At 41.5% G+C, this 115,343-nt stretch carries 117 protein-coding genes, 1 pseudogene and 1 riboswitch (2 of these 119 running past the window's edge); of the genes and pseudogenes, 57 read left to right on the top strand and 61 right to left on the bottom strand.

Annotated features, from left to right (window positions below; all coding sequences use genetic code 11):
• From fumC to tsaA, 8 genes are all read right to left on the bottom strand, one after another.
• Positions 1 to 805, bottom strand: the 5' portion of a protein-coding gene (fumC, locus tag ACZ5GY_RS11260; protein ID WP_464111877.1) for a class II fumarate hydratase. It extends 572 nt beyond the left edge of the window; the window shows 805 of its 1,377 coding nt (coding positions 1–805); it begins with the start codon at positions 803 to 805; its stop codon lies beyond the left edge, outside the window.
• 19 nt (positions 806 to 824) lie between these two features.
• Positions 825 to 2,009: an NAD(P)-dependent malic enzyme gene (locus ACZ5GY_RS11255; RefSeq protein WP_464111876.1), complete on the bottom strand. Its 1,185-nt coding sequence runs from the start codon at positions 2,007 to 2,009 to the stop codon at positions 825 to 827.
• A gap of 45 nt (positions 2,010 to 2,054) precedes the next feature.
• A complete protein-coding gene (locus tag ACZ5GY_RS11250; RefSeq protein WP_213691581.1) occupies positions 2,055 to 3,557 on the bottom strand; it encodes a tripartite tricarboxylate transporter permease in 1,503 nt (500 codons plus the stop codon).
• A gap of 34 nt (positions 3,558 to 3,591) precedes the next feature.
• Positions 3,592 to 4,035, bottom strand: a complete 444-nt coding sequence (locus ACZ5GY_RS11245; RefSeq protein WP_213691582.1) for a tripartite tricarboxylate transporter TctB family protein — start codon at positions 4,033 to 4,035, stop codon at positions 3,592 to 3,594.
• An 80-nt stretch (positions 4,036 to 4,115) separates the two neighbouring features.
• The gene (locus ACZ5GY_RS11240) at positions 4,116 to 5,069 is read right to left on the bottom strand and encodes a Bug family tripartite tricarboxylate transporter substrate binding protein (RefSeq protein WP_464111875.1); all 954 of its coding nucleotides are present in this window, start codon (positions 5,067 to 5,069) and stop codon (positions 4,116 to 4,118) included.
• Between the two features lie 61 nt (positions 5,070 to 5,130).
• Positions 5,131 to 5,514 (bottom strand): RidA family protein, encoded by a 384-nt coding sequence (locus tag ACZ5GY_RS11235; protein ID WP_213691584.1) that lies wholly within the window; start codon positions 5,512 to 5,514, stop codon positions 5,131 to 5,133.
• 19 nt (positions 5,515 to 5,533) lie between these two features.
• Positions 5,534 to 6,211 (bottom strand): helix-turn-helix transcriptional regulator, encoded by a 678-nt coding sequence (locus ACZ5GY_RS11230; protein ID WP_464111874.1) that lies wholly within the window; start codon positions 6,209 to 6,211, stop codon positions 5,534 to 5,536.
• Positions 6,212 to 6,416: 205 nt separating this feature from the next.
• Positions 6,417 to 6,911 (bottom strand): tRNA (N6-threonylcarbamoyladenosine(37)-N6)-methyltransferase TrmO, encoded by a 495-nt coding sequence (gene tsaA / locus ACZ5GY_RS11225; protein WP_213691586.1) that lies wholly within the window; start codon positions 6,909 to 6,911, stop codon positions 6,417 to 6,419.
• A gap of 92 nt (positions 6,912 to 7,003) precedes the next feature.
• Between tsaA and ACZ5GY_RS11220 the strand changes: the two genes are divergently transcribed.
• Positions 7,004 to 9,832 carry a UPF0182 family membrane protein gene (locus tag ACZ5GY_RS11220; protein WP_213701654.1) on the top strand — a complete coding sequence of 943 codons (2,829 nt, stop codon included), beginning with the start codon at positions 7,004 to 7,006 and terminating at the stop codon, positions 9,830 to 9,832.
• A 70-nt stretch (positions 9,833 to 9,902) separates the two neighbouring features.
• Here the strand turns inward: ACZ5GY_RS11220 and ACZ5GY_RS11215 are convergent, their stop codons facing one another.
• Entirely contained in the window at positions 9,903 to 11,261 is a 1,359-nt protein-coding gene (locus tag ACZ5GY_RS11215; protein ID WP_213691588.1) for an alanine/glycine:cation symporter family protein, read from the bottom strand.
• Positions 11,262 to 11,631: 370 nt separating this feature from the next.
• Here ACZ5GY_RS11215 and ACZ5GY_RS11210 point away from each other — a divergent pair, with 370 nt between their 5' ends.
• From ACZ5GY_RS11210 to ACZ5GY_RS11200, 3 genes are read left to right on the top strand one after another with little or no spacing between them, the layout of a single operon-like run.
• Positions 11,632 to 12,669: an FAD:protein FMN transferase gene (locus ACZ5GY_RS11210; RefSeq protein ID WP_213691589.1), complete on the top strand. Its 1,038-nt coding sequence runs from the start codon at positions 11,632 to 11,634 to the stop codon at positions 12,667 to 12,669.
• Positions 12,653 to 13,030, top strand: coding sequence for a NusG domain II-containing protein (locus ACZ5GY_RS11205; protein ID WP_213691590.1), 378 nt, complete (start codon positions 12,653 to 12,655; stop codon positions 13,028 to 13,030). The genes ACZ5GY_RS11210 and ACZ5GY_RS11205 overlap by 17 nt, the downstream gene beginning before the upstream one ends.
• 15 nt (positions 13,031 to 13,045) lie before the next feature.
• Entirely contained in the window at positions 13,046 to 13,555 is a 510-nt protein-coding gene (locus ACZ5GY_RS11200; protein ID WP_213701655.1) for a Gx transporter family protein, read from the top strand.
• Positions 13,556 to 13,592: 37 nt separating this feature from the next.
• Here ACZ5GY_RS11200 and ACZ5GY_RS11195 read toward each other — a convergent pair whose 3' ends face one another.
• The 6 genes from ACZ5GY_RS11195 to rsxC are packed head-to-tail and all read right to left on the bottom strand — an operon-like array spanning position 13,593 to position 18,501.
• Positions 13,593 to 14,417: an RnfABCDGE type electron transport complex subunit B gene (locus ACZ5GY_RS11195; protein WP_213691592.1), complete on the bottom strand. Its 825-nt coding sequence runs from the start codon at positions 14,415 to 14,417 to the stop codon at positions 13,593 to 13,595.
• A 12-nt stretch (positions 14,418 to 14,429) separates the two neighbouring features.
• Positions 14,430 to 15,008, bottom strand: coding sequence for an electron transport complex subunit RsxA (gene rsxA, locus ACZ5GY_RS11190; RefSeq protein ID WP_213691593.1), 579 nt, complete (start codon positions 15,006 to 15,008; stop codon positions 14,430 to 14,432).
• A gap of 24 nt (positions 15,009 to 15,032) precedes the next feature.
• A complete protein-coding gene (gene rsxE / locus ACZ5GY_RS11185; protein WP_374047588.1) occupies positions 15,033 to 15,659 on the bottom strand; it encodes an electron transport complex subunit RsxE in 627 nt (208 codons plus the stop codon).
• A gap of 5 nt (positions 15,660 to 15,664) precedes the next feature.
• On the bottom strand, positions 15,665 to 16,234 hold the full coding sequence (locus tag ACZ5GY_RS11180; RefSeq protein ID WP_213699719.1) for an RnfABCDGE type electron transport complex subunit G: 570 nt from the start codon (positions 16,232 to 16,234) through the stop codon (positions 15,665 to 15,667).
• A complete protein-coding gene (locus ACZ5GY_RS11175; protein WP_213691596.1) occupies positions 16,235 to 17,170 on the bottom strand; it encodes an RnfABCDGE type electron transport complex subunit D in 936 nt (311 codons plus the stop codon). It abuts the gene before it with no gap.
• A gap of 8 nt (positions 17,171 to 17,178) precedes the next feature.
• Positions 17,179 to 18,501 carry an electron transport complex subunit RsxC gene (gene rsxC, locus ACZ5GY_RS11170; protein WP_464111873.1) on the bottom strand — a complete coding sequence of 441 codons (1,323 nt, stop codon included), beginning with the start codon at positions 18,499 to 18,501 and terminating at the stop codon, positions 17,179 to 17,181.
• 370 nt (positions 18,502 to 18,871) lie between these two features.
• On the opposite strand from rsxC, the gene ACZ5GY_RS11165 reads away from it, so the two are divergent.
• The 8 genes from ACZ5GY_RS11165 (at position 18,872) to cysK (ending at position 27,259) form a co-directional block, all read left to right on the top strand.
• Positions 18,872 to 19,597: a transglycosylase SLT domain-containing protein gene (locus tag ACZ5GY_RS11165; protein WP_213691598.1), complete on the top strand. Its 726-nt coding sequence runs from the start codon at positions 18,872 to 18,874 to the stop codon at positions 19,595 to 19,597.
• A 73-nt stretch (positions 19,598 to 19,670) separates the two neighbouring features.
• Positions 19,671 to 20,864 (top strand): class I SAM-dependent rRNA methyltransferase, encoded by a 1,194-nt coding sequence (locus ACZ5GY_RS11160; protein WP_213691599.1) that lies wholly within the window; start codon positions 19,671 to 19,673, stop codon positions 20,862 to 20,864.
• Between the two features lie 310 nt (positions 20,865 to 21,174).
• The gene (locus ACZ5GY_RS11155) at positions 21,175 to 22,344 is read left to right on the top strand and encodes a 2-isopropylmalate synthase (protein WP_307879613.1); all 1,170 of its coding nucleotides are present in this window, start codon (positions 21,175 to 21,177) and stop codon (positions 22,342 to 22,344) included.
• A gap of 45 nt (positions 22,345 to 22,389) precedes the next feature.
• Positions 22,390 to 23,679, top strand: a complete 1,290-nt coding sequence (locus tag ACZ5GY_RS11150; RefSeq protein ID WP_213699722.1) for a 3-isopropylmalate dehydratase large subunit — start codon at positions 22,390 to 22,392, stop codon at positions 23,677 to 23,679.
• A 1-nt stretch (position 23,680) separates the two neighbouring features.
• Complete coding sequence (locus tag ACZ5GY_RS11145) at positions 23,681 to 24,190, top strand: 3-isopropylmalate dehydratase small subunit (RefSeq protein WP_213691601.1); 510 nt, start codon at positions 23,681 to 23,683, stop codon at positions 24,188 to 24,190.
• A gap of 1 nt (position 24,191) precedes the next feature.
• Positions 24,192 to 25,325 carry an isocitrate/isopropylmalate dehydrogenase family protein gene (locus tag ACZ5GY_RS11140; protein WP_464111872.1) on the top strand — a complete coding sequence of 378 codons (1,134 nt, stop codon included), beginning with the start codon at positions 24,192 to 24,194 and terminating at the stop codon, positions 25,323 to 25,325.
• Between the two features lie 331 nt (positions 25,326 to 25,656).
• Positions 25,657 to 26,331 (top strand): serine O-acetyltransferase, encoded by a 675-nt coding sequence (cysE, locus tag ACZ5GY_RS11135; protein WP_464111871.1) that lies wholly within the window; start codon positions 25,657 to 25,659, stop codon positions 26,329 to 26,331.
• Position 26,332: 1 nt separating this feature from the next.
• Positions 26,333 to 27,259 carry a cysteine synthase A gene (gene cysK, locus ACZ5GY_RS11130; protein ID WP_213701658.1) on the top strand — a complete coding sequence of 309 codons (927 nt, stop codon included), beginning with the start codon at positions 26,333 to 26,335 and terminating at the stop codon, positions 27,257 to 27,259.
• A gap of 51 nt (positions 27,260 to 27,310) precedes the next feature.
• Here the strand turns inward: cysK and ACZ5GY_RS11125 are convergent, their stop codons facing one another.
• On the bottom strand, positions 27,311 to 28,327 hold the full coding sequence (locus ACZ5GY_RS11125) for a dihydroorotate dehydrogenase-like protein (protein ID WP_213695605.1): 1,017 nt from the start codon (positions 28,325 to 28,327) through the stop codon (positions 27,311 to 27,313).
• A gap of 116 nt (positions 28,328 to 28,443) precedes the next feature.
• Here ACZ5GY_RS11125 and ACZ5GY_RS11120 point away from each other — a divergent pair, with 116 nt between their 5' ends.
• Positions 28,444 to 29,013, top strand: coding sequence for a nitroreductase family protein (locus tag ACZ5GY_RS11120; protein ID WP_213691435.1), 570 nt, complete (start codon positions 28,444 to 28,446; stop codon positions 29,011 to 29,013).
• Positions 29,014 to 29,079: 66 nt separating this feature from the next.
• Here the strand turns inward: ACZ5GY_RS11120 and ACZ5GY_RS11115 are convergent, their stop codons facing one another.
• The 17 genes from ACZ5GY_RS11115 to ACZ5GY_RS11035 all read right to left on the bottom strand — a co-directional run bounded on the left by ACZ5GY_RS11115 (position 29,080) and on the right by ACZ5GY_RS11035 (position 43,976).
• On the bottom strand, positions 29,080 to 30,462 hold the full coding sequence (locus tag ACZ5GY_RS11115; protein ID WP_213695604.1) for an NAD(P)/FAD-dependent oxidoreductase: 1,383 nt from the start codon (positions 30,460 to 30,462) through the stop codon (positions 29,080 to 29,082).
• A 162-nt stretch (positions 30,463 to 30,624) separates the two neighbouring features.
• The gene (locus ACZ5GY_RS11110; RefSeq protein WP_213691437.1) at positions 30,625 to 30,765 is read right to left on the bottom strand and encodes a hypothetical protein; all 141 of its coding nucleotides are present in this window, start codon (positions 30,763 to 30,765) and stop codon (positions 30,625 to 30,627) included.
• 314 nt (positions 30,766 to 31,079) lie between these two features.
• The gene (locus ACZ5GY_RS11105) at positions 31,080 to 32,360 is read right to left on the bottom strand and encodes a TRAP transporter large permease (protein ID WP_213691438.1); all 1,281 of its coding nucleotides are present in this window, start codon (positions 32,358 to 32,360) and stop codon (positions 31,080 to 31,082) included.
• Positions 32,357 to 32,845, bottom strand: coding sequence for a TRAP transporter small permease (locus ACZ5GY_RS11100; protein WP_307879614.1), 489 nt, complete (start codon positions 32,843 to 32,845; stop codon positions 32,357 to 32,359). The genes ACZ5GY_RS11105 and ACZ5GY_RS11100 overlap by 4 nt, the downstream gene beginning before the upstream one ends.
• 86 nt (positions 32,846 to 32,931) lie before the next feature.
• Positions 32,932 to 33,936: a TRAP transporter substrate-binding protein gene (locus ACZ5GY_RS11095; protein ID WP_213699458.1), complete on the bottom strand. Its 1,005-nt coding sequence runs from the start codon at positions 33,934 to 33,936 to the stop codon at positions 32,932 to 32,934.
• Between the two features lie 13 nt (positions 33,937 to 33,949).
• Positions 33,950 to 34,876 carry a ketopantoate reductase family protein gene (locus tag ACZ5GY_RS11090; protein WP_213691440.1) on the bottom strand — a complete coding sequence of 309 codons (927 nt, stop codon included), beginning with the start codon at positions 34,874 to 34,876 and terminating at the stop codon, positions 33,950 to 33,952.
• A gap of 16 nt (positions 34,877 to 34,892) precedes the next feature.
• Complete coding sequence (gene panB / locus ACZ5GY_RS11085) at positions 34,893 to 35,723, bottom strand: 3-methyl-2-oxobutanoate hydroxymethyltransferase (RefSeq protein WP_213691441.1); 831 nt, start codon at positions 35,721 to 35,723, stop codon at positions 34,893 to 34,895.
• Between the two features lie 55 nt (positions 35,724 to 35,778).
• The gene (locus ACZ5GY_RS11080; protein WP_213691442.1) at positions 35,779 to 36,558 is read right to left on the bottom strand and encodes an IclR family transcriptional regulator; all 780 of its coding nucleotides are present in this window, start codon (positions 36,556 to 36,558) and stop codon (positions 35,779 to 35,781) included.
• 265 nt (positions 36,559 to 36,823) lie between these two features.
• Positions 36,824 to 38,299 (bottom strand): sodium/pantothenate symporter, encoded by a 1,476-nt coding sequence (panF, locus tag ACZ5GY_RS11075; protein WP_213691443.1) that lies wholly within the window; start codon positions 38,297 to 38,299, stop codon positions 36,824 to 36,826.
• Complete coding sequence (locus tag ACZ5GY_RS11070) at positions 38,296 to 38,577, bottom strand: YhdT family protein (protein ID WP_213691444.1); 282 nt, start codon at positions 38,575 to 38,577, stop codon at positions 38,296 to 38,298. The genes panF and ACZ5GY_RS11070 overlap by 4 nt, the downstream gene beginning before the upstream one ends.
• A 14-nt stretch (positions 38,578 to 38,591) precedes the next feature.
• A complete protein-coding gene (locus ACZ5GY_RS11065) occupies positions 38,592 to 39,110 on the bottom strand; it encodes a DUF2179 domain-containing protein (RefSeq protein ID WP_213691445.1) in 519 nt (172 codons plus the stop codon).
• Positions 39,111 to 39,201: 91 nt separating this feature from the next.
• Entirely contained in the window at positions 39,202 to 40,047 is an 846-nt protein-coding gene (locus ACZ5GY_RS11060; RefSeq protein ID WP_213695603.1) for a peptidylprolyl isomerase, read from the bottom strand.
• Positions 40,048 to 40,093: 46 nt separating this feature from the next.
• Positions 40,094 to 41,623 carry a YbaK/EbsC family protein gene (locus tag ACZ5GY_RS11055; protein WP_464111870.1) on the bottom strand — a complete coding sequence of 510 codons (1,530 nt, stop codon included), beginning with the start codon at positions 41,621 to 41,623 and terminating at the stop codon, positions 40,094 to 40,096.
• Positions 41,624 to 41,661: 38 nt separating this feature from the next.
• Positions 41,662 to 41,835: a hypothetical protein gene (locus ACZ5GY_RS11050; RefSeq protein ID WP_213691685.1), complete on the bottom strand. Its 174-nt coding sequence runs from the start codon at positions 41,833 to 41,835 to the stop codon at positions 41,662 to 41,664.
• Between the two features lie 5 nt (positions 41,836 to 41,840).
• Positions 41,841 to 42,710, bottom strand: a complete 870-nt coding sequence (gene sdaAA, locus ACZ5GY_RS11045) for an L-serine ammonia-lyase, iron-sulfur-dependent, subunit alpha (RefSeq protein WP_464111869.1) — start codon at positions 42,708 to 42,710, stop codon at positions 41,841 to 41,843.
• A complete protein-coding gene (gene sdaAB, locus ACZ5GY_RS11040; protein ID WP_213691683.1) occupies positions 42,707 to 43,393 on the bottom strand; it encodes an L-serine ammonia-lyase, iron-sulfur-dependent subunit beta in 687 nt (228 codons plus the stop codon). The genes sdaAA and sdaAB overlap by 4 nt, the downstream gene beginning before the upstream one ends.
• Positions 43,394 to 43,406: 13 nt before the next feature.
• The gene (locus ACZ5GY_RS11035) at positions 43,407 to 43,976 is read right to left on the bottom strand and encodes a nucleoside deaminase (protein WP_213691682.1); all 570 of its coding nucleotides are present in this window, start codon (positions 43,974 to 43,976) and stop codon (positions 43,407 to 43,409) included.
• A gap of 517 nt (positions 43,977 to 44,493) precedes the next feature.
• Here ACZ5GY_RS11035 and ACZ5GY_RS11030 point away from each other — a divergent pair.
• Positions 44,494 to 45,843: a 4Fe-4S binding protein gene (locus ACZ5GY_RS11030; protein WP_213691681.1), complete on the top strand. Its 1,350-nt coding sequence runs from the start codon at positions 44,494 to 44,496 to the stop codon at positions 45,841 to 45,843.
• A gap of 44 nt (positions 45,844 to 45,887) precedes the next feature.
• Here ACZ5GY_RS11030 and ACZ5GY_RS11025 read toward each other — a convergent pair whose 3' ends face one another.
• The 4 genes from ACZ5GY_RS11025 to thrC form a co-directional block, all read right to left on the bottom strand.
• Entirely contained in the window at positions 45,888 to 46,859 is a 972-nt protein-coding gene (locus tag ACZ5GY_RS11025) for a mechanosensitive ion channel family protein (protein ID WP_213691680.1), read from the bottom strand.
• 59 nt (positions 46,860 to 46,918) lie between these two features.
• The gene (locus ACZ5GY_RS11020) at positions 46,919 to 48,109 is read right to left on the bottom strand and encodes an aminotransferase-like domain-containing protein (protein WP_213695599.1); all 1,191 of its coding nucleotides are present in this window, start codon (positions 48,107 to 48,109) and stop codon (positions 46,919 to 46,921) included.
• A 107-nt stretch (positions 48,110 to 48,216) separates the two neighbouring features.
• The gene (locus ACZ5GY_RS11015; RefSeq protein WP_213691678.1) at positions 48,217 to 49,344 is read right to left on the bottom strand and encodes a threonine synthase; all 1,128 of its coding nucleotides are present in this window, start codon (positions 49,342 to 49,344) and stop codon (positions 48,217 to 48,219) included.
• Positions 49,345 to 49,357: 13 nt separating this feature from the next.
• Entirely contained in the window at positions 49,358 to 50,554 is a 1,197-nt protein-coding gene (gene thrC, locus ACZ5GY_RS11010) for a threonine synthase (RefSeq protein ID WP_213691677.1), read from the bottom strand.
• Between the two features lie 203 nt (positions 50,555 to 50,757).
• On the opposite strand from thrC, the gene ACZ5GY_RS11005 reads away from it, so the two are divergent.
• The gene (locus tag ACZ5GY_RS11005) at positions 50,758 to 51,543 is read left to right on the top strand and encodes an amino acid ABC transporter ATP-binding protein (protein ID WP_464111868.1); all 786 of its coding nucleotides are present in this window, start codon (positions 50,758 to 50,760) and stop codon (positions 51,541 to 51,543) included.
• Complete coding sequence (locus ACZ5GY_RS11000) at positions 51,544 to 53,106, top strand: ABC transporter substrate-binding protein/permease (RefSeq protein ID WP_213695331.1); 1,563 nt, start codon at positions 51,544 to 51,546, stop codon at positions 53,104 to 53,106.
• 55 nt (positions 53,107 to 53,161) lie between these two features.
• Here the strand turns inward: ACZ5GY_RS11000 and ACZ5GY_RS10995 are convergent, their stop codons facing one another.
• Entirely contained in the window at positions 53,162 to 54,040 is an 879-nt protein-coding gene (locus ACZ5GY_RS10995) for a PhzF family phenazine biosynthesis protein (protein ID WP_213692186.1), read from the bottom strand.
• Positions 54,041 to 54,272: 232 nt separating this feature from the next.
• Between ACZ5GY_RS10995 and ACZ5GY_RS10990 the strand changes: the two genes are divergently transcribed.
• From ACZ5GY_RS10990 to ACZ5GY_RS10945, 10 genes are all read left to right on the top strand, one after another.
• The gene (locus tag ACZ5GY_RS10990) at positions 54,273 to 55,064 is read left to right on the top strand and encodes a DUF4198 domain-containing protein (protein WP_464111867.1); all 792 of its coding nucleotides are present in this window, start codon (positions 54,273 to 54,275) and stop codon (positions 55,062 to 55,064) included.
• Positions 55,064 to 55,666, top strand: a complete 603-nt coding sequence (cbiM, locus tag ACZ5GY_RS10985; protein WP_213692187.1) for a cobalt transporter CbiM — start codon at positions 55,064 to 55,066, stop codon at positions 55,664 to 55,666. The genes ACZ5GY_RS10990 and cbiM overlap by 1 nt, the downstream gene beginning before the upstream one ends.
• Positions 55,663 to 56,274: a carboxypeptidase-like regulatory domain-containing protein gene (locus tag ACZ5GY_RS10980; RefSeq protein WP_213692188.1), complete on the top strand. Its 612-nt coding sequence runs from the start codon at positions 55,663 to 55,665 to the stop codon at positions 56,272 to 56,274. Before cbiM ends, ACZ5GY_RS10980 begins: the two co-directional genes overlap by 4 nt.
• Complete coding sequence (gene cbiQ, locus ACZ5GY_RS10975) at positions 56,261 to 56,983, top strand: cobalt ECF transporter T component CbiQ (RefSeq protein WP_213695332.1); 723 nt, start codon at positions 56,261 to 56,263, stop codon at positions 56,981 to 56,983. The genes ACZ5GY_RS10980 and cbiQ overlap by 14 nt, the downstream gene beginning before the upstream one ends.
• Complete coding sequence (locus tag ACZ5GY_RS10970; RefSeq protein ID WP_213692190.1) at positions 56,980 to 57,636, top strand: energy-coupling factor ABC transporter ATP-binding protein; 657 nt, start codon at positions 56,980 to 56,982, stop codon at positions 57,634 to 57,636. The genes cbiQ and ACZ5GY_RS10970 overlap by 4 nt, the downstream gene beginning before the upstream one ends.
• A 57-nt stretch (positions 57,637 to 57,693) precedes the next feature.
• Positions 57,694 to 58,068, top strand: coding sequence for an ArsR/SmtB family transcription factor (locus ACZ5GY_RS10965; RefSeq protein WP_213692191.1), 375 nt, complete (start codon positions 57,694 to 57,696; stop codon positions 58,066 to 58,068).
• Positions 58,069 to 58,087: 19 nt separating this feature from the next.
• Positions 58,088 to 58,276, top strand: a complete 189-nt coding sequence (locus ACZ5GY_RS10960; protein ID WP_464111866.1) for a thioredoxin family protein — start codon at positions 58,088 to 58,090, stop codon at positions 58,274 to 58,276.
• Positions 58,277 to 58,362: 86 nt separating this feature from the next.
• Positions 58,363 to 59,526 (top strand): permease, encoded by a 1,164-nt coding sequence (locus ACZ5GY_RS10955; RefSeq protein ID WP_213695333.1) that lies wholly within the window; start codon positions 58,363 to 58,365, stop codon positions 59,524 to 59,526.
• Positions 59,527 to 59,593: 67 nt separating this feature from the next.
• Positions 59,594 to 61,729: a heavy metal translocating P-type ATPase gene (locus tag ACZ5GY_RS10950; protein WP_213695334.1), complete on the top strand. Its 2,136-nt coding sequence runs from the start codon at positions 59,594 to 59,596 to the stop codon at positions 61,727 to 61,729.
• Positions 61,730 to 61,772: 43 nt separating this feature from the next.
• Entirely contained in the window at positions 61,773 to 62,027 is a 255-nt protein-coding gene (locus tag ACZ5GY_RS10945) for a (2Fe-2S)-binding protein (protein ID WP_307879621.1), read from the top strand.
• 82 nt (positions 62,028 to 62,109) lie between these two features.
• Here ACZ5GY_RS10945 and ACZ5GY_RS10940 read toward each other — a convergent pair whose 3' ends face one another.
• The 4 genes from ACZ5GY_RS10940 to ACZ5GY_RS10925 form a co-directional block, all read right to left on the bottom strand.
• Positions 62,110 to 62,715 (bottom strand): ABC-2 family transporter permease, encoded by a 606-nt coding sequence (locus ACZ5GY_RS10940; protein ID WP_213692195.1) that lies wholly within the window; start codon positions 62,713 to 62,715, stop codon positions 62,110 to 62,112.
• 14 nt (positions 62,716 to 62,729) lie between these two features.
• Positions 62,730 to 63,857 (bottom strand): VIT1/CCC1 transporter family protein, encoded by a 1,128-nt coding sequence (locus tag ACZ5GY_RS10935; RefSeq protein ID WP_213692196.1) that lies wholly within the window; start codon positions 63,855 to 63,857, stop codon positions 62,730 to 62,732.
• 70 nt (positions 63,858 to 63,927) lie between these two features.
• The gene (locus ACZ5GY_RS10930; protein ID WP_213692197.1) at positions 63,928 to 64,470 is read right to left on the bottom strand and encodes a phosphoribosyltransferase family protein; all 543 of its coding nucleotides are present in this window, start codon (positions 64,468 to 64,470) and stop codon (positions 63,928 to 63,930) included.
• 7 nt (positions 64,471 to 64,477) lie between these two features.
• Positions 64,478 to 65,581, bottom strand: coding sequence for an NCS2 family permease (locus tag ACZ5GY_RS10925; protein ID WP_213692198.1), 1,104 nt, complete (start codon positions 65,579 to 65,581; stop codon positions 64,478 to 64,480).
• A gap of 183 nt (positions 65,582 to 65,764) precedes the next feature.
• Here ACZ5GY_RS10925 and ACZ5GY_RS10920 point away from each other — a divergent pair, with 183 nt between their 5' ends.
• Entirely contained in the window at positions 65,765 to 66,382 is a 618-nt protein-coding gene (locus tag ACZ5GY_RS10920; RefSeq protein ID WP_213695335.1) for an FmdE family protein, read from the top strand.
• Here ACZ5GY_RS10920 and ACZ5GY_RS10915 read toward each other — a convergent pair whose 3' ends face one another.
• The 4 genes from ACZ5GY_RS10915 to ACZ5GY_RS10900 form a co-directional block, all read right to left on the bottom strand.
• A complete protein-coding gene (locus tag ACZ5GY_RS10915; protein WP_213692200.1) occupies positions 66,383 to 67,138 on the bottom strand; it encodes an ABC transporter ATP-binding protein in 756 nt (251 codons plus the stop codon).
• Positions 67,135 to 68,205, bottom strand: a complete 1,071-nt coding sequence (locus tag ACZ5GY_RS10910; protein ID WP_213692201.1) for a FecCD family ABC transporter permease — start codon at positions 68,203 to 68,205, stop codon at positions 67,135 to 67,137. The genes ACZ5GY_RS10915 and ACZ5GY_RS10910 overlap by 4 nt, the downstream gene beginning before the upstream one ends.
• A 9-nt stretch (positions 68,206 to 68,214) precedes the next feature.
• A complete protein-coding gene (locus ACZ5GY_RS10905; RefSeq protein WP_213692202.1) occupies positions 68,215 to 69,339 on the bottom strand; it encodes an iron ABC transporter substrate-binding protein in 1,125 nt (374 codons plus the stop codon).
• Positions 69,340 to 69,462: 123 nt separating this feature from the next.
• Complete coding sequence (locus ACZ5GY_RS10900) at positions 69,463 to 70,578, bottom strand: MGDG synthase family glycosyltransferase (RefSeq protein WP_213692203.1); 1,116 nt, start codon at positions 70,576 to 70,578, stop codon at positions 69,463 to 69,465.
• A gap of 129 nt (positions 70,579 to 70,707) precedes the next feature.
• Between ACZ5GY_RS10900 and ACZ5GY_RS10895 the strand changes: the two genes are divergently transcribed.
• Positions 70,708 to 71,121: a PaaI family thioesterase gene (locus ACZ5GY_RS10895; RefSeq protein ID WP_213692204.1), complete on the top strand. Its 414-nt coding sequence runs from the start codon at positions 70,708 to 70,710 to the stop codon at positions 71,119 to 71,121.
• On the opposite strand, the pseudogene ACZ5GY_RS10890 reads toward ACZ5GY_RS10895, so the two are convergent.
• Positions 71,118 to 71,684 (bottom strand): annotated as a pseudogene (locus tag ACZ5GY_RS10890) (peptide-methionine (S)-S-oxide reductase); the annotation flags it as partial. The gene ACZ5GY_RS10895 and the pseudogene ACZ5GY_RS10890 sit on opposite strands and share 4 nt — an antisense overlap.
• 310 nt (positions 71,685 to 71,994) lie before the next feature.
• On the opposite strand from ACZ5GY_RS10890, the gene ACZ5GY_RS10885 reads away from it, so the two are divergent.
• The 6 genes from ACZ5GY_RS10885 to ACZ5GY_RS10860 all read left to right on the top strand — a co-directional run bounded on the left by ACZ5GY_RS10885 (position 71,995) and on the right by ACZ5GY_RS10860 (position 77,723).
• Positions 71,995 to 73,398 carry a YfcC family protein gene (locus ACZ5GY_RS10885; RefSeq protein WP_464111865.1) on the top strand — a complete coding sequence of 468 codons (1,404 nt, stop codon included), beginning with the start codon at positions 71,995 to 71,997 and terminating at the stop codon, positions 73,396 to 73,398.
• A 4-nt stretch (positions 73,399 to 73,402) separates the two neighbouring features.
• Positions 73,403 to 74,602, top strand: coding sequence for a M20 metallopeptidase family protein (locus tag ACZ5GY_RS10880; RefSeq protein ID WP_213695337.1), 1,200 nt, complete (start codon positions 73,403 to 73,405; stop codon positions 74,600 to 74,602).
• Positions 74,603 to 74,749: 147 nt separating this feature from the next.
• Positions 74,750 to 75,505, top strand: a complete 756-nt coding sequence (locus tag ACZ5GY_RS10875) for a transporter substrate-binding domain-containing protein (protein WP_213692210.1) — start codon at positions 74,750 to 74,752, stop codon at positions 75,503 to 75,505.
• A 97-nt stretch (positions 75,506 to 75,602) separates the two neighbouring features.
• Complete coding sequence (locus ACZ5GY_RS10870; protein ID WP_213695338.1) at positions 75,603 to 76,274, top strand: amino acid ABC transporter permease; 672 nt, start codon at positions 75,603 to 75,605, stop codon at positions 76,272 to 76,274.
• A gap of 2 nt (positions 76,275 to 76,276) precedes the next feature.
• Complete coding sequence (locus ACZ5GY_RS10865; protein WP_307879632.1) at positions 76,277 to 77,059, top strand: amino acid ABC transporter ATP-binding protein; 783 nt, start codon at positions 76,277 to 76,279, stop codon at positions 77,057 to 77,059.
• Positions 77,052 to 77,723: an ABC transporter permease subunit gene (locus tag ACZ5GY_RS10860; RefSeq protein WP_213695339.1), complete on the top strand. Its 672-nt coding sequence runs from the start codon at positions 77,052 to 77,054 to the stop codon at positions 77,721 to 77,723. Before ACZ5GY_RS10865 ends, ACZ5GY_RS10860 begins: the two co-directional genes overlap by 8 nt.
• Here the strand turns inward: ACZ5GY_RS10860 and ACZ5GY_RS10855 are convergent.
• Both ACZ5GY_RS10855 and ACZ5GY_RS10850 read right to left on the bottom strand, forming a co-directional pair.
• Positions 77,720 to 78,745 (bottom strand): molybdopterin-binding protein, encoded by a 1,026-nt coding sequence (locus tag ACZ5GY_RS10855; protein WP_213695340.1) that lies wholly within the window; start codon positions 78,743 to 78,745, stop codon positions 77,720 to 77,722. The two genes, ACZ5GY_RS10860 and ACZ5GY_RS10855, sit on opposite strands and share 4 nt — an antisense overlap.
• 12 nt (positions 78,746 to 78,757) lie before the next feature.
• Positions 78,758 to 79,675: a ketopantoate reductase family protein gene (locus ACZ5GY_RS10850; RefSeq protein ID WP_213695341.1), complete on the bottom strand. Its 918-nt coding sequence runs from the start codon at positions 79,673 to 79,675 to the stop codon at positions 78,758 to 78,760.
• 142 nt (positions 79,676 to 79,817) lie between these two features.
• Between ACZ5GY_RS10850 and ACZ5GY_RS10845 the strand changes: the two genes are divergently transcribed.
• The 6 genes from ACZ5GY_RS10845 to ACZ5GY_RS10820 all read left to right on the top strand — a co-directional run bounded on the left by ACZ5GY_RS10845 (position 79,818) and on the right by ACZ5GY_RS10820 (position 85,569).
• Positions 79,818 to 80,699, top strand: coding sequence for a phosphate ABC transporter substrate-binding protein (locus ACZ5GY_RS10845; protein WP_213695342.1), 882 nt, complete (start codon positions 79,818 to 79,820; stop codon positions 80,697 to 80,699).
• 90 nt (positions 80,700 to 80,789) lie between these two features.
• Positions 80,790 to 81,656: a phosphate ABC transporter permease subunit PstC gene (gene pstC / locus ACZ5GY_RS10840; RefSeq protein ID WP_213695343.1), complete on the top strand. Its 867-nt coding sequence runs from the start codon at positions 80,790 to 80,792 to the stop codon at positions 81,654 to 81,656.
• Positions 81,653 to 82,495 (top strand): PstA family ABC transporter permease, encoded by an 843-nt coding sequence (locus tag ACZ5GY_RS10835; protein ID WP_213692016.1) that lies wholly within the window; start codon positions 81,653 to 81,655, stop codon positions 82,493 to 82,495. The genes pstC and ACZ5GY_RS10835 overlap by 4 nt, the downstream gene beginning before the upstream one ends.
• 2 nt (positions 82,496 to 82,497) lie before the next feature.
• On the top strand, positions 82,498 to 83,256 hold the full coding sequence (locus tag ACZ5GY_RS10830) for a phosphate ABC transporter ATP-binding protein (RefSeq protein ID WP_213692017.1): 759 nt from the start codon (positions 82,498 to 82,500) through the stop codon (positions 83,254 to 83,256).
• Between the two features lie 21 nt (positions 83,257 to 83,277).
• Positions 83,278 to 83,344: riboswitch (Fluoride riboswitch) on the top strand.
• A 50-nt stretch (positions 83,345 to 83,394) separates the two neighbouring features.
• Positions 83,395 to 84,564, top strand: coding sequence for a cation:proton antiporter domain-containing protein (locus ACZ5GY_RS10825; RefSeq protein ID WP_213692018.1), 1,170 nt, complete (start codon positions 83,395 to 83,397; stop codon positions 84,562 to 84,564).
• A gap of 33 nt (positions 84,565 to 84,597) precedes the next feature.
• Entirely contained in the window at positions 84,598 to 85,569 is a 972-nt protein-coding gene (locus ACZ5GY_RS10820) for a biotin--[acetyl-CoA-carboxylase] ligase (RefSeq protein WP_213692019.1), read from the top strand.
• On the opposite strand, the gene bioB is transcribed toward ACZ5GY_RS10820, so the two are convergent.
• A complete protein-coding gene (gene bioB, locus ACZ5GY_RS10815; protein WP_213692020.1) occupies positions 85,551 to 86,531 on the bottom strand; it encodes a biotin synthase BioB in 981 nt (326 codons plus the stop codon). The genes ACZ5GY_RS10820 and bioB overlap by 19 nt on opposite strands.
• 217 nt (positions 86,532 to 86,748) lie before the next feature.
• On the opposite strand from bioB, the gene ACZ5GY_RS10810 reads away from it, so the two are divergent.
• Together ACZ5GY_RS10810 and ACZ5GY_RS10805 are read left to right on the top strand one after the other, a co-directional pair.
• Positions 86,749 to 87,996, top strand: coding sequence for a putative DNA modification/repair radical SAM protein (locus ACZ5GY_RS10810; RefSeq protein ID WP_213692021.1), 1,248 nt, complete (start codon positions 86,749 to 86,751; stop codon positions 87,994 to 87,996).
• Entirely contained in the window at positions 87,993 to 88,793 is an 801-nt protein-coding gene (locus ACZ5GY_RS10805; RefSeq protein WP_213692022.1) for a TIGR03915 family putative DNA repair protein, read from the top strand. Before ACZ5GY_RS10810 ends, ACZ5GY_RS10805 begins: the two co-directional genes overlap by 4 nt.
• Here ACZ5GY_RS10805 and ACZ5GY_RS10800 read toward each other — a convergent pair.
• The 3 genes from ACZ5GY_RS10800 to ACZ5GY_RS10790 form a co-directional block, all read right to left on the bottom strand.
• The gene (locus ACZ5GY_RS10800; RefSeq protein WP_213692023.1) at positions 88,777 to 90,390 is read right to left on the bottom strand and encodes a Na/Pi cotransporter family protein; all 1,614 of its coding nucleotides are present in this window, start codon (positions 90,388 to 90,390) and stop codon (positions 88,777 to 88,779) included. The genes ACZ5GY_RS10805 and ACZ5GY_RS10800 overlap by 17 nt on opposite strands.
• A gap of 136 nt (positions 90,391 to 90,526) precedes the next feature.
• Positions 90,527 to 91,315 (bottom strand): inositol monophosphatase family protein, encoded by a 789-nt coding sequence (locus tag ACZ5GY_RS10795; protein WP_213692024.1) that lies wholly within the window; start codon positions 91,313 to 91,315, stop codon positions 90,527 to 90,529.
• A 20-nt stretch (positions 91,316 to 91,335) separates the two neighbouring features.
• Entirely contained in the window at positions 91,336 to 91,590 is a 255-nt protein-coding gene (locus ACZ5GY_RS10790; protein WP_213692025.1) for a hypothetical protein, read from the bottom strand.
• A 228-nt stretch (positions 91,591 to 91,818) separates the two neighbouring features.
• On the opposite strand from ACZ5GY_RS10790, the gene ACZ5GY_RS10785 reads away from it, so the two are divergent.
• The 5 genes from ACZ5GY_RS10785 (at position 91,819) to ACZ5GY_RS10765 (ending at position 96,685) form a co-directional block, all read left to right on the top strand.
• Positions 91,819 to 92,115: a DUF6262 family protein gene (locus ACZ5GY_RS10785; RefSeq protein ID WP_307880086.1), complete on the top strand. Its 297-nt coding sequence runs from the start codon at positions 91,819 to 91,821 to the stop codon at positions 92,113 to 92,115.
• 100 nt (positions 92,116 to 92,215) lie between these two features.
• Positions 92,216 to 93,235: an ABC transporter substrate-binding protein gene (locus ACZ5GY_RS10780; protein WP_464111864.1), complete on the top strand. Its 1,020-nt coding sequence runs from the start codon at positions 92,216 to 92,218 to the stop codon at positions 93,233 to 93,235.
• Entirely contained in the window at positions 93,235 to 94,158 is a 924-nt protein-coding gene (locus tag ACZ5GY_RS10775) for a betaine/proline/choline family ABC transporter ATP-binding protein (protein ID WP_213692028.1), read from the top strand. The genes ACZ5GY_RS10780 and ACZ5GY_RS10775 overlap by 1 nt, the downstream gene beginning before the upstream one ends.
• Before the next feature lie 118 nt (positions 94,159 to 94,276).
• Positions 94,277 to 94,990 carry an ABC transporter permease gene (locus ACZ5GY_RS10770; protein ID WP_464111863.1) on the top strand — a complete coding sequence of 238 codons (714 nt, stop codon included), beginning with the start codon at positions 94,277 to 94,279 and terminating at the stop codon, positions 94,988 to 94,990.
• Positions 94,991 to 95,098: 108 nt separating this feature from the next.
• Positions 95,099 to 96,685: a DEAD/DEAH box helicase gene (locus ACZ5GY_RS10765; protein ID WP_213692029.1), complete on the top strand. Its 1,587-nt coding sequence runs from the start codon at positions 95,099 to 95,101 to the stop codon at positions 96,683 to 96,685.
• On the opposite strand, the gene ACZ5GY_RS10760 is transcribed toward ACZ5GY_RS10765, so the two are convergent.
• From ACZ5GY_RS10760 to ACZ5GY_RS10740, 5 genes are all read right to left on the bottom strand, one after another.
• Positions 96,682 to 97,788 (bottom strand): HD-GYP domain-containing protein, encoded by a 1,107-nt coding sequence (locus tag ACZ5GY_RS10760; protein ID WP_464111862.1) that lies wholly within the window; start codon positions 97,786 to 97,788, stop codon positions 96,682 to 96,684. The genes ACZ5GY_RS10765 and ACZ5GY_RS10760 overlap by 4 nt on opposite strands.
• 73 nt (positions 97,789 to 97,861) lie before the next feature.
• Entirely contained in the window at positions 97,862 to 98,725 is an 864-nt protein-coding gene (locus ACZ5GY_RS10755; protein WP_464111861.1) for a methyl-accepting chemotaxis protein, read from the bottom strand.
• Entirely contained in the window at positions 98,709 to 99,485 is a 777-nt protein-coding gene (locus tag ACZ5GY_RS10750) for an oxygen-binding di-iron domain-containing protein (protein ID WP_213695350.1), read from the bottom strand. The genes ACZ5GY_RS10755 and ACZ5GY_RS10750 overlap by 17 nt, the downstream gene beginning before the upstream one ends.
• 39 nt (positions 99,486 to 99,524) lie before the next feature.
• A complete protein-coding gene (locus tag ACZ5GY_RS10745; protein ID WP_213695351.1) occupies positions 99,525 to 101,984 on the bottom strand; it encodes a sensor domain-containing protein in 2,460 nt (819 codons plus the stop codon).
• 8 nt (positions 101,985 to 101,992) lie between these two features.
• Positions 101,993 to 102,421, bottom strand: coding sequence for an MOSC domain-containing protein (locus tag ACZ5GY_RS10740; RefSeq protein ID WP_213695352.1), 429 nt, complete (start codon positions 102,419 to 102,421; stop codon positions 101,993 to 101,995).
• A gap of 126 nt (positions 102,422 to 102,547) precedes the next feature.
• Here ACZ5GY_RS10740 and ACZ5GY_RS10735 point away from each other — a divergent pair, with 126 nt between their 5' ends.
• Entirely contained in the window at positions 102,548 to 102,979 is a 432-nt protein-coding gene (locus tag ACZ5GY_RS10735) for a thioesterase family protein (protein ID WP_213692035.1), read from the top strand.
• Between the two features lie 61 nt (positions 102,980 to 103,040).
• Here ACZ5GY_RS10735 and ACZ5GY_RS10730 read toward each other — a convergent pair whose 3' ends face one another.
• The gene (locus ACZ5GY_RS10730; RefSeq protein ID WP_213692036.1) at positions 103,041 to 103,913 is read right to left on the bottom strand and encodes an NAD(P)-dependent oxidoreductase; all 873 of its coding nucleotides are present in this window, start codon (positions 103,911 to 103,913) and stop codon (positions 103,041 to 103,043) included.
• A gap of 96 nt (positions 103,914 to 104,009) precedes the next feature.
• On the opposite strand from ACZ5GY_RS10730, the gene ACZ5GY_RS10725 reads away from it, so the two are divergent.
• Genes ACZ5GY_RS10725 through ACZ5GY_RS10715 form a run of 3 tightly spaced genes read left to right on the top strand, consistent with a single transcriptional unit; the run spans position 104,010 to position 106,747 of the window.
• Positions 104,010 to 105,074 carry a class I fructose-bisphosphate aldolase gene (locus ACZ5GY_RS10725; RefSeq protein WP_213692037.1) on the top strand — a complete coding sequence of 355 codons (1,065 nt, stop codon included), beginning with the start codon at positions 104,010 to 104,012 and terminating at the stop codon, positions 105,072 to 105,074.
• Positions 105,071 to 105,841 (top strand): polysaccharide deacetylase family protein, encoded by a 771-nt coding sequence (locus tag ACZ5GY_RS10720; protein WP_307879639.1) that lies wholly within the window; start codon positions 105,071 to 105,073, stop codon positions 105,839 to 105,841. Before ACZ5GY_RS10725 ends, ACZ5GY_RS10720 begins: the two co-directional genes overlap by 4 nt.
• A gap of 30 nt (positions 105,842 to 105,871) precedes the next feature.
• Positions 105,872 to 106,747, top strand: coding sequence for a hypothetical protein (locus tag ACZ5GY_RS10715; RefSeq protein WP_464111860.1), 876 nt, complete (start codon positions 105,872 to 105,874; stop codon positions 106,745 to 106,747).
• Here the strand turns inward: ACZ5GY_RS10715 and ACZ5GY_RS10710 are convergent.
• Positions 106,744 to 107,367: a PHP domain-containing protein gene (locus tag ACZ5GY_RS10710; protein WP_307879640.1), complete on the bottom strand. Its 624-nt coding sequence runs from the start codon at positions 107,365 to 107,367 to the stop codon at positions 106,744 to 106,746. The two genes, ACZ5GY_RS10715 and ACZ5GY_RS10710, sit on opposite strands and share 4 nt — an antisense overlap.
• Before the next feature lie 178 nt (positions 107,368 to 107,545).
• On the opposite strand from ACZ5GY_RS10710, the gene ACZ5GY_RS10705 reads away from it, so the two are divergent.
• Positions 107,546 to 108,256, top strand: a complete 711-nt coding sequence (locus tag ACZ5GY_RS10705) for a GntR family transcriptional regulator (RefSeq protein WP_213692039.1) — start codon at positions 107,546 to 107,548, stop codon at positions 108,254 to 108,256.
• 74 nt (positions 108,257 to 108,330) lie between these two features.
• Here ACZ5GY_RS10705 and iadA read toward each other — a convergent pair whose 3' ends face one another.
• Positions 108,331 to 109,509 carry a beta-aspartyl-peptidase gene (gene iadA / locus ACZ5GY_RS10700; RefSeq protein ID WP_464111859.1) on the bottom strand — a complete coding sequence of 393 codons (1,179 nt, stop codon included), beginning with the start codon at positions 109,507 to 109,509 and terminating at the stop codon, positions 108,331 to 108,333.
• A 540-nt stretch (positions 109,510 to 110,049) separates the two neighbouring features.
• Here iadA and ACZ5GY_RS10695 point away from each other — a divergent pair.
• From ACZ5GY_RS10695 to ACZ5GY_RS10675, 5 genes are all read left to right on the top strand, one after another.
• Positions 110,050 to 110,289 (top strand): hypothetical protein, encoded by a 240-nt coding sequence (locus tag ACZ5GY_RS10695; RefSeq protein WP_213692040.1) that lies wholly within the window; start codon positions 110,050 to 110,052, stop codon positions 110,287 to 110,289.
• A gap of 12 nt (positions 110,290 to 110,301) precedes the next feature.
• Positions 110,302 to 111,780, top strand: coding sequence for a sodium:solute symporter family transporter (locus ACZ5GY_RS10690; RefSeq protein ID WP_213699207.1), 1,479 nt, complete (start codon positions 110,302 to 110,304; stop codon positions 111,778 to 111,780).
• A gap of 77 nt (positions 111,781 to 111,857) precedes the next feature.
• The gene (locus ACZ5GY_RS10685; protein WP_213692042.1) at positions 111,858 to 112,637 is read left to right on the top strand and encodes a creatininase family protein; all 780 of its coding nucleotides are present in this window, start codon (positions 111,858 to 111,860) and stop codon (positions 112,635 to 112,637) included.
• Positions 112,638 to 112,639: 2 nt separating this feature from the next.
• Entirely contained in the window at positions 112,640 to 114,316 is a 1,677-nt protein-coding gene (locus ACZ5GY_RS10680) for a M28 family peptidase (RefSeq protein ID WP_213695354.1), read from the top strand.
• A 197-nt stretch (positions 114,317 to 114,513) separates the two neighbouring features.
• Positions 114,514 to 115,343: the 5' portion of an AbgT family transporter gene (locus ACZ5GY_RS10675; protein WP_464111858.1), read on the top strand. Its footprint extends 754 nt past the window's final position; only the first 830 of its 1,584 coding nucleotides appear in the window; it begins with the start codon at positions 114,514 to 114,516; its stop codon lies beyond the right edge, outside the window.

The raw sequence follows: 115,343 nt of genomic DNA, 5'->3' as shown, positions 1-115,343 counted from the left end.
CTAATTCATCTTTACTCGTTAAAGAATGGAATTTATTCGGTGCGGTTTTAAAAGGAAAACCTGTCAAAGTCGCTATTTCCTCAGCCACAAGGCGAGCAAAATCGGGATGTGCATTTAACCCCGTACCGACAGCCGTTCCCCCTAACGCAAGTTCTTTGAGACTGTCACTTCCTTGCTTAATCATCATTTCACAGCGATCAAGCATATTCACCCAGCCACTAAATTCCTGTCCAAGGGTAAGTGGCGTTGCGTCTTGCAGGTGAGTCCGGCCAATTTTTACTATATCCATAAAAGCTTCAGACTTCTTTTGAAGAGAGGCCCGCAATGTTTTTAACGCAGGCAAAACACTTTCTTCCAAAGCAAGAACTGCCGCTATATGCATAGCTGTCGGGAAAGTATCATTGGAACTTTGCGACATATTGACATGGTCGTTGGGATGAACAGAAGCTTTTTCGTTTATTTGATTGGCTCTATGCGCAAGTACCTCATTCACGTTCATATTTGATTGGGTGCCACTTCCCGTTTGCCAAACTACAAGCGGGAAATTTTCTGAAAGTTTATTATCTAGAGCTTCATCAGCAGCCTGTATAATCGCTTCGGCCTTATCTTTATTCAATTTATTAAGTTTAACGTTAGCAAGAGCTGCGGCCTTCTTCAAAATAAAAAAGGCATGAAGTACTTCTGCAGGCATCTTTTCCGTTCCAATTTTGAAATTCTGGAAGCTTCTTTGAGTTTGGGCACCCCACAACTTATCGCTGGGGACACGCACCTCTCCCAAAGAATCTTTTTCTATTCTAAAATCCATGGTCTGCCTCCTAAGAGTTTTATACTCGAGCTACACCTGTTTTTCTGGCTGCCTCTGCGACAGCTTTGGCAACGGCCGGGGCAACGCGAGGATCGAGAGCTTCGGGAATAATTCTTTCAGCTGTGAGTTCATCATCAGAAATGAGCTCAGCGATAGCTTTACTGGCAGCAAGTTTCATCTCTTCGTTGATTGTGCTTGCGCGAACATCAAGAGCGCCTCTGAAAATGCCAGGGAAACCAAGACAGTTGTTGATCTGGTTCGGGAAATCGCTTCTCCCTGTAGCAATAACAGCAGCACCGCCAGCCTGAGCTTCATCAGGATAAATTTCAGGCGTAGGATTGGCCATAGCAAAGATAATGGCATCTTTGCCCATTGTCTTTACCATGTCAGTGGTGAGAACTCCAGGCGCGGATATGCCGAGAAATACGTCGGCTCCTTTCAAAACATCTGCAAGAGAACCTTTCTCTTTGTTGGGGTTGGTCTCTTTGGCGATCTCTTCCTTGGCCCAGTTCATATGCTCCGGACGGCCATCATAAATGGCGCCGCTTCGGTCACACAAAATAACATTCACAGCCCCGGCAGAAAGAAGGAAACGACAAATAGCCATTCCCGCAGCTCCGGCACCACTCATAACAATTTTCACATCTTCTATCTTTTTCTTCACCAATCTGAAGGCATTGAGGAGACCGGCGAGAACGATAACGGCTGTTCCATGCTGATCATCGTGAAAAACGGGGATATCGCAAATCTCTTTTAAGCGACGCTCAATCTCGAAACATCGAGGAGCAGAGATATCTTCAAGGTTGATACCACCGAATGCTGGTGTAATAAGAGCGGTAGTCCGAACAATTTCGTCAGGGTCCTGTGATTTGATGCAGATAGGGAATGCATCGACTCCGGCAAAACGTTTGAAAAGAACAGCTTTTCCCTCCATAACGGGCAATGCTGCTTCAGGTCCGATATCGCCGAGTCCGAGAACGGCAGAACCATCGGTAACGACGGCAACCATATTCCCTTTTGACGTAACGTCATAGACGGCTTCAGGATTCCTTTCTATTTCACGGCAAGGTTCGGCAACTCCTGGAGTATAGGCAATGGCCAGATCGGCCATGCTCTCTACGGGAAGCTTGCTCGTAATGGCAACTTTCCCTTTGGATTCCTGATGGGCAGATAGTGCTTTAGCGTAAATTTCCTCTTTGCGCATAATTTAAGAAACCTCTTTCCTTATAAATATTTTCTTAAAATTTCATTAATTTATTGAAGCACTCTTCATCTGTTTAATCTTTTTAAGAATAGGAGCAATAGCAAAAAGCGTTGCAACAATCAACATGACAAGACTGATAGGCCGCTGTAAAAAGATCATGTATGACCCTTTTGAAAGAACGAGACTCTGATAGAGCCCTCTTTCCATCATGGCGCCTAAAATCACGGCTAAAATTAACGGTGAATGTGGCAACTTAAGTTTGTTAAAAACAAATCCTAAAATTCCGAAGAAAAGCATTACCCAAATATTAAAGACGCTATTTCCCACAGCAAAAGCACCGGTAATGCATAACATCGCAATAACACTCGCGAGAACTTCTTTAGGAATTTTGAAAATAACTCCTGATAAAAATTTCCCCAGCATAATTCCCAGTGGCCCCATAAGGATATTTGCTACAAAGAAACCAACAATGATAAGGTAAGCCACTTCTGGGAAATCTTGGAATAGAGAAGGACCAGGTCGAAGTCCTTGTATCATCAATGCGCCTAAGAAAAGAGCTGATGTGGAATTTCCAGGAACTCCGAGAGCCATCAAAGGAACCATTGAACTTGCAACTACAGCGTTGTTGGCTGCTTCTGGCGCAGCTACTCCTTCAGGAACACCAGTTCCAAACTCTTTATCTTTATTACTTCGAATAGCTTGGTCGTATGCTAAATAAATGGCCATTAACATTCCTGCTCCTGGAATAACTCCAATTACGTTTCCAATAGCGGAAGAGGTAAGCCATGTAGGTAAAAGACGCTTTACCATCTTCTTATCAGGCAATACTTTTCCAATTTTAGGAATATCCAAAGAGACATTCCCCTTGCTCCTTTGTCCAATTTCTTCAGCTACTTCCAATACTGACGTTACTCCAAAAAGACCGATCAACATTGGGACAAATGGAATCCCCTCTAGTAAATATGGGTTTCCGAAGTCAAAACGGGGAAAACCTGTTTGTGGGCTCATGCCAATAGTAGCGATAAGCAGTCCTATTGCACACACGATAAGGCTTTTAAGAACATTCTTTCCTGACATACCTGCAACTGTACTTAAACCTAAAATTGCAAGAGCAAAGTATTCAGGAGGGCCAAAACGCAAGGCATATTTTGCAAGAACCGGCGCCAAAAACATAAGAACAAGGGAACTGACTAATCCGCCAAAAACTGAACTTGTTGTTGAAATACCAAGAGCTTGGCCAGCCTTTCCCTTTAAAGTCATCTGATATCCGTCAAGAGACGTCACCACAGAAGAAGCTGTTCCTGGAATTTTTAAAAGGATCGCCGGAATAGAGCCACCATAGCAAGCCGACGTATAAACACCGACAAGAAGCATAAACGCGTAACTTGGATCCATAGAGAACGTAACAGGAACAAGTACTGCTAACGTAATAGTGTCATTCAGGCCTGGCAAAGAGCCAACGACAAGACCTATACAAACACCAATGAAAAGGAAAAGAAATACGCCTGGCGTAAAAATTTCAACAAATGCAGACAAAATATGTTCCATTTATATCGATAGACCTCCTTAACCTCTGGTTTATTTATCCTTCTACAAAAACGCCAAGAGGTAAGGGAACCCCTAAAAGGAACCTAAACACGGCAAAAATCACAAATACTGATAAAATAGCCGTTATAAGGGCTCTCTTTTTATTGGCATAACCAAGGTTGCACATTATAAAGAGCATTAAAGCTAATGAAGAAACAAGGTAACCTGCTTTAGGAAGAATAAGAATATATACAGCAATGGAGATAATAACGGAATAAACGCTCTTATACCGTTTTTTTTCGCTCTCGGATTCTACTTCTTTCTTGCGTTCATTAAGGCTACGTCCAAGCAAAGGTGCTGCTAATAGAAAAATGACAACAGCAACGCGCTTGGGAAAATGTGCAGCAATATCAGGAAAATTTCCAGCTTCGATAAATACAAATACGCTTATAACCAAGAGAACTATTGCCAATAAGAAATCTTTTTTCCAATTTTTCATGGGCCCACCTCATATGATTCGGGGGCAAAATTTCGTTTGCCAGACGATGCCCCCGAATTTTAATCGTTAAAATAAAATTACTATTGATTCAAAGTTGGAACTATTTTTTCGAGCTCAGTTGCAACTTCCTCTACATAAGATCCGAAATCAGGTGCATTTCTATAAACCAGTGGGTAACCAGCTTTAGCCATACGAGCTGCAAAATCCTCATCGTTTATTATTTTTCCGAAGAGTTCATCAAGTGCTTTGACGGTTTCATCTGAAGTTCCTTCTGGAACAGCTAATCCTCTAAAAGCACCCCATACAAGGTCAGTTCCTTCCTCTTTGAAGGTAGGAATAAAAGAAAAATCTTTTGGTCTCTCGTTTGTCATAACACCGAGGGCACGCATTGTTCCATCTTTAATGAAGCCGGATGCTTCTCCAAGAGCCATCATTCCCGCTTCTACGTGACCGCCCAAAAGCTGCTGTACTTGCATAGCTGCGCTTTCATTATGTACATATCCAAATTTAACGCCCAAACGATTCTCAAGAATGAGGCAAGCAATATGGTGAGAGGTAGAGTAGCCAGGAGTAGCAAGGCTAATTTCTTTTGTTTTAGCGGCTCCGATAAATTCTTCTAAAGTCTTATACGGAGAATTTTCTGGAACCATAACAATCTCAGGGTCAAAACAATACATTGCTATTGGTTTAAATGACTTATGTGTATATGTAGTTTTTTTAGTCATTGGATTGGTAACAACAGAGGATGTATAAGCCAAAATTGTGTATCCATCAGCTTTAGCCTTTGATACAAAAGTCTGGCCGATAACAGCACCGCCACCTGGCATATTTTCGACAACAATTTTTTTCCCATTCATATATTTGGGAGCAACTTCAGCCATTAAACGGCATGTAACATCTACTCCGCCGCCTGGAGCAAAAGGAACAATAATTTTAATGTTTTTCTGTGGAAATGTTTCTGCGGCAAAAGCAAAGGAACCAAAACAAAGAGTCACAAGTGCAACTAAAGCTAAACATGACATAAACTTTTTCATTGTACGTCCTCCCCTAATTTCCCTATTTATTTTTTTACATTATCAACAAAACTGAAAAATCTTATTTCCCGCAAAAAGCAATGAGCTCCATTTCTACTTGACCGCCCAAAGGCAACGCGGCAACCTGAACACAAGATCGTGCTGGCTTATCGTTCGGGAAATACTCTGCGTACACCGCATTTATAGCAGCGAAATCAGCCATATCGGTTACGAAAACAGTAGTTTTAACTACATCATTGAAAGAGAGGCCCGCTTCCTGAAGCACAGCGTTCAAATTTTTCATAATCTGATGGAATTGAGCTTGAATATCTCCTTCGATGATTTTCCCCACTGCAGGGTCAACTGGAAGTTGCCCTGAAGCAAAAAGATAATCTCCTGCTTGAATAGCTTGCGAATATGGTCCTACCGCCTTAGGAGCAGCTGATGATGCTATTACTTTCTTCATTCTTCTACATCTTCCTTCCTTATGATTTAGATTCTTCAGTTTGTCTTACATCTCGTAAATACGAATAAATCGTGTATTTAGTGTTACCCATTTCTTCCGCCAAAGTTTCTATTGAACCTTTGAGTAAGAAAAAACCTTCATCGTCAAGATATTTAATGACCTCAACTTTTTCTGTGCGACTCATTAAATAGCAAGGTTTAGAAAACCTTTGCCGAACTCTCTGCAAACTTTCTTCAATTAGTTCTTCTATATGACTTGGGAATATTTCTGATTTTGATTCGAAAGCACCACGTAACTCGTGGACCTTGAGAAGGGGAGCAATTATATCATTCATAATTAAAGCTTTTGACATATTAAAATTTAAACAAAGGAATCCAATAATGTCTTGATTTTCATCTCGGATAAAAATTGTTGTTGAGCGGAGTTTTTCACCACTTTGTGTTTTCGTTAAATAATTCGCAACGTAGTTGAAATCTCTTGAAATGGCTTTTTTAAAAATATATAGAGCAAAATCCGTTAAGGGAGCACCCTCTTTTCGTCCAGTTACATATCCATTCTCGATAGCTACAACCGAGTTTTCTGGATCTTTAGTACTTTGCAACACTACCTCATAATCAGGACCTAGCGTTTCTGCAAGAGCCTTTACTAAAGGGATATAAGAACGAAGGATTGGATGAATATCTTTTTCTTCAGGCATAAGATTTCATTCCTTCCGCAATATTTTCAATAGCTTTTTTCTTCCTGGATGTTTATAAGTATATGGATGTTTTTTCAATTCGTCAATATTTTGATGTTAATTAAACTTTTTGATATATAGTTAGTATGTAAAAAGCAAGGGGGGTAGCGTTGAACGCTACCCCCCTTGCTTTTAGTAACTCTTTTTTATAAAAAACTACATTATTCTATCCGCTAAAACGTTCGTCCGCCTTCACATTTTCTGGACTTACTGCCTGTTTTTCTAGCCAACCAGCACGGAATTGCCGGCCGAAAATATCAAACTCAGGCACAAAGGGTTTAATATCTAAAAGAGGCGTTCCATCAAGGATATCAATGTCTTCAACAGTCAACTTATTCCCTTTTATTGCCACTAACCGAACAACTGACAGGCCAATTTGGTTAGGCCTTCGCGGCGCGCGGGTTGCAAAAACGCCATGATATTCCGAATCCATAAAAGGCTTTACGGTTAAATCGAAACCTTCTGAAAGATGAAACCAATATAAAAGATAGATATGGGAGAAACCTTCAAGATCTTGAAGACCTTTTTCAAATTCAGGCAAGACTTCGACAGTGCCACGAATGCCCCTCGCCCCTACAGGCTGAATGGGCATTCCCTTTCTTTCTCGAAATGGCGACCGGATAGTACCGATACTCTGGAGTTTCAACTCCCCCACCATCATGCGCTCCCTCCAGTACCTTTTTAATATATTATAACGTACTCTTTACATAAAAACTTTTTTGACGGCGTGAAAAAGTCCGTTAAAATAGATTCATGACTAAATTCTATAAATTTCCAGAAGAAAAATGGTTTGGTAACAATGGAGAAAATGAAGAACCAACATCTCGCCGCGAGATAAAATTTCCAGTCTTTCCCAAAGGAAAGAAATTCCTCTGGATACTTGTAGCGTGTGTTGTTCTCGTTTTTTTGGCGTTTCCTTCTCTTGCTAACTTTTATATTGATTACCTTTGGTTTGATGCCCAAAACCAAACAGCTGTTTTTTGGACTATGCTCATTCCAAAGTGGATTTTATTTGGAGTTGCAACGCTTTTATCTTTCGTGTTGCTTTTCTTCAACTTCCGCATCGCCCGGCATAATACGCTGAAACTTCTTCCACCAGATTCACCATTTGGAAATATTCCACAAAAACTGACTTCAACGGCTGTCTTAATTGGCGCCGGAGCTTTTGCTCTGATAAATGGCGCATCAACACAAAAACATTGGGATATGATTTTACGATTTCTCAATAGCGCCCCCTTTGGAAACATCGACCCTATCTTCGGCAAAGATATCTCTTTTTATATATATCGTTTGCCCTTCTGGTCTTTTGCACAAGAGTGGGGATTGGGGATTCTTATTTTAAGTCTCATAGGTTCAGCAGCGCTCTATGCTTTTGTCATTGCACCTCTAGTGGCCGAACATCGCGGAGCTGTTCCTAAGGCTGTCTTTAAACATCTCTCTTTGCTTGTAGCAGCCATTGCGCTTCTATGGGCTGTTGGATTTTGGCTCGACCGTTTTAACCTTCTTTACTCTCCCCGGGGAGTTGCATTTGGAGCCAGTTACACTGATATTCATGCCGATTTGCTTGCTCTTAATTTAATGACGGGACTCACTCTTCTCGTCTCTGTGCTTCTTATTGTGGGAATATATAAAAGCACATGGAAATTTTCAGCTATAACCCTTGGTTTTTTAGTTTTAGCTTCAGTTATCTTACGAGGAATTTACCCCGGGATTATTCAAAAATATGTTGTAGAGCCCAATGAATTCGATAAAGAGCGTCCGTATATCGAACATAACATTGAAGCTACCTTGCAAGCCTATGATTTGAAGAAAGTTAAGACTGTCTCTATGCTTCCGGAATCTGAGGTTACGTGGGAAAAGTTAGAAATGAACAAGGGAACGATGCAGAATGTTCGTTTATGGGATTCCAGACCCCTTCTCAGAAGTTTTAAGCAGTTACAAGAAATCCGCTCATACTACGATTTCATTGACGTAGACATAGACCGCTATCGCTTTAATGGGCAGTATCGCCAAGTAATGATAGCTGCTCGTGAACTCGACCTCAAACGGCTACAAAATCCAACGTGGGTCAACCAACACGTAGAATTTACTCATGGATACGGGCTCGTTATGAATCCCGTTAATGAAGTAAGCTCCAGCGGACTTCCTATTCTGTGGATTGAGAACCTTCCTCCTCGAATTCATATTCCTGTAGAACTTGAGAGACCGCAAATTTACTATGGGGAAAAACCAGATTCCTACGTTTTCGTTAACACAACGGAGAAGGAATTCGATTATCCCATGGGTAATTCCAACGCACGAACAACATATGAAGGAACTGGTGGTGTTTCAATCGGTTCTTTCTTCAGAAGAATGCTTTTTGCAATGAAGTACGGCGACTCGAAAATTTTATTTACAACATTTTTCACCCCTGAAAGTCGCATTCTTCTGTACCGAAATGTTCAGCAACGATTACACAGGCTCGCTCCGTTCTTACTCTACGATTCAGATCCATATCTCGTTATTCATAATGGACGCCTTGTGTGGATTCAAGATGCCTATACAATTTCTGATCGGTATCCTTATTCCGAGCCTATTTCAGTCTCTGCCGGTAGCAGAAAGGGATACTTCAGAATTAATTACATTAGAAACAGCGTAAAAGCAACGGTAGATGCCTATGATGGAACTGTGCAGTTCTTCATTGCAGATAAAGCAGATCCGCTTATTCAGACATGGGATAAGATATTTCCGTCTCTTTTCAAGCCTATGGAAGAAATGTCTCCGAATTTAAGAGAGCATATCCGCTATCCGAAGGATATTTTTTCAGTACAAAGCGAGATTCTTAAAACCTACCATATGCTTGATCCTAATACTTTCTACAATAAGGAAGACGTATGGCAAACCTATAGGGGAAGCGAAGGCACAGAGCAATTAGCTGCCCACTACATGATAATGAAACTTGAGGATACTCATCCTGCAGAATTTGCACTCATTACGCCCTTTATGCCTATTGGGCGAGATAATATGATCGCCTGGATGGCAGGACGGTGTGATGGCGATTCTTATGGAGAAGTTCTTGTCTACACCTTCCCCAAACAAAAGTTAATCTACGGTCCAGCTCAGGTGGAAGCTCTGACAAACCAGCATCCTGAAATTTCCGCGCAGCTTTCACTCTGGAGTCAAAGGGGTTCTGACGTAATCAAAGGTAATATTATGGTTATCCCCATAGAAGATGCTGTTTTATACGTGCAGCCTCTTTACTTAAAGGCTGAAAATAGTGATCTTCCAGAGTTAAAGAGAGTTATCGTATCCACAGGAGGTCGGGTTGTTTGGGATGAACGACTCGACAATGCTCTGGAAAAGCTGCTGGGGAAACCAACAACACTGCCTTCGCTGCGAGTACCAACAACGCCTGAAGGGGAAAAAGAAGAAAAAAGCGTTATTCCATCTTATGATGGGAACATAAAAGAATTGGTACAACAAGCACAAGACGCGTGGAGCAAAGCACAAGAAGCTCTTCGTGAAGGGAATTGGAACCAGTACGGAGAGATGATGCAACGCGTAGAATCAATACTTCAGCATTTAGGAAATGTAACTCAATAACGCAATTAATGAGGAACGGGGCGGTTTAAAAACCGCCCCGTTTTTTGTGGGAAAGGGGAACTGATTGGCCCTACTTACTACTCTTCAGCATTCCGTCGTTATCATAGTCATCGAGAGCTTTCGATACGACTTTAGCCAGACCAAGAACAGCAATAAGGTTGGGGATAACCATTAAGCCGTTAAAGGTATCAGCAAGCTCCCAGACAAGATCTACTTTCATAGTTGATCCGATAACAATGAAAATCATGACGAGAATTCGGTAAGGAGTTAATCCCTTGATTCCAAACAAGTAACGGATATTCGCTTCTCCGAAGAAGTACCAACCGATGATAGTTGAGAAGGCAAAGAAAAGTAAGCAAATAGCTACAAAAGCATTTCCAAATCCTCCGAAGGCTTGAGTAAAACCAGCCTGAGTTAAAGCTATACCTGTCGTCTTCCCGTCAAGAACACCTGTAGTAAGAATGACAAAAGCAGTAATGTTAAGAACGATAAATGTATCGATAAACACGCCCATAATGGCAACTAATCCCTGTTGTGCAGGGTGATTTACCTTAGCAACAGCGTGAGCATGAGGCGTAGATCCCATACCAGCTTCATTGGAGAAGAGCCCACGCGCAACACCGTAACGAACTGCCTCTTTTACACCGACACCAATAATGCCCCCTGTTGCAGCTTTCGGGTTAAAAGCTCCATAAAAAATCATCTTTATGGCTGGAAGGATAGCATCGGCATTCATTACAAGAACAATAACACCGCCAATAAGATACATAAGAGCCATAATAGGAACAGCCTTCTCTGTAAAAGAAGCAATACGGCTGATTCCGCCAAAAAATATGAGTCCCGCTAAAATTGCAATTGCAATCCCTACATAGAGAGCAGGAAGGTTAAAAGCCGTCTGGAAAGCATCGCTTATAGAGTTTGACTGAACCATATTTCCGATAAAACCAAGAGCAATAATAATTGCAATAGCGAAGAAAACAGCTAATCCCTTACTTCCAAAACCTCGGCTAATGTAATAGGCAGGACCTCCAACAATCTGACCGTCAACATCTTTCTCTTTATATGTTTGAGCAAGAACAGCCTCTGAGAAGATAGTGCTCATGCCAAAGAAGGCACTAATCCACATCCAGAATATAGCCCCTGGTCCTCCAGAAGCAATGGCTGTGGCAGCTCCAGCAAGATTTCCCGTTCCAACTTGTGCAGCAATAGCTGTCGCCAAAGATTGAAAAGAGGACATTCCCTCTTTTCCAGCTCTTTCTCCGAAAAGAGTTAAACCACCAAAAGCATTTCTGCAAACAGCTCCAAATTTGCGTATCTGAACAAAATTAAGGCGAAAAGTAAAATAAATACCAGTTCCGCAAAGAAGGAAAATAAGAACGTAACTCCACAGAATATTATTGATACCTCTTACAACATCAATTACTTCCACGGCAACTACCTCCCTATGCGTATATTGTATAAAGAATGTAAACCTTTTCTAGACTTAGTGTATGCTATCACAATAACAAAGTCAACGAGAAAGGGAAAAGTTTAAATATAAAAATATGTTTATTTACATACAATTATATATAAATCAGTATGATTACTATTTATAATATAAATAATTACTAAAAGTAAGCTCTATAATGCCTTTTAATTAATTATTTTTCGAAAGAGATAACATTTATTTTAAAAAGTTATGTTTTGCTAGGAAGGTGATAGAGGGGCTTTTAGAAGTTTTTTGTTATGTGGTAGCCATATTCTTCTGATCCACGTACAATAAAGAGCACAAGAAATCAGAGACAATAGAGGTGCAGATTTTGAAAAAAGTTTTTTGGACAATCACTCTTGGCATAATGTTTTTACTTGCCATCTTTTTTACGAGGTCAGCCAATACTCCACGTTCTTTAGAACAAACAAGCTACGCTCTAGGTACCATTCTTCACTTTCAAATATGGGGAAAAGAAGCAAATCAAGCTCTCGAAAAGAGCTTGTCACGCATTCACGATATTGAAGGTCATATGTCGACACACGACACTAATTCAGATATTTATAATGTTAATATCTCCTCTGACTCACCATTTATATCTGTTCACGAAGATACGTTCTATGTTGTCGAAAAGGCCATTGATTATGCTTATAGAAGTTCTGGCACCTTCGATCCAACTATTGGTGGGTTAGTTGATCTTTGGGGTATTGGAACGCCGGAAGAGCGTCTTCCTTCAGAAGAGGAGATTGCTCACGCTGTTTCCCTTATAAACTATAAAGAGGTTCAGCTAGATAAAAAAAATATGAGCATTCGTCTTCCACGTTCCGGACAACACCTTGATTTAGGAGGAATCGCCAAGGGGTATGCAGCAGACGAGGTTGTTGCTATTCTTAAAAAAGAAGGCATAAAAAGCGCTTTGATCGATTTAGGAGGAAATATTTTTGTTTTGGGAAGAAAACCTGATGGTTCTCTATGGAATGTAGGGGTACAAAATCCTTTGGAACCTCGGGGATCATATTTGGGAATTTTACATGTTTCTGACCTCTCAGTGGTAACATCTGGAAATTACGAGCGTTTTTTTGAAAAGGATGGGAAGCGATATCACCACATTTTCGATCCGCGAAAGGGGTACCCGGCAGAAACAGATTTGCTTAGCGTTACAGTTATTTCTAAAAAATCTATAGATGGAGATGCTCTCTCTACTGCCCTCTTTGTATTAGGCAGGGAAAAGGGTTTGAAGTTAGTTCAATCTTTTGAAGACATTGAAGCCATTATGGTGACCAAAGAGAAAAAAGTATACGGGACACCTGGCATAGAGAAAATTTTTACACTTACGAATAAGGATTTTACTTATGAAAAAGGGCAATAAAATTATCTTAGGAACTGTCTTTCTTCTTACAATTCTAAGTTTTCTAGGGTCCCTACTCTATAAAAACCACATGGAGAAAAGGGATGTACATGCTGTTATAGAGCGTAACGGGCATATTCTTCGCGAAATAGATCTTAAGAACGCTTCTTCAGAAGAATGGGATGTCGAAAACGGAACGCAACGAAGCGTTATACAAATCGAGCCCGGAAAGATTCGATTTAAGGAAGCCAACTGTCCTCATCAACAATGTGTCAAAACGGGATGGATATCGACACCTGGGGAGACAGCGGTCTGCTTGCCTTTTAAATTAAGCATCACTATAACAGGCCAAAGCAATGGGCCTGATGCAGTGTCTCAATAAATCGAGGAGGTTTTTATGCAAAAAGCGAAATTAAAAACCATGATTGTTATAGGGCTTCTTGTTGGCCTCGCTCTTTCTATTCATGTTGCAGAGGCACAGATTCCCATGATTTTTCCGGGAGTCAAGCTGGGGCTTGCCAATATAATTACTCTTATTGCCTTGCAGCTGTATGGATGGAAAGAAGCATTAATGGTTACGCTGCTCCGCATAGGGTTGGGAGCCTTTTTCAGCGGGAATGCCATCTCTTTTCTTTGTAGCTTTACTGGAGGTCTTCTGAGTTGCTTGCTCATGATTGAGCTAGATCGTCATTTTAGAGAATCTCTTACATTACCATATATCAGCATTGCAGGTGCTGTTACCCATAACATCGGGCAAATTATTGTCATAATGTTTATTATTCAAAATGTGCATATTCTTCTTTACTTGCCCGTTCTTCTTGTTTCAGGAACAATTACGGGTTACTGCACGGGATTTATTGCTTTGCTCCTTACAAACCGAATAAAAAAAATCCCGGGAATTTTTTAACACCCCCGGGATTTATTTTTTTATATAGATAAAATGCTTAGCCTGCCATCTGTTTCGCTTTCTCATTAACAGGAACACTAATTGCTCCTACCGGGCACTTCATGGCACAAACCTGACATCCTGTGCATAGATCCGGATTTATTACTGGCAAATTGTCTTTCATTGTAATGGCCTGAGAAGGGCACATCTTGGCACAAAGTCCACAACCGATACACCCTGCCTCGCAGACGTTTTTAACGCCAACACCTTTCTGTGTCGAATTACACATAACGCGAATGTCCTGGGTAGCCGGAATCAAAGTAATGACATTTCTGGGACAAACCGATGCGCACGCGCCACATCCTGTGCAAAGTCTTTCATCGACTTTAGCGACTCCATTTTCCATGTATATGGCATCAAAAGCACAAGCAGCAACACAACTTCCAAAACCTAAACAACCATTCTTACACGCCTTTGTTCCTCCACCGGGAACAATTGTTGCTTTTCTACAATCCAATACTCCTTCGTAAAGAGAGATTTCTTTCGCCTTTTCCTTAGATCCTGCACACTTTACAAAGGCAACCTTCCGTACAAAATGCCCTACTTCAACACCAAGAATAGCAGCTATTTTCTGAGCAACTTCAGCCCCTCCAGCAGTACACTTTGCAGGACTCGCTTCTCCGGAAACAACGGCTGATGCATATGCGTCACATCCGGCGTAACCGCAACCACCACAGTTAGCCCCTGGCAGAGCCTCTCGAATCTTCGCTACTCGCGGGTCAATTTTCACGGCAAATTTTTTAGCTGCAAACCCCAAAAGCAAGCCGAAGAACAAACCTAAACCACCGAGGCTTAACGCAGGATAGACAAGTGATTCAACCATTTCCATTCCCTCCTACGAAATCAATCCACTAAAGCCTAAAAACGCTATCGACATTAAGGCTGCTGTAATAAGACTGATGGGCAATCCCTGCAGCGCTTTTGGCATATTTGTATTCTCCTGAAGCCTTTCTCGCAATCCCGCCATAAGAACGATAGCAAGCAAAAAGCCCAAAGAAGCGCCAAGAGAGTGAACTATCGCCTGAAGCAGGGTGTAATTTTCATTCATATTGATAACGGCAACACCTAAAACAGCACAGTTTGTCGTAATGAGAGGAAGGTAAATACCAAGGGCCCAATAGAGAGATTCCCACTTCTTTCGAACCACCATCTCTACGAACTGAACTAAAGCTGCTATAACCAAAATAAAGGCCAGTGTAGAAAGATATGTTATGTCAAGTGGAACAAGCACCAAGTTATATACCAGCCATGTCATAATAGAAGAAAGAAATATAACAAAGACTACGGCAAGTCCCATTCCTACAGCTGTGCCGACTTTGCTCGAAACTCCAAGGAAAGGACAGATACCCAAAAACCTTGAGAGAACGATATTATGCACTAAAAGAGCATCAATAAATATGGCAAAAAAGCTCATCACAAGTCTCCTTTTTAAAACACTTTATGCATCGGCATAACGGCTTATTCTCTCGTTTTCTTTCTTTCTTTTCATGTTAATGAAATTAATAAGAGCCATAAGCATACCGAGAGTCAAAAAGCCGCCAGGAGCCAATATCATGATGAGGGCTGGATTATAGGTTGCAGGAAGAAGAGACATGCCAAAAACAGTTCCTGTACCCAAGAGCTCTCTAATAGACCCCAAAACTACCAACGCAAGGGTAAAACCCAAGCCCATACCAATTGCATCGAAAAGAGAAGGTAGAACGCTGTTTTTAGAAGCATAGGCCTCTGCACGACCCAATATAATGCAATTAACGACGATCAAAGGAATAAATATTCCCAACGCCTTGTTGAGGGCAGGAAGAAAGGCCTGCATAAAAAATTGAATTAAAGTCACAAAAGTGGCGATGATAATGATGAACGCCGGTATTCTGATTTCATCGGGAATAAGTCGCTTCAATGCTGAAATAACAACATTCGACCCCATCAGAACTACTGTGGCAGCGAGCCCCATGCCCAGACCGTTTTCAGCACTTGTCGTTACGGCAAGAGTAGGGCACATACCAATAACTTGCACAAAAGTAGGGTTGTTTTTTATAATTCCATTTTTGAGTCTCTCTATGATCATACCCACTATGCTCCTTCTCCTTTCAGACTGGAGTGGAAAAAGCGCAAGGCCTGATTGACTCCATCTGTTACGGCCCTGGATGTAATAGTGGCACCAGTCATTGCCTGTATTTCATTTTCATTTGAAGTCTCTCCCTTTACAACAGAGAGAGCATCAACATGGCGATCGGAAAACTGATTTGAAAAGGCAGGTTTCCCCGCTTCTGCACCCAAACCCGGAGTTTCGCTATGAGAAAGAATCTGAATACCCCGTAACGTTCCATCTATTGAGATACCCACCATCATTTCAATAACTCCGCCATATCCTTTAGGGGCAACTTTGATATTGTATCCAACAATGTTTCCATTGTTATATCCTTCGTTAACTTCGCGAATAATGCCGCTGGAAGTAAGATCCGCATTCAACAATTTAAATTCCTGCGCTACAGGAAGAGTTGCTTTCATAGCTTCAATCTTCTCTTTTTCAAGAAGACGGGCAATAGGTTCCTCGGTAACAGCATGAACCCAGCCAAGAAGAAGTCCCGCTACCGCCGTTATGAGAAAGAGAGTGGCTCCAAGCTTGTAAATTTTCTTCACCTATCTCACCTCTCCGAAAATCCGCGGAACTGTTACTCTATCAATAAGCGGAACAAAAAGATTCATAATAAGAATGGAGTACGATACGCCTTCCGCGTACCCTCCATATAAACGTATCAATGTTGTTAAAACCCCACACCCTAAAGCAAAGATGACTTGTCCCTGTTTAGTCATAGGTGACGTCGTATAATCGGTAGCCATAAAAAAGGCACCCAACATAAGTCCGCCAAGAAAAATTTCGTACAATGGATTTGCAGACATAAAACCATCGCGTCCCAAAATGGCTGTAAGAACAAATACAGTAGCAATATAGACTACGGGAATATGCCAGCTTATTACCTTTCTGAAGAGAAGATAGGCGCCTCCCAAAAGCAGGGCCAAAGCCGATGTTTCCCCTATGCATCCTCCAACATGGCCGATAAAAACATCGGTCAAAGAGGGAAGAGATGACAGCGTCCCCTCTTTTAGAAGAGCAAGAGGCGTAGCCGTAGAAACCCCATCAATGGTCCACGTTGTCATAGAAACTGGCCATGACGCCAAAAGAACAGCCCGAGCAGCAAGAGCTGGGTTCACTATATTCTGTCCAATTCCTCCAAAAAACTGCTTCACCACTATTATGGCAAAGACTCCCCCAACAGCCGCAAGCCAAAGGGGCACTGTAGGAGGAAGGTTAAAAGCTAAAAGCAAGCCGGTAACAACTGCACTAAGATCTTTTATCGTCGACGTACGGTTCATAGCTTTTTGGCAAAGAGCCTCAGAAAGAACACAAGAAAGAACGCATACAGCAACAACCATTACCGCCTGAAGACCAAAAAAATAAAAGGCCGCTATCATAGCAGGCACAAGAGCGATAAGCACATCTCCCATAACTGTCTGTACAGTTGTGTGCGAGCGGAGATGGGGAGATGATGATACAATCAATTTCTTTTCAGACATCCTTTACGTTACCCCTTTCTCTTCATCGCTGCGATGACGGATCGTTTCGCCTCTCGGCACGATTGCACCAAATGCCTCTTAGAGGGGCACATAAAAGAGCATGATCCACACTCTATACAGTTCATTCCGCCATTTTCCTTAAATCCCATGTAATCATTCTTGAGAGAGAGAGCATTGAGTTTAAAGGGAAGAAGCCCCATGGGACAAGCTTCTACACATCGTCCACAACGAATACATGGATATTCATCATACAGATGAACAGCTTTATCAGAGAGAGCAATAATGCCAGACGTACCCTTAATAACTGGAACATCAAGGCTATTTACCGACATGCCCATCATAGGGCCACCGGCTAAGACCTTAACGGGCGGAGTTACAAAACCACCTGCAGCCTCTATAAGTTCACGGAAAGATGTTCCTAAACGTACTTTCATATTTTTAGGTGTAGCAACTGCATCTCCTGAAACCGTTACGATTCGAGAAAGAGAGGTTCTCCCTGTTACAACGGCATTACGGATCTCGTAGACAGTGTACGCATTGCTGACCACACACCCCGCATCAGCAGGAAGTTTCCCAGAGGGAACTTCTCGCCCTGTAACCGCAAATATGAGCTGTTTCTCTCCACCTTGGGGATATTTGGTCTTCAGAACATTCACCGTTACATTTTCTATGCCCTGAACAGCCTTTTTCATCTTCTCTATAGCCAGTGGCTTGTTATCTTCTATTGCTATATGAAGATGAGCTTTCGGGAAAATCTGAAGTAAGATCTTGGCTCCCTCTGCAATAGCCTCTGCTTCCTCAAGCATAAGACGATAGTCAGAAGTGAGATATGGTTCACACTCGGCTGCATTCACAATAACATGATCAATAACACATTCGGCAGGCGGTGTAAGCTTAATACAGGCAGGGAAACAAGCGCCTCCCATACCGACAATACCAGCATCACGTATGATATCTCGCAACTCCGAAGCCGTTAAATTCCCAAAAGACCGACAGTTCAACGGCTCTATCTCTTCGTAAAGACCGTCATTCTCAACAATAACTGAGAGCATATCAATTCCAGAAGGAGTAGGCATAGCCGTTACGTTTTTAACAGTTCCAGAAACACTGGCGTAAATAGCTGCTGATACGGGCCCCTGCGGCTCTCCTATTTTTTGCCCAACGAGAACTCTGTCTCCTTTTTTCACAGCAGGAACACACGGAGCTCCTATATGTTGCCCCATAGGGTAGACAAGGTCTCCCTTTGGTAATACTATTTCTACCGGTTGATCCGATGTCCAATGTTTGTTATCGGGAGGATGGACCCCACCTCTAAATGTTAAAAGCTTCATTGTAAGTACTGCCTCCTAATACCCTTTCATCTGCAAAATGCTACGTGCTCGCACAAAGTGTATAAATTATACTACATACGTTATACTTTTATAATTTGTACTTTTTTTCTTTAAAGTCTGGTTTTCCCCTCTAGACTTTGTTCTTTTTTTCTCTATATATTTTACACCATTTGACCGTTTTTTTCAGACTAATTTTAGTATTCTCCCAAAACAAAACTCTTTATTTTTACGATAATCTATTTTCTTTTCTTAATAAAGCGCTACAAAAGTTGCACATCTCTTCCCTATCGATATAATTTCTTATTGCCTTTCATAGCTAGTCTGTGAAAGGCTTTTAATTTTTTCTGCACTTTGAAAGGAGGGAAACAGTATGAGGAAAGGTATTCGACGTAGTATCCTCACTGTTTTACTACTCTCCATGGCCGGGCTATTAGCCTTTACTGCAGGAAGTCGCTATATTCATGCCTCTCCACGAAACAGGAGAGGAACGATACAGTCTCAGAAAATTCAACTTCACGATTGGAGTTCAGAGCCTGTTGTCGCTTCGTTTTACCAGATAGGTCGTTTTGTAACGAATCGTTTTTCAGATGTTACATTAACGTATACAAATCCACTTTTTACCCTTTCAGAAACCATTCAGGATTCTGTAGAAACAATGAGCATGCTTACCCGTTTCATTCAGAAACAAAATCCGGCCATTTCGAGAGATATTGCAGCACGACAAGCCGCTGCCTTTTTGAGGTATTCCATCAAATATGGAGCTCCTCTTGATCTTGTAGTAGCGGTAGCAAATACGGAAAGTCATTTCAATCCCAACGCGCGAAGTTCCCACGGTGCTGCTGGTGTTATGCAAGTCACATGGAGAGTTCATGAGAATTTATTGCGGGCCAATGGCATTCGCAGTGAAGAGGAACTCTACACGCCTGAAAAGGGGATCGCTGCTGGCTGTCTTTTGATTTCAAGATATCTGAGAGCCTATGGATCACCAGAAAAAGCTTTGGGACGTTATTATGGCGGCCCGTCTTCTGTTTATTGGGCAAGAGTTTCTAGAAATTTATCGAAACTTCAACGGTATCGCCCAGGAAATCGTCTATAATTTAAAATGTAAAAAACGTAAAGATTTAGCGGGGGTTATCATCTGATACCCCCGCTTAAGTTGGTGAATATGTATGAGTAAAATTAAAGGCGCTATTCTTAATCGCAAAGGCCTTGACCGTCTGCACAAAAGACACCCATGGATTTTTAAAGGTCATCTTGCAACTTTTCCACAAGCCGAACCTGGCGATTTTATTTCTCTTTATAATAACCGCGGGAAAATTGAAGGATGGGGGTTCTGGGGGGCTGGAGCACTTTGTATTCGCGTTCTTTCTTTTGACACAGAGAAACCAGAACTTCACGCATTGCTTCGAGAACGCTTGGTCACGAGTCTCGCATCTAGAAAACGCTGGCTTCCTCAAGCTAGTGCTTTCCGTCTTGTTCACAGTGAATCTGATGGTTTACCGGGCTTAATTATAGATATATACGGTTCGGTAGCCTGCATGCAACTTCTATCTGCAGGATGGTATAGAAATCGAGAGATGATCATCGGCACGCTTCTTGAACTTCTTCCCCTTAACGCTATTGTGCTTCGCAATGATGTTCGTTATCTGGAACAAGAAGGTATTCCACGCGAAAATCGGCTTCTATGGGGAACTTTACCTGAAGGGGATAGCGTTGATATTCCTTTTTATGAAATGCAAGAACGCGTCTACCCCCTTGCTGGCCAAAAGACAGGAATATATCTTGATGTTCGAAACCTGCCTAACCTTTTTAAAGAAGTTTGCCCTCGTGCTGATGTTCTTGATTGCTTTTCCTTTCAGGGGCACTTTGGGCTACACGCTCTCCACTGGGGAGCCCGCTCCATAACAGCTATTGAGCAATCGCAAGAAGCTTTATCTGTTTACGAAGAAAATATCTCTTTAAACGGACTTTCTTCTGAAAACGTTCATTTCCATCATGGAAACGCTTTCGATGAACTGCGAGCGCTGGAAGCGGAAAAAAAGACGTTTGACATAATTATTATGGATCCGCCGCCCTTTTCTCCAGGGAAAGCACAGATAGAATCTGCCAGACGAGGCTATAAAGAGTTAGCCCTTCGGGCCTATCGGCTTCTCCGTTCTGAAGGAATTCTTTTGTATCTTTGCTGTAGTCATGCTTTTAGTCGGCAAATGCTTATAGATGTGCTTAGTGATGCCGCTTTTGACACTAAAAGTACTTTTCGGATTGTTCGTGAAGGGCATCAACCTGAAGATCATCCTATCGCTCTTGAAATTCCCGAAACTAACTATCTCAAGGGGCTTCTTATACAAAAGACAAGTAAATAAACTCGAAAGAATTTGGAAATTCTGAATTCGTATATTGACAAGACGGGGTAGTTATTCATAAAATAACCCCATTCTTATTTTGAACGAAATTAAAAAAGGAGGAGACTTTACCGTGAAAATAGGTTACATGAATAACTTAACTGCCATTTCTTCTTTGTCTCTCCTCCTCCTCGGTTGCTGGTTCCTGTCTGGAACGCCAGCAGCCTTGTAGCTGTTTTCTGGCAAACTCAGGCCGGGACCTCTGAAAAAGGGGTCCCGGCTTTTTTTTATGCTTTTTTACTTCTACAGAAAAAAGAAGGGAGAGAGAACAATGGACACCAATGAAACGATTCGCATTTTCGACACTACTCTCAGAGATGGAGAACAGGCAGCTGGAATCAATCTCAATAAAGAAGAAAAACTTCAGATAGCAACTCAACTTGCAAAAATGAAGGTTGATATTATTGAAGCTGGATTTCCTGCAGCCTCTCACGGAGATTTTGAAGCTGTAAAACGTATCGCTGATAACGTTTCCGGAACAACGATAGCTGGCCTTGCCAGAACAAAACGTCACGATATCGGTACCGCTTATGAAGCTTTAAAAAGCGCAGCCCATCCGATGATTCACACGTTTATTGCAACAAGTCCTATTCATATGGAGTACAAGCTCAAAATGACTCCCCAGGAGGTACTTGCTGAAGTAGAAAAAGGAGTAACCTTTGCAAGAAGTCTCGTGGAGAGTGTCGAATTTTCTGCAGAAGATGCAAGTCGTTCAGATCCATCCTTCTTAGCTGAAGTCTTTCGTACCGCTGCTCGGTGCGGAGCAACCACTTTAAACATTCCAGATACAGTAGGATACGCTGTACCCCATGAATTTGCAGGGTTCATTAAAACTGTTATCAAGGCATCAGGGCTAAACAATGTAACGTGGTCTGTTCATTGTCACAACGATCTTGGATTGGCAGTAGCAAATTCTCTCTCAGCTATACGTGCCGGTGCCAGACAGGTTGAATGCACAATAAACGGTATTGGAGAACGAGCTGGCAATACGTCTCTTGAAGAAGTTGTTATGGCCCTCAAAACGAGAAAAGACTGCTTTCAATACGAAACAAATCTCGATACGACTTGTCTTTATACGTTGAGTTCACTTGTCTCTCGAATGACGGGGTTTGCGGTTCCTCCCAATAAAGCCATTGTAGGCGCTAACGCCTTTGCCCATGAAGCGGGAATTCATCAACATGGCGTTCTTTGTAATAAAGCCACCTATGAAATTATGAACCCCGAGGATGTAGGAGCCCCTGGAAGCCGACTTGTTTTGGGGAAACACTCTGGGAAGCATGCTTTCAGAAAACAAATAGAAGAGCTGGGTTTCTCTATTTCAGAAGACCGCCTTACCGAAACAATGACCCTTTTCAAAGAACTCTGCGATCGTAAAGAAATTGTAACGTCAGACGATCTGGAGGCAATGATTACGAGCAATCTTTTGGCAAGGGCCCAGTAGACGCTTCATATCTGGTTACCCCAAAAATTAAAGGAGTGTGTCTCTATGGCAAGAACGTTGGTTAGCTCTATTATCGCAGCACATAGTAAGGAATCCGCCAGGGAAGGAGAGATCTGCAAGGTTCGCGTAGACTTTGCTTTTGCTAATGATATTACTACGCCTCCTGCCGTAAACTCTTTTCGCAAAATGGGAGCACGGCACGTCTTTGATCCTCAAAGATGTGCCGTGTTACCCGATCACTTTACACCAAATCGCGACATTGCATCAGCAGAACAGACCAAAAGGGGAAAAGAATTTGCAAAATCACAGAATATGCTCTACTGGGAAGTAGGACGAGTAGGAATAGAACACGCATTTCTTCCTGAACAAGGATATATTCTCCCTGGAGATATTGTAACTGGCGCGGATAGTCATACGTGCACCGGTGGAGCTTTGGGAGCCCTTTCAACCGGAATGGGAAGTTCGGATCTTGCAGCCGTATGGGCGTTGGGCGAAACATGGTTGAAAGTTCCTCAGACATTAAGAGTTGACTTTGTAGGGGAAAGACCGGGCTGGATCACCGGGAAAGATATGATTCTCTCTCTCTTAGGCCAAATAGGCGTTCAGGGAGCCCGTTACATGGCACTTGAATTCGGAGGGGAAGCCGTTGAAAATCTTCCCATGGACGATCGTTTCACCATCTCAAATATGGCTGTTGAGGCAGGAGCAAAGGTCGGCATCTTTGTTCCTGATGAAATGACACTTGAATACGCCTCGAAACGGGCCAAGCGAACCTTTATTCCCATATATCCCGATATAAACGCCGCCTATACTCGCAGAGAAACTATTGATGTAACTCACATGGAGCCAGTCGTTGCCCTTCCCCACTCTCCTGATAATGTAACCTCGGTTTCATCGTGCCATCCTCTCGATATTCATCAGGTTTTCATTGGATCTTGCACAAATGGGAGGTTCAGAGATATAGAGATTGCAGCTCTTCTCATGAAGGGGAAAAAGGTAGCAGAGAATCTTCGATGCATTGTCATCCCCGCATCATATGAAGTTTATAATCGCGCTCTTGAAAAGGGATACATTCAAATTTTCGCCAATGCGGGAGCCGTTGTCTGTACGCCTACATGCGGACCATGCCTTGGGGGCCATATGGGAATTCTGGCAGCGGGAGAACGGTGCGTTTCTACAAGCAATCGAAACTTTGTAGGTCGAATGGGGCATTCCCAAAGTGAGCTTATACTGGCCAGTCCGTTAGTGGCTGCTGCAAGTGCCATTACGGGAAAACTTACAGATCCGAGAAACGTAGCGTCTCATGAATTTTTCACAACACTGGAGGGGAAATAGTATGGCACAAAATCTTCAGGGAAAAGCCTGGACATTTTCAGATAATATTGATACCGACGTCATCATTCCGGCCCGATATCTCACTTCAAGTAATGAAACAGAACTCGGATCCCATTGTATGGAAGATATCGATGCCGAATTTTCTAAAAAGGTAGCAAGTGGAGACATTATTGTGGCAGGTGAAAACTTTGGATGCGGCTCGTCTCGTGAGCATGCTCCACTCGCAATAAAAGGTGCTGGTTGTAGTTGCGTTATTACTGCGTCTTTCGCTCGAATATTTTTCAGAAATGCCATTAATGTGGGGCTTCCCATTTTTGAATGTCCGGAAGCTGTTGCCGCTATCGAAAACGGTGACGAACTTATAATCAAACCAGAAGAAGGAACGATAGAAAATATTTCTCAGGGAAAGGTCTTTTCTGTTGTTCCCTTTTCTCCATTTTTGCAAGAGCTTATAGAACAAGGTGGTCTCATACCTTATGTACAAAAACAACTTTCAGTCAGGGGGGAATAAGATGAACTCTAAAAAATATACATTGGCGCGAATCCCTGGAGATGGAATAGGGCCTGAAGTTATTTATGAAGCATCAAAAGTTCTTGAAGCAGCAGCATCTAAATCAAATTTTGCCATTGAATGGATCGACTATCCCTTTGGGGCTGATTACTATCTTCGCACCAACGAGATACTTCCGGATTCCGCATTGAAAGAAATGGCTTCATGTGATGCTCTTTTCTTAGGTGCTGTGGGGGACCCGCGGGTAAAGCCGGGAATTCTCGAACGGGGTATTTTGCTTACACTTCGCTTCTATTTTGATCAATATGTCAATCTTCGCCCGGCAAAAAGATATCCTAAAGTTCCTCTTCCCATCCAAATAGAGGCAGGAAAAGAATTTAACACCTTAGTCGTTCGGGAAAATACTGAAGACTTTTATGTCGGGATTGGAGGAATAACAGAAACAGGATACATAAAAGAAAAACTTGAATTGCAACGAAATCTTTACTCATTTAAAGGTCAAATCTCGGGCAATTTCAATACAAAAACACGAGGGGCTTTCCAGATGGGGATAGCCTCTGAACCTGGCATTCGTCGAGTTACAGCCTATGCGTGCAAAGAAGCAGAAAGAAGAGGAGACTCAAACATAACTCTTGTTTCAAAATCAAATGCCCTTCCTCAAATGTACGGATTTTGGGAAGAAGTGACGAGAGATGAAGCTTCTATACACAATATGAAGGTATCGATAATGAATGTCGACGCCATGTGTTATCACCTTGTTCGAAACCCTTCTGCCTTTAACGTTATTGTTGCTCCCAATATGTTCGGAGATATAGTCAGCGACCTTCTGGCTGGGTTGTCAGGCAGCCTTGGCGTAGCCGCAGGTGCAGATATAGGAGACAGCCTCTCCATGTTCGAGCCTATTCATGGATCTGCCCCAGATATTGCCGGAACGGGAAAAGCCAACCCCATAGCGGCCCTTCTTTCTGGTGCTCTTATGCTTGCACATCTTGGAGAGAGAGAAGCTGCACATTCTGTTGAAAGAGCTGTCTGCTCTTTCTTAGAAAAAGCAGACTCGCGAAATCTCCCTATGGAATTTGGAGGGAATGGAACAACTTTTTCAGTAACAGAAGCTATATGTAAACAAATCGACTAAAAATTTCTTGACAGATACGCTAGGCTTTCGTATAGTAGGCTATCTGAAGGGAGCGATACTATTGGTTTTTAATGCTACTTTTAATTTTTGTTGTTGTGGGAGAAGAAACTAACTGTCTCCCCGTAGCGTAAAACATCAGGCTGCGGTGGGTATATAGCCCGTTGTAGCCAAAATAAAGCGCTCTCTAATAATAAGAATAGAAAATCGAGATCGGCGGGCTTGTCAAATATGACAAGCCCGCTTTTTTTTAAGAAAGGAAGTGATGCCAATGGAATCTGATTGTCCATATGCCTGTTTTCTAAATCAGATTATTTACCGGAGGTATCAAAAAATGAGAAAATTTGTTTCATATGTAATAAACGCTTGGGAGACTCTCAAATCCGATGTTTTAGCTGTTCCAGGAAATGACCCTGCATTTAAGGGGGGCGTTTCAGGATGGCTTGAGGTTATTTTTTGCTATCCTGGCCTTCATGCTATCGTAGTTCATAGAATCATCCATTTTCTACATGCAACCCTTCATATTCCATTTCTTCCACGACTGCTCAGTCATATTATGCGATGGCTCACAGGCATAGAAATTCATCCTGGAGCAAAAATAGGGAAAGGATTTTTTATTGACCATGGTATGGGGATTGTCATTGGGGAAACGGCTGAAGTGGGAAATAACGTAAGACTCTATCATGGCGTAACGTTAGGCGGAACAGGAAAAGAACAGGGGAAACGCCATCCAACAGTGGAAGACAATGTAATGATTGGAGCCAGAGCCTGCCTTTTAGGTAATATCACCGTTGGAGAAGGAGCAAAAATAGGTGCGGGGGCCGTCGTCGTCAAAGATGTGAAAGCAGGTGCCACTGTAGTTGGAATCCCGGCATCTCCATTGGTTCGCCATACAGAAACGGATAGTAATGATACTTCTCTTTCAATAAAGATATTGCTTGATCGAATCAACAGATTGGAAAAAGAACTTGATGCACTGAAAAATTACAGAAATGAGGAGGTTGCTTAACATGATTTATAAAACAGATCAAATTGCCTTGAGACAACTTATTGGACATACGCCTCTTTTTATCCTTCGTCCTGACCCTCAAGCTGCATCTATTGCTATAAAATTAGAAGGTACAAATATCGGTGGCTCGGTAAAAGACAGAGCTGCCTGGGGAATGCTTCGTTATGCAGAAGAGAGAGGACTTCTTCATGACAATACGGTTATTGTCGAACCCACATCAGGTAACACAGGTATCGCCTTAGCCATGCTTGGCCAGGCCCTCGGCCTCAAAGTTATTTTGACAATGCCCGAATCCATGTCACAGGAACGTCGTTCTGTTTTGGCTGCCTATGGAGCAAAACTTCATCTCTCTCCTGCTTCAGAAGGGATGAAAGGTGCCATCGCCCTGGCCCAACGCATTCTCACTGAGACTCCGGGAGCGTACATGCCCGACCAATTCAGTAATCCTGGGAATCCATGGGCTCACAGTGTCACGACTGCACCAGAGATTCTTTCGGAAATGAAGGGAAAGTCGATTGCGGCCTTCGTCGCCGGCATCGGTTCGGGAGGAACTATTACCGGAACAGGAACGATACTAAAAGCTGTTTACCCTGCACTGCAAATTATCGGAGTTGAACCTTCAGGGAGTCCTATTCTCAGCGGAGGAAAGGCCGGGGCACATAAAATTCAGGGGATAGGGGCAGGATTTATTCCCAAAACACTCAAAAAAGAGATACTAACGCACGTAACGACAGTAGAAGACCAGGCAGCATTGGAAACAACTCGCTGGCTTGCTCATCATGTTGGGCTTTTCTGCGGAATTTCTACAGGAGCAAACGTCTGGGCTGCCATTCAGACTGCAAAAAAATTCGGTCCTGACGATATAGTCGTTACAATTGCCTGTGACCGAGGTGACAAATATCTTAGCACTGAAGCATATAAAGCGTAAGCATGAAAGGGAGAGCTTGAAAATAGAGGCTCCCCCTTCTTTTTTATCTTATTAAATATCTGGACGAGCTAAAAATGGAGACTCGTTACGCATTAAAATATCAACGTACTGGGCCCGCTCCCATGAATATGGATCTTTCGCTCTCATCTTGCTTAATACCCCCCTGCACTCATCCAAAACTCCATATCCATGTTTCCCCATCCAGCGTTCAACATCATTGACCATTGTATGTATTGATTCAATGCCGTTCTTATAGAGAGCACTCACAACCTGCACACAATCAGCACCAGCAAGTAGCATTTTAGCTACATCTTCTCCTGTAAAAATCCCCCTATTTGCGCAAAGGCTGCCATTGACTGTTCCAAAAAGAAGGGCGATGAAACGAAGTGGCAAAAGAGAGTCTCTCTCATGACTCATAACAATAGTTCTCTCTTCTTTTTCTTCTTCAGGATTTATATCTGGATTGATAAAATTATTGAAAAGTACATATCCCTTTGTTCCCATCTGATCAAGCATTGAAACAAAGTGAAGCGGATTGGTGTAGAAAGGGCTTAATTTTACAGACACAGGAATAGATACCACCCGCAAAACTTCTTGAACAGTGGCTAGCTGCTCGTTTTCGATCTGTGAACCACTCATATTTTTATCTATAGGCATAGCGTAAAGGTTGAGTTCCAGCCCCTGGACTCCCGTCTTGCTTAATTTCTCTGCCCATTCAACCCAAACACTTTTCGTTCCTGCGTTCAAACTCGCAAAAACAGGGACATGGGCATCTTTGATAATTTTATTTACCCACATAATATGTTCTTCTGGACCAGCATGTGCTATTCCGGGATGAAGAGCAATCATCTCTGCGTGTCGTTCGTCATCGTCAGTTAATTCATGTTCGAGAGCCAAAGATTCAAGAGCGATTTGCTCCTCAAAAAGCGATTTGATCACTATGCCTCCCGCGCCTGCTTCTTCAGCTTTACGAATAGTTTCAAGGTTCGATGTAATGCCGCTGGCTCCTACGATAACCGGGTTCTTTAACTCCACTCCCATATACTCAGTTGAGAGATCAATTGCCATGTTACTTCCCCCTTTCTCGTTTGAGCACTTATTTGTCATTGTACCCTAATACACAAGTGAGAAATACTCTTAGTCTATAATATAAATTCCTACTAGCAATGAAAGGAGAGATGAAGATGAACCTTGTACTCGAAACAATAAAAAATCGTCGAAGTATCAGGCATTTCTTGCCTTCCCAAGTAAGTAATGAGGAACTGTCTCAAATACTTGATGCTGGGATATGGGCCCCAAGCGGACATAACGATCAGCCATGGCATTTTACAATTATTCAAAAGAAAGAAATAATCGATATGATCAGCGATAAAACAGTATCTCTTATGAAAAAATCGCCAGTTGATTGGGTTCGTAGAATGGGAGAAAAGGAAGGATTTCATATCTATTACAATGCTCCCACTATTATTATCATTTCGGGTAAAAAAAATGAAGATTCGTTATTGAAACCGATTGCAGACTGCTCAGCAGCCATAGAGAACATGCTTCTTGCAGCTGAATCTTTGAATGTAGGAACATGCTGGATTGGGTTCTCTGGTTTCTTCTTCGCCGCAGCTACACCAGAAGAGCTTAAAATGATCGGAGTTCCAGAAGGATATGAACCTTTTTATAGTATCGCTATGGGATATAAAGATCCAGACCGCCACTACGGAGCACCACGTCGTAAAGAAAATACAATTACGTACATACGCTAAAGCGTAACCATAATATTACAATATAAAGAATCTCCCCGCATCATAAGATAACGGGGAGATTTATTTTTATTTCTTGAAAATAATTGAACGTGCAGCAACAACACCACTTGAAGCAGCCTGAATAATTCCTCGACTGACTCCTGCGCCGTCTCCAGCCATATAGAGATTTTGAATTGTAGGAGTCTCAAGAGTATCTTTCAATTCAAGACGCAGAGAATAAAGTTTGATTTCCACTCCGTACAGAAGCGTATCATTCATATTAATTCCCGGCATAATAATATTGAGAGCCTCTATAAACTCTACAATATCCGTTAGAAAGCGATGGGGTAAAACAAGACTCAAATCTCCGGGCTGAGCTTGGGCGGTAGGTTTTACCATTCCCCTCATGATGCGAGCTTCTGTTGAACGACGTCCATCTCGAAGATCTCCCAAACGTTGAACAAGAATTCCGCCGCCTGCCAACATATTTGCCAACTTGGCGATGTGAGTCGCGTAGCCTATGGGATCATTAAAAGGTTGCGTAAAATTCTTTGTTACGAGAATAGCAAAATTCGTATTTTTAGACTTTACATTCTTTAAACTGTGCCCATTTACCGTTACGAGATCATGAGCCTTATTATATTCATGAACAACAAAGCCTGACGGGTTCATACAAAAGGTACGACAACGATCGTCAAAAGTCGGGGTATTGTAAAGACATTTAATTTCATAAAAGTGATTGGTTAGATCCTGACAAATACTATCTGATATTTCTACCCGCACCCCAATATCTACTGGCATGGAAGCGATGGGCAGGTTGTATTGATTTACAATGCCTTCAAGCCATGAACTTCCTTCACGGCCTGGAGCTAAAATAACATTATCTGCCTCGATTTCACGCCCATCCTTCAAGGCGATGCCTTCAATAACTCCGTTTCGAACTTTGACTTCCATTACTTCCGTATTCATGAGAATGTCACACTTTTCCTTTAACTCCTCATACATGTTATTAAGCACCATGCGAGAAGCATCTGTTCCTATGTGACGAATTCTAGCCGGTATGATTTTTATTCCGCGACTTGCTGCTCTTTGAATCGTATCTTTTACAATATCCCCTGTCGGTTCGTAATAATTCTTATCTGCGCCAAAACTGACAAAAGCATCATCAACATACCGAATCATATTCTCAAGCGCATCTTCGCCTATGCACTCTTCGAGATTTCCGCCAAAGCCAGTGGTCAGCGTGAGCTTTCCGTCAGAGGCAGATCCGGCCCCACCCCATCCAGAAACGATATTACACGAGTTGCAATTGACACATACAGGGGAAAGTCCCTCAAGAATAGGACATTTTCTGTCTTTTATAACTTTTCCTTTGTCAACTATAAGAACTTTCTTATCATTCTTCACTAACTCCATGGCCGCAAAGATGCCTGCAGGCCCAGATCCCACTATAATAACGTCGTATTTCACCGTTATTTCTCTCCTTCACTATCAAAATTTACTCGTTGGCCACATGGAAAGTATAGGGGTAGGTATCAATAGGTGACCCTTGAGATGATACCATAAAAAAGAGCCCTTCTCCATGAAGAGCTCTTCCGTCATAATGCAGGTGAGATTATTTATTCGAATGATCTAACGATAGCCTTCAAAAGGACCTCTCCATCGAACTTCGATAAGTCCCTCTGAATTGAACATCTCTATAGAATCCACGACTTCATAAAACGCAATAGCATTCTCTCTCTGTACTTTTCCCCTTTTCTTCGCTTTAACCACCCTCATCTCCCCCCTTCTTTTCTTATTGGCGGCATTCTCCTTGGGATAGAGACCTTGACCATAAAAAAAGCCGGAAACCGCTTAAAGCGGATCCCGGCTCTGGTGTTTGTGAGTAAGGGCAATTAAATGCCGATCACACCAGGAGGGGATCCGCTGCTAATAATAACGACTACAGGTAGAGAAATTAGAGACTGAAGAAACATACTTTTAACTAGCTGCATTTCGAACCCTCCTTCTGTGTCCAAATTATTTGAATATTTCCACACATTATATTGTCGATTATTTCGCCTGTCAACCCTTTTTGGGCATAAATATTAATACAATCCAGTCAATTTTGGTAAAACCGTAGAGATCCAGGGAAGATAGGTTAAAAGCAAAACATCAACAACCATGATCAAAATAAATGGCCATACTGCTCGTGTAATATCCTCAAGCTTGATATCGGCAATGCTGCACCCAATGAAGAGGCATACACCCAATGGCGGAGTAACCATTCCTATTGCAAGGTTTACAACTAATACGATCCCAAAATGGAGAGGATCTACACCTATCTGAGTAATGACCGGCAATAAGACAGGCACCAAAATAATAATGGCCGCAACTGTTTCCATGAACGTTCCCAAGAAAAGGAGCAAGATGTTAATGAGGGTTAAGATAACAACAGGATTTTTTGAAATCGATAAAATAACCTCTGCAACGGCCTGAGGAACTTGTTCAGCAGTAAGAATCCAGCTGAAAACAGATGAAGTGGCAATAATAAACATGATCATCGACGTTCCCATAACTGTCGTAACAAGAATATTCTTCAGTTGAGAAAGATGAAGTTCCTTATAAATGAAAAAACCGACGATGAAGCCATAAACGACAGCCACTACTGCCGCTTCTGTAGGGGTAAAGACACCACCATAGATTCCCCCCAGAATAATTACAGGCATCATGAGGGCGAGAATTGCCTGTTTAAAAGTTTGCCAAATTCGTCCTAAAGTCGGTTTTTCGTCGCCATGATACCCCTTTTTCCTGGATATTAGCCAGGCTACAAACATCAGAGAACAACCGACAAGAATGCCAGGGAGAATGCCACCCATAAAGAGAGCGCCTATAGAAACTCCGGTAAGAACTCCGTAAATTATCATAGGAATGCTTGGTGGAATCATAACGCCCAAAGTACCAGCAGTTGCTTGAACAGCTGTAGCAAAAGGCTTGTCGTATCCCCGCCGTACCATTGCCGGTATTAAAATAGTTCCAATAGCAGCAACTGTAGCTACCGCTGCTCCTGAGATCGCTCCAAAAAACATACTCGCTATAATGGCAACAAAAGCTAATCCACCAGAAAAACGACCCACAATAGAGTTGGCAAATTCAACAAGACGTCTTGAAATACCCCCAAACTCCATTAACGAGCCCGCGAGAATAAAAAAAGGCACCGCCATGAGAGGAAAAGAATCTGCCGCCGTAAACATTTTTTGAACTATTACTATAGGAGGGATCGCCCCTGAAAAAAGAATAGCGGCAACAGAAGCCAGACCAATAGCTATAGCAATAGGCACGTTTATAACAAAAAACAAAATGAGACTAGCAAAAAGAACAGTGGTCATATGGCTTCATCCCTTCTTCCTACAACAATAGATAAGGCCTGTTCGATGGAATAGATAAACATGAGGACACCACTTACAAAAATGGCTGAATAAGGAATCCCCATGGATATTTCCATCGCCGGAGATCGCTGTCCTGAAACGATAAAAAGAATTCGACGTCCATAAATAACCATGAGTGCGAAAAATACCGCTGCACAGAGAGTTGCCAGAAAAGCAACACCTTTTTTCATTTTTGGAGGCAACATATTTACAACCACTTCCACACCGATATGTGCTCCCCTTTTAACGCCAATACTGGCCCCAAGAAAGGAAATCCAGACAAGAATATATCTGGAAAGTTCTTCTGACCATGGCAGAGAAGAGTGGAGAACGAAGCGAAATATGACTTGTAAGAAAACAACAACAACCATAACAATCAATAAAAGACTGACGGCATATTCTACAATCCGGTTTAAACCGTTAAGCAATTTTTTCAAAAGAATCACACTACCCCTTCTTTCTGCCGAAGAACACCTACAAAAAGGGAGGGAGAAGGAAAAGCTCTCCCTCTCCCTATGACATACGAACGGCTCTAATTTCCTGCAAGAATCTGATCAAGAAGCTTTGCGTCTTCGCCAAGTTCCCCACGGAATTCGTCATAGACGGATTTCGTGGCCTTACGGAAGGCTTCTTTATCTGGTGTATTTATTTCCATTCCAAGTTCTTTCAGTTTTTCTACCTGTTCATTTTCCATTCTCGTAATCTGCTCGCGCTCATAAAGAGCCGATTCTTGAGCAGCTTTCATGAAAATTTCCTGATATTCTTTAGGAAGCTTATCAAATCTAAACTTACTCATTATCAACATCGAGGGAGAAAAAACATGTCCGGTAAGAGAAACATATTTCTGAACCTCGTATATTTTTTGAGTGTAAATAATAGGAATTGGGTTTTCCTGCCCATCAACTGTTCCCTGCTGGAGAGCAGTAAAGACTTCTCCCCATGCCATAGGCGTAGGATCTGCTCCGAGGGCTCTCCAAATAGCCATCTGTACTTTATTTTCCATGGTTCTGAGCTTGAGTCCTTTGGCCTCTTCTGGAGTATTTACGGGATGCTTAGAATTTGTCAGATGGCGGAACCCGTTTTCATACCATGCTAAACCTTTAATGCCTTGTTTTTCGAGAAGGCCCATAATATACTGTCCGATTTCTCCATCGAGAGTTGAATAAGCCTGAGCCTTGTCTTTAAAGAGAAATGGGAAGTCAAAAATCATAAACTTTTTCTCGAATCCACTCATAGGCCCTGTTGAAGAGACGACCAAATCGACAGTTCCTAACTGAAGCCCCTCAATAAGGTCTCTCTCTCCTGTCCCAAGCTGATTATTGGGGAAAAGATTGACCTCTACATCTCCATTTGTTTCTTTCTCGACAATCTCTTTAAACCGTACAGCTCCAAGGTTATAAGGATGCTGATCACTCACAGAGTGCCCCAGCTTAAAGGAGTACTTAGCTGCCCAAACAGGTTGTGTTACAGTCCCCAGCATAAAAGCACAAAACAAAAGCCCTACAAAAATTATGGTGCTTTTTTTCGTCCCTCTCATCACATGTCCCCCTTTAGACTTCTTCATAAGTTTTTTCTTTTACTGAAACAAGGTTATAAAGAACTTTATTAATAGGCGTCGCGATTCCCAGACGTCTACCTTCCTGAACAACGGCCCCATTTATAACCCCAATTTCTGTTTTACGTTTGTTCGAAACATCCTGAAGCATGGAAGACCTATTTGCTGCGGTAAGTTTGGCAACTTTTCTCGTATGTTCTACTGGATCGTCTATTTCAAGGGTAATTCCCTTTGCATTTGCCACAGCAACTGCCTCTTGTACAGCACAGGCAAGGAGTTCGTCTGTTTCAGAAAAATCTACTAAACGACCATTTTTTAACCCTGTAACAGCTGTTAAAGCATTAATGCCAATATTGACAATCAACTTGCCCCAAATGAGTCCCATTACATTGGGCGATAATTTAACGTTAAAACCACCCTTTTTGAGTAAATCTCCTATCTTTTCAAGGCGCTCATCGATGAAACCAGAGAGCTCTCCGATTACTGTGTCTCCTTGACCTGCATGGCGTATTTTTCCTGGTCCAAGCAATGTGGAACCATGTCCTGTTACACCTGCAATAACTTTTTCTTCGCCAACAACAGCACTTATTTTCTCTACATTACCAAGGCCGTTTTGAAGGGTTAAAACGCTTGTATGCGCCCCAATAATACCTTTCGCACTTTCCATCGCCTGAGATGTAAGCGTGGCCTTAACAAAAACAATAAGGAGGTCGCACTCCCCCGCCTCTTCAGGAGACGTAACAGCTCGAATAGAACGAATCGTACGCTCTCCTCCAATGCCCTCAATAAAGAGGCCGTGGGTATTAATGGCATCTACATGATCTTTCCAAACATCAATAAGCGTTACGTTAAAGCCTGCTTCAGCAAGCATTCCGCCATAAAGGCATCCCATAGCTCCTGAGCCAAGAACAGCTATTTTCATATTTTTCACCTCGGTCTTACTTGCGCAGATCTTTCAAATCGTCTCTGCTCAAACCTCCAAAGGTGTGTTTATCTTCCGGGAAAGAGCCTGAACGGACTTCTTCTTTGTATTCACCAAGAGCCTTTACAATTTCGTCTCCGATTTGAGCATACTGTTTAACAAACTTGGGAAGGAATTTATCGAAGAGCCCCAACATATCGTGGAAAACCAAAACCTGACCGTCTGTATAACGTCCTGCTCCTATACCAATAATGGGAATTGATACAGCTTCTGTAATTGCACGTCCTAATTCTTCAGGAACACACTCTACAACGATGGAAAATGCTCCGGCATCTTCTAGGGCTTTTGCTTCGTCAACAATTTTCTGAGCTGCTTCCAAACTTTTCCCCTGCACCTTAAAGCCACCGAGCATAGACGCCGTTTGAGGCGTAAGGCCAATATGTCCCTGAACGGGAATTCCTGCTTCAACAATGGCAGAAACGACTTCTGGGCGCCCGCCCTCAAGCTTGATCACATCGCAACCGCCTTCTTTCATGAGACGATTTGCACTGCGAATGGCTTGAGAAATGCTTTCGTTATATGAGCCGAAAACCATATCGCCAACAATCATAGGTGTGGGAGCACCCTTTACAACGGGTTTGATGTGAGCAACCATTTCGTCTGTGGTAAGAGGCACTGTCCCATCATTGCCAAGCATTGTCATAGAAAGAGAATCACCAACAAGAATGATCTCGATACCTGACTTCTCAACTAAAACAGCCTGAGCATAATCATACGCTGTAACCATCGATATTTTTTCGCCTTTTTGCTTCATTTCTTTGAGCTTTTGAATCGTTACCTTTGCCATTGCGAGATTCCCCCTCTAGAGATATATAAAGTTTTTATACTTTTTCTTTGTCGATTCAGGATTTGTACCCAAGGGTGGTCGAAAAACGTTTGGCCACATCTATAACCAAATCCCGAATGGCAATAAGACGTTCTGTATCTGCATAAAGGAATTTCGGCACTGCAACACTCAGAGCCGCGAACACTTCCCCAGAATGACCCCATACTGGAGCTGCTACACAAAAAAGGCCTTCAACGTACTCTTCGTTATCGATGCAATATCCTTGTTGGCGTATAGTCACAAGGTGCTCGAGTAATTCATCAAAATTGGTTACGGTATTTTCAGTAAAACGTATAAATGGTTCATCTTGAAGCAAGGCTCTAACTTGATGCTCAGGCATATAAGCCAACATGATCTTGCCAAGGCCAGTACAATAAGATGGCATTCGTTTTCCTATAGAAAGGTCTACTTTTATTGTTGATTGACTTTCGATTTTATCGATATAAATTACGTATTTTCCATCCATGACAGCTAGATTTACCGCTTCGTTCGTTTTCTCTGAAAGCTCTCGCATAAAAGGCATTGCCTGTTTTCTCAGACCAAGAGATTTCACCACGTTATTTCCGATTTCAAAAAGTTTAAAGCTATTGGAATATTTATGATTCGCCTGGTTTTGATTAACGTACCCCAAGCCTTTGAGGGTAGAAACAATTCGATGAACAGTACTCCGTTCTAAACTGAGCAAGTTACTCATTTCGGAAATACCTAACTCGCCACGTTCATCAAGTATTTCAATAATCGACATTGCTCTTTCTATAGACTGCACGTACCCGGAACTTTTTTTGGAACCTGTCACGATAATCTGCCTCCTTCTTTGTAAGGGAGAAAACAGCCACCTCAAAAAGATTCCATAATACGGAATAATATTCATCATTGTGGAAACGCAACTTAATTATAAACATGCAGAATTGTATGTCAAACTAGAGAAGAAATACATTTTTGGTAGTTCCAATAATTATATTTTTCACTTTTTATGTTACATGCGAGATTACAACAAACAAGGGGGTGTCCGAAGATGCGGACACCCCCTTGTTTATTCTCGAAAAAATATCCGATACCTTTTATCCCCAAAAGAGTTCTATCGTCTTGTCGTCTGGCTTTTTACCTATATAAGCACCAATAATAAACGCTATAAGCCCTATAGCAATTGTAGGAACAATCTGATGAGCTCCCATCCATTTTACTTTTGTAATAGTGAAATAGATGAAAGACCCGCATCCTGCAACAATAGATAAAATAGCACCCGTAGCATTTGCACGTTTCCAATAAAGGCCCAAAATCGTTGGCCAAAGGAAAACCGCTTCAAGACCACCAAAAGCAAAAAGGTTTATCCAGACCAATAAAGAAGGAGGTCTAAGCGCTGCTAAAAAGACCATCACACCCAATATACCTGTCACAACAAAGCTCATACGTCCTATTGCCGCTGGATTAACTTTTTCAGGTTCTTTAGAAATATAGTTTAAATAGAGATCTTTAATAATGGCTGCCGATGCAAGAATAAGCATAGAGTCCACTGTAGACATAATAGCTGCAAGTGGTCCTGCTATAAATATTCCGGCCCAGAAAGGAGAAAGAAGATGGATCGTTAAGGTTGGAACTGCAAGGTCTCCCACTTCGATATTAGGAACGACAGCTCGTCCTAACGCCCCCACCATATGCATACAGAGCATAAGAAACCCTACAATAAATGTTCCAACAATCATGGCATTGTGCATTGATCGGGCATCTTTATATCCCATACATTTTACTGTTGTTTGCGGAAGCCCTAGTATGGCAAATCCCACGAGAACCCAAAAGGAAAGAATAAAGGGTTTTGATATAAAATTATTGGGCCCAAATGGAGTTATCAGGGCAGGATCAATTTCATGAAGTTTCTGTATTACTGAGGTCATTCCTCCGCCTGCATGGACGACGCTCCAAAGTAAGGCAATTGATGCAACAACCATCATAGAACCCTGAATTGTATCGGTAAGGACAACAGCTCTAAAACCACCAACTGTCGTATATATAATAACCGTCACACCAAAGATAATCAGACCTACAAGGTAAGGATATCCTGTAATGCTCTGAAAAAGTCTCGCACCCCCAATAAACTGGGCGAGCATAGAAGCCATGAAAAAGACAAGCAATGCAATCGAAGAAAGAATAACAACGGCATCGTTGCGATATCGTGCCCTTAAAAACTCTGTAACTGTTACTGCATTAATGCGGCGAGCAATAATAGCAAATTTTTTCCCCAAAACGCCTAACGTTAAAAAAGCAGTAGGGACCTGAATCATAGCGAGAAGAATCCAGCCCAATCCCATTTTATAGGCAACCCCCGGGCCACCTACAAAGCTACTAGCGCTGGTATAGGTAGTTATAATCGCCATGGCTAAAACAAAACCGCCCATGGAGCGGCTTCCAAGAAAATACTCTTCAACAAAACTTTTTGTATCGTGAGTTTTTTTACCTATCTTTCGACTCCAGAGCGCTATAGCCATAACACCGGCAAGATAAAGGACGAGAGGTAAAATCATATAGAATCGTTGCGTCATAGTTCTTCACGACCTTCTTTGTCTGGTGATTCTTCAAGCGAAATATCTTTAAAGAATAATCTAACCACTCCCCAAACAAGAAAAGAAATTCCAATATATCCAACAATGCAACTATAAAAGAACCATGATGGCATGCCAAAAACATACGTATACGACGACGGGTCGCCACTTCCTAAACCGTAGGCTGTTCCATACCACCAAGCAAAAAAGACACCGTAAAGAGCAAGTGAAATAAGAGCTTCTTTATTCGCTTGATTGTACCGGCCTGTTTTCTTCACTCTTATTGCCTCCTTTACTTTCCCTTCATTTTAAAATGGCCGCCCCAACACCCTTTGAGATCAGATATACACACAAAACCTTTTGCACCTATAATTTCTGAAATCTGAGGAATATCAGAACGATGACAAATGACTTTAACAACATAGCGAAGTCCCGCGCGACCTTGTCCAACGAGAACAGTTGCACCGAAACCGGCTTTGCGAATTTGCTCAATAACTAATCGGGTTTCTTGGTTTCGTTCTAAAATGATTTCAAGAGTAACGAAAGCATTAAGTAATTTTTCTTCCAAAAGAGAGCCCATAAAGTTACCTGCTCCATACCCTCCTGCGTAGGCGATAAGTTGAGGGAAGGTCAGGGAGCCACCTCCACCAAGAATATAACCGAGAACAGACATGTAGATCATTACTTCAAGAAAACCGATTGTTGCCGCAAGCCGCCGTCTTCCTCTCACAAGAAAAAGGATCCTCACCGTTCCAAGACTGACATCAAGAATACGAGCGCTAAAGATAAGTGCAAGTCCGAGCAAATCCATGACGCATCATTCTCCTAATTTTATGTAAAGGGAAGGCGGACAGCTCTCTGTCCGCCTTATGCTGTCTGCCAAACTCCGTTCGTAAGAAAAATTACTTTTTCTCTATAATTTCTACCTTATATTCTTTGCGAAGACGCTCTGTTTCTTCAAGATATATTTTAGAACGTTTATCTTTAAGAATGTTAGCCTCTATCTGACCTTTCACGTCTTCAAAAGACTTTAACGAAGCAGGCTTTTTATCTTCAAGCCTGATAATGTGCCACCCAAACTGGCTCTGTACAGGAGCACTTATTTCGCCCTTTTTAAGGGCTTCTGTAGCTTTACTGAATTCAGGAACAACTTGATCACCTTGGAAATAACCTAAATCTCCCTTTTGTTGTTTTGAAGGGCAAGTTGAATACTTTTCAACGGCCTCTTCAAAAGAAAGCTTCTTTGTCTCTATCTCTTCTCGAATCTTTTTTGCTTCCTCTTCGCTTGCCACTAAAATATGGCTTGCTCTCATCTGTGCAGGGATATTAAATTCTGTCAGATGCACAGCGTAATAATCTTTTGCTTCTTTTTCCGTTACGGCAGCTTTACTCAGCATCTTCTCCACGGCAGTCTGACGCAGTAACTCCCTTTTTATATTCTCAAGGCGCTCCATAAATACAGGATCTTTTTCAAGGTTATTATCCTTGGCCCAACGAGCAAAAACTTCGAGATTGATCAACTCGTCTAATATAGCCTTACGTCCTTGCTCATTCTCGTAGTACATGCGCTGCTGAGGATCAAGAGAGTTGATTATATCGTCAACATTCTGTTCTTTTATCTCTACATCGCCTACCCGAGCCAATACGTTGTTCTTTTCATTTTTCGCTTCTTGAGCTCCCGCCATGCTTCCCCAAGCCATCATCACTATGACAGCCATTACACATAAAACTCTCATATTTTTTTTCATACATATCCCTCCAAACCATACGATGCACTGAAACGTTGCCAGTGTATCACAGGCTCTCATCGTCGTCATTCAACAAAGACGAAAGAAAACATACTACATCTTCAGCTTGCATTTCCTTTGCATCTTCACCATAGTGAACTTCCACTATTCCTTCTGCCGCTTTGCGTCCTACAACGACTTTGACAGGAATTCCGAAAAGTTCAAAATCAGCGAATTTTGCCCCCGCTCGTTCATTCCTATCATCAAAAAGGACAACAATCCCATTTTGTGCCATCTCCAGATAAAGATTGGTAGCCAGGTTCATTGCCACTTCATCTTTCACCGACGGAACAATAATATCTACATCGAATGGCGCCAAACCAAAGGGATATGTTTTCTCTCGTGCCAGAGCTGTTAGGATACTGTTAAGATCGATCCAGCCTTTCCATAATGTGCATTTCTCGGTTTGTCCCTGTTGATCCTGGTAAGGGATCCCCTCAATGTCACTCTTTTCGCTCCATACTGCTGCTACTTTGTTCCATAAAAAAGGTTGAAGCTCAAGCCCACAACGTGGACAATTCATTCCTTCACGAAGAAGAGCAACATCACCAATATGCTTTGTTTTAAAATCTCTTCCCCACGTAACTCCTGTGAGGTGATAGTTGGGTTTATTAGCTCCCGTAACAACACCGCTACATCCTTCTATACTTATATCAGCGACTAGACAAACTCTTTCAGGAAGTCCTACAGGGCCAAGATAACCTGGTTTCTGCCCCATTACCGACATGAGTTCGTTCTCTTCTGCTATTCGAACCTTCTTGACCTTTAAAAAGAGAGCCAGCTTTTCTTCACTTATATGCAGATCTCCTCGAATAAGCACTGCTACAGGTCTCCAGCCATCATCAACTTCAGCCATATAAAACATGGTCTTTACTGTTTGTTCAGCAGGAATATGCAAAAATTCGCATAGTTCTTCTATAGAACTTGCATTTGGGGTATGAATTTCTTGCCGAACCATCTCTTTCTCTGTTCGATAAGGTTTGCTTTGTTCTATTCGTGCATTTTCAGTACCCGTCCAGCCACACGATGAGCAGGCAACTCCATTTTCGACTGCAATATACTGATCTGAAGCCTTCAAAGCAACGTAATTTCCGTCAGTACCCAACGTTTCATCGCTCATAACGATGCTTGGAAGATTTAAATTTTGTAATATGTTATCTATAGTATGAACTATCTCCTGTTGCGCCTCTTTGCCAGAAGCAGTCTCTATTCCTCCTAGAAGAAGCAAACCTTGCCGAAGCTCCATAAAGTTCAGAGGCAAATCTCGATAACTTTGTACTGCACGTTGGGCAAGGGCATATAAGCCATCTTTCTTGTAAAGGAGAGAGTCAAGTTGTTGAAAATTTTCTTCCATTAACGCATGCAGAAAGGTCCAAGCAACATTTTCTCGCAATATGGAGCCAAGAGGCAGCAAGTTCCACTCTTCATTTTGAAAATCCAGGGCATACCCACTTCTAATGAGACGAATAACACCTGGATCTTGCCAACCAGCTGGTGCTTTTTTTAATGTCGGCGTAAGCAAAGAAGTCATTTTCATTGAAATATCCTCCCAAAAATGTTGTGTAATCTAAATACTTAATCCATAAAATATTGACTGTAAGCCAATATGAAAAGAGCAACCGCCCAAACAATATCAAGAATAGCACGGCCAGTCTGCCCCATACGAAATCGCCGAAAAGAGATAAAAAGCAGGGCTACACCACATAAAATTACAATTATAGGAGCAAGCGTAGTAGCAAAAAATTGCATAAGGGCTACCACCTTTCATGAAGGATTTCTACCACAAGACGACGTGCAGTAGGAGTAATAGCTAAGCCGCCATGAGCAGTCTCTCGTAAAGATTCTGGCAGAGCACGTCCCACCTGAGCCATGGCATCAATAACTTCGTCAGCAGGAATAATAGATTTTATCCCTGCTAGAGCCATATCTGCCGCAAGAGCCGCCACCGAAACAAGAAGTCCATTTCTCTTAATACATGGAGATTCTACTAAGCCTCCCACAGGATCGCAGACAAGTCCAAGCACTGATTTAAAAGTGAGAGCAACGCTTTGTTCTATAGCTTCAGAAATACCTCCATGCATAGCAACCAAAGCGGCAGCTCCCATAGCCGCTGCGGCTCCACATTCAGCCTGACATCCACCTTCTGCTCCAGCCAACGTTGCTCTAGATGCTATAACAGACCCGATAGATCCGGCAACAATCAATCCGTCAAGAAGTGTCTTATCCTGCGTGGCAAAGATATCTTTATGGGCAAAAAGAAGCCCTGGCAAAATACCACAGCTTCCGGCAGTAGGAGCTGCAACAATACGCCCCATAGCTGCATTATATGTTGCTACCGCCAATGCAATCTCACTCGCTCGCAATATATATTGGCCTGAAAGATTCTTTTCTTTCTGAGCATACGAAGCTAATTTTCCTCGATCAGATCGAACTATTTTGCCATTCCATTCATGTTCAAGGGCATCGTGAACAGATTTTTCCATATCAACAAGACGGCTTTTCATCCTTTCACGAATGCGATCGACTGGAAGGCCTGTCTCTTGTTCCTCCTGCGACAAAACAACTTCAACAAAAGAGCTCTTTTGATTCAAGCTCTGGGCAACAAGTTCAGAAATAGACCTCATTCTATGTTACCTCCCTGGTTATAGAGAGCTAGGACTCGTTCCATTGATGGATGAGCCTTTTCTACGGCTTCTCTGACACTCTCATCGGGAGATGTCGGTAAATCCAATTCGATAACAAGAGAAGCTTTGCCACCTTTTGATTTTCTATGGAGACTTAATGTTGCAATATTAATTTTCATATCGGCAAAAAGTTTTGTAACAGCAGCTACAACCCCCTGAGTATCACGATGGAACGTTATGAGAGAGGGAAGCTCTCCAGAAACACTAACCTGAAAGCCATCTATCTGTTGTAATTCTACGGCCCCTCCTCCAATAGACGCACCTATAATCTCTAGAGTTCGACCGTCTTTACCTGTAAAGACAAATCGAGCTGAGTTTGGATGGGCTCCATCTATATTTTCAGTATCGAAACGATAGTTAAATCCTCTTTCTTTTGCAATAGACAAAGCATCCCGCAAACGAATATCATCAGGAGCCATGTCGAGGAGTCCCGCAACAAGAGCCCTATCTGTACCATGACCGTAACTTGTGTATGCAAAACTGCCCCTTAAAAAAATTTCAACACTCTCTAAAGGATCGTCTCCCCAGCAAGCCAAAGCCAACCGGCTTAAACGAGCCGCGCCTGCAGTATGGCTCGAAGAAGGCCCTATCATTACAGGGCCTATAATATCTGTAAGTGCCATAAAACATCCTCCTTTATTTCAGAACCATCTTTTTCTCCCCAGCCTGATAAATATCAGACAATTCCTTATATATGCGATCTAATTTTTCAAGTCTCGCCATTGCCAACTCAGATTCACCCATAGCTGATGCTATTTCTTTCAAGGCAAAACTTTTAAAAAAGCTGTTACTTCGACTGGGATGGGGACAATTAAAAACTTCATTAAGAATTTGAATATCATAAGGGATATGGAAGGCATCTCGTGTCTCTTCATACTCGAAAAGAAAATATATTTCTGGGAAACCAGACCAGGCGATAGAAGACAGGCACATTGAACATGGCTCGTGAGTGGAAAGAAAGAGACAATCTTCAGGATCTGGATGAGAGGGAAGTTCAAAAAATTTTTTTATTGTGTAGACTTCACCGTGCCATAATGGATTCCATCCTTCGTGGTTTGTTCCTGCTACTACGAGAGAAAGATCTGAGCGAAGTAAAATGGCCGCACCAAAAATTTTATGACCATGGCTGACTGCCAAACGAGTCTGAGGAACAATATCATCTTCAATGACATTGAGCATTCTCCAAAATATCTTTTCTTTTTCCATTATCCTCCCTCCTTTGGCAACATTATATCCTGAAGTTCTCATCCCTGGATGCAAAGAAAGGTCTCATTAAATTTAAAGAAATTAATATTTGAAGTTTGAAGTTATTTGTGTTATTTTCAAATTGATAAGAATTATTTATTTATTCTTTAGATTTTGTTTTTTGTCGATTGCGCCACACAGGCGTGTCAGGAGTGCTCTCTTACAAAACAACCCCAAAAAGAATAATGGAGGTGAACTATATGAACGCATTAACTATAGTGTGGCTCCTTGTTGGCGTGGGTATGATCGCAGCAGTTCTAATCATCAAGAAAAAGCGGAACGACGAAGAAACAAATAACTAGTACCAAACCCTTTTGGGCGTTGGAATTTATGGGTAGTATCTTCGTTATAGCTTGTTCCTGCGCCCCATAACTATTTCTTTTATACCCCCCCACAGTAAGCCTTTTTACCGATAGTCAAAAATTCTCTTTTGGAAGATAATACGATTAAAATATCGTTTAAAAGAGGAGGAATGCCCATGAAATCTCAGAAGGTCCGTCTGATTGTTCAGATAAGCTTTCTTGCCTTTCTTACGTGGGTAGGATATCGACACCAACTTCTTGGAGGCGGCCCAGAAGGCGTGCCACCAGTTGATGCATTATGTCCCTTTGGCGGCATAGAGGGCCTTTACGCCTATTTAAAAACAGGAACGTGGCTTCGACGATTAGCACCAAGCTCTCTTATTTTGTTTATTGGTATTGTAGCCATAACAATTCTCGTAGGTCGCATCTTTTGTAGTTGGATATGTCCTTTGGGAACGTTAGGAGAACTTTCTGCCAAAGGTGCGAGAAAACTGGGTATTACTCAACGGGAACTTCCTCCTTCTATCGATAAACCTGCACGGTATTTAAAATATATTGTTCTTTTCGTTATTATCTTCTTTACATGGCGTCTTGGTACTCTTGCTTGGCGAGATTACGATCCATGGGTTGCCTGGATGCATTTAAGTGCCGGTTGGGGGGAAATGGTAGAAAAACCGTGGGCATTTATCATTCTCTTTGGCACAGTTATTATTGCCAGTTTCTGGATTGAACGGTTTTGGTGTCGTTATCTTTGTCCATTAGGAGCACTTCTCGCTATCGGACAAAAATTAAGTTTCGTCAAAGTTCGAAGAAACGACTCTACGTGTATTCATTGCCATTTGTGTCATAAGACATGTCCTGTGAATCTTGATCCAGAATCTAAGGACGTTGAAAAGAGCGCAGAATGCATTTCGTGTGGACAATGTACCGATAAATGCCCTGTAGAGCAGACTCTCTATTTTGGAATCGGAAAGAAAAAGCTCTCCTCTTTCGCAATAGGAATAACAGGATTACTTCTATTTTTTGCTATTTATGGAGGTGCCCGCATTTCTGGAATGTGGATGACATACGCACCCTCCACAGTTGAAGCACAAATCAATCCCGCCGGAGGTATCTACGGCTGGATGACACTCAAACAAGTAGCAGAGACAGTAAAACTCTCTGAAGAAAAGGTCATAGAAATAGCGGAACTCCCGGCAGAGATTCCCCGAGATGTTTCATTGAAAAACATTGAAGGAGTGAACGATGAAGAACTTCGTGCATCTCTTGAAGCATATTTCGAAAAACAAATGAAACAACCTGCTGTAGAGTCAGCTGCTCCTCCCCTAAATCCAGAAGAAATAAAGGGATCTATGACATTGGGTGATGTGGCAAAAATGTATGATCTTGAAGCTGAAAGCATTTTAAAAGAAGTAGGCTGGCCTCTTGATGCTTCCCCAGATAAACCACTCAAGGAATTAGCAGCCGAATATCAGATGGAGGTAAGTGTTATTAGAGAAGCCGTAAAAAAACTTTTGCAGGAATAGGCATATATAAACAATAGAGAACAAATACAAGGGAGCTTCTCTGTTTAAAGAGCGGCTCCCTCTTCTTTTTCAAGAAAAGATTCTATTCTAAAGCGAGGCAATGCCTCCGGAACATTGTTTTGCATCCACACAAGAAGCTGCTCCCGAACTTCACATCGCAACTCCCACGCATCTGAAGAATTTGAAGCGCTCATCAGTGCACGAAGCTGCATTGTCTTTTCTGTGCAATCGACAACTTGTAAAACGTTTACACGATGATCCCACCATTCGGACTGTTCAAGAATGTCAGTTAAAACTTTTCGCATCTGGTCAATGCTTAAAGTGTAATCTGCATAGATATACACGTAGGCAAGAAGATCGGCTGATGTGCGTGTCCAATTCTGAAATGGCTTTTCGAGAAAATACGTTGTGGGAAGAATAAGACGTCGCGAATCCCATATTTTAAGCACAACATATGTAAATGTAATTTCTTCAACGCGTCCCCATTCCCCCTCAACAATTAAGACGTCATCCATGCGAATAGGTTGTGATATGGCAAGATGTATTCCCGCAAAAAGAGTTCCCACCGTTTTTTGGGCAGCTAAACCGATAATCACTCCTGCTATTCCCACAGATGCAAGAAGAGCTGATCCAATTCGTCTAAAGTTTTCAAAACCCATCAGGACAAAACAAAAAGCAACAATAAAAACAAGGATGATTAAGAGACGTTTAAAGACAAGAAATTGCGTCTGAATTTTACGGGCTCTTAGATTATCAGAAGAATCAAGGTTAAAATGCTTCGTGAATACTTTCTCCAAAAGATAAACACCACGGATTAAAAACCAGCCGCATGTTGCAACGAAAGCTATTCTGAAAGCGCTCATTACAAATTGAAACAACGATTTGGGAACATTTACTCCAACGATCGGGAAAAAAACAAGAACAAGAAGAATCAACGTCATGAAAAAAGAAGGTTTAAGAAAGAATCGAATCAGATCTTCACGCCACTCTGCGGAATCTTGATCATAACGATCCATTACAAAATCCTCCTTCCATAAAAAAAGCCCAGCTCCATAAGGAACCAGGCTTTTGAAATTTATCGAAGATGTTCTTTTATCGCCTCTCCGAGAAGTTGAATACCTCGTATAATTCTCTCGGGTGGCATATTGGAATAATTCAGGCGTAACGTATTTTCGTGTCCCCCGTTAGGGAAGAAAGCACCGCCTGGCACAAAGGCAACTTTTTTCTCGAGACATGTCATAAGTAAATCTCTGGCACTAAGCGTCTCTGGCAAAATGGCCCAAGTGAAAAGTCCCCCTTCGGGAATTGTAAATGAAACGGAAGAAGGGAATTCCACCTTCATTGTTTCTATCATAACGTTACATCGTTTTTTATACACATCAATAAGACGAGCTACATGAGCATCAAGATCATACATATCTATATAGGCGTTAATTTCATACTGGCTCAATGTTGGGGAATGAAGATCTGCTGCCTGTTTAAGATACGCAAATTTTTCATAGATATCCCCATCAGCGCAAAGCCATGCAATTCTCATCCCGGGGCAAAAAATCTTTGAAAATGTTCCAAGCAAAACAACTTTGCCCTCTTTATCAAAAGACTTGAGAGATGGAGGGACCTCTCCCTTGAATCGAAGTTCTCCATAAGGGTTATCTTCAATAACAACAATATCATAACGGCTTATAACATCCATGAAAGCCTTTCTTCTCTCAACGGTCCATGTTTTGCCTGTTGGATTCTGAAAATCAGGAATAACATAGATTGCCTTCGCTCTTTTTTCTCTCGTCAAAACTTCTTCAAGGGCTTCAGGAACCATGCCATAATCATCTGTTTCGACTTCGACATAACGTGGATTATATCCGTTAAAAGCACTGAGAGCACCGAGATATGTGGGACTCTCACACAACACAACATCTCCATCATCAATAAGCATTTTACCTAAAAGATCAAGAGATTGTTGTGACCCGGTGGTAATCATAATATTGCCACTCTCCAAACGGGTCTGATATTTCCGGTTCATCCGGCTCGCAATCTTTTCCCGCAGAGGGGCGTATCCTTCTGTTGTCGAGTACTGCAAGGCTTTTGTTCCATCCTTCTCGAGAACCTGGGCAACAACCTCTTTCAACTCTTCTATCGGAAATAGTTCAGGAGCCGGAAGGCCACCAGCAAAAGAAATAATTTCAGGATCAGCCGTCACTTTAAGAATGGCAGCAATATCCGATGCCTGGAAATTTTTCATTCGCTCTGCAAAGACACATTTGTTCATAGTAGAGCCCTCCTGTCGTTTAAGAATTTTAGGGCGGATTATACCAAGAAAGAGGGCTTAATGGAAATAGAAATTTCTATTTCCTATATATTTTTGAATTTTTCTTCTTATTCTTCTCTCAGATGAAGAATTTTATCTGTGGCCTTTAGCCCAGAACCGGAGAGGAAAGCCACCGTTTTTTCTCCCCGTGAAAGTTTTTCTTGTTGTTGTAATCTCCACAAAGCTGCCCCAACAACAGCACTTGTGGGTTCTACATAAAAACCCGCACGAGCCAAAGCATAAAAAGCTTTCTCTATTTCATTATCGTCTACAGCCATAATAATCCCCTCTGTTTTTTTTATGGCATCAAGAACTTCTCGGCCACGAACAGGTTGTGACGAACTTATGCCTTCAGCAATAGTTTCTTCCTTATATATAGAGACAGGCTCGTTTTTACCCTGAATAAACGCTTCATAAAGAGGCGCACATTTTTTTGCCTGAACGGCAATAATCTGGGGTAGCCTCTCAATTCTTCCCGCTTCATAAAGATGCTGAAAAGCCAGATAGCACCCTATAACCAAGCTCCCTTGCCCTGCCGGAACAATAATCTTGTCGGGAATCTCATAGCCAAGTTGTTCCCACACTTCAAAGGCATACGTTTTTACTCCGTGAACAAAATAGGGGCTCCAATTATGGCTGGCATAATAGATATCATTTGCCGCCTGCTCTGCTGCCTTTGTCGTATCTTCTCGGCTTCCTGGAACACGAACAAGTTCTGCACCATAACTTTCGATTTGTACGCACTTCCCTGCTGACGTATAGCCAGGGACAAAAATCTGGCAGTGAATACCTGCCCTGGCCGCATAAGCTGCCATAGCCGCTCCAGCATTCCCTGAAGAGTCTTCTATAATGGAAGATATGCCAAGCTCCTTAAGTTTGGTCATTTCATAGGCTATTCCCCTGTCTTTATATGAGCCTGAAGGGCAAACATAATCCAGCTTAAAAAAGATGGGAAAGCCCTCCCACTCTGAAAGGACAAGAGGAGTCATCCCTTCTCCAAAAGTAACAGGGCTTGTGTTCTTATTGAGGGGAAGAGCCTCTTCATAACGCCATAAAGAATGGGAACGAGAAGCAAGAAGTTCCGGAGAAGGGAAGGATGTCTGATCCACCTCTAAAAGGAGAGGCCCACCACATGAACATTTCCAAGGTTTTTCTTCCTCACTATAACGTTTTTGGCACCATTGACATTGAAGCATATGCTATCACTCCCTATACGCGAACACAGTCTTCCAAAGAATCTATGTTTACATCCTCAGATGTAAGCTTATGAGCCTCAAAAGCAGCCGTATATTTCAATCCACTCCCCGTCAAAATACAAGCCACCTGTTGGTTGGATGTAACAATTCCACGTTCTATCAAAATAGGTATTGCCGCTAAAGAGACAGCAGAAGCGGGCTGTACGAAGAGTCCCGTTCCAGCCAATTCCCGCTGGGCTTGAAGAATCTCTTTCTCAGGAACTGCCACAGCGACACCTTTTTGTCTGGATAAAACTCGCAAAACCTGATTTCCACTGGGTGGAAAAGGATTTTCAATAGCGTGGGCAATTGTATGGGGACTGGGAAACCTCTCTATGCTGTTAGCGTTTTTTTTATACGCTTCAACAATAGGGGCGCATCCTTCCGCCTGCGCCGCAACAATAAGAGGCATGTGGGGAATAAGACCTGACTTGTAAAATTCTCTAAAACCCTTTTCGATACCCCGTATATTTCCTCCCGCGCTTGTAGGGACAATAACCACATCGGGTACATTAAATTTTGTTTGTTCACAGATCTCAAAGGCTATAGTTTTAGATCCTTCCACTCTGAAAGGGACATCTGAATTCATAAAATAAATGCCGTATTTTTCTCCCAAGCGAAGGCTCTCTTCGTAAAGTAGGCTATAATCACCATAAACCTTAACGACTCGTGCATTATATATAGCTATAGGGTTGAGTTTCTCAATAGGAAGATCTTCTTTCACTAAAATGGTTGTTTCGAGATTCGCTCTTGCACCAAATGCAGCTACTGAGGCAGCCATATTTCCCGTAGATACTGTTCCAATACGATGGAATCCTAATTCCACAGCATGTCTTAGTGCCGATGCAGTTCCGCGGTCTTTAAAAGACCATGTTGGGTTAACTGTTTCGTTCTTTAAAAAGACGTTATGCACTCCTAATTTTTTGGATAAAGATGGTGATGAAAGAAGAGGTGTCATTCCTTCTCCTAAAGAAAAAGTATCACTGCAAGATTTGAATGGGAAAAAATTCTTGTACCGCTTAAAAATATCCGACGTTTCTTCAGCACAAATTTCTGTTGAAAAAAACTCTTCAACTTCAAGAGGTTCATGGCACTTAGGGCATCTGGAAATATTTTTTCGAATGGGGAAAGATGTTCCACAAGCTGTGCATATAAATTTTTTTTCAGACATGGAGACGATAAACCTCCTTTATATCTTTTTAAAAATTATAACGTAATGAGAATCTTTATTTTTCTCTTTTCCTCCTTTTTTATATCTTGCATCTCCAATTTTTTCTGTCATACTATGCCTGCTTGTAATCAAAATACTAAGACTCAAAACCAAATCGGGGAGAGTGAAATCACACAAAAAAATAGTAAGGGGGTTGAGACAGGTTGACACGTGCGGCTGAACCTTTGATTCACGTTGAAAATCTGTGCAAGAGCTTTGAGGATGGAGAAGTTTTAAATGGAATCTCCATAGATATTAAAGAGGGAGATCTGGTCTCTATCATAGGACCGTCTGGATGTGGAAAATCAACGTTCTTACGGTGTCTCAACTGTCTCGAGTACATCGACTCAGGAACCATTACCATAGCCGGCGTTACAGTAAGCCGCACAGGTAAGGGAAAAAATCTGAACAAGAAGTTTCTAGAAGCATGCCATCTCATGAGACAAGAAGTGGGAATGGTGTTTCAAAGTTTTAATCTTTTTCCTCACAAAACCGTTCTTGAAAATGTCATGCTGGCACCTATGGTTGTCAAAAAAGCCAGTGAAGAAGAAGCACGTGAAACAGCCTTAAGACTACTTGAAAAAGTAGGTCTATCTGAACACATTCACAAATATCCAGCCACTTTATCTGGCGGGCAAACACAACGTGGAGCTATTGCCCGTGCCCTTGCAATGAATCCCAAAGTCATGCTATATGATGAACCGACATCAGCTCTTGATCCTGAACTTGTAGGAGAGGTTCTTCAGGTTATGAAAGATCTTGATGCTGAAGGTATGACTCAAATTATCGTTACTCATCACATGCGTTTCGCTCGAAATGCCTCTGATTACATTGTTTTTATGGATGGTGGAGAGATTGTCGAGTTGGCTGATGGCGATATTTTATTCGAATCGCCTCAAAATAAAAGAACGAAAGATTTTCTTCGACACCTTACAGAGGATGTAGCATAAATGAAGCATATTACGCGTGTTTTCTTTTCTCTTTTTCTTTTAGTTGTGATATTGGCATCTCCTTTAAAGGCTTCTGAAAAGCCTTTATTACGCTGGGGAGGAGACACTGAGGGCGGCGTTCCTTACATGTTCTACGATCCGTTTAATATGGATCGCCTTATTGGATATGAAGTAGAAATTATGGATGCCATTGCCGATTATCTGGGGATGAAAGCTGAATTTGTTCAAAACGGCTGGGATAATCTCATCCCCGGGCTAGAAAGGCATCTATATGATGTAACCATAGATGGTCTTGAAATTACACCGGAACATAAAGAAGTCGTAAACTTTTCTATTCCGTATTACTCTACGTTCCTGCAGCTTGCTGTTCGAAAGGGAACAAAAAACATAGAAACTCTGGAAGACTGCAAAGGTAAAGTTGTAGGAACACTGAAACAATCATATGCCTATTTCACTCTCGTTGAAGCTGGCATTCAAGACATTCGAACATACGAAGACGAGATCAATGCTTTTAATGACCTCGAAAACGGACGATTGGACGCCACACTTTTTGACGATCCTATCGCCGTATACTATGCCGGTTTTAATCCGGAGATTGTCTTTGTCGGACCTCCTGTCGGTCGCATGGACTACGGCATTGCCGTTCGCAAAGAAGATAAGGAACTACTCTCTAAAATCAATGAAGCTATTGTCTACCTTCGAGATAGCGGAAAATTAAGAGAGATTTATGACCGCTGGAATCTCTGGAGTCCGATGATGGCTGAAATGTTTCAAGATTTTTCGCCACGAAATGTTGAAGCCTCTATGTTTAATTACTGGGCAGAGCATCAAAAACCGGAAATTACATGGGAAAAGCGTATAAACAGATATACGAGTTTTCTCCCCATTCTAGGAAAAGCAGCGCTGGTTACTATTAAGGTTTCTATTGCAGCTATGGTTTTGGCTATTTTACTTGGGCTGATCTTAGCCATGACTAAGATTTTTGGCCCTACGTTCTTTTCTCGTATTGCCATTGCCTATATAGAAGCCATTCGAGGAACACCTGTTTTAATACAGCTCTTTTTCATTTTCTACGGACTCCCTAATATTGGGATTAAGTTAAGTCCATTTGTTGCAGGCGTTCTCGGCCTTGGTCTTAACTATGCAGCCTATGAAGCTGAAAACTACCGGGCAGGGTTACTTTCTGTTCCCCGTCAACAAATGGAAGGAGCACTTGCCCTCGGGATGACACGTTGGCAAGCATTAAAACATGTTGTTTTACCACAGGCAGTAAGGGTTGCCCTGCCTCCAGTAACCAACGACTTTATTTCTCTTTTAAAAGATTCTTCCTTGGTTTCGGTTATTACCATGGTTGATCTCACAAAAGCCTACGGCCAGCTTGCTACAACTTATTATGACTATTTCGGAACGGGAATTATTGTCGCTGTTATATACTTTTTACTCGGCTTGCCCTTTGTTCGGTTCGCCCGGTGGACAGAGAAGAAAATGGCTGTTGCTGTAAAGGGTGGAAAAACACAGAAAAATTCCAACTCCTTTGTTGGGAAAAAACCAGGAAGCTACTAAAATAAAAGATAAAAAGAAGGGGCTGCTTTTTTGCAGCCCCTTTGAAGTATCTATCTTATATTAATTCGCCCTTTGCAACAAAAATAACGCTTCCTCCAACGTGAACATCAACTACTCCTCCATCATGATCTCTAGCTGAAAGGAAGAGAAGAGAAGGTCTATTAATAGCGTATCCCTGTTCAACACGTATATTTTCTATGGAAGGCGTTCCTAAAACTTTATGACGAACAAGATAGGCAGCTAGGCATCCCCCCGAACTTCCAGTTGCAGGATCTTCTTCCACTCCAAAGCAAGAGGTTAAAACCCGAACGTGAAGATGATTTTGACTATGAATAGGTTGTTTACAATAGATAGAAAGAGCAACTTTCCCCACTCTCTCTATAAAATCTTCATATGCATCACGATTTATACGAATACGAAGAAGAGTTTCTCTACGTTTTATAGGAATAATTACTGTAGGCAAACCTGTAGATACCCATTGAATAGGAGTCTGCGTATCAAAATCTTTCGCATTAAGACCTAATACTTTTGCCAAATCTTCAACAGGGTAAACTGGACCAAACTCCGGTTGATTCTGTTTCATAATATACAGTTGATCCTCGCGCATTACAGGAATAAGCCCAACCTGGAGATTCAAAACAATAGAATCGGGGTTACCCGGTGCAATATCACGAGCAATAACAGCTGCCGTTCCCAATGTGGGGTGCCCTGCAAAAGGCACCTCTCCCCCTGGAGTAAAGATACGAACAGCATATCCACCATTAACTGGTGAATCGTTCATAATAAACGTCGTCTCTGAATAATTCATCTCTCGAGTAATACTCTGCATATCTTCTGTGGAAAAATCTTTTGCGTCACGTACAACGGCAAGCTGATTCCCTGAATACTTTTTTTCAGCAAAAACATCTACAATATAAAACTCATGCTTTTTCATTATTTCCCCTCCCCTCATTTTGTTTTTTCTCTAAAAATGCTTATACAAGCAAATCTATGGGCCACGGGAAATTATTGTAGGTTTGAAGCAAGCTCACTTGGGAAATTGTCAGGAAGTAAAAAGTGCTATTTATATATGTATTATACCTTTATTTAACTTGACAAACTAAGCACAAAGAGTAACACTATAAACACAATTCGTAACACGATAATTTTTGAGGGGGTTTTTAGCAGTGAGAAACTGGAAAAAACAAATTATTGTTCCTCTTGTTATGGTTTGCTCTTTATTTATTTTCGCTTCTCCATTATGGGCTCATTTTCAAGTTATTTTACCTAGCCAAAATATCGTATCGCAAGATGGAGAAAAAAAGGTGGAGCTCAATCTCCTCTTTACACATCCATTTGAACAACAGCTTATGAATATGGAAAAGCCCGTTCAATTTGGAGTTATGGCTCGCTCAGAAAAGACAGATCTTATGAAAACTCTTACTGAAGAAACATCAAAAGACGGTTTAAAAAGCTGGAAAGCTTCTTATGCAATAAAACGCCCAGGAGACCATATCTTTTACGTAGAACCTTCTCCGTACTGGGAACCAGCAGAAGATAAATATATTATTCATTACACAAAAACTGTTGTTAATGCTTTCGGAATGGAAGAAGGTTGGGATGAACCAGTAGGTCTTCGTGCAGAAATTATTCCTCTCGCCCGCCCTTATGGCCTATGGGCTGGCAATGTTTTTCAGGGAAAAGTTGTGGTTGATGGAAAGCCTGTTTCTGGTGCAGATGTAGAAGTCGAGTTTTATAATGGGGAAAATGCTGTCAAAGCTCCTGCGGATCCTTTTATTACCCAGGTAGTACGCACAGATGATCAAGGTATTTTCACGTACGTAATGCCATGGGAAGGATGGTGGGGTTTTGCAGCTCTTACAGATGCTCCTGAAACGATGAAAACCCCTGATGGCAAAAATGATGCCGCTATAGAATTAGGGGCAGTTTTGTGGGTAAAGACGGTGAATAAAAACTAATGCATATTGCAGAAGGTGTACTTTCTCTTCCTGTTCTTCTTATTGGAGCTTCAGGAGCTGCTGCAGGTGTTGCAGTTGGTTTAAAAAAAATAAACATAGAGACGATTCCTCGTGCAGGAATCGTCTCTGCTGCTTTGTTCGTTTCATCTCTCATACACGTTAATATTGGTCCAACAAGTGCTCACTTAATTCTGAATGGCATCGGAGGTCTTTTACTAGGATTAGGTCTTTTCCCCTCATATCTTGTTGCCCTCTTTCTTCAGGCTCTTCTTTTCCAGTTCGGGGGTCTTGTGGTGCTTGGGGTTAATACATGTACTATGGCTTTATCTGGCATATTGGGAGGGCTATTAGGACGGTACCTTCTACGTCTTGGGAAACCTGTCTGGCTTGCCGGAGCTTTAGCTGGCGCCACTGGCGTAGCTGGTGCTGGCATCTTTACCGCTCTTGCTCTTGCGGGAAGTGGCGAAGCCTTTTTCATGACTGCCAAACTTATTCTTCTTGCCCATATTCCCGTTATAGGAATAGAATCACTTGTCGGGGCTTTTATCATGACATATATCTCTCGTGTTATGCCGTCTCTTTTGGAGGAATGGAAAAAATGAAAATAAGAACATTACTTGTTAAATTTTTGAGTATAACAATGATTCTTTTCATATGGGCTGGTGTAGCATCTGCTCATAAATTAAGTGTCTTTGCTTATATCGAAAACAATACTCTTGTCGGGGAAGCCTATTTCAATGATGGAGCGCCGGTTCGTCATTCTGCAATACACGTTAGTGACACCGAAAATAATCTAATTGCCGAAGGAACTACTGACGAAAAGGGCCAATTTTCTATCCCCATTGATATAACAGACCTACAGTCTCTCTTGGTTTCAGTAAATGGCGGTATGGGGCATATGGGGCAAACTGTAGTAACCATAGACACAGCAGAACCAGATAAAGCTACAGAAAAAGCAGAAAAAGAAACTAATTCAAATGCAACAGAAAGTTCAAATTCAACAATCTCTCTCTCAGAAGAAAATATTTCTGCTCTTATGCAGGAAATCGTTCAAAAAGAAATGGCCCCTCTTCGAAACGAACTTTTTTTGCTTCGTAAGGAGATTTCAAAACCTAAATTGAGTGAAATTATTGGCGGGATAGGGTATATTGTAGGTCTTGTTGGAGTAGCCCTCTGGGTTGGAGGACGTAAAAAGTATGGGCAACAGTAATTTTCCTTCTTTAAACTATCAAATTGATATTCCTGAAGGCTTTTTAAATCGAATTCCTGCTTCGATTAAAGTTGTGCTTGTCTTCAAATTCGCTTTATGTGTCGCTTTTCTGCAATCTGTTGCAGCACAACTCTTTTTGCTTGTTTATGCTATTATGCTCGTTGCTATTGCTCGTATTCCCATCAAGGTACTTAGTTCTCGTCTTCTTGCTCTTAATGGTTTTATTCTTATGATGTGGTTAACGCTTCCTTTCTCTTCTGAAAGTGGAACCCACCTTGCGTTGCTTATTACAATTAGAGCTCATGCAGCAACCTTGGCATTTATAGCTCTTTTGCGGACAACATCCATGCCAGACCTTCTACAGGCACTTCACCTTCTTCACGTTCCCCAAAAGCTTATTCTTTTGCTTCACTTCACATATAGATATGCTCACGTTTTGTCAGAAGAACTACAAAAAATTCATAAAAGCATGGTATTAAGAGGATTCCATCCTTCTTTATCCTTTACAACATTCAGCGCTTACGGTAACCTTGTCGGCATGTTGCTTATACGAAGTATCATTCGTTCAGAGCGAGTTTCTAAAGCTATGGTATTACGTGGATTTAATGGATCTTTCCCGTTTTTCCCCTCTCATGTAATACCTTCGTCTCCTGATACTCTTCGCATGGCAGCTCTCTATGTTCTGTTGGCGGGGTGTTTTATTGTATGATGCCACTATTGCGCTTAGAAAATATTGCTTTTGCCTATCCCAGAAGTTTGCCTTTATTTACAAATCTCTCTTTTGAAATATTTGAAAAAGAAAAAATCTATATTCGAGGAAAAAATGGAGCAGGGAAAACCACTCTCTTTTCTCTGATTATGGGATTGCTCCGCCCACAGCGAGGAGACATCCTTCTTAAGGGAAACGTGATTAAAACTTCAAAGGATCTTCGGTATTTACGCCAGAGAATAGGCTTCCTTTTTCAAGATCCCGATGATCAGCTTTTTTGCCCAACACTGCTTGATGACGTGCTCTTTGGCCCTCTCAATGCAGGCATCAATAAAGAAGAGGCCCATAAACAAGCTATAGATGTTTTGGAAACCCTTAACATATCCAATCTTGCCCATACGCCTCCATATGCCCTGTCTGGGGGGCAAAAGAGACTAGGAGCCTTAGCAGCCGTTCTTGCAATGAAACCAGACCTATTGCTGCTTGACGAACCTTCAAGTGGTCTTGATGAAGATGCTTGGCACAATCTCGTAAATGTTCTAAATCAGCTTGATATGGCTCTTATTATCGCCTCGCATGACATCCCCTTTCTGGAACATGTAACTCACCAGGGATACGAACTCTCATCTGGAACGCTCACATTTTCACAATAAGGTATTGACATATATCCCTCCATATGTGGTAATATTGCCACATAGGGAGGGATTGGTTTGGATGCAAAGCTACAACAAGAAAAGGCTGCCATTTTTAAAGCGTTAGGACACCCCGTACGCCTTTCCATTGTGGAAGCCCTAGCCAAGAAAGAAATGTGTGCCTGCGAAATCGCTGATCTTTTCCACTTTGATAGAACAACCATCAGCAAGCACCTCGCCCTTCTTCGGGATCTTGATATTATAGATGACCGTAAAGAGGGTTTGCATATTTATTACTCTTTGAAAATGCGTTGTCTCTTCTCTATGTTGCAATGTGTTGAACATACTATTCAGGGACATCCGATTCATAAAGAGCATTATGCTTCGTGCTTGTGCATGATGGGAAAGGAGACAAAAAATGAAGATACAGATACTGGGAACAGGCTGCCCTAAGTGTAAAAAACTTGCGGAAATGACTGAAAAAGCAGCACATGATTTGAACATTGATTATGAGCTTGAAAAGGTAACAGATATTAAGGATATTATGTCTTTCGGGGTCATTGGTACTCCGGGACTCGTAGTAGACGGGAAAGTGCTTCTTGCAGGTCGAGTGCCAACAGAAAATGCTCTAAAAGACCTCCTCCGCAACGAAATAAAGTAAGAAACTACCCCGATTTTTCAATCGGGGTTTATTTAAGAGGCTTATGTGAAGTATTCGCCACTTACTAACGAAAGGACGCAAACAGTATGAGTGATCGAAAAAAATTTCTATGGATTGTTTCAGCATTTTTGTTATTTTATTTTCTACCGGCAGACGCCCCTCGCATTCACGGAGCAGCGATAGAAGCTCTGGCCATGCTCCATGAGTATGCCAGAGAACACGTTCTACTATGTCTTGTACCGGCCTTTTTTATTGCCGGAGCTATTTCTGTTTTTGTCAGTCAACAATCTGTCATGAAATATTTAGGCAGTCAGGCAAAAAAGATTGTTTCGTACTCTGTTGCAGCCGTTTCAGGAACAATTCTTGCTGTCTGTTCATGTACTGTTCTTCCGCTCTTCGCCGGAATCTACGCTCGGGGAGCTGGAATTGGGCCTGCCTCAGCTTTCCTCTATTCAGGACCAGCCATAAATGTTTTGGCAATTATCCTGACAGCAAGGGTTCTCGGTTTTGAAATGGGTTTGGCACGTGCCATTGGAGCCATTGTCTTCAGCGTTCTTATAGGGCTCGCCATGGCTTTTATTTTTAGAAAAGAGGAAGAGAAACGTCAGGAAGGTTTCGCATCCGTACCCATAGAAGAGCCAACACGACCTCTGTGGCAAACTGTATGGACTATGGCCAGTATGGTTATTTTTCTTGTCTTTGCCAACTGGGCTGCTCCTAAACTGGAATCTGGAACGTGGGCAGCAATATATAACGTAAAGTGGGTTTTAGCCGGTCTCGCTCTGCTTTCCACTATCTGGGCCACCGTGAAATGGTTCTCCAGAGATGAACAAAGTGAATGGCTTGGCGCAACATGGGGATATGGCCTTCAGGTTTTACCACTACTTTTCTCAGGAGTGCTGCTCGCTGGTTTCCTGTTGGGACGCCCGGGGCATGAAGCTCTTATTCCGAGTCAATATGTTGCAGCTCTCGTCGGAGGGAATTCCATCTTCTCAAACTTCTTTGCCTCAATCGCCGGAGCTTTCATGTATTTTGCCACACTAACTGAAGTTCCTATTCTTCAGGGGCTTATGGGGGCAGGAATGGGGAAAGGTCCCGCTTTAGCCCTTCTTTTAGCTGGACCCGCTCTTTCTCTCCCTAATATGTTAGTTATTCGAAGCATCATGGGGACTAAAAAAACAATTGCCTATGTCTCTCTTGTCGTTATTCTATCCACTTTAGCAGGAATTATTTACGGAACCTTTTTTTAACGGCTCTGTTTAGCATTTATACATTTGCGCAGGGCTTCGAGAGCAAGCGAAAAGGATGTGAATATATATGCAACACTACAAGCTTAAAGAACTTAACTGCCATGGCTGCGCTTCTCTTATCGAGGCTGAAATATCGAATATTCCTGGCGTTACAGGTGCTCTCTTTGATTTTGATACCAAAATACTGAGAGTTGAAACTGCCAGTAATAATCTCGAAGACCAAGTCAAAGCTATCGTTAATCGTATTGAACCCGGAGTCACCGTGGAATCTCTTGATGAAGAACCTTTTCTTCAGACAAAAAGTTCAACTTCAACATGGAGAGTTCTCTATGAGCGATTTCAAGAAGAAGGAAAAAGCTTAGTTGCAGGAGCGTTACTTTTCGCCATTGGTCTCATTTTCAGAAAACAACTTTCATCAACGCCATACGCTATAGGAGAATATGGCGTTTTCCTCCTTGCCTATTTTCTGAGCGGCCAAGAAGTACTCTGGAACACTCTCAAAAATTTAAAAGCTCGAAAAGGTATGGACGAATTCTTCCTGATGTCTATCGCCACAATTGCTGCCATTCTTATTGGGGAACTTCCAGAGGCTGTAGCAGTTATGCTTTTTTATAGAACAGGAGAACTCTTTCAAGAGATTTCTGCCTCTCGTTCTAGAAGTTCTATCAAGTCTCTTCTGGCTGCCCGCCCTCAACACGCGCAAGTCCTCAGAGATGGGGAGGAAATAGAGCTAAAACCAGAAGATGTCCGCATAGACGATCTTATTATCGTCAGGCCAGGAGAAAAGATACCTCTTGATGGAATGATCGAATCGGGGTTTTCTCAAATCGATCAATCGCCTCTTACCGGAGAACCTGTTCCTATACAAGCCGAACCAGGCAAAAACGTCTATGGAGGAAGCATCAATTTACGCGGTGTTCTTACGATTCGAGTTACATCTCTCTTTGAGGAAACAGCCATAGCTAAAATACTCGAAATGGTAGAATTTGCCGTTGCCCGAAAGTCTCCGACAGAGCGTTTTATTACGACCTTTGCGAAGTATTACACACCAGCGGTTGTTATAGGAGCCGCAGCTGTTGCTATCATTCCACCCCTCGTAGGAAATGGCACATTCGCAAGCTGGCTATACAGAGCCCTTGTACTTCTCGTTATTTCGTGTCCCTGCGCTCTGGTAATCAGTATTCCACTCGGTTATTTTGGAGGAATCGGAGCTGGGTCACGCCAGGGGATTCTTATCAAAGGCGGTAACGTTCTCGATGCTCTTACTTCGGTAAAAACCGTTGCTTTCGATAAAACGGGAACCCTGACACAAGGAGTTTTTTCCGTAACCCAAATTGTTCCTCAAGAGGGCATTGAAGCAAAAGAACTTCTTACACTTGCTGCATCTTTAGAGCAAGGATCAAATCACCCTATAGCCCGTTCTATAACAGATGCTGTTAAAGAAAACAATCTTATCACTCCAGAATCTCTTGAAGAATTTGCCGGCAAGGGGTTACACGGTGTTATAGAAGGAGAAATTATAAACGTAGGGAATTCAAAGCTACTTGATGAAGAGGGCTTCAAAAACATTACAACACCTGAGCAGGGAACGATTGTTCATGTAACTCGCGGTAATCATTATCTCGGCTATATTGTTGTTTCAGACGTTATTCGTTCTGACGCTTATCAAACATTACAAGCTTTAAAAAAAGCTGGCGTAGAAAAAACCGTTATGTTAACAGGCGATTCAGAAAGCGGAGCAAAATGGGTGGCAAATAAAGTAGGAGTCGACACCTATGCAGCGAACTTGTTGCCTCAAGACAAAGTTACTGAACTCAACAAGTTGAAATCGGAGTTGCCCATCAAAAATACAACAATCTTTGTCGGAGACGGCCTTAATGATGCTCCTGCGCTGGCAGCATCCGACATCGGCATAGCCATGGGGGGGTTGGGATCTGAAGCTGCTATAGAAACAGCCGACGTGGTCATTTTAGACGATGCTCCTTCTAAAGTGGCAGACGCTCTTCTTCTCGCACGGAGAACTCGGCATATAGTGTGGCAAAACATTGTTCTTGCCCTTGCTACGAAAGGATTTTTCATAGCCCTCGGAATAGCAGGCATAGCAGGGATGTGGGAAGCCGTATTTGCTGATGTAGGAGTTGCCCTTCTGGCTGTGTTGAATTCGACGCGGACAATGAACTTCACCTCGGCGAATACGAGATGAGATAAAGAAGAAAATTTTTGAATTTATAGAGGAGAGGAGACAGATGATGGACTGGGAAAAAGCACCTCGTGATACTGTCGTTTGTTACTGCAAAAATATCAATAAACAACAAATATTGCGTGCCGTAACAGATGGAGCAAAAACCTTGAAAGATATTCAGAATATAACCGGAGCCTGTACTGGAAATCAATGCGAGACATTGAATCCTTCTGGGAAATGTTGTTCAAGTGATATTAACGAACTTCTGCGTATCTATGTACCTGTTTTTGAACGACTTTCAAGTGGCAACTGTGGTTGAAAAAAATAGCGATTATGTCTCGTGGAGACAACAAAGATAAAATCGCATACTAAAGTAAGAGGGGAACAATATCGTTTCCCTCTTACTTTTTGACGGCTTCAATACATCGCGTCAAAGCACGATCATATATCTCTTTATCAGGACAATAGAGACGGAGAACCGTTTTATTTTTTTTCTTTAAGCCAATAACACGCCACTTTTCAAAGGGTTCTATTGTGTCAACACGATTCCAATATACTCTTTTCTCGGCTCTTTTCGTTACATCCAGGTCAGAAACAGGAAATGGACGAGTGGCAAAAAGAGGGGCATGAGAAACGGCACGTCCACGTACAGTTACATACAAAACGCCCTCTCTGTCGAGATAAAAGCGCCCATAGAAACGATTGCTGAAAAATAAAAGAGAAACGAGAACAAAAACACCACTAAACATTAAAGCGGCAAATCCCCCAACCTTAATAGCCAGCCATAAAGCATAAATGGTAAAAACGCCACTCAAACCAAAAATAGCAATAACGCCTATTCCCGTTACTACAATCCAAATAAAGAGGGCAAATATGATAAATTCTATAAGAACAAAAGGATTGGAAAGCATGGGAATTCCCGTTTCCCATGAAAGGGGCTTTTCTTCCCTTTCATTCCGATCACTTCCAGGTTCACGCAATAAAACATCTTTCATGTGCCGAGTCATGATCTTCCTCCCTTCTATCCTCCCAAACTTACTCCTATGAGCCTTCCTATAACATAGGTAACGCCAGCAGCACTAAGCCCAAAGAAAATCTGGCGCAATCCAGAGAAAAGAAGGCTCTTACCTGTAACAAGAGTAATACCGGCACCAATAAGGAAAAGGCCAATGGTACTTAATAGAGCGCTCAATATAATAGCAGCGGTTCCTTCAAGAAAAAAGAAGGGAAAAACGGGAAATATCGCCCCTATAGAAAACAAGAAAAAGGATGTTAAAGCTGCCTCCCATGCGGAACCGCCAAGTTCGTCGGGATCTATACCAAGTTCTTCGCGAGCAAGAGTGTCGAGAGCTGTATTAGGATCAGAAATCATATGATGTGCCATTTGACGGGCTTTTTCTGGAGCAATACCTTTGGCCTGATAGATAAGAGCCAACTCTTCCATTTCTTCTTCAGGACTCTCTTCAAGTTCTTCCTGTTCAATACCAATCTGATTCTCATAAAGTTCTCTGGAACTCTGAACAGAGAGCCATTCACCTAAAGCCATGGAAATAGCTCCTGCTAAAAGGCCTGCCAAACCTGTTATGAGAATAGTATGAGCACTCATTTCTGCACCAGCAACCCCCATAACAAGGCTTAAATTAGAGACGAGACCATCATTCGCTCCAAGTACGGCAGCACGCAGAGCATTGCCTCCTGTTGCCGGGTGGCGACCTTCAAGGCGGGCTACTGCCCCACCTTCAAGACCTTTACCTTCTTTAGATAAAACACGGAAAATTCGAGAGTGAGATCGCTCCTGAGCAGCCATGGATTGGGCAAGTGGATCGTTCTGCTCTGAATATGATGAACCGGCTTTACTTTCTATAGCTGCTACAGAGGGAAGAATAAAAGAGGTGCCCAATACTTTAGAAAGAAAGGTATATGTGCGTAAACGCCATCCTTTTTTGAATACGGGAACCACGCCGCCGGATTCTTCTATTTTTTTCACCCATTTGGCAGCGTGGCTCCGTTCAGTTTCTGCTAAGCGTTTATAAATATCTGCTAAAGACTCATTTTTTTCATGGAGAGTCATTATATCGTAAAGTTCTGCTGCTTCTAGTTCTTCTAAAAGATTTCGTTTATATCGTTTAAGATCATCTGATGCTGTCAATTTTTTCCTCTCCTTCCAGTACATAAAAAGACGCTTCCATTGTACATTCTGGAGAGAAAAGAGAAAAAGATTATTCTTTAAAAACGGGTAATTTTTCGAGATAAATTACATCTTTCCCATCGTAGCCACCCTCTTCGAGTAATACAGCCACCTTAGCCACAACTGTGCAATTGACATGAGAGAGAAGGTTTTCAAGTGCCTTTAATGATCCGCCAGTAGAAACAACATCGTCTACAATGCAAACTTTTTTATTTTCAAGTTTCGCTGCATCAAGTCCATCAAGAACGATAACCTGTGGTTCCCTAGTGGTTATAGACTGTACTTTCTCAATAACAGGATTCTCCATATATCCCTTAACTGACTTGCGGACAATAACATAATTTATACCTAAACGTCTGGCTATAGCATGAGTTAAAGGAATACCCTTTGCCTCGGGACAAACAAGGTAATCTACGCCTTCCGGCAATTTTCGATACAAGTCTTCAGCTGTTCGTTCTATAAGTTCAGTATCGCCAAGCATAACAAAAGAAGCAATAACAAGATCATCTGCAACACGTACTTTTTTTAAATTTCTGGTCAAGCCAGAAAGATGTAATTCGTAAATGTCTTTCACTTTATCATCACACTCCGAAGAAAAATTTGATCGCTAATCCTGCAAGCAAGCCGAAGAAGGGGTTCCAACGGGCAGAGACAAGGGTTGTCGCTGCAATGACCATACCCCATGGGCCAAAGCCAAAAGGCCCAGCAAATTCAGGTGCAGAAACAATAGCTCCCTGGATATTTGTTGCAAAAGTAACGAAAGTTCCAAGAATAAAAAGGAAACCGGCAATGGAAGAACGGTGCACATATCGTCCAATGACAGGAAGAAGTTTGAGAAGCAGAATCAACGCCATAAGAGCCATCATAATAACGGAGGCAAGAATGGGATTGGGGGCTGTTGCCGTTCCGGAAATAATAGCCTCTACAGGTCCACCGCCAAAAAGAGACGAGCCCATATCCGCCAAGCTGGAGTAAATAGCAAGGTGATCAATGTTGGTGTTAACTCCCGCAATATTGCCCGTAATTTTTCCAAAACTGATATTAGCTCCTATGTTGAGACAGGCAAGGGCAAGTCCACCAACTAGGATTCGAGGGTGTTTCCAAATTTGCCACTCGATATTTCCAAAATGGAAGCGTTCACGTGAAAGGTCGACCTTTACCTCTTCAAGGGCTACTTTTTTGCTGACTCGAAGATAGTTATATATAGCTGTGGAAACAAGAACTGAAATAATAATCGTCCAGGCCAGGTCTTTCGTTATAAGCCAAACGGCAAAGCCTGATATCATTGACGCTGTTCCGGACCAACGCTCAGAGTTCAGAAGTTCAACAGCGACATAGGCCAACATAATGCCGACACCGGCCATCATAGATGAAACGATGGTGGGGCCAATAAATTGCACAATGGCTTCATTCAAACCCAGAACTGAAGGAATTATAAGAAAGGCTGCACCCCAGAAAACGAGGCTTAAACGTTCTTTAACGTTACGTCCCATAGTTCCAGCCAGGGTAATCGTCTCTGCCTGAAAGGAAATTGTTGCGACAGAATTAAATGTAAGGGAACCTGCAATACCTATGATAAAAGCGATTGCCGTAGGAAAAGCGGCAAAACCAAAACTTAAAGCGAGTAATCCTTGAGGAATTCCGTTTACTACAACAGCTAGAGCTGTAAGAATATTGGTAAGCATAATGATCACGTTCTCCTTGTATAAGAGTTCAACTTCCGGGGGACCCCGAACGCAAACATTTTTACCCAAAAAGTGTTTTTTGTAAAGGTATAAAGGCAATATTCAGCTTTTCCCCTATTTATTGTTTAAGATATAATAGTGTTATGATTTTAAAAATTAGTAGCACGAAAAAGGAGGCAAAGCATGACTCTACCGACCATAACATCCGAAAATCTTGAACAGATTATCTCCTTTCACGGACACTGGTGTCCTGGTCTGGCTATCGGAATACGAGCTGCCCAGATTGCCCTTTCTCAAATTGGGCACAGTTCTGACGAAGAGATGGTCGCTTTGTGTGAAACTGATATGTGCGGAATAGACGCCGTCCAATTCCTTACGGGATGTACTCTGGGGAAAGGGAATCTTATTGTCCGACCATATGGGAAGATGGCCTTTTCTTTTTACAGAAGGAAAGATGGAAAAGCGATTCGTCTCGTTTTAAAAAAAGATTCCGGAAAGGGAACAGGCAGCTCCGACTATCGGGAACTTCAAAAAAAAGTCAACATGAACACTATTACAGAAGAAGAACATCTTCACTTTGAAGAACTTAGAAAAGAACGATGTAACGCGATCATGACAATGCCCATCGACGAACTTTTCGAAATAAAAGAAGTACGAGAACCTGTTCCTCCTCACGCTCCAATGACAGGAAGTCTTACATGTGCTCTTTGCGGAGAAAGCGTTATGGAAACAAAGGCACGATTTTTTCAAGGAAATAGCTACTGCCTTCCCTGTTTCGAAAAAATCGTACCTCGTCCATAATCACCATGCAGGGATAATAACTGGAGTTCCATGAATAAATTCAATATCCACGTCAATATCGTAAATATCGGCAATAACAGAGGGAGAAATTTCTTTTTTACCTAAAACGTAGCGAATTTCTCCCTTTTTCATAAAAATAAAGCGATCTCCATATCTCAAAGCCATTGTAAGATCATGAATTGACATCACTGCCGAAAGACCATGTCCTTGAATTATATGCTTTAAGGTTTCCATAATTTCAATCTGATTTCGTACATCAAGACTGCTGATGGGCTCGTCAAGCAATAAAATCTGGGGCTCTTGCACCAAAGCCCTGGCAATCGTTACCTTTTGCAGTTCTCCACCGCTCATTTCATCAAGATAGCGAAGAGCGAGGTCATCAAGACCGAGAGTGTGAATAATTGCATCAACCTTTTTGATGTCACTCTCTGCAAGACGCCACCCAACGTACGGCCGACGGCCAAGGAGAATAGCATCAAAAGCCGTCAGACGAACTTTTTCGCAACTTTGAGGAACATATCCAATACGCCTGGCAATGTCTCGTCCCGACATATGAAGCATATTTTTCTTTTCTAAATGAATAGTTCCTTTTTGAGGTCGATTAATACCATTTAAACAACGAAGAAGCGTTGTTTTTCCAGATCCGTTAGGTCCAAGGATCATTACCATCTCCTGTCTTCCTACAGACAACGATATATCTTTTAAAATAAGATGTTGCCCATAAGCAAAATGGAGATCCTCAACCGAAAGAATCATGAACGGCCCCTCCTCAGAACAAGCCAGATAAAAAGAGGAGCTCCCAAGAAAGACGTCAGCACAGAAACAGGAAGGATACGAGGAGCGAGAATAAGCCTTGCAGCCGTATCAGCTCCCAAAAGAAGAAGGGCACCGAAAATAGCAGTTCCTGGAATAAGAAATCGATGGTCATCACCGATAATCAATCGAACCATATGTGGACATACGAGACCGACGAAACCTATAACACCTACGAAGGCAACTATTACGGCCGAGACAAGGGAAGCACAGAGCATTCCCATAAGACGAATTCGCTGCACCTGAACTCCCAGCCCCAATGCGGCCTCTTCCCCTGCATCAATAGCGTTGTAATCCCATCGATGAATAAAGAAATAAATGAGCACTATACCGATAAAAAGGCTCATAATCCGGAGTTCTTTCCATCCTGCCCTGGCCACATCTCCAAAGGTCCAAAAAACCATAGCCGCCAGCTGGGCATCATCAGCAAAATACTGCAATAACATTGTAGCTGCCGTAAAAAGCGAGGCAAGGGCCACTCCTGTCAAAGCCATTGATTCAGGTGAAGCTCCCCTCATTCTTGAAAGCAAAATAATAATTCCCGTAGCTATCAAGCTCGATAAAAAAGCGGCTCCAGTAGCAGCGAAGGGGCTAAAAATAGCAATAGCATCTGCTTGACTACTATGCATTTTCCCTGCCCCAAGAACCATAACAGAAAGTGCTGCCCCAAAAGCCGCTGCATTTGAAATACCTAAGGTAAAGGGAGATCCCAAAGGATTTCGCAAAATAGATTGCATTACGACACCAGCAACAGAAAGGCCCGCACCTGCAACAAGAGCAGCTAATGTCTGTGGAAGACGGACGTTCCAAATAATCAATCGCCACTTGCTCATTTCTCCTCTTCCTGTGAGTGTAGCAAGAACATCCATCGGAGGAATACGAACGGCCCCTAACGAAATTGACATAACCACCGTTACCGCCAGTAAGACAAGCCCCATACCAAGCCATAACCTTTTTTTAACCTGATATTCTTTATAGACTGGTGAAAGTGTTCCTTCTTCCAAATGCACGATTTGTCCCTACTTTAACGGAATTTTTTTGAATGCCATGTGGCTAAAGAGAGCGTTTATCTCTTCAAAAACACCTTTTCCTACAAGAAATGTATATATTTCATCAGCCTTTTGTGCTGGATCAATATCTTCAAAATGGTCAGGATAAAGAATCTTTCCTACAAAATATGCATCAGCAAGTATGGAACCGAAATTTTGAGTGTACCAATTATATGGAAGAACGCCGTACACATTTCCGCTCTTTACAGCCCGAAGCTCTTTGTAGACGGGGTCATTTTTTAATTCCCACACTGCATTTGTCTGCTCACCGCCGTTCAGAGTAGAGAGATCAACGAAAATGATATCGGGGTCCCATTCAAGAAGCTTTTCTCGCGCAATATCGGCGTGAGTATTTTTATTGGAAACACCGTGATCTGGAGAAGCTACATGGCGTGCTTTGGTAAAGATAAAAGGAGGATAGGCCAATTCTGTCGACCTAAATCCATGAGCACCCCGAGAAGCAACTCCACCGACATAACATGTTTTCCGTTCGGAATCGGCAATATTTTGTGTTCTTTGCTCCAGGTCAGCAATACTCTTTTCAAAATATTCAATAATCGCTTCAGCCCGATCGGCACGATCTACAACTTTGCCCATAATACGTAAAGAAGCATAGAGGTCTTCACGCAAATGTGCCAGATTACCATAATTTAGTCCAACAACGGGAATACCCGTCTTTTCTTGTAAAACCCGAGCCGGAATGCCAGCATCAGGATAGGTTTTAAAGATTACCTCAGGCAAGGGACTTAAACCAAGAATAAGTTCGGGATGGGCATTACCTCGAAACTCTCCCATAAGAGGCATATCTCTAAATTGAGGATTAGCTAAAGCGTAAGGGCGCGGTCCGAAATCTTTTCTTTTTTCATTATCTTCCACAGCAACTACGAGATCTTGCGCCTGCAAATATGTAAGAAGTCTGAGACATCCAGAACCAGAACAGACAACATGTTGAATTGAACTCGGAACCTCAATTTGCTGCCCGGTTCCGTCAGTAATAATCTGCAATGTGTCACTTTTTTCGGAAGCCATTCCTTGGAGAGGGAAAATTACTATACAAAAGAGAAGCATACTACACAACGTCTTGCGCCACTTCATAAATAACACCCCTTCTTCATAAAAAAGCTAAATGATAGCACGAACTTTGTAAATCGTAGCACATATAGGGTGAAAGAGCAAAATCATCTCTGGGGTGTTATTTCCCCTTTTCAATGCAACCTGCTAATGGTTATTCAAAGAAAGCAGAACAGTATCGGCAATCATCTTGGCAGCCTGAGGAGAGGCTAATTTCCGTGTCTCACAGCGCAACTCAAAAAGACGATTATGAGCTGTATGTAACTCCCTCACATGATGCACAACATCAGCAGCTGACCTCGCCCAAATTCCCGCTCCACACGATTCGATATACCGGGCATTATTTATTTCCTGCTTCGGAATAGGATTAATCATGAGCATGGGAACGCCGACGCAAAAAGCTTCACTCACGGTAAGACCTCCCGGCTTAGTAATCATAAGGTCGGCTTCCTTCATATAATGATCCAGATTATTGACAAACCCAAGAAGTTTGCAATGAAGCCTTTCTGGAATCTGTCGGCGTTTCAACTGATCAATAAGATCTTCATTTCGACCAGCAACGAGGGTAAGAGAAAGATGCAATCCCGTTTCAATCAATCCTTCAACAATATCCAAAACGATAGAATTAGGCACACTGCTTGCAACAAACAGAAGGGAAAATGGCGTTTGCGGTAATTTTTTACCAGTAAAAGTATTAAAGCAATCTGCGTATTTCTTCATTACGGGAATACCGGAAATTATAATTTTATTTTCAGGAATTCCGGCCCCTATAAGCTCTTTTTTTACAATATCTCCTCCGACAAAATATGTATCAACACCTTCATTCACCCACATTCTATGAAGGCCATAATCTGTCACCACTCCATAAATTTTCCCATCATACATACCTTGTTCTCTCATATAAGAAAGTACCGTGAGAGGAAAAAAGTGCGTACCCACACAAACATCGGGTTGATTTTCTGTAAGATAACGCATGAATTTCTTAACGTTTTCCATATTGATTTTCTCAAGTAACCGAAGAACGGCACTCTCTTCCCGATCCTGATCGGTTAATTCATACATGACTTTACAAGCGATATGGGCGTGTTCACTCACAAAAGCATAAACATCGCTATATGACCATTTAAAAAGATCACTTGAAAAATCAAGTAAATCCATAACTACATTTGGCACCTTCCGACTATCAAGTTCTTCTTGAATAGCCCTAGCCGCCGTTCTGTGTCCACTGCCGGCCGATACATAAACCAGATGAACCGGTCTCACAGTTTTCAACCTCCTTGTTTAATACAACCTCTTAGTGAATAAAAATAACTTTTGTGTATTATTATATCGTTTCTCTACAACGTGTTTTCTGTAAAAACACTGGTTTTAATAGTGAGGAGTTGAGTACATATGCTTGAAAAATTAGAAGGATCACACGGTTGTTTCGTTTGTGATACAAGCGGCACAAACCCTCGTTCGCTAATGCTTGAAATTTATTGGGATGAAGAAAGACATAATACCGTTATTTCCTTTACCCCCGATATTTCTCATTGCGGGTATGAGGGAGTTGTGCATGGTGGAATAATTGCCTCGATTTTCGATGACTCTATGGCATGGGCTATAAAAAAAGAAACTGGGAGCTGGGCGGTGACTGCCACGTTCGAAATACGATATAAAATGCCAGTGAAAGTAGGTGAGACCTATACTTTCCAAGGGAAAATAGAGACAGCACGAGGAAAAAAGATATGCACATCTGCGATGGTCAAAGATTGCGATGAAAAGATATTGGCAACAGCATCTGCCTTGTTTATATTAAAAATCTAACGACTGAGCACAATATTTCTTAATCGTCTTTGTCCCTCTTCTGAAAGTTCTAACGAGGAAAGCTCTTTATCAAATGTTTCAATAGTTCCATATCCACCAAGGTAGCCATTGACTCTCGAGACAGCGGTTGACTTAAGAAATTCCTCAAGAGAGGAATAACGATGCTCATATTCACGAAAAAGCTCTCGGTTGAGCCTGAGCCAGTATTTCTGATGATATGCTTCAGCTAAATAAAAAGTTTGTAAGGGAAGAATCTGCGTTTTGACAGATCGTCCTGTTTCTTTTTCTATTCTCTCTTTCCAAGCTAAGGCAGCCTTTTGTTGTTTCTCGTTCGCATAAAAAATAGCAGACATATATTGTCTTGAAAAAAACATGCGTGTGGGATCGTGTCCTTGGGAAAACACATCAAGCAAATGTTCATACGAAATTTGTTCAGGATCATACTCGACCTGAATACTTTCTGTATGATCTCCAATATTGTGATATGTAGGATTCAATGTCGTTCCACCGGTATATCCCACGCGTGTACTTACGACACCTGGAAGGATCCCAAACTGGGCATCTGGCCCCCAAAATCACCCTAAAGCAAAAACAGCCCAAGCCAATACATTCAAGACTCCCATTTTATCGGCCTCCTTTATAGCTACCTAGGCCTACCCCCCATCCCTATTTTCACTATAATACACTAAATAAACTATATTTTGTTAATCTCTGCGCCAAGCACAACACTATTAATTTTTGGCATTGCATTTATTCCTTTAGAAGTGTAATATGACAAAATTGCAAAAAGTAGCAGAGAAAGGGGCCATCAAATTGTAGGTTTATGGTCAGGCATTTTCAAACTTAATTTTTTCATGAAAGGTGGTAAACAAAGTGGAGATATCGACAAAAAAGAAATGGTATGAACGCATTCCTCATCCCTACATCCTTCTCTTCTTTATCGTTGTTTTAGCTGGCATTATGACATATCTTGTGCCTGCCGGTGAATTTGAAAGAACTAAAATTGCCGGACGTATGGCCGTTGTTCCTGGAACATTTCATTATATTGCTCAATCACCAGTCAGCTTCTTCGATCTTTTTAAAGCAATACCCCTCGGGATGATCGCTTCATCGAGCATTATCTTTATTACCTTTATATCAGGAGCCCTTTTCAATGTTCTCGAATCTACAGGCGCTCTTGAAAACGGTGTTGGTGTTACGGTTAAAAAACTTGGAGCAGACAGCTACAAGAAACTTATCTGGATTGTTACTCTTATTTTCGGCTTTTTGGGTGCAACAGTAGGTTTTGAAAATAATATCGCTCTTGTTCCTATCGCTGTTTTCGTAGCTATTGCTCTTGGCGGTGACTTGATGGTCGGCGCTGGTATGGCTGTTGCTGGAATAGGCATGGGGTTTGCTACATCCCCAATCAACCCTTATACAATTGGTACATCAGACATGATCGCCCAGCTTCCCATGTTCTCTGGCGCCGGTTTGCGATCTCTTTTCTGTTTTACAGCTGTAGCTATTACTGCTCATCACACTTGCCGCTACATGGCTCGTATTCTCGACGATCCAAGTCAAAGCCTTGTCGCCGATATTAGTACTGAAGGCCTTCGACTTACTCATCCTATTGAAGAGTATCACTTGAAAAAGTCGGATAAATTAGTGCTTACAAGCTTCCTTATCGGCCTTGGCATTATACTCTACGGCGTTTTTAAATGGAAATGGTACATCAATGAAATGTCAGCTATCTTTATAATGATTGCCATAGCAGCTGGTCTTTTCGCAAAAATGTCTCCTAGCGATATTATTAATAAGATGATTCAGGGAGCAGGGAATATAGCAGGAGGAGCGCTCGTCATAGGTGTAGCGCGAGGAATTCAGGTGCTTCTTGATATGGGACACGTCAGTGACACGATCGTTAATGCACTTGCTTCCCCATTACAGCATCTTCCTACAATTCTTTCAGCTATCCTCATGACACTTGTTCATAGCGTAATCAACTTCTTCATTCCTTCTGGAAGTGGTCAGGCTATGGCGACAATGCCTATTATGATTCCTCTCAGCGATCTCATTGGTATGACTCGTCAGACAGCTATTATGGCCTTCCAGGTTGGAGATGGAATTATGAATCTTATTTTCCCAACAGTCGGTGGTCTCCTTGCTATGCTTGCATTAGCTCGGGTTCCTTTTGATAGATGGTTCCGATTCTGCTTCCCTCTCATTATCAAAATCTTGTTGGCAAGCTGGATATTCTTGACCATTGCTGTTCTCATTAATTGGGGGCCAGCGTAAAGAAATGAAAGAAAAATTGATATATCGGGCCAAGGAAATAGAAAAAAATATTATTGAATGGCGTCGTCACCTTCACGCCTGGCCTGAACTTTCCTTCAAAGAGGAAGAGACAAGTAAGTATATTGCTTCTTTACTCACGTCTATGGGATATGAGCATATTCACATTGGCACTGCCGGTAGACCCACCGGAGTCGTAGCTGAACTTAACAGTGATCATTCCAGACTCTGTGTTGCACTGCGAGCTGACATAGACGCGTTGCCTATAACTGAAAAGACAGGGCTCTCCTTCGCTTCAAAAAACGAAGGCGTTATGCATGCCTGCGGTCATGATGCACATATAGCTATCCTTTTAGGAGCTGCTCAGCTACTTTCCGAAATTCGAGAAGAACTTCCTGGTAAAGTAAAGCTCATCTTTCAGCCTTCAGAAGAATCGGCCGATTACATTCAAGGAGCACGAGCTGTTATTGATGAACATGCTTTAGACGGAGTAGACGCAATTTTCGGTTTACATGTATGGCAACCTACCCCCAGCGGCGTTCTTGCATGGAAGGAAGGTTCTATTATGGCCTGTTCCGATCGTTGGAAACTAACCATACGAGGAAAAGGCGGACACGGGGCTTCTCCTCATCAAACAAATGACCCTACGATTGCAGCTGCTCATTTTATCGCAATGGCCCAGTCATTTGTAAGCAGAGAACTGGATCCTCTTAAAACAGCCGTTGTTTCTGTCGGAGAAATGAAAGCCGGGAATGCCTTTAATGTCATTCCAGATTATGTATCTCTTATAGGAACAGCTCGAGCCTTCGAACCTGAAGTCAGAGAAGCCATGGCTGGTAGTCTTGAACGAGTAGCAGAACATTGTTGCGCCGCGTTACGCTGCAAAGCAGAATTCATATATGAGAGGAATCTGCCTCCAACAGTTAACGATCCTGAGATGACACGTTTTGGGGTAAAGGCTGCTACGCTGGTTTTCGGAGAAAAGAATGTGATGGAAACTCAACCTACCATGGGGGGAGAGGACTTTAGCTACTATCTGGACAAAGTTCCGGGAGCGTTTTTCTTTCTCGGTATTGGGAATAAAGAAAAAGGCTTTACGTACCCTCATCATCATCCTCGTTTTATGGTAGATGAAGATGTTCTTTCCGCAGGATCTGCTTTTGAAGCCATTCTGGCATTCAATTATCTCAATTCAAACCAAAACTAATTACATCAGAAAGGGAGGGGGCAAATCCCCCTCTTTCTGATTTATTGACAGTTTTTTATTCTTTCACTATAATCTTTATTCGACTGGCACTTTAGCGTGATGAATTATCATCGAGAAAAATAATTATTTCGTTGAGGGGGTATAAGGATGAAGAAGTTAAGTGCTCTTTTTTTATGTTGTCTCTTCATAGTTTTAGGTGCAAGTGGCTTACTTGCCGCTGAGAAAAAAACCTATATTGTGGGAATTGATGGGGATTACTATCCCTACTCTTTTGTCGGACAAGACGGTAAGCCTACCGGTTTTGATGTGGAATCTATTGAGTGGATCGCTAATGAGATGGGGTTCGAAGTAAAAGTTCAACCTATGGCGTGGGATGGAATTATCCCTGCTCTTCTTGCAAAAAAAATTGATATGGTTTATTCAGGCATGACAGCCTCCCCCGAACGTAGAGAAGTCGTTACATTCAGCAAAGTCTACTGGATTATCAACCAGGCTGTCTGTGTCCAAAATAAATCTGATATCCACATGGGAAATCTTTTTGATGGCAAACATACCATTGGTACTCAGCGCGGTTGTACTGCTGCCATGTGGCTTGAAGACAACCTTGTAAAGACTGGAATTATTCCGAAAGAAAACCTTAAACTTTATGACAATTTCCCTCTGGCAGCCAAAGATCTCGAAAATGGTCGAATCGACGCAGCTATGATGGATGATGTTATCGTTGCCAAGGCTGTGGAAGGTAAGTCTCTCAAGGTTATTGGAACAATCTCCACTGGAGAGGAATATGCTGTTGCAATGCGAAAAGAAGACAAAGATCTTCAGGCTCTCATCAATGAGGGACTCGATAAGTTGATGACTTCCCCAAAATGGAACGAGCTTAAAGTAAAATATAAAATGTTTTAATCCGCTTTACCTCTGTTCATCATTATTTGAGCTAAAAGGGGAATGTCTTTCATTCCCCTTTTTTATGTTACGATTTAGATAAGGGAGAATTTTAAAAATGGAAAGTATTACCGTAGTCATTGAATCCTTACCCTATTTGCTTCAAGGAACTCTCGTTACGTTACGAATAGTTGCCCTGGCCTTGGCTCTAGGACTCTGCATGGGGCTTCCTTTAGCTGTTGCCCAAGTTTATGGTTCTCTCTTTTTACAGAGAATCGTAAAGGGATATGTATGGATTTTTCGCGGTCTCCCTAATCTTGTTCTTCTCTTCTTATTTTTCTTCGGCATTTTCCCCTCTCTCGGAATAGACGCTTCCGCGTTCTTTACAGCTGTCGTTGTTTTGGGACTGCGAAGTGCTGCTTATCAATCGCAGATATTCAGAGGAAGCATCCTCTCTCTCGGAGAGGGACAAATGTTAGCTGCCCGTTCATTGGGGATGAGCAAAATACAGGCTGTTACATGGATTATTTTGCCCCAGGCCATTCGCTTAGCCCTGCCTGGTTGGTCAAATGAATATCCCATTCTACTGACTGATTCTTCTGTAACATACGCTATAGGCGTTCTTGAAATTTTGACACGGGCAAACCTTGTTGTCTCTCGAACATATCAGCCCATGCCTATATTTTTAACATGTGCCATTATATTTATTCTTCTTAATTATGGCGGAATGCAGCTGCTTCACTTTGTAGAAAATAAATTAAGAATTCCCGGATATGGAAATGGAGAATAATCATGATGAGTGATAAAACAGAAAATGTTATTTTACGTGTAGAAAATATCCATAAAACATACGGTGGAATAGAAGTGTTGAAAGGCATTTCTTTCTCTGTCAAAAAAGGAGAAACAAAGGTTTTTATCGGTCCTTCAGGTACTGGTAAAAGTACTTTGCTACGCTGTATCAATCAGCTCACGATTCCTGATTCTGGACAAATCTGGCTCCACGGGGAAGAAGTCACTCATTCAAAAAAGAACATTAATCTTTTTCGCCAAAAAATGGGAATGGTCTTCCAAAACTTTTATCTTTTTGACCATCTCACAGCACTTCGTAATGTAGAGATAGCCCTTATAAAGGTCAAAGGAATGGATAAAAAAACTGCACGGGAAAAGGCTATGCAGGAACTTGAGCGTGTCGGAATGGCTGCTTTTACTGACCACTATCCCTCCCAGCTTTCTGGTGGGCAAGCTCAGAGGGTTTCTATAGCAAGGGCATTAGCTATGGATCCTGACGTTATGCTGTTTGACGAACCAACATCAGCGCTAGACCCCGAACTTATCGGCGAAGTGCTTGAAGTTATGCGTGATCTTGCAAAAGCTGGCATGACAATGCTCGTTGTTACCCATGAAATGGGCTTTGCCTGTTCCGTAGCAAATGAAATTATGTTTATGGAAGAAGGAAAAATCTTAGAAAGCGGATCGCCAGAAACGTTACTTAATACACCTCAATACGAACGAACTCGTCAATTTTTACGGAAATTGATGGATTTATATGGAGAGCTGGGGAAAAGCAATGAATAGTCTGCTTTTTATTCAACAGGATGTGTTGCCAGCCTTACTAGAAGGGCTCGTAATGACCGTAAAGCTTATAATCGCCTCAATCCCCTTTGGATTAGCTACAGGAACATGTGTAGCTCTTGGACGTATTTACGGCAATAAGCCTATATCATTTCTCTGTAAGCTCTACGTTATTTTTTTTAAGGGAACTCCCCTCTTAATACTTCTTTTTATGCTCTATTTCGGCCTTCCATCCTTTGGTATTGCTTTAAGTCCTTTTACTGCGTCTGTTTTGGGCTTTGTCCTCTGCAACGGAGCATATAACTCCGAATATATCCGCGGAGCTATTCAATCTGTTAAAGGCGGACAACTTATTGCGGCCCAGGCACTAGGCATGACTCGTCGACAGGCAATATGGAATATCATTTTGCCGCAAGCGCTTAGACGCGCCATTCCAGGCTGTTCAAATGAAATGATTTACCTTATAAAATACTCTTCGTTAGCCTATATGCTTACTTACATTGAACTTACAGGCGCCGGAAAGATCGTAGCTGCCAGATCATTTAGATATACCCTTGTCTTCACCGTTGTTGGCATCATGTATCTCATAATGGTCTCTTTCGCAAGCTGGCTCCTCTCTCTTTTAGAAAAAAAGCTATATATACCAGGCTGGAGTCAGCATCGTTAATGCATTCTTGAAGCAAAAGAGCAAACTGGATAAAAACATGTTGTGCAACTTCGGCATAGTCCTCCTACGCCCCAACGGCGTATCTCTTTCTGAGTAGGAACAACTCCCGCAAACAGACGATCAAGAATGAGGTCTAAAGATGTGTGATGACAAGCGACAACACATGCCGGAGCACCGATAATATATGATTCATTTGTTCTGGCCAACATTAGGTTCGATCCTGGCAGTACGGGTATTCCTCGGAAAATGACATCATCGGCAATGTTGACAATTGCCTCTGGAGTTCGATCTTCAACATCAATACTCATTCCGCCAGTACAAATAATAATAGACGTCTCTTCTGCTAAAAAGCTGCGCACGGCTTTTGTTATTTCATCTTTTGAATCTCCCACTACAGAGTGCCCCGCAAAAGAAGCCCCATAAAACTGAATTTTCTTCCTTAATTGAGGTTCAAAAGCATCTTGCACAAGACCTTCAGCAATTTCTCTACCTGTAGTTACAAGGGCAACAGAATATGGTCTGAAGGGTAACACAGAGACAGGAGTCGCTAGTTTTTCTACTCGAGCAACCTGATCTTCCTTAACAATAAGAGGAGCAATTCTGAAGGAAGCCACACGCTCGCCTTTTTCTACAGAAATATTTGGCGGTAATGTAGCAAGAACCCAATCGGTATCTTCATTAATGGCATGTACAACCTCTTCATCAAAGGAAAGCAACCCTCTGTGAGTTGCAAAAAGAGAACATTTTCCCTCACTTGGTCCCTCTAACATCAGTCCAGATCCTTGTAGGCATCTTGCAAGGCGAAGAGACGCATCATCTTCATGAACCTCTCCTTCTTCAAGCAAGAGAACTGCCAGTTCCTCCCGCCCCATTGATCGAAGAATTGGAACATCTTCTTTTCTTATCTGGTGTCCCCGACAAAAACGAGCCCCCTTAAAACCATTTACCACATCCACTTGCGTTACATCATGAGATAAATGAAGCCCAACTGATTCAGAAACAGGAACTGTATGTACCTTCATGGGGTTCCTCCTCTACATTTTCAGCAATTCCTCATATACTCTCTCATAAACAGGAAGGGAAATTCCTTCATCTTGCGCCAAACGGACTACCGCTCCGACAAAAGTTTCCAATTCTGTAGAGCGACCTTTTGAAGCATCAAGTTCCATGGAAGAACGTGTATGAGGCGGAAAAGATTCTGCCTGAGCCAGAGCTTTGGCTACTGCATCATCGGGAAGGGCAACATTCCTTTTCTTTGCAAGATAACATATTTCCTTCATAAGATCGACAACCAGGTCACGACTTGTCTTCGCAGAAAGCACCGTTCCAAAATTCTCTGCTTTAAGAGTTGTAACAATCGCCATAGGACTCATAAAAATAAACTTTGTCCAAACTGCCCGATCTATGTCTTTGACCAATTCAAATAAAATGCCGGCGTTTTTCATCATATTTTCAAAAGGTAAATGCTTTTCAATGTCTCTATCTAATGGGCCTACTACCATTTTGCAGCTGCCCCCAACTTGCCTGATCACACCAGGGGATTCGATATATGCAGAAATGTAGACACATCCATTAAAGGGAATGCCCGTGAGTTTTTCTTTCTGAAGAATATCTACATTGTCTACACCATTCCCAAGTGGAATCAAAAGTGTTTTATCATGACACAAGGGATATACACTCTTTGCCAGAGAGGGCAAATCGTAGCCTTTGACAGCGAAAAAAATGACATCCACGAGACCTATCTCTTGAGGGCAATCCGAAATAATGTGAGGATGAGCGATAAAAGATTCATGAGGCGTTGTCACTTTTAGCCCTTTTTTCTGAATACTTTCCATATGCTCTCCCCGACATAAAAAGCAAATCTCGTGCTCCGATGACGCTGAGTAAGCAGCAGCAAGACGTCCTCCGAAATATCCTCCTACTCCGCCTAGTCCGGCAATACAGATACGCATAGAGAGACACTCCCTTCATTAATTTGCCTTTTTCATTCTATTATATTCGACATTATTGTGATCACATAGACAAAGTTATCTTTACAGATTACAATAGTCCAACATAAACTATAGGCATACTATTTATAGGAGGGAATTATAATTGAATAAGATTTTTCGTTTTTTATTCGCTTCTGTCATGATTATGAGTCTTATTATTGCGGGAAACCAGCTCGCTGTAGCCGCAGATGGTCAGATTTTCTTTAAAGGGTCATCTACTCTTGCCCCAGTTGTTTCACAAGTGGCACAGCAGTTTATGGGAAAATATGGTACATGGAATAAAGTTGAGGCATCTCTTCCCGACGCCAAAATCGAAATTTTTGTCTCCGGGGGCGGTTCTGGAGAAGGGGTAAAAGCCGTTCTTGATGGAACAAGTAATTTTGGTATGACAGCTCGTGCCGTTAAAGCAGAAGAGAAAGAAGCAATCGGAGATTATCACGAGTTCCATATTGGGACAGACGCTCTGACCATTTCGGTTCACCCTGACAATAAGGTCTGTCAGATAAAGCCCAACCTCATTAAAGATGAATTGATTAAAATCTTTAGCGGCGAATACAAAACATGGAACGATCTTGATCCGACATTACCTAAAGAAGAAATTGTTGTTGTTATTCGAGATATTGGCGGTGGAGCTCACGAAGTCTTCCAGAAAAGTGTTATGGGAAAAGTAGATGTAACACCCAATGCGATTCAATCTCCATCTATGGGAGCTCTCGTTACCAAAGTCATGGAAAACAAAAATGCCATCGGTTACGCTTCTTTTGGCATGGTTAATGTAAACAAAGGGAAAATTATTCCTCTTAAAGTTGATGGAGTGGAACCTACCGTTGAAAATATTCTTAATGGAACATATTATGTTTCACGGCCACTTCTTATCGTCAAGAAAGGGAATATGTCTCCTATAGAAAAGGCTTTTATTGATGAACTACTTTCTGCTGAAGGCATGAAAATTGTGGAGCAGATGGGATTCGTACCTGCAAAGTAAAATGTGCCTTTGATCATTAAGGTTTTCTCAAGGCCGGGGGGAATCCTCTCCGGCCTTTTCTCATAGCTATGCGAGGAGGCTTTTGAGAGCGTGAAAAAAGAACGAATTTTTGTATGGACTTGCAAGGCTATTACATTGCTGGCTATTTCTTTTTTATTCTTTATCTTTCTTTTTATTGCAAAAGAAAGCTTTATATTTTTTCAGAAGACGTCACTCCTTCATTTTTTAACGGGGTCACGATGGAATCCTATTGCAGATCCACCAGCTTTCGGCCTTCAACCGATGATATGCGCCACTGTTTATGTTTCTCTTCTTGCAGCACTTATTGCTCTTCCTATCGGTGTCGGAATGGCTATTTTCCTATCGGTTTTAGCCCCACAAAAAATCCAACGGATACTTCTTCCTCTTATTGATCTCATGGCCGGTATCCCATCTGTTGTCTATGGTTTTGTAGGCCTTATGATTATTGTAAAGTTTTTTGAGACTCATTTTTCATGGTCCTCTGGAGAATCCGTACTTACCGGTTCAATTCTTTTAGCCATCATGATCTTGCCTTATATCGTCTCTACGTGCTGTGAGTCTATGACCAAAGTTCTTCATCATTATCAACAAACATCACGAGCCCTAAGTGTCTCAAGATGGCATATGATACGTTATTTAGTTATTCCTTCAGCAAAAAAGGCAATTCTAGCGGCACTAATCTTATCCCTTTCTAGAGCCATGGGCGAAACTATGGCTGTAATGATGGTGATTGGGAACAGCCCAATATTTCCTCATCTTTTTCGAAAAGCTGAGACTATACCTGCTCTCATCGCTTTGGAAATGGGGGGCGCTGCCGTTGGTAGCTTACACTATCAGGCTCTTTTCGCAGCTGGATTTATTCTCATGTTTGTACTCTTTGCCTTTAATTCTTTTTTCTTTTTTATCCGCAAGCGTATTGAGGAGGGAATAAAATGAGAAATAATAACGGCAAAACTTCTCACCTATCCCTTCGGCTCTGGCTTTTTTTAAGCGTCTTTCTTGTTATGGCGTCTTTATGCGTTATTTTTGGATATATTTTTATTCAGGGAGGAAGCGAACTTTCCCTTTCTTTCCTTACAAATATGCCACAGGGTTTTCCTTTAGGCATAGATGGAGGAATATGGCCCGCTATTGTGGGGAGTTTCTGGTTTACTACGATTGCCTGCATATTCGCCTCCTTTCTGGCTCTTCCTACAGCAATCTTTCTTGCCTTTTACGCTAAAACAACACGAATTGTATCTCTTTGCCATTTTTTCATTCACTCTATGGCTGGAATACCTTCGATTATTCTGGGGCTATTTGGTTATACGTTTTTCGTCGTTACACTTGATTTCGGCGTATCGATCTTGTCAGGAGGACTTATTCTTGGAATCATGATCTTTCCATTTATTGAGGTGCGCGTCGAAAAAACTCTTTTGGAGTTCCCCAAGAATATTATGCAGGCCTCTATTAGTTTGGGCATTACAAAAACGTGGACACTTTTTCACCTGATCCTTCCAGGGTGCATTGGCAATATTGCCAGTGCCATTGCTCTTGGAGGAAGTTTTGCTATGGGTGCAACTGCTCCTATTCTCTTCACTGGGGCAGTTCTCTTCGCTCCATCCCCCCGTTCTATTTTTTCTCCAGCAATGGCTTTGCCCAACCATCTTTATATTCTTGTAGGGCAGGGGGTATCGATTTCCAAAGCATATGGAACCGCTCTCGTGCTTATTATTCTTTTACTCGTTCTCAACATAGTGCCCCTTGTTATAAAAATGTACAGAAAGGAGAGGTAAAAATGCTCCCTATTCTCGAAATTCGTCAGCTTGCCGTTGCATTCGATAATAAAAAAATTCTTAAAAAGATCGACGCAAATTTCTACCCGCATCAAATTACAGCTATTATCGGCCCTTCCGGATGTGGAAAATCCACATTTCTCAAAAGCCTTAATCGTCTCATAGAAGACGAACGAGGGGTGTCTCTGAGCGGTCAGATTCATCTTGATGGGGAGGATACTTTTACGCTAAGTCCTGAGGAAGTACGTCGTCGTATCGGCATGGTCTTTCAATCACCTACCCCCTTTCCTCTCTCTATTTACGACAATATGGCGTACCCTTTGCGTTATCATGGACACGGCGCGAAAAAAAATAAGAAAAGCCTTGATAGCATAATTCGTAATAAACTTGAGGATGTAGGGCTTTTCGAAGAGGTCGAAGATAATCTGGCGATGAACGCGACTCTTCTTTCTGGAGGACAGCAACAGAGACTCTGTATCGCCCGAGCTCTCACTGTAGAACCAGAAATACTGCTTCTGGACGAACCCTGTTCCTCCCTTGACGTTAAGAACACACAAAATATAGAGATGATGCTTCGCACTCTATGCCAACAATATTCTATTATCATTGTTACCCATAATCTTTTTCAGGCACGTCGTATTTCTCATCAAACACTTTTCATGCTTGATGGGGAAATTATAGAAGCAGGTTCCACAAAAGATCTTTTTGAAAATCCTCGCGATAGTAGAACAGCGGAGTATATTTCTGGCATTTACGGCTAAAGTGTTATATAATACTCGCCTATAAGAATTGGTGATGGAGTTCACCATAAATGCTATAAACGACAAAGCTGATGACTCCTACAAGTGTAAGTGCTTGTAGGAGTCATTTTTGTATTCTATATGAAGGAGTGTTTTCTCATGGCTTTTAGTCTCGCTGTTATTTTATTATTCGCTCTACCAACAAATAAAATTTTTGAAACATTGAAAATGCCCGGTTTATTGGGAACCCTACTTTTAGGTATTGCTATAGGCCCATATGGTTTAGATTGGCTTCAACCTGAACTTCTAAATGTATCAGGAGATCTAAGAAGAATCGCCCTCATTATTATTTTGTTGCGCGCAGGATTGGGAATAAATAGAGATGACTTGAAGCAGAATGGGATCGCAGCCTTAAAGATGAGTTGTTTGCCTGGTTTACTAGAAGGAGCAACCATAGCATTTATCTCAGTAAAGCTATTAGATTTTTCTTTAATTCAAGGAGGCATACTTGGTTTTATTCTTGCAGCAGTATCCCCTGCTGTAGTTGTCCCTTCTATGCTTAATTTAATTAAAAGTAAAATCGGGACAGAAAAAAGAGTTCCAAGTCTCATTATTGCAGGAGCATCCATCGACGATGTTTTTGCTATCACAATGTTAAGTGTCTTTTTAGGTTTATATAGTGGAGCAAGCATAAATATTGGCATAAAAATATTGAGTATTCCAATTTCCATATTACTAGGTTTCATGGTAGGTATTGTAGGTTTTGTTGTAGTACATATTTTTAAGAAATATCAGATGAGAGATACCCAAAAAGTCTTATTAATTTTAGCTCTTGCCGTATTGATTTCCGAACTTGAATTTCTATTTAAAACCAAAATTGAAATTGCATCATTACTTGGCGTTATGACTATGGGGTTTATCATATCGGAGAAAATACCTTCTGTTGGAGAACGTTTAGCCCAAAAACTTAACAAAATATGGATTTTTGCCGAAATCTTGCTTTTCGTCCTTGTAGGTGCCCAAGTAGACGTAACATTAGCGCTTAAAGCAGGAGGAGTAGGTATTGTTATAATTGGAATTGGATTGATCGGTAGGAGTATCGGCGTTCTTTTTTCTCTTTTGGGAACAAATCTCAATTGGAAAGAACGGCTCTTTTGCATAATTTCTTATTCCCCGAAGGCTACTGTACAAGCAGCTATGGGAGCAATACCGCTATCATTAGGGGTTGAGTCAGGAGATATTATCTTAGCTATAGCCGTATTATCTATACTTATTACTGCTCCATTAGGGGCCATCGGTATTCGATACTCCGCTAAAAAGCTTTTATAAGAAAACTAATTAAAAATTGAAGGAGCGATCCTTTTGAAAAAACACATTTTAACTCTCTTAAAACAAGCTCAGGGAAACTATGTTTCTGGACAAGACCTCTGTGAACATCTTGGTGTAAGTCGAACTGCCGTGTGGAAACATATCAATCAACTTCGTGAAGAAGGCTACGCCATCGATTCTTCTGCCCGAAAGGGGTATAGGCTTATTGATGTTCCTGATCTCTTAAACGAATATGAAGTTGAACCGTTACTAACTACAGAAAATATTGGTCATCCTATTATTCATCTAGATGAAGTCACTTCAACGAATATCGAAGCCAAAAAGCAGGCTCGTGAAGGGATAAAAGAAGGAACCGTTATCGTTGCTGAGCACCAAACCGAAGGACGGGGCCGTTCGGGAAGATCCTGGTTCTCTTCTCCTGAGTGGGCTATTCAAATGTCTTTAGTCCTTCGACCTAAAGTATCACCAGCCTTTGCCGCATCAATTACCCAGGTTGGAGCTGCTGCAGTAGCAAAAGCATTGGAAAGCCTTGGGCTTTCCCCTCAGATAAAGTGGCCCAACGACGTTCTTATTGGGGGGAAAAAAATCTGTGGAATTCTCACAGAGATGAGTTGCGAACTTGATCATATAAGCCATATTGTTATAGGAATCGGGATCAATGTAAATACTCCCTCATTCCCTGAGGAAATCGCATCTGTCGCAACGTCCGTTCGTATAGAACTGGGGGGGGAACACTGCAACAGAAAAGAGCTTATGGCTGCCGTTCTGAACGCCTTCGAGCCTCTTTATATCGACTTTTTAAAAGGGGGATCCCAGCCAGAATATCTTTCTATTTGCCGCCACCTTTCAAATCTCATGGGACAATTCATTACATATGAGACATCACAAGGAATACGTTCCGCCCAAGCTGTCGACATCGACAATATGGGACGCCTTATCATTCGTCACGAGGATGAAACAACGGAAGCTCTGCTTTCCGGAGAAGTTCATATATTAAGATCGTGAGAACGGATTTTCAACGCTGAGTCTTGAAGCATTTTCATATCGCTTTCAACTGACTCTCCTGCTGTTGTTAAATAGTCACCAGTCAAAAGGCCGTTAATTCCTCCCCGCAATCCCAAGAAGACTTTTGTGCCAAGAGCCTTTCGCCCTCCTGCATAACGGATTGTAGCTTGAGGAAGTAAAAAACGAATAAGAGCTCCCGTAAGCAAAATTTCGTCTTGGTTAAGCAATGGATTTTTTGCGAAGGGAGTTCCTTCTATAGGAGAGAGAATATTTAAAGGAAAGGAGCTCACTCCTATGTCGGCAGCTAGAGAAGCCATTTCAAGCCTATCCCGCAAGCTTTCACCTAAGCCAATAATGCCACCAGAACAAAGTTCAAGATGTGCAGAACGGGCAAAAGAAAGGCTTTTCAACTTATCTTCAATAGAATGGGTTGTACAAATAGAAGGGAAAAAACGGGGGCTCGTTTCAAGATTGCAATGATATCGTGTAAGGCCAGCCTGGGCAAGCTTTTTTGCTTGCCTTTCCGTAATAAGCCCATGGGAACCACAAAGTTTGAGAGATGTTTCTTTACTCAAACGCTGATATATACGACATAAATGTTCAAGATCACTATCGCTTAAACCTCGTCCACTTGTAACAAGTGAAAAACGATGAACACCAAGCTTTTCATAATATTTAGCAGCTCTTAAGACTTCTTCCTCGCTAATAAGAGGTGTAACATTACAAGACGTATTCCAATGAACTGATTGGGCACAAAATGCACAATTTTCGCTGCATTTTCCTGAGCGAGCATTAACAATAGAGCATAACTCGACATCTGAATGTGAACAATTTTTCGTCACTTGATCCGCTGCAGAAAGAAGAGCTGAAAGAGGTTCCTTTGAGGATAATAAAAGAAGGTCTTTTATAGGAATAGGTTTTCCAGAATATATATTGTCCAAATACACATGAAGAATACTCATAGTTCTGTCAACCCCTAACAAAATATTAGTTGACAAAACTATAAAGGCTTCATCTACCTATGTCAATTCATTTTTAATTGGGCTAATAAGAGAGAAAAGATATAATTGAGTCTGGGAGAGGAGACTCCCCGGGAATACCCCCGAAATCGCATTCCCGGGGCTGCAGCCGTCCCCAAACCATAATAACAGTATCCTCAAAGAATGGAAGAGGAGAAATATGAACACGGAAGGAAAACTTGCAATTCTTGCTGATGCAGCCAAATATGACGTGTCGTGTTCTTCCAGCGGGAGCCGGCGTAAAAATACCACAGGTGTTGGAAACGCGAGCCTGGGCGGTATCTGTCATACATGGACTTCCGATGGGAGATGCGTTTCTCTATTAAAAGTTCTCTTCTCAAATGATTGTATCTTCGACTGTGCCTACTGTGTAAACCGACGGAGTGTCGATCGCCCCAGAGCAACATTTACGCCCGAAGAACTTGCAGAACTCACCATCAATTTCTATCGTCGTAACTATATTGAAGGCCTTTTTTTGAGTTCTGGCGTTTATAAATCTCCCAACTACACAATGGAATGTCTTATACGAACATTACTTTTGCTACGGAAAAAATACAACTTCGGAGGCTATATTCATACTAAGGCTATTCCAGGTGCTGATCCGCAACTTCTTGAAATTGCAGGACAATATGCCGATCGTATGAGCGTCAATATTGAGCTTCCATCAGAAAAAAGCTTAAAACTTCTGGCTCCTCAAAAAAGTAAACAAGCCATTCTCAAACCCATGAGTTACCTTTCATCACGCATAGAGGAAAGCCTAGAAGAAAAACCCACATGGAGAGGAAAAAAGAAGCCTCTTTTTGTCCCTGCAGGGCAAAGTACCCAATTGATTGTAGGAGCAACTCCTGAAAGCGACCTTTCTATTCTTCGTCTTTCAGAAAATTTGTACTCCCGCTTTAACTTGAAAAGAGTCTATTACTCTGCCTATGTTCCAGTGTCATCAAATCCTTTGTTGCCAGCTCTTTCTTCCCCTCCACTTCTTCGAGAAAATCGAATATATCAAGCCGATTGGCTTTTGAGATTTTATAAGTTTAAAGCTGAAGAGCTGCTTGATGAAAAACAACCTCACTTTAATCTGAATATTGATCCAAAAACGGATTGGGCATTAAGAAATCTTCATTTTTTCCCTGTAGAAATCAATAAAGCTTCCTACGAGATGCTGCTCCGCATTCCTGGTATTGGCGTCATATCTGCTAAACGTATTATGACAGCCCGTAAAAATGGAATTATTCGCTTCGACCTACTCGCACGATTTGGTGTCGTTATGAAAAGAGCCCAATATTTCATTACATGTAATGGTGTCTTTCATGGAGATCGCTCTATGAATGAAAATCACCTTCGCGCACACTTTGAAGCGCCGTCAAAGAGTGATTTTGTGAAGAGGCAGCTTTTCTTATTTCAGCTATGACAACGTATATTTATGACGGCTCATTTAATGGCATGCTTTGCCTTATATTCGAAGCTGCATTACGGCAAAAAAGACCTCAAAATATTATTGCTCGGTCAAAAGAGGGACAACAAAAAAACCTTTTTGAAGGAGTTGAAGTTGAGACACGATCAAAAATTGCTCAAGCGGTCTATCACGTTCTAGAAGAACACACAAACGGGGAGACATTAATCACCGTTTTTTACGCACTTCATGCTCACCTTTCCCATATCGATTTAAGCGTCTTCAATTATCTAGAGCTTGCGTGGCAAAAAAGGAAAAACATTAACGGTCTTCTCTCTGACGAACGCGTTCTTTATATACTTGACGCACGTCGAAAAGTTTCACGTGAACGCCACATGTTCTGTGGGGTTCTTCGCTTTCGTGATGTAGGCGGTATTTACTACGCAACGATAGAACCAGAACACTATATCCTTCCCCTGCTTGGAGGGCACTTCGAAAAGCGCTTCCCTCACCAGAATTGGATTATTCATGATGTAAAACGAAGCAAAGCTCTCATATATGACCAAAGGGAATGGTATGAAACTGAATTTTCACCACGATCCATTCCTCAAAATACAAGTGACGAACAAACATACCAAGAGCTATGGAAAACCTTTTTCCATAGCGTCACTATTACCTCGCGGACTAATCGTGGCCTTCAAAAAAGAAATATGCCATTGAAATATTGGAAATATCTGACTGAAATGGAAGAAAAAATCCCGGAAACTTCACAAGAAGTCCCCGGGCAAGAAAATCTACCTAATGATGAGTTTTAGCAATATCCAACGCTATAAAAGACAAATTGTGAGCATGATCTCCTATTCGTTCGAGATTGCTCAGTATATCAATAAAGATAACACCTGCAGAAGGATTGCATTCCCCCCTGTTTAGCCGTCGAATATGGCTCTTTCGAAGGGTTTTTTCCTTTCTGTCCACTTCGACCTCTAAAACATCAATAACTTCGTGAGCTTTCTTTACATCTTCATCAGCAACCGATTCCAAACTCAATGTCACCGAAGTAAAGACGGTATTGAACATATCTTCGAATTCCGCCATAGCGACAGGAGAGAAATCGAGTCGATGTTCCTTCTTGTAATCATAGAGCTCTATCAAGTTCTGACAATGGTCTCCCACGCGTTCTATGTCACTAATGCCATTTACATAAGCAGAAAGGACAACTGATAGCTCGCTTGACAGCCCTTCTTGCCATATTTCTGCGGAATATCTGGCTATGGCATGAGTTAGTTCATTCAATATTTTTTCAGACTCATTCACTTGCTCAATCATTTTGGGATCGTCGTTCATAAAAGCTCTTTTTACATCCTGCAGCATTGAGAGCGCGATAGCTCCCATATGGGCAATTTCTTTTTTTATGGCGTCTATTGCTGCTGCTGGGGAGGCTGAAACAAGTTTGGGATCGAGAAACTGGGGACCGACACTGAGCGCGCTGCTTTTCCCTGGAACAAGTTTTTGAATGAGTTTTACAAAAGGAGAAGTAAACGGAAGGAACAAACATGTATTTGTCACATTAAAAAGAGTATGAGCATTGGCTAATTGCCTTGCAATATCTGGTGATGTTAGTGAAACTACTGTTTTAAAAAGAGGTAAGGCCATCATAAAAACGCTAACACCTATAAGGTTGAACATTACGTGAGCGGCAGCCGCTTGTTTCGCAGATCTGTTTGACCCCAAAGAAGCAATGACTGCAGTGATTGTCGTTCCTATATTATCGCCAAGAAGAATCGGAATAGCAGCGTCTAATGATAAGAGACCTTGGCTCGCCATGGCTATTGTAAGGCCGATGGTAGCGGAACTTGCCTGAACAACCATAGTTACAATTGTTCCGACTAGAACTCCAAGAAGAGGATTATGACTAAACATCATGAAAAGGTCTTGTCTCCCCCTCAAGAAATCCATTGCCCCTTCCATTGTTTGCATGCCAAGGAACAAAAGACCAAAACCAACTAAACCATTGCCTATGTACTTCTGCTTTCTGGATTTGCCAAAAACAGCCAAAATCATTCCAATACCGATAACAGGAAGGGCGAAATTTTTAATCTTAAACGCTATAATCTGAGCGATAACCGTCGTTCCTATGTTGGCTCCCATAATAACGCCTACAGCTTGCTTCAGGGTCATGAGACCCGCATGTACAAAGCTTACAGTCATTATGGTTGTTCCGCTACTGCTTTGAATAAGAACTGTTACCAATGTCCCAATAAGAACCCCACGAACAGGGGTGCTCGTGAGAGAACCTACTAACTGGCGCATTCTGTCTCCTGCCAGATCTTGCAAAGCATCGCTCATAAGCTTGATGCCAAACAAGAACAGACCAACGCCCCCTAAAACCTGAAATGCATTTGAGAGTGGCACCGCACAAATCCCTCCGAAAATAAAATTATAAAAACATCGCTTAGTGAACGTATAGTAAAAATCCACGCTAACTCTAACATACTCTACTCTAAGAATGCTAGTTTTTTCTGCTAAAAGCTACAAATCAAAAAAATTTCTACTTTAAAAATCTGCTGATAAAACTCTGCAATTCTGTATGTATCAATTTATTTGTGCAAAGAATATGCTGGTTATCGAGATCTTGTATGGGTAATCCTTTCCAATTAGACGCTTTTCCGCCAGCTTCTTCCATAAGCAAAAGTCCCGCATAAAAATCCCACGGTTTCAAATCCATTTCGAGATAGCCGTCCAAACGTCCACAAGCCACATAAGCCATGTCAAGGGAAGCAGCCCCTCGCCGCCGTACATCGTGGCACTTCTCGTAAATTTTTGTCACAATGGAAATTTCTTCTTTGCCCAATTTTTTATCGTAGGCAGTACCAAAGCCAATAAGACTTTCTGAAAGAGAGCCAGTTTGAGATACGCAAATGGGATCCCCATTTAAATAAGCCCCCTTATCTTTTACTGCAGAAAAAAACTCTTCGTTTATGGGGTCATAAATATACCCTTGTTGGATTGTGTAATTTTCAATATAGGCAAGAGAAATGGCAAAAGCCGGATACCCGTGGTAAAAATTTACTGTTCCGTCAATAGGATCAAGAACAAAAGCTTCTCTCTCCAATTGAAAGGAACTTCGAGACGAAGAAGACTCCTCTGCAATAATCATACTTCCAGGGAAAAATTTTCTTAGCTGTTCTGTGATAAAAGATTCAACCTTCATATCTGTAAACGTAGTGTAATCAGACTGAGAGCGGCGAGAAGCAATATGAGTGTCTCTCTCTTTCGTTATGATTTCTCCTGCTTCATATAAAAGAGACGTTATTATTTTTACAGTAGAATTTTCCACTCCTATTTTCTCCTTTAAAGTTACTTTTCCGTCAAAATAATAGAAACATGCTTATTTCTATGTTTTTCTGCTTTTTTTAAAAATTCAGTAACAATCTCAAAAGGCAAATTATATTCTACCGCTATCTCCGTTATATCATCCCCTATTTTTTGCCAAAAAAGGTGAGGTTTCATGGCTCTTTTTTTCTCCTCTTCACTTGGCACAATTGAATAGACCAGCAATTTTTTTCCGTTGGGAGATTCTGTTGAAACTATAATTTCCCATGAATATCTCATTATTTTTCCTCCTCGTGCCGATCCTCTCTGAAAATTGAAGGCGACCTCGATAATATAATGAAACCCTTAGGAATGAAAGGGGTAAAAAAGTTTCAATAATGCACTACTTTTTCACAATTCAATCAATAAACCTTGACCTCAGTTTTATCACGTGTTATTATTTCCCCGCTACTTCTGTAGCGAAAATGACGCATAGAATACAGAATAAAAGGAGGAAGGTGAAAGAAGCTGGGAGATAAACAAACAACAAAAAAAGAGAAAATAGAGCTTATACAGGCAGTGCAAGAAGCTCTTAAAGAATTAAAGACATCGCAACAACATATTGATTTTAAGGCTGTTTCGCAAAAATTGGGCATAGCCCGTTCTACCCTTTATCGAAATCCCATTGTAAGGGAAGAAATCACTGCTGCTCGAGAAGCATCTCGGGCCACGTCAACGTCCTTATCGGAACTCCAGGAAGAAATACGACATCTCAAAGAAAGAGTTCAAAAGCTAGAAGAACTCTCTCGTCAATGGGAGCCCTAATAAACTCCCAATTCTTTCTATCAATACGTGCATGGCGCCACTGTCAGAAAATGTTTCTGATGTTTAATTTTTATATTCCACGAAGGAGGTTAGAGTTTTAATGAAAACTCATCTTTTGAAAAGAACCATCGTGGCTGCAGTTTGTATGGTATCTGTTATGTTCTTGGGATCAATCGGTGCAGAGGCGGCGCGCCCTGTAACTTTTATTGATTTCAGTTGGGACAGTGTGCAGGTGCATAATCGAATTGTTGGCTATATCTTAACCTACGGTTATGAGAAGAAAGTCGACTACATGTTTGCTGAGTCTCTTCCAGGTCTTATGGGAATTGAACGAGGGGATGCAGACATTACTATGGAACTTTGGGCAGACAATTTTCCTGAGTGGTGGCAAGAAGCTCAAGAAAAAGGAAAAGCAAAGAGTCTGGGACTAAACTACCCTGACGCACCCCAAGGTTGGTATGTTCCTCGCTACATTGTTGAAGGAGATAAAGAAAAAGGCATAAAGCCACTTGCTCCAGACCTTAAAAGCGTCTTTGACCTCCCAAAATATTGGGAACTCTTCAAAGATCCAGAAAAACCTTCAAAAGGGCGCTTATATAACGGCCCTGCCGGCTGGAATATAAACTCCATCAATTCAGAGAAGGTAAAAGCCTACGGATTAGATGAAAAATTTACCGCCTTTGATCCAGGTTCTCAAACTGCTCTAGCCGCAGCTATTGCTTCCGCTTACGAGCGAGGAGAACCAGTTTTAGCCTATTATTGGGAACCTACAGCAATTATGGGCATGTACGATATGGTAAAACTTGAAGAACCGCCATACAGCAATGATTTATGGGGAACAACGTATCGCTGTGCTTGCCCCTCAGTCGAAGTACTTGTTCTGGTAAACACAAAATTTGCTGAAGCAAACCCCGAAATCACAAAATTCTTAGAACGTTATGAAACAACTCTTGATCAAAACAATAAAGCCCTCGCTTATATGAAAACACATAACGTTGATGCTCACCAAGCAGCCATCTGGTTCCTTAAAACCTACAGTGATAACTGGAAAAATTGGGTACAGGACGAAAACGTTATAGCAAATGTAGAAAAAGCTCTGGAAGAGGAGGCGATAAAATAGTGAATTCCATCTCTAAAAAAAAGAAAATCTTAGAAATACATGATCTTTGGAAGGTCTATACAAAAACAGATATAGATATTGATGTAGAGAACGAAGATATTATTACGGAACTTGATGAATCTGATGATGCTGTTGTGGCTGTAAGGGGTGTTTCTCTTACAGCCAGGCAAGGAGAAGTCTTCGTTATTATGGGACTTTCTGGAAGTGGAAAATCTACTCTTATTCGTTGCATTCTTCGCCTCATAGAGCCGACATCCGGCGAAATATGGGTTAATGGACAAGAAGTCACTTCTCTGTCTCAAAAAGGCCTCACGGAATTCAGACGAAAACAGATCGCCATGGTCTTTCAGCACTACGGACTTCTGCCTCACAAAACAGTAATTAACAATGTAGAATTCGGACTGAAGCTCCAGGGAATCCCGGAAAAAGAACGAAGAGCGCGTTCTAAAATTTCACTTGAACGCGTCGGCCTTAAAGGATGGGAAAATTACTATCCTGGTTCGCTGAGCGGAGGGATGAGGCAGCGTGTCGGTATCGCAAGGGCTCTTGTTATGGATACACCTATCCTTCTTATGGACGAGCCTTTCAGTGGTCTTGATCCTTTGATCCGCCGAGAAATGCAAGATGAATTAATTCGATTACAAAAAGAGCTTAAGAAAACTATTTTCTTTGTAACTCATGATCTTGATGAAGCAATGCGAATGGGAGACCGTATGGCTGTAATGAAGAATGGATCTATCGTACAAATGGGAGCTCCTGCTCAAATTCTCGCAAATCCTGCAGATGAATACGTGGCCCGTTTTGTTCAGGATAAACGGCGCCAAATACAGATGGCTGATGAAGGAGCCTTTATATCTGATGATGAAAGCATTGATGAAATACCTGATGAAGGAGTGATGAATCATATTTCCAGAAACGTTTGAATTTCATGTTGCAAGTCATGTTAATAACGGCGTAGACTGGCTTCTTCAAGCCTTAGCCCCAACTTTTGATAGTATTTCCAGCGGAATTCTTACTATACTTTTAGGAATTGAGAATTTCTTGCACATCATCCCCTGGTGGATATATATAGTTGTAATTGCTCTCCTCGCATGGAAAGCAACACAGCGTCTCAGTACGACAATTACATTGCCGATAAGCATATTGTTCATAGGGATATTCGGCCTTTGGGATTTAGCAATAGGAACACTTGCCGTTGTCATTGCCGCAGTGTTTATTTCCTTACTTATTGGCATTCCCCTTGGTATCCTCATGGCAGAAACCAAGGGAGTGGAACCCGTTATGAGACCAATTCTAGACGCCATGCAGACAATGCCAAGCTTTGTCTATCTTATTCCGGCCATGATGTTTTTCGGTCTCGGGAAAGTCCCAGCTGTTCTTGCAACCTTAATTTACTCTCTTCCTCCTGTTATACGCTTAACGAATCTTGGGTTGCGGCAAGTACCTAAGCCGGCTCAAGAAGCAGCGATCGCATATGGAGCAACAAAATGGCAATTGCTAAAAGAAGTGCGAGTTCCTTTAGCTATGCCTACGATTATGGCAGGAGTCAACCAAACAACAATGATGGCTCTATCAATGGTTGTCGTAGCATCTATGATCGGAGCCAGAGGACTGGGACAGGAAGTTTTACTTTCTATTAACCGTATTGATGTGGGACGTGGTTTTGAAGCCGGAATCTCTATCGTTATTATGGCAATTACCATTGACCGTATAACACAAGGTTTCGCCAAAAAATGGGACCCCATCAAAAGATAAATATATGGCTCAGAAACCTATATTTAAGCCGTCTTCTCCTAAAAGAGGACGGCTTATCCTATATAATAAGCATGTAAAAATTATGTACCTTTGAAAACGAGGATAAGAATGGAACAAATATTTTATGATTGGCAATTTAAAGCATATACAAAAATAGAAGGGCAAAATGCTGTTCTTTCTGCTCCGACAGGGGCAGGTAAAACTCTTGTTGCATATCTTTGGGCAGGACTTTTAACAACAGAAGGAAAAATTCAAATGCCCAAAGATACTTCGCGTATTATATTTACCGCTCCTATTAAAGCCTTAAGTAACGAACGATATATGGACCTTCGGCGCATGGGGTTTGATGTAGGAATAGAAACTGGCGATTTCAAACGAAATGAAGAAGCTCCGATTATTTGCTGCACACAAGAAATCTATACGTTGAAATATACGAAAGATCCCGATCAAAAACTTATTATTGATGAATTTCATTATATTTTTGAAGATCCGGACCGTGCCAGAACCTATATTGACGGCATTCGAGAAACAGCACCAACAACGTCTATTCTTGTTATGTCTGCGACCTTCAGCCAACCAAACGTTATAGGTCATTACCTCGAATCAATTACCGAGCGCAATTTTATTGTGTATGAAAGTCAAGAGCGAGCAACTGAGCTTGTTTTTACCCCTAAGAAACCTGCTCAACTCTTTTCTATTCATGATGCTCTCGTTTTTGTTTTCTCCCAACGTGGAACTATGGATTTGGCCTACAACATTGCTAGAACTAGGCGACGCCTTCCCAAAGAACAACGAAGTCGTCTCTATGAATTAGCAACTATTCTTGACGTTCCTAAAGTTCAAATGCCCCTTCTGTGTGGCGTAGGAATTTATCATGGAGGGATGTTACCTAAAGAAAAGCTACTTGTAGAATCAGCTTTTCGTGAACGTATTCTTGATGTTGTTGTAGGAACAAACGCTCTGGCATTAGGTGTCAATTTACCTGCTGAAACAGCTATTTTTGCTCAACTAGTTCAATTTCATGATAATGCTCCCATAAGCAAAAATGAATTTCTCCAAATGTCGGGACGAGCCGGAAGAAAAGGCCTTTTCGATACAGGCTATGTTACATGGTTAGCGAATTCCCCCTGCGAACATCGCGGATATAACACAGGGGAAGAATTTAAAAATTTGCTTCATATGTCTCCAGAGGCAGCTTCTGTATCTCTTCGACCAGCTTGGGGAGCCCTGTTACGACATGAAGTTCATATTGACGACGAAGCCGATTATATAAGCCGTTTTTCCTTACCTGAGATTGATCCTTATATTTTACGCAACGAACTGAGACAAGGATTAAAGCGCATAGATAGAGCATTACGCCGTATGGTAAAACCTCATCAAAGAAAACAGTTTAGGATTCTTTTAGCCAATATTTGGTATGAAGAGATGAGTGCTGATGAAAATCTTGAAATGGCTCGTCTTTTCTTTGCCGAAGAACGGCCAGAAGCTCTTTTCGCAGCCCAACTTGTTGCCCCTTATGAGCGGAATTATCTTCAAGCTCTACTCAAGATCAAAAGGTATGCTAATCACCTTCCAAATGGGTATTTCTTTAGGGGGATGCGCTTTCTTAATCAAACTGTTGATGACATAGACCCAACTATTTATGGTTTTGAAGAAAAAATTAATGAAATAGAAGGATCTTCGAAAAAAGCCTAAGCAGAGAAGGATTTGCCAATATCGCTGAGGCAACGACGTATAAAAAGATCTTTTTGACATGCTAAATCTACAATCACAAGATCTCGTACAGCATCTCCATGAGTATTGATTCGAAGCATAAGCTTAGGACGCAATATATCTCGGCCTGCAGAGGCAATAACAATTCCGATGCTGTAATCTGAAAGTTCAACAATCGTTCCAGGCGGATAAAGCCCTAGGGAGCATAGAAGGACCCCAACGATTTTTTTATCAAAATGAGTATCAGCGTTTTGTATAATCATTGAGAGGGCCTGGCGAGTTTCTAGAGAATCACGATATATACGCTTTGTGGTAAGAGCATCGAAAACATCGGCAACAGCCGCAATACGGGCTTCAAAAGGAATCTGTTCTCCTCTTAACTTATCAGGGTAACCATTTCCTTTCCATCGTTCATGATGATGGCGTACTATAGCAAGAACACGTTTATCAGAGACCCCAGACTCTCGGAGCAACCTTTCTCCTTCTTCTGGGTGTCTGTTTATAATACTGAATTCACGCGGAGTGAGAGGGCCAGGCTTGTTAAGGATATCAAGACTTATACATGCCTTGCCCACATCATGTAGCAGTCCCCCCATTACTTGCCTTTCAACCACTTGTATTTGATTTGGAAAGAGACGAGACGTAATAAACCCACTAAGAAGAGCTACGTTCAACGAATGAATAAAGGTATACTCATCCCAATTTCTTACCCTGGCCATAACAAGAAGAACTTGCGGAGTGCTCATCAGCGTTTTGGCAAGAGAGCGACTATTTGATATAAGAGATGATAACTCCTCAGAACTAGGCTCCCTACCTGAACGAAAGCGTTCATATACATCTTGAATCTGTTGAATTGTCACTTTCGCCAAATGTCTATCAAGAGCAACGAGATTCAGATCAGAATCTTGAAGAGCCATCTGGAAATCTTCTTTTGAAAAATGTATCTCCTTCTGAATAGGAACTGAGCGAATGCCCCATTGTATTAACGTATCAGGTAAACGTGGAAAATTCTGCATAACAACTTTGATATCGCTATGTTTTGGGAGCAAAAGAAGACCACCGGGGGCAATTATATCCTCCGCCAAATGTCCCCATATATGATGAAGCTCTGAGACAGCTATCTGCTGTATCAGAAAAAGTCCCCCCTTATATCCAAGATTAAAGTTTAATATTTTTCAAATTCTTTTGGGCTGTCACAATAGCTGAAATAGTAGCTGTCATAGATTCAAACTTTTTTGAAGCATCATCCATAACTCCAATTGAGCGTTCCATCTCTTCTGAACTTTCGCTAATTTGAAGTCCTGAATCTTTCATTGTCTGATGAATTTGTTCCATAAAGTTTTTATTTTTTATCAGATAGTCAGAAAAAGAGACAAGAGTGCTCCGAATCATCTGAAACATGTCTCCCACTTTTTGAACGCTCTCCATTGCTTCGTTTACAGAGCTCGAAATCTCGCTGACCTTCGTCGTAATGTTCTCAGAAGCTCCTTTGGTTTCTGCTGCTAACTCCTGAACATTTTTAGCAACTATGGCAAAACCTCGTCCATGTTCACCAGCCCTTGCTGCTTCTATTGAAGCATTTAACGCCAAAAGATTGGTTTGCTTTGCTATACGCTGAATCTCTTTCGACATTTTTTCTACTTCGAGAAAAGACTCAAGAGTTCCATAGGTCGTCTGAACAGTATGCCGCACATCATCGCTCATACTCTCAAGATCCGTTCCTGAACGATCAAGATCTTCCATAAGCTTTTTATTCATTGAATTGATTTCTTCAACACTCTGACTGGTCTGTTGGCTCTTCTGATCAAAATCCTGAACAACCATTTCCAGAGAGCGGCTTAAGCGCATAAATTCCTGAGCAGTCTGCTGTATTTCTCCCTCAACCCGCTGCACTCGTCGTACCAAGACATCATCAAGTTGGGCCATGAAAGAATTCATCATGGTATCAGCAAAAAAAGCCGACCCCAAACGACGAATCACTTCTTCGTACTTTTTATCGGCCATATTAAGCACCAGCTCCATAAACAGTATCAAGGAGATCAGTTCCACATCGAAGATTTTCAAACCACGAGAAAAATTTTTTTACGTTTTCTCCTTGAATAACTGCTCCATGTTGAGGGGCAATAGCCTGAATATCTAAAGATGACAATTGCTTTACCCAGCGACGGCAGACAGCATTAGAAGCCATATAGCGCTTATGAAACCCTTCCATATATTGCAGATGATCCTCAAAGTTTTCGACAATCGCATATCTTTTCCCCTTTGGGAATATAGCTGCACCAATATCGCCAGTAAACAGAATCTTCGATATAGGATCGTATAGGGAAAAAGCCCCCGTAGAATGAAGAAAGTGTGAAGGGATGAGTTTCATCGTCTTTCCATTAGAAAAAGAGAGAGCCCCTCCTCGATCAGGAATCGCAGTGATTCTTTTATGGTCATAAATACCAAAATGAGGCAAAAATCGAGTCCAAAGAGAAGAAATATATACCTGAGCTCGATCGGTCATAGAGAGCCATAAAGTAATTCCTGAAGAAACATCAGGATCTTGATGGGAATAAAAAATGTGGCGAATACGGTGTAAATCAAAAAGCTCTGCAACATTGGCCAATACCCGAGGAAAGACATGAGCTCCACCTGGATCAAGTAAAAGAACCTCTTTTCCTGAAACGATCACATATTGATTTGTCTGAACAACACCTTCCTCTTCCTGCTCTTCCCACGCTAGAAGGTAAAAACTATGATCGTCATGTTCATATAGAGAAATCGAACTTCGATGCTCCATGGAGACATCTCCTCCGTTCATAATAGTGATCAAGGTACGTTAAATTGTATTATTAATTATAAAGGATACCAACTCTTTTTCCTCAAGAGGCTTACTAGTAACATATCCTTGAATAGCATCGCAATTGATATCTTTCAAAAAATCAAGCTGTTCATGTGTTTCCACACCCTCCGCAATGGTACCCAGCCCCAGAGAATGAGCCATATTAACCATTGTTTTTACGAGGACTTCTTTTCGGCGATCTATTCCTATTCCATCGATAAAAGATTTATCGACCTTAATGACATCTATCGGAAATTGGCTTAAATAGGCAAGAGAAGAGTATCCCGTGCCAAAATCGTCCATATAAATACGGCATCCGAGAATCTTCATTTCTCGTAAAAGATCTAAAGAAGCGTCTACATTTCGCATAACACCAGATTCAGTAATTTCAAATCCTATTTCCCCAGGTTTGATAGAGTAGGCTTCAAGAATACGCCTTACCTCAGAAATAAAATTCTCCTGCAAAAGCTGCCGAGTTGAGATATTCACACTTATTTCAAGGGGAGGATTTCCCTGTTTCTTCCATTCCTGCTGATGTCTGCACGCCATCATAAGGATTTCCTCTCCAAGGGGCAATATCAAACCTGTTTCCTCTGCTACAGGAATAAAATATGAAGGCATAATAAGGCCTTTTTGGGGATGCTGCCAACGTACCAAAGATTCAAATCCATTGATCATACCTGTTTTAAGTTGAAGCTGTGGCTGATAAAAAAGTACAAAATTTTTATTCAAAAGACTCTCTCTCAGATCATTTTCAAGCAAAAGACGATATGAGGCCCGCTCTCCAAGTTCCTCTTTAAAAAATTCGTAGGAATTTAACCCCGTTTCGCGGGCTTTATGAAGGGCAATATCTGCTTTTTGTAACAAGACTTCTGTAGTAGTGCCATCATCAGGAGCGATGGCAATTCCGATACGAGCTGTTAAAAATATTGGTCGCTCTGCCAAATGAAAGGGCTCTTTGAAACAATGAAGCAACGCCCGCGCCATATGCGCTATATCAGCCACTCGCTGCGCCTGATGAATTAAAATATAATAATCATCCCCGCCTATTCTGGCCACAGTATTAGATTCCCCCACTGTCTTTTGAAGACGTTGGGCAACTTGCTGTAAAAGCTGATCCCCCGAAAAATGTCCCAAACTTTCATTTACATTTTTAAAGCGATTAATATCAAGAAAGAGAACCCCCGCAAAAAAACCTTTTTGTTCAATATTTTTCAACTCTCGATCCAATCTATCAAGAAACATTATTTTGTTAGGTAATCCTGTAAGCTGATCGTACAAAGATTTGAGACGAATCTGAGCATCTTTAGTTTTCATTTCAGAAAGATCGCTAAAGACCGAAATATATTCTGATATTTTCCCATTTCCATCATATACAGCTGCCACAGAAAGCCATTCAGGGTAAACTTCTCCACTTTTTCTACGGTTCCAAATTTCTCCTTCCCAATAGCCCTTTTCAATAAGTTCCTTCCAAAAATTTACATAAAATTCTCTAGGGTGTTTTTGAGATTTTAAAATCCTGGGATTTTTCCCTATAGCCTCATGAGCTTCGTATCCAGTAATTGTCGTGAAAGCGGGGTTTACCGATTTAATTGTGGCATGAACATCGGTAACCACTATTCCCTCAAGAGTATGTTTCATTACTGCCAAAGCAATCTGCAAGTCTTTTTCCCGCTTCTTCTCTTCTGATATATCTAGCAAAACACCTATAACACGAGATAGCTCTCCATTTTCATAAAAAGCTTTCGTTTTAGAAGCAATTATCTTTTGCTCTCCATCAGGCGTCACTATTTTGAATTCCTCGTTTTCGGAGTTTTCCCTGATTTCTCCGCCACGAAGAAGGTGATCAAGAAGATGGGCTACGTATAAACGATCTTCTACATGAATTCGTGAATAAAAAGATCTAAAACTAGGTGTAATTTCTTTACGCTCATACCCAAGAATACGATAGAGATGGTCGCTCCAGGTTAATGTCATGGACGAAGGAATCCATTCCCAATACCCTAAGTGCACTAATTCCTGAGCATGAGAAAGAGAATTCTCCTTCTGAAGTAATTCTTCATTATGTTCTTTGTCTTTTGTTATATCCATGCCGACAAGCAAAACACATTTTCTCTTGTTGACGCTATCCTCAAAATACTTGGTATGAGTGGCAAAATACAACCTCTTTGAACCGTGAATATAAAAAGAAACATCCTCTATCTCTCTATCTTTTTCAAAAGAAGCGATATTATTTCTTCTATACCAACCATCAAGCTGTTCAAATAAAAAACCATACACTTTAGTCAACTCAAAAAGCGAACGTTCTTGGCACTCTTCGTTTGTAACGTGGAACAACCGACATAAAAATTCGTTACCCCACACCCACCTTGCGGATGAATCAAGAATGAGGGCTATTCCTGAAAATTGACTAAAAATATTTTTAATTTCGCCGTATTCTATGCACTGAGTGTTCATTTAGATATCTAGGCTGAAATAGAAACGGGATCTCCAGGGAAGACATCCCCCTGTTGAATAACTTTGAGGAAATAGCCGCATATAGGCAATAGACACCATCCTTTATAATCATACGAATGGGGTTCTTCTGGTTTTTTGCCTTTTTCAATAACTTGAAGTTTAGCTGTCGCCCCTACGTTAAGAATCGAACCAATAGGAAGCTCTTCGGGTAATCCTTCTATCAGGAGATTTTCAGCAAGAGAGCCAGGCGGAAATGCGAATTGAGCTTCTTGCTCTGCTTTTTCTACGTCTTCACGCCGAAGCAAACTAACTTCTCTTTCATTTATGTTAAAGTGAGAATCTCCTTCGATCCCACCAAAAGTAAAATGAGCTTTTTCCACTCTTTGTTTAGCTTCGTTTCGCCGATTACTTATACATATGGCAAGAACTTTTCCCATTTTTTATGTCCCTCCTTACTCTTTTCTAATTTAACATAATACACTAAAGCTAAAATGAGATAAAGAAACAAAGTTAAATATAGGAAGTGATACAATAAATAAAAATACTATAAAGGAGGGCTGATGATGTTCGAAGTTAAAGATATTCTTGCACCGGGCCTTTTTGCCTCTGTGAAAAAAACAGTTGAAATAGATGATACCGTAGGGAATATGAATATACACCTCAACCAGCTTCTATCCACTTCTGCCTGTGTTCAAGCTATAATCGGTGCCTGCATAAAGGCAGTAGATCACCTTTTACCGGAAGGATATATTACTATTGGGAAATCCATTGAAGTTGTTCATGAAGCAACCTCTATGTTAAATGTTACAGTAGAATTCAAAGCGATTCTTAAAAGAGTAGAAGGGAACCGCCTCTTTTTCGATATTACAGCCTCCGATGCCCTTGGGCAAATCCTTATAGCCCACCATGAACGGGTCGTTGTAAATCGTGTTGCCCTAATGGATCGTGCAGTAGAAAGGGCTGAACAGCTTAACAAAATACGAGAAATGCTTTAGTCCATTTTTTATTTGCATAAAAAGAGAGGGGCTTGTTTATAAATAAACCCCTCTCTTTTCTCTATTTTTTCTTCTCGTTATAAAATCTGAAAAGAGCTTGCGTTCCATCATCCTCATACCCCTCATGTGCCAGTTTCTTATACATTGAAAGAGACATCTCAAGACCGGGAGTATCAAGTCCTAATCTGTCTGCCGATTCAAGGGCAATTCTCATGTCTTTTATAAAATGTTTAATATAAAATCCCGGATTGAAATCACCGGCAATCATGCGAGGGGCAAGATTTGAAAGTGACCAACTTCCAGCGGCTCCCTGAGCAATACTTTCAAGAACCTTATCTGGATCAAGACCTGCTTTAATAGCATAAGATACGGCTTCACAAACACCAATCATATTTGAAGCAATAGCAATTTGGTTCGCCATCTTTGTATGTTGTCCACTTCCTGCCGCCCCTTGATAGACGATATTTTTACCCATTACCTCAAAAAGAGGACGAACAACTTCAAAATCTTCTAACTCTCCACCAACCATTATTGATAACGTTCCCTCTCTCGCACCTCTATCTCCACCTGAAACGGGAGCATCTAAAGCTTTCAAGCCTTTTTTCTGAGCCGCCGCATGAATGCGCACTGCTAAATCTGGACTCGAAGTTGTCATATCTATAAGATAGGTTCCTGTTTTCGCATTTTCTAGAAGCCCCTTAGCTCCTAAATACACCTCTTCAACATCTCTGGGAAAACCTACAATCGTAATAACACATTCGCACTTTTCTGCAAGGGAAGCAACATTTTCTTCCCATATAGCCCCTTTCTCAACCAATGATTTTGCTTTTTCGCTGGTTCTGTTGTAAACATGAAGGGTGTATCCTGCTTCAAGTATATGCCGAGCCATACTTCCTCCCATGACTCCAAGACCTATAAAACCTATATTCTTCATTGAACAAGTTCCCCCTTTCAAAATTCTTCAATACGAGTATAACGTATGATACGATTGGTATAATAGCTTTACCAAATAGGAAAGAAGGGATTTACCATGTCGAAGTATCTAGACGATATTAAAGAAATACTTGGATCCGACGCGGACTCTCTTCTCAATTATACGTGCTGGGGAATTCCAACTGAAATGCTTACTCCGCCAAGCCCTGATTTTGTCGATCATCTCGCCGCAAATACGAATCGTCCTATCCCTGTGTTACGTTCATTACAAACGCTCTTTGACACAGGAAGATTAAAAGGAACCGGGTACCTCTCCATTCTTCCCGTTGATCAGGGAGTGGAACATTCCGCTGGTGCAAGCTTTGCCCTCAATCCAATATACTTTGATCCCGAACATATTGTCAGGCTTGCATTGGAGGCTGAATGCAGCGCTGTAGTGAGTACCCTAGGAGTTCTTGGTTCCGTAGCCAGGAAATATGCCCACCGTATTCCTTTTATTCTAAAAATCAACCACAACGAACTTTTATCATATCCTAATACATACGATCAAATTCTTTTCGCATCAGTCAAACAAGCCCAAGATATGGGAGCCGTAGCCATAGGTGCCACAATCTATTTTGGAAGTCCGGAATCAAGACGACAAATTCAAGAAGTATCGACGGCCTTTCACATAGCGCATGAAATGGGGATGGCTACTATTCTATGGTGTTATTTACGTAATAAAGCCTTTAAAACAAAAGAAAACGACTATCATTTAGCAGCAGATCTCACTGGGCAGGCTAATTATCTAGGCGCAACTATAGAGGCAGATATCGTGAAACAAAAGTTGCCCTGTATCAATGGAGGTTTTCGTGATCTTCATTTTGGAAAAACTTCTCCTGAAGTATACGATAAATTAGTGCCTAATAATCCGATAGATTTACTCCGCTATCAGGTGGCTAATTGTTATATGGGACGAGTAGGCCTGATTAGCTCCGGTGGGGCATCAGTCGGGTCTAATGATCTGAAAGAAGCCGTTAAAACAGCAGTCATCAACAAAAGAGGAGGAGGCATGGGGCTTATTCTTGGAAGAAAAGCTTTCCAGCGTCCTTTTAGGGAGGGCATTCACATTATACAAAACGTTCAAAATGTCTATCTTGAAAAAGAGATTACTTTAGCATGATCAAAAGAGAAAAATATTGTAGCGTTCTTGTAAAGGTCCTTCTATTCTCTGCACTCCTATGGGGAGGAATGGCTTTTGCTTCGTCTTCACAAGAAACAGTTCCTCTCTTATGGGGTGAAGATATTCCTGGCGTCATGACACACTTCAATACTCGGGAACCAGTCTTGGCCCTGACACTCGATGCTTGCGGAGGGAAACGAGGAAGTGGTTTTGATAAAAAGCTTATAACCTGGCTTAAAAAACATAACATACCTGCAACACTATTTCTTACAGGACGCTGGATTGATGCCAATAAAAAACATGCTCAAGAGTTAGCTTCTTGTTCTCTCTTTGAGATAGAAAATCATGGAATGAATCACCGTCCATGTTCTGTATCTGGACGTTTAGCATATGGTATTCCAGGAACAAAAAATGTATCGGAAGTCATAAATGAGGTTCAAGATGGAGCCGATACTATAAAAGAGATCATAGATCGCAAAACTCGTTTCTTCAGATCTGGGACAAATTATTATGATGAAATCGCCATTGCCACTATAGAAAAGCTAGGATATAACGCCGTAGGCTATTCAATAGCAGGAGATGAAGGGGCAACACTCTCTAAAGAAGCTATTATTATAAAACTTCTTAAAGCAAAACCAGGAGACATTATTCTCTGCCATATGAACCATCCTGAAAGCGATACAGCTGAAGGGCTGATTGAAGTGATTCCCATACTCCAAGAACGCGGTTTTCGTTTTGTCACTTTAAAGGAATATCCGTTGCAATAATGATCATATCCTTATAGAGGAAGGGGAAAAATGATAGGATCAGCTATTTTATTAGGGGGGGTTTCTTTTATATTGCTTCCTCTTGAAATGGCAGCAGGCCTTTTTGCTGCCATAACTCTTTGGCTGACTATTTATGCTGCTCCTTTTTTCTGTCTTTACATAGGGTGGCTTTTTGGTATGTTTCTCGGTTTTGTTCGTGCCGAAACCAATCTCTGGAGTATTCTTGCACTGATCCCTGTAGGAATATGGTTTCTTGTAAATTGGCGCCTCACACTAGCTAAAGAGATGCCTCTTTTCGTTAAGGGACTCAAAGAGCCTCTCGCTCGTCGAAAGATGTTCAGATATTGCGGTCTTATTTTCCCATGTGTAATTTATCCCCTTTGGGGGCCAGGCGCTCTGAATAAATATCTTATGATTGCAACAGTCGCTGCATTTATCATCGAGAAGATTACCAATTACATACCATTCTTGAAAAAATGGTTCAAGTCGATCTCCTCTCAAAAAGAAGAAAGAGATGAACGGTCTATATCATCAACAACATGTTACTTACTTGGAGCATTCATTGCTTCTCTCTTTCCTGACCCTGCTTCTGTACAAGCTCTTATGATGGCAACCATGGGAGATGCCTGGGCCGTTCTTGTCGGCAAACGTTGGGGAAAATTAAACTGGCTTGAAGGGAAAACACTCGAAGGAAGTCTTGCTTGCTTAGCCGCCGCTCTTATGAGCGGTTTTATTTATGGAGCTCTTGTCCCGGAAGCGCAGATCCCATGGCTCATTCTTCTGTGGGGGGGATTGGCCACTCTGTTTACAGAAGGGTTTTTCAGGTTCGAACTCGATAACCTTTTAGTAGCTCCAGTCAGCGCAGCAATAATGACCGCCGTTATATGGATCGCTTACCTTTTCTAAACCTTGATAAACCGATCTACATCATAAACAACTGGATAGACATTACCTGTGCGGATAGCACCTATAAAATCTTCTTCAGTGTGTACCACTCCAGGGAAAGCAGTAGCATAACGTCCTACTCGCTCAACAAGATGGGCATCACTACCACCAAGACGAGGTAAACGCAGTTCCTCAGCAAGAACGTGTGCTTTAAAATTATGAGTCAGGCGGGTACTCCCGTTGAAAGCCTCTATTCCGCTCAAGCCAGGAAGCGAACGTATAAAATTGCCCATTCCACGCCCGTTATCCCGAAAAGGATGAGCACTTACAGCAACGCCTCCCTGCTCTTCCACAAGAGAAAGAACGTCAAGCGCATGCATCTTTTTCTCAGGAACAGCATCAAGACCAAAAATTAACAGATCTCCCTCGTATGTAAGCAACTCAAGACCAACAAGAACCAGGAAATTGTGTTTCATGCTCAATTCCTGAGCATAAGAACGCATACCCATACTTTCATGATCTGTAACACAAATTCCATCAAGCCCCATTTTTTTGCCTTGTTGAATTGCCTTCTCTATAGGTAAAAAACTATCTGAAGAAAATTCTTCAGTGTGAAGATGCGTATCGATAACCAGGGTCATTTCCTCCTTACTTTTTATTCATTATATCTATTATAAAAATATGTTATGTCCATAAGAATTATAAAGCAGCCTGTCTTCATGTCAATAGATAAAATTGAACACGCAAATAACCTTGAATTCGTTACTGTATGTTAATATGTTTTCGCAAAGAGATTGTGGCGAATAGGGAGGAGAGGTCGTGGCAGAAAAGAAAGGAGCTAGCGACAGAGCTTTTCAAAAAATAATTAATCTTGTTTTATCCCATGAACTTAAACCGGGAGATCGAATATATGAAACAAACCTGGTGGATGAACTACACATGAGCCGAACGCCCATACGTGAAGCACTTTCACGCTTAGTTTCTACAGGATTTTTAGAAAAAACCTCCGGGCAAAAAGGTTACGTTGTCCCTCTTTTATCTCCAGACGATATGGAACAAGTTTACTATTCAAGAATTGTTATTGAAGGGAAAGCTGCACGTAGAGCGGCCCAAAACGCCGATCAAAAAGCAACAGAGGATTTAGTTCGCCTTAATGAGGAAGAAAAAAGGAAATACCAGGCGAATGCGAAAGACGAATATGCAGCTCTTAATGAAAAATTTCATATGGCTATCGCCGAAATGTCTGGGAATACATATCTTTATCGATATATTCAACAGCTCTTTTGGCGTTCTAATCTCTATGTTTTCTTTTTCATGAGCTTCTACAATTTAAAACAACCAGAAAGTAATGGGACAGAGACAGATATTCGATTAAGCTATAAAGAACATGAAAAAATAATAGAAGCTATTCTGGCAAAGGATGGATTTGCCGCAGAAAAAGCAATGCAAGAGCACTTGATCACAGCATATAATTCAATGCTCAACCCTCAGAGCAAGCCTTTATTGACATTTGAAGAATTTAAAGACTAAGATGAAACTCAAGAAAAAAGGAAGGATTAGTTAATCCTTCCTTTTTTCTTGAACTAAACACTTTATATCTTCCATTAAATCTCTTCAAAAATTCCTTTTTTAACAATTTTTCCTTCACTCATCATAACTTCACCCTTAGCTATGACATATTCTAACCTAAAAGATGTAGGTGAAATAACAAGAACGTCACCGTCAACGCCAGGAGCAATGTGCCCCTTATTCAATAGTTTCAATCGTTCCGCTACATTTTGTGTCACTAGCTTTAAAGCAACCTCAAGACTTATTTTTTCGTCGCAGACACAATCTTTTAGCTCTCTAAACAACGAAAAAGGTTCTCCTATACCCATTTTTACAAGCTCTCCCGAAGAATCAAACTCTGGCATACTTCCGTTGCCATCAGTACTCATCGTGAGATGAGAGATAGGAACTTGTTCTTTCATAGCTCTTGCTATTCCCTCACTTGGTTTTACTGAGTTACCATCATTTCCCATACTCGTAGTGAGATCTATAACGCCACCATTATTACAATAATTCAACGCCTGAGTATAAAGTTTTCCATTCCGGTTAACGTGGGTAGGAATAATTTGGCCCAGAGGGATATCGGTTCCTTCAAGAGCTTGTTCTATTATATGTAACCCTATGGATTCTCCTCCCATATGAGCCTCAACAACGCCTGCCTTTCCAGATAGCATTCCGCCTACTCGAGCATCTGAAATAATGCGTCGTAATTCTTCTACAGTTGGATGTGACGAACGATGATCTGAAAGAGCTATTTTAGTCCCAATGATCTTGTCTATAAGAACAATATCAGACATTACGCTCTCTGTAATAGTTACGGAAGGAACACCGTACGCCCCCGTATACATGTATGTAGAAATGCCTTCGTTTTCAAGAGAACGAGCCTTTGCCAATAATTCTTTCAGCGATCGTGATATTCCGTCAGTACCTAAAGGTGCTACCGCAGTTGTAATACCTGCACTAATAAAACGACTCAGTTGCAAAGGAGGTGTTCTGAAATGGGGACCCCCTTCTCCTCCTGCTCCATTAAAGTGAACATGGCTATCAATGAGCCCAGGAACAACAAAAGCACTTTGAACGTCAATTATGATTGCTTCAGGATCAATAGCTAAAACAGCCTCTTTTGAAATTGTTGTTTCAAGTGCAAGAATAGATTTGCCCGCTATTAAAATATCGTGCTTCCCTAAATGAACAGGGGTATATATTTCTGCGTTTTGAATTAATAAGAGTCTCATTATAACCAACCTACTTTATCTAAAATTACACATTGGTATTCTTAAGTTTAATACGTAAGGGAAATATTGAAAAACTTTTTTACTTCGTAGAGGGCAACAATACACGTGCATTTTATATTTCCTCCTCATTCAAATCGATAATATGTACATTTAAACGTATACGCAAAATATAGATAAATTTTAAAACAGATATATTGTATCAAAAAAATACAGATATAAGAAAGTGTCAAATGAAGCTTGTTTTAAAGGTTTTACTTGCAATAAAAAAAGAATAGCGATAAAATATTTTTGTTCTTGGATATTTTTATGTATCCATAAAAACATGGGGATGTAAAAAAACATATATACTCTTTTTATGTACTTTTTCTTTTTTTTCATCGCTCTTTATATTTCTTTTTACGTTCCAACGAATGACGCTTACACGTCCCCATTTTTCCCTTAAAAATCAGAAGGGAGTGGTGCCTGCTGAAGAAACGACAAACTAAAAACATTGACGCTCATTACTAGTATTGCAACAAATAGAAAAGGAGGTCGTTTTTTATGGATGTCTTCAGCAACGCCTTTGAAAAAAAGTGGTTTTTTATTTTTATGTTTATGTACGTACTTATTATGCTCCCGCTTCCCTTTTTCTTTTCTACAACATATATTCCCTCTTTGGGCGGTCTTCCGTCTTTTATTATTGGTTGGACAGTTCACACCGCAGCAACAATGGCGCTCATCTTTATTTTCTATAAACAGGCCATGAGTCGCCCTGAATATCACGAATTCGACGAAGATTAGGGGGGAAAGTTTATGGATGCCGTATCAAGTTTGATTCATCCCATTCCAGGTATTTTTTACACAGTTTTAGGTGGTTACTTTGTAATTATGGCACTTATTGGTTACTACTCAGCAAAAAATACATCTACATTAAGTGACTTCTTTGTTATGAGTGGTAAAGCCGGTGCTATCGTCAGTGGTCTTGCTTATTTTTCCACACAATATAGCATGAGTACTTTTATGGGATGTCCAGCAACATGTTATAAAGTAGGCTTTGCAGGACTGACCATTTCTGTCCCCGGCCTTGTCTTTAGTATGATCATTCCCGCCCTTTTTGTTGGACGGAAACTAGTTCGACTCGGTCACAAGCACGGATTTCTCACGATGGCCGATTACCTTGGCGACCGATACGAATCAGATGGTCTTCGGGTTCTTCTCGCTGTACTCATGATCATTTTCCTCATCCCAATGATGGGAGCTCAGACCATTGGTGCCGGCATTATTTTGAGAACCTTTACAGGTGCTCCTGAATGGGTTGGCATTGTAGCCATGGGTATCATCGTCATTCTTTATTGCATGAGCGGTGGTATAAGAGGAGCTATGCTTACAGACGTTATACAGGGTTCTCTTATGGTTTTAACCGCTATTATCACCTTTATTATTTCTGTTAAGATTGGTGGCGGTTTTTCGGCCATTTCTGAAAAACTTCACGCATTGAATCCGGCTTATATGAGTCACCCTGGCGTGGGCGGATCATATGGTTGGGGAAACTACGTGTCGATGATCGTTATGTGGAGCTTTTTCTCTATTGGTCAACCTGGTCTTTTCACCAAATTCTTTGCCATGAAAGACTACAAAGTCATGTTCAAAGCCGTTCTTCTTGGAACTCTGGGCATGTGGCTAGCCGCAACTCTTATAGAGTGGTCTGGTGTTAATGCCATTGTTTCTATTCCAGGACTTACCGGAAAACAAATTGACTTTGTTGTGCCTCTTATCTTGCAGCAGGGTGTTTCTCCGATAGTATCAACTCTTCTCATCGCTGGAATCATGGCGGCAGGAATGTCAACAATCGACAGTTTGCTCATCGTTTCGACAGGCGCTGTAACCCGCGATATTTATCAGAAGCTCATCAATAAGGATGCCACTGACGCTCAAATATTCCGTCTCTCTCGAATTGTTACAGTGATTATTGGTGTCATTGCCATTCTTTTTGGAATATCCCGACCAGCTACCATCTTCAAACTGATTCTTTTTGCCTTTGGTGGTTTGGGAATTTGGTCTGCTCCTATCATTATGGGTATGTATTGGAAAGGAGCTACAAAAGCCGGAGCTTTTGCTTCCGTTATTGTAGGTGAAATTCTTTTCGTCTTAATGACCCTCAAATTCAGATCATGGGCTTTTGGGTTCAATCCACTCATCATATGCTGGATTTATGCTATGTTGGTTATGGTTATCGTTAGTAAATTTACCCAACCGGCCTCTACAGCTACAATAAAGAAACATTTCGCTTAAAGTACACTAAGGCCCCGGCCGAGTTCTGAGGTCGGGGCCTTTTTATATCTATTTCTTTTCTTAAAGGAGTGTCCAAAATGTACTTAGCGTCTCTTTCTTGGAAAAAACTTGAAGAAAAAATTACAAAAGAAACTGTTGCCCTTGTACCCCTTGGAAGTGTTGAACAGCATGGTCCTCTTGGTCCTTTAGGAACCGACTACATCATTCCTGAAGAATTCGCAAAGAAAATCGAAGCTGCTTATCCAGAAGAAATTCTTTTACTTCCTACAATGCCTTACGGTGTATGTCCATATCACGGGTCATTCTCAGGAACAATTGACATGGGACTTGAAACGCTCGCTGAAGTTATGACTAGAATTGCCATGGGTCTTATGAATGCAGGAATTAAAAAAATAATATTCCTGAATGGCCACGGTGGAAATGGTCCCTCTCTTGATAAGGCCGCCCTTGCCGTTTACAAAAGAGGGGGGCTGGCTGCTATTGTAGATTGGTGGGTTCTTGCAGGCCAACTTAATCCTTCTTGGGCAGGCGGGCATGGAGCCGGTCAGGAGACATCTGTAATGATGGCTTTAAAACCAGATTGGGTTAACATGAAAGACTTTTTCCCTGCCCAGATCCATCATCTTAGCGAAACACTAAGAAATACTCATATCAGCACTGTTGCTTTTGAAAAAGGTTCTGTCAGAATCATTCGTGACGTTAAAGATGTAACATCCAATGGGGCTTACGGTGGAACAGACGCACCGGAAGATGCAAATATGGAATGGGGAAGTGAAATTTTCAACGGTGTAACCGAGTATCTTCTTCGATTTGTCGCGGAATATCTGAAAGTTTCCCTTCCAACACAAGGAGAATAAAAATGCTTAACGACGCAGAAATGGAGTTATGCAAGTCACTTTCTGCTACAACCTTGTTTGATGATATGAAGAATCTTTCTCAATTCAATCGTCTTTCAGGAAGCGATGGAGAGAAAGATGCCGTCAATTTTTTAAAAGAGAGACTTACAAAGGCAGGAATAGAATGGAAACTTCATTCATATCCTGCTCTTCTTAGTAATCCTCAACGAGCCGAGCTTCTATGCAAATATAGCCAGAAGGAAGAGATCGTTCCGTGCAAAACGTGGAGTTTCACCTCTTCCACACCTAAAGAAGGAATTGAGGCTTATTTACAATTCGTAGAAAAAGATCTTTTAGAGCACCATCCTCTGACATTTCTTGCAGACTACACTGCCAACAATAAAGATTTTCAAAACGTTATCGTAGTATCAAGAACGTCAAATCCAGTAGCTATTATGGAAGCCGAACGGCGAGGTGCTGTCGCCTTCATTTCTGTTTGGGAACAGGGAGATGAATCAATAGTTCACGAAGGAAACGTCAATATGATATGGGGAACTCCTGAACCTGAACAAAATCACATATATCCTCATATTCCAGTGGTCATTCTCTGTCGTCCTACAGGGGAAAAACTTATAGCCAACATTAAAAAAGATAGAGTGTTAGGAAAGATCACAACACAAGTTCAAGAAGGAATCACAACGATCCCTGTACTCGAAGCGTTGATTCCAGCAGAGGAAGAAAATGGAAACTATCTTCTCGTTGGAAACCACCTTGATTCATGGCACTATGGATCAGCAGATAATGCTACAGGTAATGCTATTGCTTTAAACCTCGCGGAAAAAACGATAAAAATGACAGGAAAAAAATTTGGGCTCAAAATATGTTGGTGGTCTGGACATTCCAATGGACGATATGCAGGATCTTCCACATATGCTTCTCGAAATTTCCTTGATCTTGAAAGAAACTGCCTTGCATACACAAATATCGACATGCCTGGCATGAGAGGGGCAACTGATTTTTCCAGAATATCTGCTGGGCCTGACCTTATGGAGATAGCTTCTCAAACTATACATGACATAACGGGACAAAAAGGTGAATGGAATCATCATGTTCGAGGATGGGACCAATCTTTTCAAAATATAGGAATATCACCATATTTTATCTGGTCTTCAACTTTGCCTGAAAACAATCAAGATACCACTGCCAATAGCTTTATGAGTTGGTGGTGGCATACGGAAGAAGACCTTCCTACATATGTAAGTCGTGATATCCTTGAAAAAGATGCTCAACTCTATTTAACCGCAGCCTCTCGGGTTCTTTGTAATCAATCTTTTTCCTTTAATATTAGGGCTTTGATTCAACAAATCAAAAAATGTTTTGCAACACCTCTCTTCTCTTCTCATCTAACATATATCAAAGAAATCACAGAAATGCTTGAGGATATTGAGAGGGTTGACACAACGAAGCTTTCTCTTCAAAAACAACTGTTTTATGTACGTCAGTTAAATAAAATCCTCTATGCTTTTAAAGCTCCTATGCTACAAGATTGGGCCATTAGCCTGGAATACATTCCCGGCCTTTCTCTTGCTTTTTCTTCTCTCCCTCAAACTGCGAGAGGAAAACTCATTATTGACCGCTTTGCCGAAACACAGAAAAATAGAATTCTCCTTCTCTTAGAAAAAATAAAAAATTGTGGATAACATACCCACACATGTGGAAATATTATTTTAAAAGGGGTTAAGATTCATTTCTTAACCCCTTTTAAAAATAAAAGACTTGACGAAATATTCAACCTTCGATATAAGCATTACTACACAGTTTGGTTTGCAACGATTAACACCTCATATTCCCCCCTGTAGTACAATAGAAACACAATTTTTATTGAGGAGGGTTACGAATGGTGAACAACAAGAAAGAATCGCGAGCAAACAGTCCCGGTTTTTTTGAACGTTTCATCAAAGGTATCGAAATTATAGGCAACAAGTTACCTCACCCTTTCTGGCTTTTCGTTATTCTCGCTCTCATTGTTATTGCTCTTTCGTACATACTATCGAAAGCTGGAGTATCCGTTACCTATCTTGCCGCCGCCCGCGGCGGTGGGGAAGCAAAACAAACCACAGTTGAAGTCGCAAACCTGTTAAGTTTTGAAGCTCTGCGTCCCTTTATGGCCAATTTTGTCAAAACCTACGTTGGTTTTGCACCTCTCGGCCTTATTATGACCATGATGCTGGGTATCGGACTCGTAGAACAGACTGGTCTTATTTCAGCTCTCATGCGAAAAACCATAATGGGAGCTCCATCTTATTTAGTAACAGCCGTCCTTGCCATTGTTGGTATTAACGCCAACCTCGCTTCTGACGCAGGTATTATTTTCACCCCTGCCATAGGAGCTGCCGTATTCAAAGCCCTGGGGCGAAATCCATGGGTCGGCATTATTGCAGGCTTTGCAGCTGCTTCTGGAGGATTCACCGCCAACTTCTTCATTGCCGGAACAGACGCTCTCTTGGCAGGTATTACAGAATCAGTAACTAAAGGAATGAATATTGCAGGACCTACGCATCCCCTTATAAACTGGTACTTTCTTATTATGGCAACTCTAACTGTTACTTTTGTTACAACCTTTGTCACAGAACGATTTACCGTGAAAATTCTTGGAGATACAGGTGGACATAAAGATGAATCTGAACTCTTAAAACACGTCGTAACTCCTGAGGAAAATAGAGGACT

The sequence above is a fragment of the Aminobacterium thunnarium genome (genome assembly GCF_055390565.1).
The sequence above is the reverse complement of the archived record's forward strand: the minus strand, read 5'-3'. Positions and strand labels throughout refer to the sequence as shown.

Bases quoted from the DNA above. Each gene is read 5' to 3' on its own strand.
- ACZ5GY_RS11255 (WP_464111876.1), bottom strand. From the start codon at position 2,009: ATGCGCAAAGAGGAAATTTACGCTAAAGCACTATCTGCCCATCAGGAA.
- ACZ5GY_RS11250 (WP_213691581.1), bottom strand. From the start codon at position 3,557: ATGGAACATATTTTGTCTGCATTTGTTGAAATTTTTACGCCAGGCGTA.
- ACZ5GY_RS11245 (WP_213691582.1), bottom strand. From the start codon at position 4,035: ATGAAAAATTGGAAAAAAGATTTCTTATTGGCAATAGTTCTCTTGGTT.
- ACZ5GY_RS11240 (WP_464111875.1), bottom strand. From the start codon at position 5,069: ATGAAAAAGTTTATGTCATGTTTAGCTTTAGTTGCACTTGTGACTCTT.
- ACZ5GY_RS11235 (WP_213691584.1), bottom strand. From the start codon at position 5,514: ATGAAGAAAGTAATAGCATCATCAGCTGCTCCTAAGGCGGTAGGACCA.
- ACZ5GY_RS11230 (WP_464111874.1), bottom strand. From the start codon at position 6,211: ATGCCTGAAGAAAAAGATATTCATCCAATCCTTCGTTCTTATATCCCT.
- tsaA (WP_213691586.1), bottom strand. From the start codon at position 6,911: ATGATGGTGGGGGAGTTGAAACTCCAGAGTATCGGTACTATCCGGTCG.
- ACZ5GY_RS11220 (WP_213701654.1), top strand. From the start codon at position 7,004: ATGACTAAATTCTATAAATTTCCAGAAGAAAAATGGTTTGGTAACAAT.
- ACZ5GY_RS11205 (WP_213691590.1), top strand. From the start codon at position 12,653: ATGAAAAAGGGCAATAAAATTATCTTAGGAACTGTCTTTCTTCTTACA.
- ACZ5GY_RS11200 (WP_213701655.1), top strand. From the start codon at position 13,046: ATGCAAAAAGCGAAATTAAAAACCATGATTGTTATAGGGCTTCTTGTT.
- ACZ5GY_RS11195 (WP_213691592.1), bottom strand. From the start codon at position 14,417: ATGGTTGAATCACTTGTCTATCCTGCGTTAAGCCTCGGTGGTTTAGGT.
- rsxA (WP_213691593.1), bottom strand. From the start codon at position 15,008: ATGAGCTTTTTTGCCATATTTATTGATGCTCTTTTAGTGCATAATATC.
- rsxE (WP_374047588.1), bottom strand. From the start codon at position 15,659: ATGATCATAGAGAGACTCAAAAATGGAATTATAAAAAACAACCCTACT.
- ACZ5GY_RS11175 (WP_213691596.1), bottom strand. From the start codon at position 17,170: ATGTCTGAAAAGAAATTGATTGTATCATCATCTCCCCATCTCCGCTCG.
- rsxC (WP_464111873.1), bottom strand. From the start codon at position 18,501: ATGAAGCTTTTAACATTTAGAGGTGGGGTCCATCCTCCCGATAACAAA.
- ACZ5GY_RS11165 (WP_213691598.1), top strand. From the start codon at position 18,872: ATGAGGAAAGGTATTCGACGTAGTATCCTCACTGTTTTACTACTCTCC.
- ACZ5GY_RS11160 (WP_213691599.1), top strand. From the start codon at position 19,671: ATGAGTAAAATTAAAGGCGCTATTCTTAATCGCAAAGGCCTTGACCGT.
- ACZ5GY_RS11155 (WP_307879613.1), top strand. From the start codon at position 21,175: ATGGACACCAATGAAACGATTCGCATTTTCGACACTACTCTCAGAGAT.
- ACZ5GY_RS11150 (WP_213699722.1), top strand. From the start codon at position 22,390: ATGGCAAGAACGTTGGTTAGCTCTATTATCGCAGCACATAGTAAGGAA.
- ACZ5GY_RS11145 (WP_213691601.1), top strand. From the start codon at position 23,681: ATGGCACAAAATCTTCAGGGAAAAGCCTGGACATTTTCAGATAATATT.
- ACZ5GY_RS11140 (WP_464111872.1), top strand. From the start codon at position 24,192: ATGAACTCTAAAAAATATACATTGGCGCGAATCCCTGGAGATGGAATA.
- cysE (WP_464111871.1), top strand. From the start codon at position 25,657: ATGAGAAAATTTGTTTCATATGTAATAAACGCTTGGGAGACTCTCAAA.
- cysK (WP_213701658.1), top strand. From the start codon at position 26,333: ATGATTTATAAAACAGATCAAATTGCCTTGAGACAACTTATTGGACAT.
- ACZ5GY_RS11125 (WP_213695605.1), bottom strand. From the start codon at position 28,327: ATGGCAATTGATCTCTCAACTGAGTATATGGGAGTGGAGTTAAAGAAC.
- ACZ5GY_RS11120 (WP_213691435.1), top strand. From the start codon at position 28,444: ATGAACCTTGTACTCGAAACAATAAAAAATCGTCGAAGTATCAGGCAT.
- ACZ5GY_RS11105 (WP_213691438.1), bottom strand. From the start codon at position 32,360: ATGACCACTGTTCTTTTTGCTAGTCTCATTTTGTTTTTTGTTATAAAC.
- ACZ5GY_RS11095 (WP_213699458.1), bottom strand. From the start codon at position 33,936: ATGAGAGGGACGAAAAAAAGCACCATAATTTTTGTAGGGCTTTTGTTT.
- ACZ5GY_RS11090 (WP_213691440.1), bottom strand. From the start codon at position 34,876: ATGAAAATAGCTGTTCTTGGCTCAGGAGCTATGGGATGCCTTTATGGC.
- panB (WP_213691441.1), bottom strand. From the start codon at position 35,723: ATGGCAAAGGTAACGATTCAAAAGCTCAAAGAAATGAAGCAAAAAGGC.
- panF (WP_213691443.1), bottom strand. From the start codon at position 38,299: ATGACGCAACGATTCTATATGATTTTACCTCTCGTCCTTTATCTTGCC.
- ACZ5GY_RS11065 (WP_213691445.1), bottom strand. From the start codon at position 39,110: ATGGATTTGCTCGGACTTGCACTTATCTTTAGCGCTCGTATTCTTGAT.
- ACZ5GY_RS11060 (WP_213695603.1), bottom strand. From the start codon at position 40,047: ATGAAAAAAAATATGAGAGTTTTATGTGTAATGGCTGTCATAGTGATG.
- ACZ5GY_RS11055 (WP_464111870.1), bottom strand. From the start codon at position 41,623: ATGAAAATGACTTCTTTGCTTACGCCGACATTAAAAAAAGCACCAGCT.
- ACZ5GY_RS11050 (WP_213691685.1), bottom strand. From the start codon at position 41,835: ATGCAATTTTTTGCTACTACGCTTGCTCCTATAATTGTAATTTTATGT.
- sdaAA (WP_464111869.1), bottom strand. From the start codon at position 42,710: ATGAGGTCTATTTCTGAACTTGTTGCCCAGAGCTTGAATCAAAAGAGC.
- sdaAB (WP_213691683.1), bottom strand. From the start codon at position 43,393: ATGGCACTTACAGATATTATAGGCCCTGTAATGATAGGGCCTTCTTCG.
- ACZ5GY_RS11035 (WP_213691682.1), bottom strand. From the start codon at position 43,976: ATGGAAAAAGAAAAGATATTTTGGAGAATGCTCAATGTCATTGAAGAT.
- ACZ5GY_RS11030 (WP_213691681.1), top strand. From the start codon at position 44,494: ATGAAATCTCAGAAGGTCCGTCTGATTGTTCAGATAAGCTTTCTTGCC.
- ACZ5GY_RS11025 (WP_213691680.1), bottom strand. From the start codon at position 46,859: ATGGATCGTTATGATCAAGATTCCGCAGAGTGGCGTGAAGATCTGATT.
- ACZ5GY_RS11020 (WP_213695599.1), bottom strand. From the start codon at position 48,109: ATGAACAAATGTGTCTTTGCAGAGCGAATGAAAAATTTCCAGGCATCG.
- ACZ5GY_RS11015 (WP_213691678.1), bottom strand. From the start codon at position 49,344: ATGCTTCAATGTCAATGGTGCCAAAAACGTTATAGTGAGGAAGAAAAA.
- thrC (WP_213691677.1), bottom strand. From the start codon at position 50,554: ATGTCTGAAAAAAAATTTATATGCACAGCTTGTGGAACATCTTTCCCC.
- ACZ5GY_RS11000 (WP_213695331.1), top strand. From the start codon at position 51,544: ATGAAGCATATTACGCGTGTTTTCTTTTCTCTTTTTCTTTTAGTTGTG.
- ACZ5GY_RS10995 (WP_213692186.1), bottom strand. From the start codon at position 54,040: ATGAAAAAGCATGAGTTTTATATTGTAGATGTTTTTGCTGAAAAAAAG.
- cbiM (WP_213692187.1), top strand. From the start codon at position 55,064: ATGCATATTGCAGAAGGTGTACTTTCTCTTCCTGTTCTTCTTATTGGA.
- ACZ5GY_RS10980 (WP_213692188.1), top strand. From the start codon at position 55,663: ATGAAAATAAGAACATTACTTGTTAAATTTTTGAGTATAACAATGATT.
- cbiQ (WP_213695332.1), top strand. From the start codon at position 56,261: ATGGGCAACAGTAATTTTCCTTCTTTAAACTATCAAATTGATATTCCT.
- ACZ5GY_RS10970 (WP_213692190.1), top strand. From the start codon at position 56,980: ATGATGCCACTATTGCGCTTAGAAAATATTGCTTTTGCCTATCCCAGA.
- ACZ5GY_RS10960 (WP_464111866.1), top strand. From the start codon at position 58,088: ATGACTGAAAAAGCAGCACATGATTTGAACATTGATTATGAGCTTGAA.
- ACZ5GY_RS10955 (WP_213695333.1), top strand. From the start codon at position 58,363: ATGAGTGATCGAAAAAAATTTCTATGGATTGTTTCAGCATTTTTGTTA.
- ACZ5GY_RS10950 (WP_213695334.1), top strand. From the start codon at position 59,594: ATGCAACACTACAAGCTTAAAGAACTTAACTGCCATGGCTGCGCTTCT.
- ACZ5GY_RS10945 (WP_307879621.1), top strand. From the start codon at position 61,773: ATGATGGACTGGGAAAAAGCACCTCGTGATACTGTCGTTTGTTACTGC.
- ACZ5GY_RS10940 (WP_213692195.1), bottom strand. From the start codon at position 62,715: ATGACTCGGCACATGAAAGATGTTTTATTGCGTGAACCTGGAAGTGAT.
- ACZ5GY_RS10925 (WP_213692198.1), bottom strand. From the start codon at position 65,581: ATGCTTACCAATATTCTTACAGCTCTAGCTGTTGTAGTAAACGGAATT.
- ACZ5GY_RS10920 (WP_213695335.1), top strand. From the start codon at position 65,765: ATGACTCTACCGACCATAACATCCGAAAATCTTGAACAGATTATCTCC.
- ACZ5GY_RS10915 (WP_213692200.1), bottom strand. From the start codon at position 67,138: ATGATTCTTTCGGTTGAGGATCTCCATTTTGCTTATGGGCAACATCTT.
- ACZ5GY_RS10905 (WP_213692202.1), bottom strand. From the start codon at position 69,339: ATGAAGTGGCGCAAGACGTTGTGTAGTATGCTTCTCTTTTGTATAGTA.
- ACZ5GY_RS10895 (WP_213692204.1), top strand. From the start codon at position 70,708: ATGCTTGAAAAATTAGAAGGATCACACGGTTGTTTCGTTTGTGATACA.
- ACZ5GY_RS10880 (WP_213695337.1), top strand. From the start codon at position 73,403: ATGAAAGAAAAATTGATATATCGGGCCAAGGAAATAGAAAAAAATATT.
- ACZ5GY_RS10875 (WP_213692210.1), top strand. From the start codon at position 74,750: ATGAAGAAGTTAAGTGCTCTTTTTTTATGTTGTCTCTTCATAGTTTTA.
- ACZ5GY_RS10870 (WP_213695338.1), top strand. From the start codon at position 75,603: ATGGAAAGTATTACCGTAGTCATTGAATCCTTACCCTATTTGCTTCAA.
- ACZ5GY_RS10865 (WP_307879632.1), top strand. From the start codon at position 76,277: ATGATGAGTGATAAAACAGAAAATGTTATTTTACGTGTAGAAAATATC.
- ACZ5GY_RS10860 (WP_213695339.1), top strand. From the start codon at position 77,052: ATGAATAGTCTGCTTTTTATTCAACAGGATGTGTTGCCAGCCTTACTA.
- ACZ5GY_RS10855 (WP_213695340.1), bottom strand. From the start codon at position 78,745: ATGAAGGTACATACAGTTCCTGTTTCTGAATCAGTTGGGCTTCATTTA.
- ACZ5GY_RS10850 (WP_213695341.1), bottom strand. From the start codon at position 79,675: ATGCGTATCTGTATTGCCGGACTAGGCGGAGTAGGAGGATATTTCGGA.
- ACZ5GY_RS10835 (WP_213692016.1), top strand. From the start codon at position 81,653: ATGAGAAATAATAACGGCAAAACTTCTCACCTATCCCTTCGGCTCTGG.
- ACZ5GY_RS10830 (WP_213692017.1), top strand. From the start codon at position 82,498: ATGCTCCCTATTCTCGAAATTCGTCAGCTTGCCGTTGCATTCGATAAT.
- ACZ5GY_RS10825 (WP_213692018.1), top strand. From the start codon at position 83,395: ATGGCTTTTAGTCTCGCTGTTATTTTATTATTCGCTCTACCAACAAAT.
- bioB (WP_213692020.1), bottom strand. From the start codon at position 86,531: ATGAGTATTCTTCATGTGTATTTGGACAATATATATTCTGGAAAACCT.
- ACZ5GY_RS10810 (WP_213692021.1), top strand. From the start codon at position 86,749: ATGAACACGGAAGGAAAACTTGCAATTCTTGCTGATGCAGCCAAATAT.
- ACZ5GY_RS10805 (WP_213692022.1), top strand. From the start codon at position 87,993: ATGACAACGTATATTTATGACGGCTCATTTAATGGCATGCTTTGCCTT.
- ACZ5GY_RS10790 (WP_213692025.1), bottom strand. From the start codon at position 91,590: ATGAGATATTCATGGGAAATTATAGTTTCAACAGAATCTCCCAACGGA.
- ACZ5GY_RS10780 (WP_464111864.1), top strand. From the start codon at position 92,216: ATGAAAACTCATCTTTTGAAAAGAACCATCGTGGCTGCAGTTTGTATG.
- ACZ5GY_RS10765 (WP_213692029.1), top strand. From the start codon at position 95,099: ATGGAACAAATATTTTATGATTGGCAATTTAAAGCATATACAAAAATA.
- ACZ5GY_RS10755 (WP_464111861.1), bottom strand. From the start codon at position 98,725: ATGGAGCTGGTGCTTAATATGGCCGATAAAAAGTACGAAGAAGTGATT.
- ACZ5GY_RS10750 (WP_213695350.1), bottom strand. From the start codon at position 99,485: ATGGAGCATCGAAGTTCGATTTCTCTATATGAACATGACGATCATAGT.
- ACZ5GY_RS10745 (WP_213695351.1), bottom strand. From the start codon at position 101,984: ATGAACACTCAGTGCATAGAATACGGCGAAATTAAAAATATTTTTAGT.
- ACZ5GY_RS10740 (WP_213695352.1), bottom strand. From the start codon at position 102,421: ATGGGAAAAGTTCTTGCCATATGTATAAGTAATCGGCGAAACGAAGCT.
- ACZ5GY_RS10735 (WP_213692035.1), top strand. From the start codon at position 102,548: ATGTTCGAAGTTAAAGATATTCTTGCACCGGGCCTTTTTGCCTCTGTG.
- ACZ5GY_RS10730 (WP_213692036.1), bottom strand. From the start codon at position 103,913: ATGAAGAATATAGGTTTTATAGGTCTTGGAGTCATGGGAGGAAGTATG.
- ACZ5GY_RS10725 (WP_213692037.1), top strand. From the start codon at position 104,010: ATGTCGAAGTATCTAGACGATATTAAAGAAATACTTGGATCCGACGCG.
- ACZ5GY_RS10720 (WP_307879639.1), top strand. From the start codon at position 105,071: ATGATCAAAAGAGAAAAATATTGTAGCGTTCTTGTAAAGGTCCTTCTA.
- ACZ5GY_RS10715 (WP_464111860.1), top strand. From the start codon at position 105,872: ATGATAGGATCAGCTATTTTATTAGGGGGGGTTTCTTTTATATTGCTT.
- ACZ5GY_RS10710 (WP_307879640.1), bottom strand. From the start codon at position 107,367: ATGACCCTGGTTATCGATACGCATCTTCACACTGAAGAATTTTCTTCA.
- iadA (WP_464111859.1), bottom strand. From the start codon at position 109,509: ATGAGACTCTTATTAATTCAAAACGCAGAAATATATACCCCTGTTCAT.
- ACZ5GY_RS10695 (WP_213692040.1), top strand. From the start codon at position 110,050: ATGGATGTCTTCAGCAACGCCTTTGAAAAAAAGTGGTTTTTTATTTTT.
- ACZ5GY_RS10690 (WP_213699207.1), top strand. From the start codon at position 110,302: ATGGATGCCGTATCAAGTTTGATTCATCCCATTCCAGGTATTTTTTAC.
- ACZ5GY_RS10685 (WP_213692042.1), top strand. From the start codon at position 111,858: ATGTACTTAGCGTCTCTTTCTTGGAAAAAACTTGAAGAAAAAATTACA.
- ACZ5GY_RS10680 (WP_213695354.1), top strand. From the start codon at position 112,640: ATGCTTAACGACGCAGAAATGGAGTTATGCAAGTCACTTTCTGCTACA.